At 71.3% G+C, this 115343-nt stretch carries 81 protein-coding genes and 4 pseudogenes (2 of these 85 cut by a window edge); 38 read left to right on the top strand and 47 right to left on the bottom strand.

The window, feature by feature from the left end:
• Together ACFV9T_RS12810 and ACFV9T_RS12805 are read right to left on the bottom strand one after the other, a co-directional pair.
• Nucleotides 1–2187 carry the 5' portion of an AAA family ATPase gene (locus ACFV9T_RS12810; RefSeq protein ID WP_385439272.1) on the bottom strand. It extends 681 nt beyond the left edge of the window, so only the first 2187 of its 2868 coding nucleotides appear in the window; the start codon lies at nt 2185–2187; its stop codon lies off the left edge, out of view.
• A gap of 316 nt (nt 2188–2503) precedes the next feature.
• Entirely contained in the window at nt 2504–2698 is a 195-nt protein-coding gene (locus ACFV9T_RS12805) for a DUF5999 family protein (RefSeq protein ID WP_385439270.1), read from the bottom strand.
• A gap of 282 nt (nt 2699–2980) precedes the next feature.
• Here ACFV9T_RS12805 and ACFV9T_RS12800 point away from each other — a divergent pair, with 282 nt between their 5' ends.
• A complete protein-coding gene (locus ACFV9T_RS12800) occupies nt 2981–5356 on the top strand; it encodes an ATP-binding protein (protein WP_385439267.1) in 2376 nt (791 codons plus the stop codon).
• Nucleotides 5357–5605: 249 nt separating this feature from the next.
• A complete protein-coding gene (locus ACFV9T_RS12795; RefSeq protein WP_385439304.1) occupies nt 5606–7783 on the top strand; it encodes an aminotransferase class I/II-fold pyridoxal phosphate-dependent enzyme in 2178 nt (725 codons plus the stop codon).
• Here the strand turns inward: ACFV9T_RS12795 and ACFV9T_RS12790 are convergent.
• Nucleotides 7778–8167: a hypothetical protein gene (locus tag ACFV9T_RS12790; RefSeq protein WP_385439265.1), complete on the bottom strand. Its 390-nt coding sequence runs from the start codon at nt 8165–8167 to the stop codon at nt 7778–7780. The genes ACFV9T_RS12795 and ACFV9T_RS12790 overlap by 6 nt on opposite strands.
• Before the next feature lie 138 nt (nt 8168–8305).
• On the opposite strand from ACFV9T_RS12790, the gene ACFV9T_RS12785 reads away from it, so the two are divergent.
• The gene (locus ACFV9T_RS12785) at nt 8306–9166 is read left to right on the top strand and encodes a helix-turn-helix domain-containing protein (RefSeq protein ID WP_385439263.1); all 861 of its coding nucleotides are present in this window, start codon (nt 8306–8308) and stop codon (nt 9164–9166) included.
• Nucleotides 9167–9171: 5 nt separating this feature from the next.
• Entirely contained in the window at nt 9172–9408 is a 237-nt protein-coding gene (locus ACFV9T_RS12780; protein ID WP_385439260.1) for a DUF397 domain-containing protein, read from the top strand.
• Between the two features lie 71 nt (nt 9409–9479).
• Here ACFV9T_RS12780 and ACFV9T_RS12775 read toward each other — a convergent pair whose 3' ends face one another.
• On the bottom strand, nt 9480–10634 hold the full coding sequence (locus tag ACFV9T_RS12775) for a M20 family metallopeptidase (RefSeq protein WP_385439258.1): 1155 nt from the start codon (nt 10632–10634) through the stop codon (nt 9480–9482).
• Between the two features lie 43 nt (nt 10635–10677).
• A complete protein-coding gene (locus ACFV9T_RS12770) occupies nt 10678–12282 on the bottom strand; it encodes an AbgT family transporter (protein WP_385439256.1) in 1605 nt (534 codons plus the stop codon).
• 137 nt (nt 12283–12419) lie between these two features.
• On the opposite strand from ACFV9T_RS12770, the gene ACFV9T_RS12765 reads away from it, so the two are divergent.
• Nucleotides 12420–13436: an Lrp/AsnC ligand binding domain-containing protein gene (locus ACFV9T_RS12765; protein ID WP_385439253.1), complete on the top strand. Its 1017-nt coding sequence runs from the start codon at nt 12420–12422 to the stop codon at nt 13434–13436.
• Nucleotides 13437–14738: 1302 nt separating this feature from the next.
• Nucleotides 14739–15905: a transglycosylase family protein gene (locus tag ACFV9T_RS12760; protein WP_385439250.1), complete on the top strand. Its 1167-nt coding sequence runs from the start codon at nt 14739–14741 to the stop codon at nt 15903–15905.
• Nucleotides 15906–16007: 102 nt separating this feature from the next.
• On the opposite strand, the gene ACFV9T_RS12755 is transcribed toward ACFV9T_RS12760, so the two are convergent.
• Nucleotides 16008–16718: a DUF429 domain-containing protein gene (locus ACFV9T_RS12755; RefSeq protein ID WP_385439248.1), complete on the bottom strand. Its 711-nt coding sequence runs from the start codon at nt 16716–16718 to the stop codon at nt 16008–16010.
• Between the two features lie 58 nt (nt 16719–16776).
• A pseudogene (locus tag ACFV9T_RS12750) lies at nt 16777–17504 on the bottom strand (alpha/beta fold hydrolase).
• Nucleotides 17505–17603: 99 nt separating this feature from the next.
• Here ACFV9T_RS12750 and ACFV9T_RS12745 point away from each other — a divergent pair.
• Nucleotides 17604–18200, top strand: a complete 597-nt coding sequence (locus ACFV9T_RS12745) for a DUF4291 domain-containing protein (protein WP_385439245.1) — start codon at nt 17604–17606, stop codon at nt 18198–18200.
• Nucleotides 18201–18298: 98 nt separating this feature from the next.
• A complete protein-coding gene (locus ACFV9T_RS12740) occupies nt 18299–20875 on the top strand; it encodes an alpha-L-arabinofuranosidase C-terminal domain-containing protein (RefSeq protein WP_385439243.1) in 2577 nt (858 codons plus the stop codon).
• Nucleotides 20876–20938: 63 nt separating this feature from the next.
• On the opposite strand, the gene ACFV9T_RS12735 is transcribed toward ACFV9T_RS12740, so the two are convergent.
• A complete protein-coding gene (locus ACFV9T_RS12735; RefSeq protein ID WP_385439241.1) occupies nt 20939–21694 on the bottom strand; it encodes a GntR family transcriptional regulator in 756 nt (251 codons plus the stop codon).
• Between the two features lie 106 nt (nt 21695–21800).
• Here ACFV9T_RS12735 and manD point away from each other — a divergent pair, with 106 nt between their 5' ends.
• The 5 genes from manD to ACFV9T_RS12710 all read left to right on the top strand — a co-directional run bounded on the left by manD (nt 21801) and on the right by ACFV9T_RS12710 (nt 29996).
• Nucleotides 21801–23018 (top strand): D-mannonate dehydratase ManD, encoded by a 1218-nt coding sequence (gene manD, locus ACFV9T_RS12730; protein ID WP_385439239.1) that lies wholly within the window; start codon nt 21801–21803, stop codon nt 23016–23018.
• Complete coding sequence (locus ACFV9T_RS12725; protein ID WP_385439237.1) at nt 23015–24442, top strand: mannitol dehydrogenase family protein; 1428 nt, start codon at nt 23015–23017, stop codon at nt 24440–24442. Before manD ends, ACFV9T_RS12725 begins: the two co-directional genes overlap by 4 nt.
• Nucleotides 24443–24475: 33 nt before the next feature.
• The gene (locus ACFV9T_RS12720) at nt 24476–25867 is read left to right on the top strand and encodes an MFS transporter (RefSeq protein WP_385439234.1); all 1392 of its coding nucleotides are present in this window, start codon (nt 24476–24478) and stop codon (nt 25865–25867) included.
• Between the two features lie 56 nt (nt 25868–25923).
• Nucleotides 25924–26340, top strand: coding sequence for a YchJ family protein (locus ACFV9T_RS12715; protein WP_385439231.1), 417 nt, complete (start codon nt 25924–25926; stop codon nt 26338–26340).
• A gap of 149 nt (nt 26341–26489) precedes the next feature.
• Complete coding sequence (locus tag ACFV9T_RS12710) at nt 26490–29996, top strand: phosphodiester glycosidase family protein (RefSeq protein WP_385439229.1); 3507 nt, start codon at nt 26490–26492, stop codon at nt 29994–29996.
• A 46-nt stretch (nt 29997–30042) separates the two neighbouring features.
• Here the strand turns inward: ACFV9T_RS12710 and ACFV9T_RS12705 are convergent, their stop codons facing one another.
• Together ACFV9T_RS12705 and ACFV9T_RS12700 are read right to left on the bottom strand one after the other, a co-directional pair.
• Nucleotides 30043–30594 (bottom strand): tyrosine-type recombinase/integrase, encoded by a 552-nt coding sequence (locus ACFV9T_RS12705; protein ID WP_385439228.1) that lies wholly within the window; start codon nt 30592–30594, stop codon nt 30043–30045.
• Nucleotides 30595–30652: 58 nt separating this feature from the next.
• A complete protein-coding gene (locus ACFV9T_RS12700) occupies nt 30653–31120 on the bottom strand; it encodes a DUF1348 family protein (protein ID WP_385439226.1) in 468 nt (155 codons plus the stop codon).
• A 55-nt stretch (nt 31121–31175) separates the two neighbouring features.
• Between ACFV9T_RS12700 and ACFV9T_RS12695 the strand changes: the two genes are divergently transcribed.
• The 3 genes from ACFV9T_RS12695 to ACFV9T_RS12685 all read left to right on the top strand — a co-directional run bounded on the left by ACFV9T_RS12695 (nt 31176) and on the right by ACFV9T_RS12685 (nt 33106).
• Nucleotides 31176–31682 carry a metallophosphoesterase family protein gene (locus ACFV9T_RS12695; RefSeq protein ID WP_385439224.1) on the top strand — a complete coding sequence of 169 codons (507 nt, stop codon included), beginning with the start codon at nt 31176–31178 and terminating at the stop codon, nt 31680–31682.
• A gap of 200 nt (nt 31683–31882) precedes the next feature.
• Nucleotides 31883–32440 (top strand): DoxX family protein, encoded by a 558-nt coding sequence (locus ACFV9T_RS12690; protein ID WP_385439222.1) that lies wholly within the window; start codon nt 31883–31885, stop codon nt 32438–32440.
• Between the two features lie 117 nt (nt 32441–32557).
• Complete coding sequence (locus ACFV9T_RS12685; protein ID WP_385439221.1) at nt 32558–33106, top strand: hypothetical protein; 549 nt, start codon at nt 32558–32560, stop codon at nt 33104–33106.
• A gap of 102 nt (nt 33107–33208) precedes the next feature.
• Here ACFV9T_RS12685 and ACFV9T_RS12680 read toward each other — a convergent pair whose 3' ends face one another.
• The 7 genes from ACFV9T_RS12680 to pqqA all read right to left on the bottom strand — a co-directional run bounded on the left by ACFV9T_RS12680 (nt 33209) and on the right by pqqA (nt 39032).
• On the bottom strand, nt 33209–34342 hold the full coding sequence (locus tag ACFV9T_RS12680; protein ID WP_385439219.1) for a GDSL-type esterase/lipase family protein: 1134 nt from the start codon (nt 34340–34342) through the stop codon (nt 33209–33211).
• Between the two features lie 159 nt (nt 34343–34501).
• A complete protein-coding gene (locus ACFV9T_RS12675) occupies nt 34502–35440 on the bottom strand; it encodes a ParB and winged helix-turn-helix domain-containing protein (protein ID WP_385439217.1) in 939 nt (312 codons plus the stop codon).
• Nucleotides 35441–35898: 458 nt separating this feature from the next.
• Nucleotides 35899–36786: a pyrroloquinoline quinone biosynthesis protein PqqB gene (gene pqqB, locus ACFV9T_RS12670; RefSeq protein ID WP_385439214.1), complete on the bottom strand. Its 888-nt coding sequence runs from the start codon at nt 36784–36786 to the stop codon at nt 35899–35901.
• The gene (gene pqqE, locus ACFV9T_RS12665; protein WP_385439213.1) at nt 36783–37907 is read right to left on the bottom strand and encodes a pyrroloquinoline quinone biosynthesis protein PqqE; all 1125 of its coding nucleotides are present in this window, start codon (nt 37905–37907) and stop codon (nt 36783–36785) included. Before pqqE ends, pqqB begins: the two co-directional genes overlap by 4 nt.
• Entirely contained in the window at nt 37900–38172 is a 273-nt protein-coding gene (gene pqqD / locus ACFV9T_RS12660; RefSeq protein WP_385439210.1) for a pyrroloquinoline quinone biosynthesis peptide chaperone PqqD, read from the bottom strand. The genes pqqE and pqqD overlap by 8 nt, the downstream gene beginning before the upstream one ends.
• Complete coding sequence (gene pqqC / locus ACFV9T_RS12655; RefSeq protein WP_385439207.1) at nt 38169–38885, bottom strand: pyrroloquinoline-quinone synthase PqqC; 717 nt, start codon at nt 38883–38885, stop codon at nt 38169–38171. Before pqqC ends, pqqD begins: the two co-directional genes overlap by 4 nt.
• A 39-nt stretch (nt 38886–38924) precedes the next feature.
• Entirely contained in the window at nt 38925–39032 is a 108-nt protein-coding gene (gene pqqA / locus ACFV9T_RS12650) for a pyrroloquinoline quinone precursor peptide PqqA (RefSeq protein ID WP_385439205.1), read from the bottom strand.
• Nucleotides 39033–39351: 319 nt separating this feature from the next.
• Between pqqA and ACFV9T_RS12645 the strand changes: the two genes are divergently transcribed.
• The gene (locus ACFV9T_RS12645; protein WP_385439203.1) at nt 39352–40989 is read left to right on the top strand and encodes an ABC-F family ATP-binding cassette domain-containing protein; all 1638 of its coding nucleotides are present in this window, start codon (nt 39352–39354) and stop codon (nt 40987–40989) included.
• On the top strand, nt 40982–42691 hold the full coding sequence (locus ACFV9T_RS12640; RefSeq protein ID WP_385439201.1) for an ABC-F family ATP-binding cassette domain-containing protein: 1710 nt from the start codon (nt 40982–40984) through the stop codon (nt 42689–42691). Before ACFV9T_RS12645 ends, ACFV9T_RS12640 begins: the two co-directional genes overlap by 8 nt.
• Nucleotides 42692–42701: 10 nt before the next feature.
• Here the strand turns inward: ACFV9T_RS12640 and ACFV9T_RS12635 are convergent, their stop codons facing one another.
• The 8 genes from ACFV9T_RS12635 to ACFV9T_RS12600 all read right to left on the bottom strand — a co-directional run bounded on the left by ACFV9T_RS12635 (nt 42702) and on the right by ACFV9T_RS12600 (nt 66833).
• Entirely contained in the window at nt 42702–43256 is a 555-nt protein-coding gene (locus ACFV9T_RS12635; protein ID WP_385439198.1) for a hydrolase, read from the bottom strand.
• 6 nt (nt 43257–43262) lie between these two features.
• Nucleotides 43263–45989: an alpha/beta fold hydrolase gene (locus tag ACFV9T_RS12630; RefSeq protein ID WP_385439197.1), complete on the bottom strand. Its 2727-nt coding sequence runs from the start codon at nt 45987–45989 to the stop codon at nt 43263–43265.
• Nucleotides 45990–46046: 57 nt separating this feature from the next.
• Nucleotides 46047–53669, bottom strand: a complete 7623-nt coding sequence (locus tag ACFV9T_RS12625; RefSeq protein ID WP_385439195.1) for an SDR family NAD(P)-dependent oxidoreductase — start codon at nt 53667–53669, stop codon at nt 46047–46049.
• A 72-nt stretch (nt 53670–53741) separates the two neighbouring features.
• Nucleotides 53742–55052, bottom strand: coding sequence for an FAD-dependent oxidoreductase (locus ACFV9T_RS12620; protein WP_385439193.1), 1311 nt, complete (start codon nt 55050–55052; stop codon nt 53742–53744).
• Nucleotides 55053–55057: 5 nt separating this feature from the next.
• A complete protein-coding gene (locus ACFV9T_RS12615; RefSeq protein ID WP_385439191.1) occupies nt 55058–55939 on the bottom strand; it encodes an ACP S-malonyltransferase in 882 nt (293 codons plus the stop codon).
• Nucleotides 55940–55950: 11 nt separating this feature from the next.
• Nucleotides 55951–61167, bottom strand: a complete 5217-nt coding sequence (locus ACFV9T_RS12610; RefSeq protein WP_385439189.1) for a beta-ketoacyl synthase N-terminal-like domain-containing protein — start codon at nt 61165–61167, stop codon at nt 55951–55953.
• Nucleotides 61168–61215: 48 nt separating this feature from the next.
• Entirely contained in the window at nt 61216–62013 is a 798-nt protein-coding gene (locus ACFV9T_RS12605; protein WP_385439187.1) for a polyketide synthase dehydratase domain-containing protein, read from the bottom strand.
• Between the two features lie 5 nt (nt 62014–62018).
• Nucleotides 62019–66833 (bottom strand): beta-ketoacyl synthase N-terminal-like domain-containing protein, encoded by a 4815-nt coding sequence (locus ACFV9T_RS12600; protein WP_385439184.1) that lies wholly within the window; start codon nt 66831–66833, stop codon nt 62019–62021.
• 199 nt (nt 66834–67032) lie between these two features.
• On the opposite strand from ACFV9T_RS12600, the gene ACFV9T_RS12595 reads away from it, so the two are divergent.
• Complete coding sequence (locus ACFV9T_RS12595) at nt 67033–68514, top strand: SDR family NAD(P)-dependent oxidoreductase (RefSeq protein WP_385439182.1); 1482 nt, start codon at nt 67033–67035, stop codon at nt 68512–68514.
• Nucleotides 68515–68533: 19 nt separating this feature from the next.
• Here ACFV9T_RS12595 and ACFV9T_RS12590 read toward each other — a convergent pair whose 3' ends face one another.
• On the bottom strand, nt 68534–69799 hold the full coding sequence (locus ACFV9T_RS12590) for an MFS transporter (RefSeq protein WP_385439181.1): 1266 nt from the start codon (nt 69797–69799) through the stop codon (nt 68534–68536).
• A gap of 212 nt (nt 69800–70011) precedes the next feature.
• On the opposite strand from ACFV9T_RS12590, the gene ACFV9T_RS12585 reads away from it, so the two are divergent.
• The 8 genes and pseudogenes from ACFV9T_RS12585 to ACFV9T_RS12550 all read left to right on the top strand — a co-directional run bounded on the left by ACFV9T_RS12585 (nt 70012) and on the right by ACFV9T_RS12550 (nt 78833).
• The gene (locus tag ACFV9T_RS12585; RefSeq protein WP_385439179.1) at nt 70012–70257 is read left to right on the top strand and encodes an acyl carrier protein; all 246 of its coding nucleotides are present in this window, start codon (nt 70012–70014) and stop codon (nt 70255–70257) included.
• A complete protein-coding gene (locus tag ACFV9T_RS12580) occupies nt 70254–71879 on the top strand; it encodes an HAD-IIIC family phosphatase (RefSeq protein ID WP_385439176.1) in 1626 nt (541 codons plus the stop codon). The genes ACFV9T_RS12585 and ACFV9T_RS12580 overlap by 4 nt, the downstream gene beginning before the upstream one ends.
• A gap of 83 nt (nt 71880–71962) precedes the next feature.
• Nucleotides 71963–73621: a PQQ-binding-like beta-propeller repeat protein gene (locus tag ACFV9T_RS12575; RefSeq protein WP_385439175.1), complete on the top strand. Its 1659-nt coding sequence runs from the start codon at nt 71963–71965 to the stop codon at nt 73619–73621.
• 157 nt (nt 73622–73778) lie between these two features.
• Nucleotides 73779–74558, top strand: coding sequence for an alpha/beta fold hydrolase (locus ACFV9T_RS12570; protein ID WP_385439174.1), 780 nt, complete (start codon nt 73779–73781; stop codon nt 74556–74558).
• 38 nt (nt 74559–74596) lie between these two features.
• The gene (locus ACFV9T_RS12565; RefSeq protein WP_385439172.1) at nt 74597–75088 is read left to right on the top strand and encodes an FAD-dependent monooxygenase; all 492 of its coding nucleotides are present in this window, start codon (nt 74597–74599) and stop codon (nt 75086–75088) included.
• Between the two features lie 19 nt (nt 75089–75107).
• Nucleotides 75108–75683, top strand: coding sequence for a HAMP domain-containing protein (locus ACFV9T_RS12560; RefSeq protein ID WP_385439169.1), 576 nt, complete (start codon nt 75108–75110; stop codon nt 75681–75683).
• A 596-nt stretch (nt 75684–76279) separates the two neighbouring features.
• Nucleotides 76280–77959: a hypothetical protein gene (locus ACFV9T_RS12555; RefSeq protein WP_385439167.1), complete on the top strand. Its 1680-nt coding sequence runs from the start codon at nt 76280–76282 to the stop codon at nt 77957–77959.
• Between the two features lie 120 nt (nt 77960–78079).
• Nucleotides 78080–78833: pseudogene (locus ACFV9T_RS12550) on the top strand (integrase core domain-containing protein).
• On the opposite strand, the gene ACFV9T_RS12545 reads toward ACFV9T_RS12550, so the two are convergent.
• Complete coding sequence (locus tag ACFV9T_RS12545; protein ID WP_385439312.1) at nt 78785–79252, bottom strand: hypothetical protein; 468 nt, start codon at nt 79250–79252, stop codon at nt 78785–78787. The pseudogene ACFV9T_RS12550 and the gene ACFV9T_RS12545 sit on opposite strands and share 49 nt — an antisense overlap.
• A gap of 12 nt (nt 79253–79264) precedes the next feature.
• Between ACFV9T_RS12545 and ACFV9T_RS12540 the strand changes: the two genes are divergently transcribed.
• On the top strand, nt 79265–79516 hold the full coding sequence (locus tag ACFV9T_RS12540; protein WP_385439310.1) for a hypothetical protein: 252 nt from the start codon (nt 79265–79267) through the stop codon (nt 79514–79516).
• A gap of 177 nt (nt 79517–79693) precedes the next feature.
• On the opposite strand, the gene ACFV9T_RS12535 is transcribed toward ACFV9T_RS12540, so the two are convergent.
• Nucleotides 79694–81256, bottom strand: coding sequence for a protein kinase (locus tag ACFV9T_RS12535; protein ID WP_385439165.1), 1563 nt, complete (start codon nt 81254–81256; stop codon nt 79694–79696).
• A 207-nt stretch (nt 81257–81463) separates the two neighbouring features.
• Between ACFV9T_RS12535 and ACFV9T_RS12530 the strand changes: the two are divergent.
• Nucleotides 81464–81985 (top strand): annotated as a pseudogene (locus tag ACFV9T_RS12530) (hypothetical protein); the annotation flags it as partial.
• A 592-nt stretch (nt 81986–82577) separates the two neighbouring features.
• On the opposite strand, the gene ACFV9T_RS12525 reads toward ACFV9T_RS12530, so the two are convergent.
• From ACFV9T_RS12525 to ACFV9T_RS12515, 3 genes are all read right to left on the bottom strand, one after another.
• Entirely contained in the window at nt 82578–84038 is a 1461-nt protein-coding gene (locus ACFV9T_RS12525; protein WP_385439162.1) for an MFS transporter, read from the bottom strand.
• The gene (locus tag ACFV9T_RS12520; protein ID WP_385439160.1) at nt 84035–84979 is read right to left on the bottom strand and encodes a nucleoside hydrolase; all 945 of its coding nucleotides are present in this window, start codon (nt 84977–84979) and stop codon (nt 84035–84037) included. The genes ACFV9T_RS12525 and ACFV9T_RS12520 overlap by 4 nt, the downstream gene beginning before the upstream one ends.
• 146 nt (nt 84980–85125) lie before the next feature.
• A complete protein-coding gene (locus ACFV9T_RS12515) occupies nt 85126–85884 on the bottom strand; it encodes an SDR family NAD(P)-dependent oxidoreductase (protein WP_385439157.1) in 759 nt (252 codons plus the stop codon).
• Nucleotides 85885–86021: 137 nt separating this feature from the next.
• Here ACFV9T_RS12515 and ACFV9T_RS12510 point away from each other — a divergent pair.
• Nucleotides 86022–86234: pseudogene (locus tag ACFV9T_RS12510) on the top strand (hypothetical protein); the annotation flags it as partial.
• Between the two features lie 13 nt (nt 86235–86247).
• Here the strand turns inward: ACFV9T_RS12510 and ACFV9T_RS12505 are convergent.
• From ACFV9T_RS12505 to ACFV9T_RS12440, 14 genes are all read right to left on the bottom strand, one after another.
• Nucleotides 86248–87057: a BTAD domain-containing putative transcriptional regulator gene (locus tag ACFV9T_RS12505; protein WP_385439155.1), complete on the bottom strand. Its 810-nt coding sequence runs from the start codon at nt 87055–87057 to the stop codon at nt 86248–86250.
• Between the two features lie 286 nt (nt 87058–87343).
• Nucleotides 87344–88456 (bottom strand): HAD-IIIC family phosphatase, encoded by a 1113-nt coding sequence (locus tag ACFV9T_RS12500; RefSeq protein ID WP_385439153.1) that lies wholly within the window; start codon nt 88454–88456, stop codon nt 87344–87346.
• Entirely contained in the window at nt 88453–89562 is a 1110-nt protein-coding gene (locus ACFV9T_RS12495; protein WP_385439150.1) for an acyl-CoA dehydrogenase family protein, read from the bottom strand. The genes ACFV9T_RS12500 and ACFV9T_RS12495 overlap by 4 nt, the downstream gene beginning before the upstream one ends.
• Nucleotides 89555–89842, bottom strand: coding sequence for an acyl carrier protein (locus ACFV9T_RS12490; protein WP_385439147.1), 288 nt, complete (start codon nt 89840–89842; stop codon nt 89555–89557). Before ACFV9T_RS12490 ends, ACFV9T_RS12495 begins: the two co-directional genes overlap by 8 nt.
• Nucleotides 89839–90735, bottom strand: a complete 897-nt coding sequence (locus ACFV9T_RS12485; protein ID WP_385439144.1) for a 3-hydroxyacyl-CoA dehydrogenase family protein — start codon at nt 90733–90735, stop codon at nt 89839–89841. The genes ACFV9T_RS12490 and ACFV9T_RS12485 overlap by 4 nt, the downstream gene beginning before the upstream one ends.
• Nucleotides 90736–90781: 46 nt before the next feature.
• Entirely contained in the window at nt 90782–91891 is a 1110-nt protein-coding gene (locus ACFV9T_RS12480; protein WP_385439141.1) for a Rieske 2Fe-2S domain-containing protein, read from the bottom strand.
• Nucleotides 91892–91895: 4 nt separating this feature from the next.
• Nucleotides 91896–93368, bottom strand: coding sequence for a cytochrome P450 (locus ACFV9T_RS12475; protein WP_385439138.1), 1473 nt, complete (start codon nt 93366–93368; stop codon nt 91896–91898).
• Nucleotides 93365–94393, bottom strand: coding sequence for a 3-oxoacyl-[acyl-carrier-protein] synthase III C-terminal domain-containing protein (locus ACFV9T_RS12470; protein ID WP_385439136.1), 1029 nt, complete (start codon nt 94391–94393; stop codon nt 93365–93367). The genes ACFV9T_RS12475 and ACFV9T_RS12470 overlap by 4 nt, the downstream gene beginning before the upstream one ends.
• Before the next feature lie 17 nt (nt 94394–94410).
• Complete coding sequence (locus tag ACFV9T_RS12465) at nt 94411–100371, bottom strand: SDR family oxidoreductase (protein ID WP_385439134.1); 5961 nt, start codon at nt 100369–100371, stop codon at nt 94411–94413.
• Nucleotides 100371–101840 (bottom strand): acyltransferase domain-containing protein, encoded by a 1470-nt coding sequence (locus tag ACFV9T_RS12460; protein ID WP_385439132.1) that lies wholly within the window; start codon nt 101838–101840, stop codon nt 100371–100373. Before ACFV9T_RS12460 ends, ACFV9T_RS12465 begins: the two co-directional genes overlap by 1 nt.
• A 129-nt stretch (nt 101841–101969) precedes the next feature.
• On the bottom strand, nt 101970–103280 hold the full coding sequence (locus ACFV9T_RS12455) for a dihydrolipoamide acetyltransferase family protein (RefSeq protein ID WP_385439129.1): 1311 nt from the start codon (nt 103278–103280) through the stop codon (nt 101970–101972).
• Nucleotides 103281–103311: 31 nt separating this feature from the next.
• Nucleotides 103312–104352, bottom strand: a complete 1041-nt coding sequence (locus tag ACFV9T_RS12450) for an alpha-ketoacid dehydrogenase subunit beta (protein ID WP_385439127.1) — start codon at nt 104350–104352, stop codon at nt 103312–103314.
• Nucleotides 104349–105446: a thiamine pyrophosphate-dependent enzyme gene (locus tag ACFV9T_RS12445; RefSeq protein ID WP_385439125.1), complete on the bottom strand. Its 1098-nt coding sequence runs from the start codon at nt 105444–105446 to the stop codon at nt 104349–104351. Before ACFV9T_RS12445 ends, ACFV9T_RS12450 begins: the two co-directional genes overlap by 4 nt.
• Entirely contained in the window at nt 105443–105613 is a 171-nt protein-coding gene (locus tag ACFV9T_RS12440; RefSeq protein ID WP_385439123.1) for a hypothetical protein, read from the bottom strand. The genes ACFV9T_RS12445 and ACFV9T_RS12440 overlap by 4 nt, the downstream gene beginning before the upstream one ends.
• Before the next feature lie 264 nt (nt 105614–105877).
• Between ACFV9T_RS12440 and ACFV9T_RS12435 the strand changes: the two genes are divergently transcribed.
• Complete coding sequence (locus tag ACFV9T_RS12435) at nt 105878–106339, top strand: Lrp/AsnC family transcriptional regulator (protein ID WP_385439120.1); 462 nt, start codon at nt 105878–105880, stop codon at nt 106337–106339.
• A 45-nt stretch (nt 106340–106384) separates the two neighbouring features.
• On the opposite strand, the gene ACFV9T_RS12430 is transcribed toward ACFV9T_RS12435, so the two are convergent.
• Both ACFV9T_RS12430 and ACFV9T_RS12425 read right to left on the bottom strand, forming a co-directional pair.
• A complete protein-coding gene (locus ACFV9T_RS12430; protein WP_385439118.1) occupies nt 106385–107155 on the bottom strand; it encodes a FadR/GntR family transcriptional regulator in 771 nt (256 codons plus the stop codon).
• A complete protein-coding gene (locus ACFV9T_RS12425) occupies nt 107152–108615 on the bottom strand; it encodes an amidase (protein WP_385439115.1) in 1464 nt (487 codons plus the stop codon). The genes ACFV9T_RS12430 and ACFV9T_RS12425 overlap by 4 nt, the downstream gene beginning before the upstream one ends.
• Before the next feature lie 147 nt (nt 108616–108762).
• On the opposite strand from ACFV9T_RS12425, the gene ACFV9T_RS12420 reads away from it, so the two are divergent.
• The 7 genes in view from ACFV9T_RS12420 to ACFV9T_RS12390 are tightly spaced (at most 16 nt apart) and all read left to right on the top strand, a layout consistent with a single transcriptional unit that may run on beyond the window.
• A complete protein-coding gene (locus ACFV9T_RS12420) occupies nt 108763–109836 on the top strand; it encodes an isocitrate/isopropylmalate dehydrogenase family protein (RefSeq protein WP_385439112.1) in 1074 nt (357 codons plus the stop codon).
• Between the two features lie 5 nt (nt 109837–109841).
• On the top strand, nt 109842–111356 hold the full coding sequence (locus ACFV9T_RS12415) for an ABC transporter substrate-binding protein (RefSeq protein ID WP_385439109.1): 1515 nt from the start codon (nt 109842–109844) through the stop codon (nt 111354–111356).
• 16 nt (nt 111357–111372) lie between these two features.
• Entirely contained in the window at nt 111373–112323 is a 951-nt protein-coding gene (locus ACFV9T_RS12410) for an ABC transporter permease (protein WP_385439106.1), read from the top strand.
• The gene (locus tag ACFV9T_RS12405) at nt 112320–113198 is read left to right on the top strand and encodes an ABC transporter permease (protein WP_385439104.1); all 879 of its coding nucleotides are present in this window, start codon (nt 112320–112322) and stop codon (nt 113196–113198) included. The genes ACFV9T_RS12410 and ACFV9T_RS12405 overlap by 4 nt, the downstream gene beginning before the upstream one ends.
• Nucleotides 113195–114262 carry an ABC transporter ATP-binding protein gene (locus ACFV9T_RS12400; RefSeq protein WP_385439102.1) on the top strand — a complete coding sequence of 356 codons (1068 nt, stop codon included), beginning with the start codon at nt 113195–113197 and terminating at the stop codon, nt 114260–114262. The genes ACFV9T_RS12405 and ACFV9T_RS12400 overlap by 4 nt, the downstream gene beginning before the upstream one ends.
• Nucleotides 114255–115139 carry an ATP-binding cassette domain-containing protein gene (locus ACFV9T_RS12395; protein WP_385439099.1) on the top strand — a complete coding sequence of 295 codons (885 nt, stop codon included), beginning with the start codon at nt 114255–114257 and terminating at the stop codon, nt 115137–115139. The genes ACFV9T_RS12400 and ACFV9T_RS12395 overlap by 8 nt, the downstream gene beginning before the upstream one ends.
• Nucleotides 115136–115343, top strand: partial view of an aldehyde dehydrogenase family protein gene (locus ACFV9T_RS12390; RefSeq protein WP_385439096.1) — the 5' portion only. It continues 1295 nt past the right edge of the window; the window shows 208 of its 1503 coding nt (coding positions 1–208); the start codon lies at nt 115136–115138; its stop codon lies beyond the right edge, outside the window. The genes ACFV9T_RS12395 and ACFV9T_RS12390 overlap by 4 nt, the downstream gene beginning before the upstream one ends.

The following is a 115343-nucleotide window of genomic DNA, read 5'->3' as shown; positions in this document are numbered from 1 at the left end:
CAGGGACGAGCCGCAGTCGAGCAGCAGCCGCAGCGCGGTCCGGCCGTCGCCCAGCGCCCAGCGGGCCCGGGCGCGGGCCATCATGTACCAGTGGTACTCCATGACGAACCCATCCAGGTTCGGCCGGGTGACCTGGCCCAGCAGCTCTTCGGCCCGCTCGGGCTCGCCACGGTCGACCAGGACGGTCGCCAGGGCGATATGGGGCATCGTCATATGGCTGCCCCACCGCTCGTGGCCGACGATCTCGACGGCGGTCTGGGCGTCGGCCAGCGCGTCCGGCATCGCGCCGAGGCCGTGCAGGATCAGGGCCCGGGTGGAGAGGGTGAGGACGTACGACCACACCGCGGCGTTCTCCTGGCCGTACCGCAGCGAGCGGTCCATCGCCTCCAGCGCGTCCTCGACCTCGTCGGCCAGGCCCAGGGTGAACGCGGAGAAGAGCAGCGACCAGTTGCCGAACGCCACCCCCGGGGGACGCAGGGCGCGGCGGGCCTGGCGCACCGTGCGCTCCGGGGAGGTGCCCTCCATGGCGCTGAGCACGGTCATCATGGCCAGCAGCTGCCGCTGCGCGGGCGTGTCCCCGGCCGGTTCGGCCAGCTCCGCGAACCGCTCCCGGACGGTGGTGATGGTCGCCTTCTCGTCGGATCCGCTGATCAGCAGCGCGGACCGGACGAGGGTGAGCAGTTCGTGGTCGCGGGGTTCGGGGTCGGGCCCCAGCTCGGCTTCCAGCGCGTCCAGTACACCGACGAGCGTCCTTACGGCGGCCGGTGACTGCTGCACCGTCAGGCAGGTCATGCCCAGCTGCACGGCGATGGGCGCTTTGGCCCGTACGTCGGGGGTGAGTTCGAGGGCTTCGTTCAGGAGCCGGATCGCCTCCACCGGGTGGGTCTCGGCGAGCGCCCCGGCCAGCTGGACCCGGGTGGACACACTGTCGGGCTCGGCCTCCAGGACCCGGCGCAGATAGCGGGCGGCGGCCTCGGGCGCGCCACGGGTCACGGCCTGGCCGGCGGCTTCCCGCAGCACCCAGCGCATCCACGGCTGGGGGTCTCCGGGCACCAGCAGCACCTGGCCCGCGACCTCTTCGGCGGGGCGGCCGATGTCGCTGAGCAGTTGGGCGGCCCGCGCGCGGAGTTCGGCCAGGGCGTCGGCCCCGGCGGCGTCGAGCACGGCGGAGCGCACCACGTCATGGGTGAGGCCGGGACGGTCCGGCGCCACCACCTCGGCGCCGCGCAGCAGCGTCACGGCCTCCTCGACATGGGCGGCGGACACCCCGGCGAGGGCGCCGATGTGCTCCGGACCCTCCTCGCCGAGCACGGCGATCGCGGTGGCCACGTCGCGGACCCAGCCGGGCTGGCGGGCGAACAGGGCGTGCACCGACTGGGCGACCACGTACTGGCCGACCTCGGCGATCTCGCGGATCCCGGTGTCGTCCGGCCGCGCCCCCTTGGCCCGCAGCTCGTGCAGCAGCCGGGTGACGGTGAGGGGGTTGCCGCCGCAGACGGCGGCGGCGCGCTCGACGAAGGACGGCGCGACGGGGAGCGGGAAGATCTCCTCCGCCATCTCGGCCACGTCGGCGTCGGTCAGCGGGCCGAGCCGGAGCGCCGAGGAGCGGGGCTGGGCGGCGATGTCGGCCAGCGCGGCGGGCGCGACGGGCTCCGCCTCGGTGCGCTGGGCGAGCACCACGAGCAGCGGCAGGTGGTCGGCGCGCCGCAGCAGGAAGTCGATCCAGTGCAGCGAGCGTTCGTCGCACCAGTGCACGTCGTCGAGGACGAGCGCGAGCGGGCCCTGCGACATGAGGTTCACGGCGAGCCAGTAGAGCCCGTGGAGCACCGGGAAGGCGCTGGCGGAGGAGGACGGGTCCTCGTCGCCGGGGCAGGGGGTGAGCGCGGGCAGGGCGCGGCGGGCGCTGCCCCGCAGCAGCGGGGAGTCGGCCGCGTCGTCGGCGGTCAGCCCGAGGGGGCCGAAGAGGGCACGTACGCCGCCGTAACCGGAACCGGCCACGACCTCGCCGCAGGTGCCGTGCAGGACGGTCATCTTCCCGCAGGTGTCGCTGTCGAGGAAGGCGCGCAGCAGGCTGGTCTTCCCGATTCCGGCGGGCCCGGAGAGCACCACCAGACCGGACCGCCCGGCGCAGGCGGCCTCCGCGTGACTGGTCAGCACCGTCAGCTCACCGGTGCGGCCGACCAGCATGCTGGGTAAACCCGAGTCGTTGGCCCGGTCCAGCACAGTGGTCCCCCTCGCACCCCCGTGGTGTGGAATTCGCACAAATACGCTACTCGACGCGATCATTAGGCTACACGAACAGCCTCACGGCGATCAACGTCGATCGCGGGCGCGCAGATGCGCACGGACGCGCTCGGACACGCACGGACGCCCCTGAGCACGCGGAGGCCCGGGAGGCGGAAGGCGTGGTGAGGGCGTTCACCGTTCCGTCCCCGGGCCGTTTTCGTATCACCGTGTGGGTACAAGGCGTGGAGTCGTCAATCGCATCTCCCTTCGTCGGGCTTCATCCCGCCTGGTCGGGGCAGGCACGGGGCGCCGGGATGACGCGTCCGTCGGGAAGCAGTTCACCCGTGTCCGCGAAGACCACCACTCCATTGCAGAGCAGACTCCACCCCTGCTCGGGGTGGGAGGCCACCAGACGCGCCGAATCGTGATCGGGTGCGTCGGCGGAAGGACAAGGGGGCTGATGGAGGCACATGGCGGACCTTCGATCTTCCGCCGTCTCTCGGCGGAACTCTTCACGAGGTCACCAGCATGGGACGGCGGGCCGGGCGGCGAGGAGGGGAGATCTCCCCGGATGGCTACCTGACCCGCCCCCGACCCGGTTGCCCTGGGCGACTACCGCTCACCCTCGGTGGAACCGGCCTGTGCACAAAGCCGCGAGCGACCTGCGGGAGCCGTCCCCCGGGCATAGCCTGGACAGTGACCGTTCGGGCCGAGCGGGGGACTCCCGCCCGCCCGAGGCTGGTGCGAGGCATCGATGGGTGCGGTGGCGACGAGCACCCCGACCGGGCGGCAGACAGGCTGGCTGCCGGCCGAGGTGACGACTTTCGTGGGGCGTCGGCACGAGGCGGCCGAGGCCCGGCGCATGCTGTCCGCCTCCCGGCTGGTGACCCTCACCGGAGTGGGCGGGGTCGGCAAGACCCGGCTGGCGCTGCGGGTCGCCGAGGAGGCCCGCCGGGCGTTCGCCGACGGGGTCTGGCTGGTCGAGCTGGCCGCCCTGGAGACCCCGGATCTGCTCGCCCGGAGCGTGGCCGAGGCCCTGGAGGTCCGGGACCAGTCCGCCCGGCCGCCGCTGGACGTCCTGGTCGACCATCTGCGCGAGCGGCAGACGCTGATCGTCCTGGACAACTGCGAGCATCTGATCCAGGGCTGCGCGCTGCTCGCCGACCGGCTGCTGCGGGCGGCTCCCCGGCTGCGCATCCTGGCCACCAGCCGCCAGGCGCTGGGCACCGCCGGTGAACAGACCCTGGCCGTTCCGGCGCTGGCGCTGCCCGACACCACCGGACCTCGGCTGTCCACCGCGGCACTGGCCCAGTGCGACGGGGTGCGGCTGTTCGTGGAGCGGGCCGGGGCGATCCTGCCGGGCTTCGCCGTCACCGACACCAACCGGGACGCCGTGGAGCGGGTGTGCCGCAGGCTGGACGGCATCCCGCTCGGGATCGAGCTGGCGGCCGTACGGCTGCGCGCCCTCTCCGTCCAGCAGCTGCTGGACCGCCTAGAGGACCGCTTCCGGCTGCTGACCACCGGCTCCCGTTCGGTGCTCCCCCGCCACCAGACCCTGCGGGCGCTGATCGACTGGAGCCATGACCTGTGCACCGAGCAGGAGCGGCTGCTGTGGGCCCGGGTCTCGGTGTTCGCCGGAAGCCTGGACCTGGAGGCCGCCGAGGCGGTCTGCGCGGGCGACGGCATCCCCCGCGAGGACGTGCTGGACCTGGTGACCGAGCTGGTGGACAAGTCGGTGCTGATGCGCGAGGAGCACGGCGCCACGGTGCGCTACCGGATGCTGGACACGCTGCGCCAGTACGGCCGCGAACGGCTCGCCGCCTCCGGCGAGGAGCCCGACCGGGTGCGGCGGCACCGCGACTACTACCGGCGGCTGGCGGCCGACGCGCACGCCGCGCTGTTCGGCCCGGCCCAGGTGCAGTGGTTCACCCGGCTCCAGCTGGAGCACGCCAATCTGCGCACCGCCCTGGAGTCCAGCTTCGCCGAACCGGAGGAGACCACCTGCGGCCTGGGGATCGCGGCCGACCTCCTCTACCACTGGATCACCAGCTACTACCTCGGCGAGGGGCGCCGCTGGCTGGACGAGGGCCTCGCCGCCTGCCCCGAGCCGACCGAGGTACGGGCCCGGGCGCTGTGGACCAACAGCTGGCTGGCCATCATCCAGTCCGACACCAAGGCGGCCGCGGCCATGCTGGCGGAGAGCCGGGCCATCGGCGAACGACTCGGCCTGGCCCCGGTCCTGGCGTACGCGGCGCTCTACTCCGGCATGGTCGCCATGTACCGGGGTGACGCGCCGTCCGCGATCGCGCTCTACGAGGAGGCGGTGGCCCGCCACCGGGCCACCGGCGATCCGGTCGGGCTCGCGCTCGCCCTCATCCGGCTCTCCCTGGCCCACTCGTTCATCGGCGACTCGCCGCGCGCCATCGCGCTGGGCGAGGAGTCCCTGGAGGTGTGCGACGCCTACGGAGAGGGCTGGCACCGGGCGTACACGATGATGGCGCTCGGCGTCGAGGTGTGGCGCCAGGGCGACACCGCCCGCGCGGCCGCCCTGGAGAAGGACAGCCTGACCTTCAACCGCTCGCTCGACGACCCGCTGGGCGTGGGGGTCAACCTGGAGGTGCTGGCCTGGATCGCCGCCACCGACCGGGACCACCGGCGGTCGGCCCGGCTGCTGGGCATCGTACGGACTCTCTGGCAGTCGGTCGGCTCCTCGCTCTCCGGCTACGGGCACCTGGCCCACTACCACGACGAGTGCGAGGCGGACGTGGCCCGGGCGCTGGGCAGACCGGCGTACAACGCGGCCGTCAAGCAGGGCGCCCGGCTCGCTTACGACCAGGCGCTGGTCTACGCGCTGGAGGACGAGCTGCCCACCGGGGAGGCGGCGGCGCCCGAGCGGCCGTCGCCGCTGACGCCCCGGGAGACCGAGATCGCCCAGCTGGTGGCGCAGGGGCTCAGCAACAAGGAGATCGCCGCGGCGCTGGTGATAGCACAGCGAACCGCCGAGGGCCATATTGAGCACATTTTGAGCAAACTTGGTTTCACCTCGCGTGCTCAGGTAGCTGTTTGGGTAGCGCACCAGGACCGGGCCGCCCTCACCGACGGCGAGCGTCCACCGGACGCGCCCGCCTGACGCTCCGCCCGCCACCACCCCTCCGGACGAGCGGGCGACAGGCCGAGCGAGGGGCGGAATTTTATTCGATCAGGGAACATCTGTCCCTCGGTTTCGCGCACACCCCACGAAAATCCTCAGGTCCCCCACGTTTTTGGGATCATGCGTCAGGCTCGAGGGACGAGCCGCAACGGTCGTGATTGCACGACCCCTTGCGACCGAGGAGGTCCCGCCGTGACTGTTGCCGCAGTCGGCAATTCCGGTGATGCCATGGAACTCTTCCGTGGCACCGCCCACAGCCCGTCTTTCTTCGCGCTCAACCGCGCCGGGATCACGGGTGGCGGACAGGAGCTTGTGGACTTCTGCATCCCCTGCAATCCGTACTTCCCCACCCCTGCCATGTTCGCCGTGATGGCGGTCAGGCTGCGCGAGATCCTCACGTACTACCCGAGTTCCGCGGACACCATCACCGCCGAACTGGCCGATGTGCTGGGCCTGCAGCCGCAGACCATGGCCATGGGCAACGGTTCGACCGAGCTGATCACCTGGATCGACCATCTGCTGGTGAAGGAAAGCCTCGCGGTGCCGATTCCCACCTTCGGCCGGTGGACGGACCAGCCGATGGAGACCGGCAAGCGGGTCGACATGTTCCAGCTCCCGGAGATGAGCGGATTCCAGCTCGACCCGCAGGCCTTCGTCCAGTTCGTCCGGTCCCGGGGATCCCGGGTCGCCGTCATCTGCAATCCCAACAACCCCGACGGCGGGCTGCTGTCCCGCCAGGCCGTCATCGGCCTCATGGACGCGCTGTCCGATCTCGACCTGGTGGTGATCGACGAGTCCTTCCTGGAGTTCGCCGACGCCGAGGCCTATCCGAGCGTCGTGGACGAGGCGATCCTGCGTCCCAACGTCATCGTGCTGCGCAGCCTCGGCAAGAGCTTCGGACTGCACGGTGTCCGCTTCGGCTACCTCGTCGCCAATCCGGCGCTCGCCGTGCAGATCCGCTCCCGGCTGCCGAAGTGGAACCTGAACTCCTTCGCCGAGGTCATCGTCTTCATGCTCAAGCGGTACCGGCAGGAGTACGTGCAGAGCCTGCGCATGCTCAGCCGCGACCGGCAGGAGATGACGTCCCAGCTGGCCGGGCTGCCCGGGATGACGGTCTTCCCCTCCCAGGGCAACTTCGTCTTCGTCAAACTCCCGGGCGGTACGGACGGCGCCTGGGTCCGGGACCAACTGCTCGCCCAGCACGGGGTCCTGGTCCGCGAATGCGGCAACAAGCTGGGCAGCAGCAGCCAGTTCATGCGGCTGGTGGTGCGCTCCCAGCCGGATGTGCAGCGGCTGCTGACCGGGCTGAGCACCGTGCTCTACGGGACCTCCTTCTACGCCCCCCAGGTCGCCTACGACCAGCAGAGCGGCTGGGACCTCCAGGCGCCGCTCTACTCCGCCCCGGCCCAGCAGCTGGACTACCAGTACCAGCAGATGCCGCAGCTGCCCGCGGCCCCCGCCGCTCCCGAACCCCAGCCGCCGATCCAGCAGACCCCGCAGCAGATGCAGCAGATCCTGCAAATGCAGCAGATGCAGCAGGCGGCTCCGCAGCAGCAGCTGTACTCGGCGAACGCCCTGCCCGCGCCGCAGGGCGTGGGCTCGGACGCGTACGGGCAGTCCGACCCGTACGGGCAGTCGGTGTCGACCGCGCAGTCGCAGTCGACCTCGCAGCCGCCCGCCGAGCTGGCACCCGCGTACGTCGCCACTCCCCCGGTCCAGACGCCGCTGTACCAGGTACCGGCGCAGCAGCAGCTGCAACAGCAGCCGATGCAGCAGATGCAGTCGATGCCTCAGATGCAGCAAATGCCACAGATGCAGTCCATGCCGCAGATGCAGTCCATGCCGCAGATGGCTCAGATGCCGCAGATGCAGCAGGCCTCCCAGATGGCCGAGCAGATGGCTCAGCAGCAGCTGCAACAGCAGATGCAGCAGGCGGCGATGCAGCAGCCCCAGATGCAGCAGATGCAGCAGGCACCCGCGCCGCAGCCCCAGGCGGCGCAGGGCCAGGCTCCGTACCTGCAGATGGCTCAGACCCCGCAGACCCAGTTCCCGCAGGCTCAGCAGCAGACCCCGCAGATGCAGATGGCGCAGGCCGAGACCGGCCAGAACCCGGTCGTCCAGCCGCAGGGCGCGATGGCCGGGTACGCCCAGGGGCCCTCGCCCGCCGAGCAGACCGCGCTCGACCAGATCCCGCTCTACCGGCCCGAGCCCGCCGCCGTGCCGGAGCCGTCCCCGGCGGAGCAGACCCAGGTCATCGACTACGACCCGGCCGAGCTGCGGGCCTCCGCCCCGGACCGGCCCAGCCGCCCGGCCGACGCCGACAAGGACCCGGACGGCTCCGGGCCCGCGCTGATGCGCTACCCGCGCCCGGCCGCGTACCTGCAGACGGACGACGGCACCTCATGATCCGGAACGCCGGTCCTCGCGCGGCCAGGCCGGAGAGACCCCGGCCACCGCGCAGACCGCGATGTGCAGCAGCAGCGGGTGGGTGTAGGGCACTCCGTCGTCCGGCGAGTGCACCACCCGCGGTTCCCCGGCCACCCGCTCGGTCCGCCGCCCGGGCGGCGGACCGTCCGGCACCGCGCCCACCGCGTAGACGGCCGCCGAGGGCCAGTTGACGCCGACGTCGGACTGAGCCGGCACGATCCACCACCAACGCCCTCCGGCGGCCAGGACGCAGCCCACCCGGGGCAGCCGTGCCATGACCTCGGGCCCGTACCGCTCGGCCACTCCCACCGCGTCGTGCCGCCGAAACGGCCGCGATGACGGCGGCCTCCGTAACGGGATCATGACGCAACTATCGCGATGGCCGCGCACACATGGCAAGTAACACTCTGAATTGTGCAGAGTTGCTTGTGCAGTGTGTCCGGGCCGTACTGGACATGGCAGACTGCGGGCATCAGCCACGGGGTCAGGGGAGGTAGCAAGGTGAGCGAACCGCGGTCGGCTCCGACCGTGGGCCAGGTCGTCCTCGGGAAACGCCTGCAGGAGCTGCGCGAGAAGGCGGGGTTCAAGCGCGAACAGGCCGCGCAGGTGTTACGAGTCGCCCCGGCCACCGTCCGCCGGATGGAGACCGCCGAGGTCGCCCTCAAGGTGCCCTACGTGCGGATGCTGCTGGACGCCTACGGGGTCATCGGCACGGAGCTGGAAGGGTTCATCGCCCTCACCGAGGAGGCCAACCGCCCCGGCTGGTGGCAGCGGTTCCACGACATCCTGCCGGACTGGTTCAGCGTGCACGTCAGCCTGGAGGGCGCGGCCGAGATGATCCGGGCGTACGAGCCGCACTTCGTCCCCGGCCTGCTGCAGACCGAGGAGTACGCCCGCGCCGTCATGCAGACCGGCGCCATCGGCAAGGCCGGGTCCAGGGAGGCCGAGCGGCATGTGGCGCTGCGCATGGAGCGCCAGTCGCTGCTGAACCGCCCGGACGCGCCCCGGCTGTGGGTCGTGATGGACGAGACCGTGCTGCGCAGACCCGTCGGCGAGCCCGCGGTGCTGCGCAGACAGGTGGACCGGCTGCTGGAGAGCACCGAGATGCCGCATGTGACGCTGCAGATCTCGGAGTTCGCCTCCGGTCACCATCCGGGCACCTACGGGCCCTTCGTCCTCTTCCGCTTCGCTGTTCCCGAACTGCCGGACATGGTCTACGTCGAGTACCTCACCGGCGCCGTCTACCTCGATGAACGCATCGAGGTGGCCTCGCATCTGGAGGCCATGGACCGCATGGCGGCCCAGGCGGCAACCGCACGACGCACAAAGGAAATCCTCTGTGATTTCCGCAAGGAGCTCTGATCTGCATGGATCGCATCTACAACGGCATGCGCGCCACCGACCTCGGCACCGAAGGCTGGCGCAAGCCGTGGAGCGGTGGCAACGGCGGCAACTGCGTCGAGGTCATGAAGCTGGACGACGGCCGGGTCGCGATCCGTCAGTCCAAGGATCCGGACGGTCCGGCGCTCATCTACACCCGCAACGAGATAACCGCCTTCATCCAGGGCGCCAAGGAGGGCAAGGCCGACTTCCTGGTCTCCTGACGCCCCGTCCGCCCGCCGCCGTGAGTGACCGTCACGGCGGCGGGCGGCGGCGTTCTGTGCTTTACGAGGCTTTACGGGGCGTCCGACGCCAGCGCCCGCAGGAGCCCGATCGCGAGGGCGGTGCGTGCCGGGACGGCGTCGAGCAGGGTGTGTTCATGGCGGGCGTGGGCGCCCGAGCCGAGGGCGCCGAGACCGTCGAGGACCGGACGGCCGAGCGCGGAGACGAAGTTGCCGTCGCTCGCCCCGCCGACCGCGGTCTCCTCCAGTTCCCAGCCCAGTTCGGCCGCGAGGGTGTGGGCCTGCTTGAACAGCTGCCGGGACGGCTCGTTCGGGACCATCGGCGGGCGGTTCCATCCGCCGCTGACGGTCAGCCGCACCCGCGCGTCGGAGGGGGCGAGGGCGTCGAACGCGGCGTCGACGCGCGCCATCTCGGCCGGTTCGGTGACCCGGATGTCGATGCCGCAGCGCGCCTGGGCGGCGACCACGTTGCGGCCGGTGCCGCCGCTGATGAGCCCGACGTTCACGGTGGTGCCCCGCTCCGGTGCGCCGAGCGCGGTGATGTGCGGGACGGCCTCGGCGAGGGCGTGGATCGCGCTGGCTCCGGCCAGCGGGTCGAGCCCGGCGTGCGACTCGACACCGTGCGCGGTCACGTCGAACAGCCCGACTCCCTTGCGCGAGGTCTTGAGCGCCCCGTTCTGCGCCGCCTCGAACACCAGGGTGGCGAGGACGCCTTCGCTCAGCCGCTCGATGTGCGGCCGGGAGGCCGGGCTGCCGATCTCCTCGTCCCCGTTGAGCAGCAGCCGGACGGTCGGATGCGGCAGCTTCAGCTCGCGCAGCAGCCGCAGCGCCCATACGGCCTGCACCAGTCCGGTCTTCATGTCGAAGACGCCGGGTCCGCTCGCCTTGCCACCGGCCACCTCGAAGGGCCACTCGGCGAGGATTCCGGCGGGCCAGACCGTGTCGTAGTGGCACAGCAGCAGCGCGGTGCCGGGCGCGGTGCCGCGGTAGGTGAGCGCCAGCACATCGCCGTGCGGACCGCAGTCCTGGCGCTCCGTCCCGTCCGGCTCACCGAGGCGTGCCACCAGCCAGCCGTGGATGGCGGCGAGCCCGGTGTTCAGCAGGTGCTTGTCGTCGCTCGGCGTCTCAAGCTCCACCAGCGTCCGCAGGTCGTCGGTCATCTCGGGCAGTGCCCGCTCCGTCGCGGCGGCGATGTCGGAGAGCGTCATCAAGGGTCCTTCCGGGAGGGGGTTTCGGTGACTCGGCGAACGGTCAGCGGACGGGTGCCCCGGGGCCGAGCGGGATGCCCAGCGCCCACCAGGCGTAGAACAGCAGGGTCCAGGTCACCAGCATGGCCAGGGACAGCGGCAGGGTGAGCGAGGCGAGGGTGCCGATGCCCGCGGAGCGCCGGTAGCGCTGGAGGAAGCCGAGCGCCATCACGAAGTAGGCGCTCATCGGGGTGATGGCGTTGGTGCAGGAGTCGGCGATGCGGTAGATCGCCTGGGTGGCCTCGGGCGGGACGTCCAGCAGCATCAGCATGGGGACGAACACCGGGGAGACCAGCGCCCACATGGCCGATCCGCTGGTCATCGCCAGGTTGATGACCGTGCACACCACCACGATGCCCAGGAACGCGACCGGCCCGGTCACCCCGAGGTCCTTGAGGAGGTCGGCGCCCCGGATGGCGAGCACCTGGCCCACGCCCGTCCACTTGAAGTAGGCGAGGAACTGGGAGATGGCGAAGAACAGCACCAGGATCGGCGCCATCTCCCGCATGCCCTGCGCCATGAAGTCGGGGATGTCCCGGCCGCCGCGCACGGTGCCCGCGGCCCGCCCGTACACCGTGCCGAGGAGCGCGAAGAGCAGGCCGAGCACCACGGCGATACCGGAGAGCACGGGCGACTCGACGATGCTGCCGCCCTCGCCGCGCAGGGGCGAGCCGGTCGGGATCATGGCCACCACGATCGCCGCGAGGAAGAGCAGGAAGACCAGCCCGCTGCGGCGAAGGCCGCGGCGCTCCTCGGGGCGCAGGTCGAGCGCGACCGGGTCGGTGCCCGCGTCGGCTTCGCCCTCTTCCGCCTCGGGCGGCAGCGCCGCCACCTGCCGGGCCGACACCTTCTCGGTGACCAGCGTGATGACGGCGGCCAGGACCACGGAGGAGGCGAGCGAGAAGAAGTAGTTGGCCAGCGGGGTGACGGTGTATCCGGGGTCGACCGTGTGCGCGGCGGCCGTGGTCAGCCCGGAGAGCACCGCGTCCATCGGTGTGATCAGCGGGCTCGCGTCGTATCCGGCGGACACTCCCACGAAGGCCACCACGATGCCGAGCACCGGGCTGCGTCCGACCGCGCGGAAGGCCAGGCCGCCGAGGGGGACGAGCACCACATAGGCGGCGTCGGAGGCGATGTGGGCGACCATCGAGGTGAAGGCCAGCGCGAACGTCATCCAGCGCGCCGGGACGCGGGAGACCCCGGCCCGCAGCATCGCCGTGAGCATCCCCGACTTGTCGGCGACGGCGACCCCGAGCATCACCACGAGGATGGTGCCGAGCGGCGGGAAGGTGGCGTAGTTGGTGATCGCGTCGGTGATCATCGACCGTACGCCCTCGACCGAGATCAGGCTGCGGACGGCCACGGTCTTGCCGTCGGCCGGATTGTCCGCGGACACGTCCGCGGCGGCCAGCCCCCAGCTCACCACCGCGAGCAGCGCGCTCAGGATGGCGAACAGCCAGAAGGGATGGGGCAGTTTGTTGCCCGCGCGTTCGATGGCGCCGAGCACCCGCAGCAGACCGGACAGCGCCGCGGAAGTCTCCGCGGGGTCCTTGGGCGGCGTCCCGGGTGGGGTGTTGTCGGGCGTGGTGGTGGTGTCGTTCGAGCTCACCGGCCGCACTTCCTTCGTCCGGATGACGGGGCGTGGTCGTCCATTAGAGAAGGCGGTGATGGAATGAGGCAAGTAAAAGCCTTGTAACGCCAGAATGATTCACCGATAGCACACCAATCGCACGATAGGTTCGACCCATGCCGGAGACCTCGCTGCTGGACGCGCTGGACGACGCCGACCTCGATCTGGTGGCCGCCCTCCAGGTGGCCCCGCGCGCCCCGCTCAGCGCGCTCGCCGATGTGCTCGGCAGCTCGGCCAGCACGGTCGGCCGCAGGCTGGCCCGGCTCGCGGACGAGCGGCTGCTGCGGGTGATCGGGCAGGTGGAATGGCCGATGCTGGCCGAGGGCAACCCCATGCACCTCTGGGTGGCCACCGTCCCGGGGCAGGCGCGGCAGGTGGCCGGGCGGCTCGCCGAGCTGCCCGAGATCCCGTTCGTGGCGACGACCACGGGCCGCACCGACGTGTACTGCTCCCTGCACGCCACGCGCCGCGCCGGGGCGCGGGAGCTGCTGATGAACCGGATCCCGTCCGTCCCCGGCGTGCGGTCGGCCCACACCGAACTGGTGCTGCGGGCCTCGGCCAAGTCCGACTCCTGGCGGCTGCGCAGGCTCGGCGACGACCAGCTGCGGGCGCTGCGGGAAGTGGCCGATCCGCTGGACGAAGCCGCCGAGCCCGCCACCGTCGCCGGGTTCAGCGACGAGGAGCTGGGTGCGGTCGAACTGCTGCGCCACGACGGGCGGGCCAGCGCCGCCGAAGTGGCCCGCGCGCTCGGCATCAGCCGCTCGACCGCCTACCGGCTCACCCAGTCGCTCCTGCGGCGCGGGCTGGTGCGGCCCCGGGTGGAGATCGAGCCCGCGCTGCTGGGGTACGCGCTGGAGGTGGTGGTCGAACTGCACGTGGCGCCCGGAGCCATCCAGCAGGTGGCCGACGCCCTCGCCCGGCACCCGTCCGCGCGCTACGTGTCGATCGTCGCGGGCACCTCGTCGGTGATCCACCACGGGGTGTTCCGGGACGAGGAGGGACTGGCCGTCTTCCTCACCCACGACCTGGCCGCTCTCCCCGGCATCACCGCCTGCGAGGTGTCCGTGATGCTCGATGTGCTGCGCCGCTACTGGATCGGCCGCGCGGACGGACGGCTCGTCATCGCGGGCTGACGCTCCAGGAACGCTGGAGGGGGCGGGAGCGGCCGGGGACCGAGGGGGCCGACCGGCGGCCGAGGGCACGGCCCGGAGCGGCGTGCGCCCCCGGTCCGGCGTCCAGCGGCGCGACGGAGCGCCGGGTACGCCAGAAGGCCCACGGCGCACGGCCGGTGACGACCGGCACGCACCGTAGGCGCGCTGCACATCCTGGCGTACGGACCACCGTGCGAGGATTCCCTCGATGCGGCGGGGGGACGCCGTACGGAATTGACGGCACCGGCGTCGCGGAGGGTCCCGGCGATCCGGGATCAGGAGGTGATTATCCGGAACCGCTCCTGCGAGCGATCTACCGGGATGAAGTCGATGTGAGGCAATGATATGCGCGTCGGCACGCTCCCCGCTATACGGGGACCGCGTGATTCTCCGCCAGTTCCCGGCCGCCGCGGAGGCGGCCTCTTTTCGGAGAACTGGCGCGGTACGCGGGCGGTCCGGGAGGCGGTGGAAGGCGGGAGATGAGAGCAAACGGCACGTCAAGTTCGCTTGTGAACCTCCGAGTTGCCGGGGGTTGGCCCATGCCCGTGAGCCGGGGGCCAAAGCCGGGTGAGGAGCGCGGGAGTTGTGGCCGGGGCTCTTCGGCGCCGCGTACCGAATCCCGCGCCGATGGGCGGCGACGACGCCAGGCCGCTCCCCGGCAGCCCGTGGCGGCGGCTGGGCCCTGGCCCGCCCCGCGACCGCCGTTCTCCGCCCGTATTACCGCGTCCTCTCCACCGGTCCTTCCTCTATTCAACTTCTCCCGCTCCGCTCTTCGACTTCGCGCTCGCACCGCGCCACGGCTTTCGACCGGCGCGGTGGGCCGGGCCGGTACATCCTGTTCCCCGCCCGGCCCCGGCACTGCCAAGCGGCCGATCTTGACCGGACGGCGGCCGCAATAGCGCTCCACATGATCGGCCGATGGCCCTCGGCAAACCAATCCGCCGGAAAAGCGACATCCCAGCGGGGAACCGCGCGTGGCCGGTCCAAGAATCATTTTCCGCCGCCGGGGGCCGCGTACGGCAGGCGACGGAAAGCGATCTCGGGCCCGGCGCCCCGGCCGTCCCGTCAGCCCCGGGTCTGTCCGTGCGCCCCCCGGTCCTCCACGCGCCTTCCCTCGCACAGCTGATGGAGCGTCACCCGATCAGGGGGCGGGTTCCGGGAGCGCGCGGCGCCCCGTGACCACCCCTGCGCCTTGTGACCGGCGGCCCCCGGCTGCGGTACTCGTACGGCCGCCGGGACCTCCGGAGGCAACGTCGAGAGCCGTTGTGGAGAGGAACCAGCCTCATGGCCGTTCGAGGAAGTCACCGCCGCCCCGCATCGCCCAGCCGGGTCTCCCCGCTGTGCGCGGTCCTGACCGCGGGCAGCGTCGGCATCGTCCTGCCGTTCCTCAACACCGGCGCCGCCCAGGCGGCCCCGGTCGACACCTGGGACAAGGTCGCCGCGTGCGAGAGCGGCGGCAACTGGCGCATCAACACGGGCAACGGCTACTACGGCGGACTGCAGTTCTCGCAGCACACCTGGGCCGCGTACGGCGGCACCCGGTACGCCGCGCGGGCCGACCTCGCCACCAAGGGCCAGCAGATCGCGGTGGCCGAAGCCGTGCTCCGTGGCCAGGGCCCGGGCGCCTGGCCGGTCTGCTCGGTGCGCGGCCGGCTGTCCCGGTCCGGCCCGCCCGCCGCCGAGGCGGCGAACCGCGGCGCCGCGCGCGGTGCCAAGCCGCCCGCCAAGCAACACCACCCGAAGCGCACCGCCAAGCCATCCGGTAAACACAGTCCCGGGCGGGCCGCCGGGACCGGTTCCGGGTCGTACGCGGTGCGCGGCGGCGACACGTTATCCCGCATCGCGACCCGCGCCTCCGTCAGCGGTGGCTGGAAGGCGCTGTACCACGCCAACCGCCGCACCATCGGCGTCGATCCGCATCTGATCCGCCCGGGGCAGCGGCTCACCCTGCCCTCGGGCAAGGCCCGCGCGGTCAAGCGCCAGTCCCACCAGGCGGCCCCCAAGCGCACGGCCGCCCGGCAGTCCGCGGCGCGGCAGTCCACCAAGCATCGGCTGGCGGCCCCGGTCAACGGCCCGATCTCCGCGGCGTACGGTGTGCGCGGCCCGCGCTGGGCGAGCGGCCACCACACCGGCGTGGACTACGCGGTGCCCATCGGCACCTCGGTGCACGCGGTCGCACCGGGCACCGTGGTGGCCGCGGGCTGGGCCGGTGCGTTCGGCTACCAGGTGGTCATCCGCCACGCCGAAGGGCTCTACACCCACTACGCGCATCTGTCGGCGCTGACGGTGCGCACCGGGCAGACCGTCGACGCGGGGCGCCGGATCGCCCGGTCCGGCAACACCGGCAACACCACAGGACCGCATCTGAACTTCGAGGTACGGACCACCTCGAGCTACGGGTCGGACGTCGACCCGCTGACCTATCTGCGCCCGTACGGCATCGGCGCCTGACGGCTCCGGCCGGGCGCCGCTGAAGACCATTTCCGGGGGTGGGGGAAAGGGAGGTCGCCCGAGGCACGGCTCGGGCGGCCTCCCGCCGTCGTCCGCCACCCTTCAGTACCAGATGGCGATGTCCAGCCCCGCGTCCGTCTTCTCCGGTGGGGTGGGCAGGCTCACGGCCGTACCGAGCGCGATGCGGTGGGCGCTCCAGGCCGCCGCCGCGGCGTCCAGGACATCGTCGGACGGCACCCGCCCGGCCGGGCCGAGGTCGTCGGGCAGGACGATGCCCTGCTCTTGGAGCAGACGGCGGCGCACCGCCTGGCCGCTCCAGCCCTTCTTGCTCCAGGCGACCGGCTCGCCGCCCCGCATCTGCGCGAAGGAGACCTCGGGATGGACCTCGTGAAGCCGGTGGCCGCCACCGTCGCGGAGGGCGTTGGCCTCGCGCAGCTTCGCTGCCAGCCCCCAGGTCTGGCGGGGCAGCCCCAAGCCGGTCAGTTGACGGCGGCACGCGTTGGCCGCGGCGTAGTCCGGCTGCTCCCAGACCTGCCGGGGCGGCACCGGGAAGACCCGCGACCGGTGCGCCCCCAGCGCTTCGGCGGCCAGCTGGTCCGCACGGCGGTTCCCCCTCTCCAGCAGCCCCAGCGGCATGTCGACCGCGACCACGGCCGCGTCCTCCATCCCGGCCAGCAGATCGCTCAGCCCACCGGCCGTCGCGGCACCGGCGAACACGCCGCCGCGCAGGATCACCGCGACCCAGCCGGAGCGGCAGGCGTCCACCCCCACGACGGCCGGGGAACTGGGGAGAGCGTCGCTACGGGAAGCCATGCGCCGTATCCGACCACACGTCCCCGTTCCCGTACAGCTAGGGCCAACGCCCTTGGGCTCAGCCCGCCGCCCGGTAGGGGCGGAAGAACGCGCGCAGCTCCTCCGCGTACAGTTCGGGCTCCTCGAACGGCGCGAAGTGGCCGCCGCGCGCGGGCTCGGTCACCCGCGCCACGTTCGCCGTACGGTCGGGCCACGCCCTCGGCGGGCGGACGATGTCCCCGGGGAAGAGCGAGAAGCCGGACGGGACGTCGACCCGGCGGGCGTGCTGTGCGGGCGGGATCGCGGCGTTCGCGCCGTACATGCGCAGGGACGAGCCGATCGTCCCGGTGAGCCAGTAGAGCGTGACGTTCGGCTGCCGATGTCCCCGCCCGCCGCGCCGAACCGCTCATAGCCGAGGACATCCATCAGCTCGGCCCACAGACGGGCGACGACTATGGAGTCGAGCGGCGGGCCGGTGGGGCGGTCGGAGTACCCGTAGCCCGGCATGTCGGGCACGACCACGTCGAACGCGTCGGCGGGGTCGGCGCCGTGGGCGCCGGGATCGGTGAGGTGCGGGATGACTTTCGCGTACCGCCAGAACGAGTCCGGCCAGCCGTGGCCGAGGATCAGCGGCAGGGCGGTCCCGGCCGGTGTGGCGGCCGCCCGCGCGTGCACGAAGGGGGCACATCCCAGCTCGGGCGCGTCCGGCCAGCGCGTCGCGCGCAGCCGCACACGGAGGTCGTTGAGCGCGGCGGGGTCGGTCCGCTGGAGGAACGGCTCGGGGCGGGGACGCACATCAGGCTTGATGATCACCGTACACGCCGCCTCGCTGGCTTGCCCGGTCCTTTCCCGTCCGCTGAAAATTCGGTGGCCGGGCACCGCCCTCCCCCGCCACGCTTGGCGACCATGGAACACCAGTCCCACCAGATCCGCGCACGGCACACCCCGGCCACGGTCACCGTCTACCAGGCGTATCCCCCGCACATCGGCCGTCCCGCGGCCCGCGACGGCCGGTTCCCAGCCGCCTGGAAGCGGGACCGGATGACCTGGATCAAACCGTCGTTCCTCTGGATGATGTACCGCTGCGGCTGGGGTCTGAAGGAGGGCCAGGAAACGATCCTGGCCGTGGAGATCACCCACGAGGGCTTCGCCTGGGCGCTGCGCAACGCCTGCCTCTCCCACTACGTACGCGGCCTCCACTCCGACCAGGCGGCCTGGAAGCGCCAGCTGCACCGCTCCCCCACCCGCGTCCAGTGGGACCCGGAACGCGACCTCCAGCTACAGGCCCTGCCGTACCGCTCCCTCCAGCTCGGCCTGGCGGGCGAGGCGGCGCGCCGGTACGCGGACGAGTGGACGGTGTCCATCACCGATGTCACGCCCCTGGCCCACGAGGTCCACGCCCTCGTCCGGGCGGGCAACCTGGACGCGGCGGCCGAGCGCCTTCCCGAGGAGCGCCCCTACCCGGCGGGCGACGACCTCGTCTCGCACCTTCGGGTCGCGTAGCCGAATCCGTTGACGCGCCCTGCCCTCCCCCATATCTTTCGTTCGAAGTTCTGAGCGACGTACGGGATTTCGAACGACACGATTCGAACGGGAGACGCATGCCCCGCACACGCTGGAGACTCGGCCTCACCCTCACCATCGGCGCCCTGCTCGCCGGTACCGTCACCGCCGTCCCCACAACCGCCACGGGCGCTCCCGCGCACACGGCGGCGGACGCCACCGACTACACGCTCTCCGTCGACCCGGCCGCCAAGGGCCCGGCCATCGACGACTCGATGTACGGGGTGTTCTACGAGGACATCAACCGCGCGGCCGACGGCGGTCTGTACGCCGAGCTGGTCCAGAACCGGTCCTTCGAGTACGACCCCGCCGACCACGCCTCGTACACCCCCATGACCGCGTGGGGTGAGGCCGCGACCGGCGGCGGCACCGGCGAGGCGAAGGTCGTGGACGACGAAGGCCGCCTGAACGAGCGCAACCGGCGCTATCTGCGGCTGACGCTCGGCGGCACCGGCGGATCGGCCGCCCGGTACGGGGTGGCCAACTCCGGTTACACCACCGGAATGGCCGTCAAGGCGGGCGAGCGCTATGACTTCTCGGTGTGGGCGCGCACCGACCAGGCCTCCGGAACCCCGCTGACCGTCGCCCTCGGCGACGGCTCAGGCAACGACACGCTCGCGCGCCCGCTGCGCGCCACCGTGCGCGGCGACCGCTGGACCAAGTACACCGGCACCCTCACCGCCGCCACCTCCAGCACCTCCGGACGGCTCACCGTCGCCGCGGGCGGCAGTGGCACACTCCGGCTCGACATGGTCTCGCTCTTCCCCCGCGACACCTACAAGCACCGCCCCAACGGCCTGCGCAAGGACCTCGCGCAGAAGATCGCCGCGCTGAAGCCGGGCTTCCTGCGCTTCCCGGGCGGCTGCCTGGTGAACACCGGCAGCCACGAGGCGTACGAGGCGCCGAACTGGCCGCGCAAGCGCTCCTACCAGTGGAAGGACACCATCGGCCCGGTCGAGCAGCGGGCCGTCAACGCCAACTTCTGGGGCTACAACCAATCCTATGGCATCGGCTACTACGAGTACTTCCAGTTCGCCGAGGACATCGGCGTGATGGCGCTGCCGGTGGTGCCAGCGCTGGTCACCGGCTGCGGTCAGAACAAGGCCACCGACGACCCCGCGCTGCTGAAGCGCCACATCCAGGACACCCTGGACCTCATCGAGTTCGCCAACGGCCCGGTGACCTCGACCTGGGGCAAGCTGCGGGCGAAGATGGGCCATCCGAAGCCGTTCGGCCTGACCCATCTGGAGGTCGGGAACGAGGAGAACCTGCCGGACGAGTTCTTCGTACGGTTCACCGAGTTCCGCAAGGCCATCGAGGCCGAGTACCCCGACATCACGGTGATCAGCAACTCCGGTCCCGACGACAGCGGGCAGACCTTCGACCGCGCCTGGGCGCTGAACCGGGCGGCGGACGTCGACATGGTCGACGAGCACTACTACAACAGCCCGCAGTGGTTCCTGGAGAACAACCAGCGCTACGACACCTACGACCGCTCGGGCCCGAAGGTGTTCCTCGGTGAATACGCCTCACAGGACAACAAGTGGTACAACGCGCTGACCGAGGCGGCGTTCATGACGGGCCTGGAGCGCAACGCCGATGTCGTCAAGCTCGCCTCGTACGCGCCACTGCTCGCCCACGAGGACGCGACGCAGTGGCGGCCCGACATGATCTGGTTCAACAACTCCGCCTCCTGGGGCTCGACCAGCTACGAGACGCAGAAGCTGTTCATGAACAACGTCGGGGACGAGGTGGTGCCGAGCAAGTCGTCCGCCACGCCCGCCCCCAGCGAGCCGATCAGCGGTGCCGTCGGCCTGTCCACCTGGGCCACCAGCGCGGCGTACGACGATGTCAGCGTGACCGGCGCGGACGGTTCGGCGCTGCTCAGCGACGACTTCTCGGGCGATGACGCGCAGTGGACCAAGGCCGCGGGCAAGGGGTCGTGGTCGGTGCGGGACGGTGCGTACGTCCAGTCCGACGCCGCCGCCGAGAACACCTTGGTCACGGCGGGCGACAAGGCCTGGCGCGACTACGACCTGAAGGTGAAGGCCACGAAGAAGTCCGGCAAGGAGGGCTTCCTCATCGCGTTCGGGGTCAAGGACACCGGCAACTACTACTGGTGGAACCTCGGCGGCTGGGGCAACACCCGCTCCGCCGTGGAGAAGTCGGTGGGCGGTGCCAAGCAGACGATGGCCGAGGATGCCACGAAGATCGAGACCGGGCGGACCTATGACGCCCGGGTCGAGGTGCGCGGCCGTCAGGTGACGCTGTACCTGGACGGCAAGAAGTGGGGCGGCTTCACCGACGACAAGGTGGCCGAGCCGTTCCGCCAGGTGGTGACGCGGGACAAGGCCACCGGTGAGCTGATCGTCAAGGTCGTCAACGCGCGGAGCACGGCCGCCCGCACCCGTATCGACCTGGGAGACCTGGGCCACGGCAAGGTGGCGCGGACGGCGCGGGCCACCACGCTCCAGGGCGCGCCGGAGGCGGTCAACACCGCTGCCGAGCAGCCCATCAAGCCGGTGAAGTCCACGTTCGACGGGGTGGCGAACACCTTCACGTACACCTTCCCGGCGGACTCGGTCACGTTCCTGCGGATCAAGACCAAGCGCTGAGCCGGATACCGGATACGCAGCGGGGCGGGGCGGGGTCACACCGGGCCCGCCCCGCTGTCGCGTTCAGTCCTCGCGGGCGGCGGTGCGCCGGGCGCTCTCCCGGCGCGGCCGCAGCGGGGCGTCCTGGTCGCTGAACAGCTCCGGGTGCTTGGCCCGGATCTTCTCCACATCGCTGAAGACCAGCCGGAGGTGCGAGCGCAGCGCCCCGTCGGCCCGGTCCAGATCGCCTTCCTCCAGCAGGTCGACCACCTCGCGGTGCTGGCCGATCAGCAGCGACATCTGCTGCGTCATCGGCAGCGAGAGCCGCCGGGCCCGGTCCAGCTGGGCCTTGGCCTGGCTGACCACGGGCCACGCCGAGCCATGTCCGCTCACCGCCATCAGCCGCTGGTGGAACTGCTCGTCCAGCTGGAAGAAGCCCGCCATGTCGGACCGCTCGTCGGCCTCCTCCTGCGCGGTGAGCAGCACCCGCAGCTCCGCCACATCGCGCGCGGTGGCCTTGCCGACGGCGTCGCGCAGCGCCGCGCACTCCAGCGCCTCCCGGATGAACTGCGCTGAGGCCACATCGCGCTCCCGGATGCGCGAGATGAACGTCCCCATCTGCGGATAGATGTCCACAAGACCCTCGTCGGCGAGGAGGATCAGGCTCTCGCGGACGGGGGTGCGGCTGACGCCCAGCTCGGCCGCCAGGTCGTTCTCCGATACGGCCGAGCCGGGGGCCAGCTCCAGGCCGACGATGCGCGCGCGCAGCACCTCATGGACGAGCTGCCGGGTGTTGCGCCCCCGGGAGCGTGCCGCGTGCAGTCCCTCCGCCGATGCCATCCGACCCCTTCCGAACCCTTGACCCGTCTTGCTGACGTACTTGTATGGTAGCCGACCAATAGCCCGGGCTCCACCCCGGAGCCGGTGCAGTGAGGAGCGCACACGCATGGCCACGATCACGGAGGCGACGGTCATCGTCACCTCTCCCGGCCGCAATTTCGTGACCCTGAAGGTGACCACGTCCGACGGGGTGACCGGGCTCGGCGACGCCACGCTGAACGGGCGCGAGCTGGCGGTCGCCTCCTATCTGCGGGACCACCTCGTCCCGCTGCTGATCGGCCGCGACCCCGCCCGTATCGAGGACACCTGGCAGTACCTCTACAAGGGGGCGTACTGGCGCCGGGGCCCGGTGACCATGACCGCGATCGCGGCGGTCGACACCGCGCTGTGGGACATCAAGGGCAAGGTCGCCGGGATGCCGGTGTACGACCTGCTGGGCGGCAAGGCCCGCGAAGGGGCCATGGTCTACGGCCATGCCAGCGGCGGCGACATCCCCGAACTCCTCGACGACGTCGCCCAGTTCCAGGAGATGGGCTACCGCGCGATCCGCGCCCAGGCCGCCGTCCCCGGCTCCCCCGGGACGTACGGCATCCGCCACGGCACGGTCGCCACCGTCTACGAGCCCGCCACCGGCGCCCTCCCCGAGGAACAGCCGTGGTCGACGGAGGCGTATCTGGACTTCGCGCCGCGCTATCTGGAGGCGGTCCGCGAGCGGTTCGGCTTCGGCTTCCACCTGCTGCACGACGTGCACCACCGGCTCAGCCCCACCGAGGCCGGGCGACTCGGCCGCAGCGTGGAGGATCTGCGGCTGTTCTGGATGGAGGACCCCACCCCCGCCGAACTCCAGGACTCCTTCCGCCAGATCCGCCAGACCACCACCACCCCGATCGCGGTCGGCGAGGTCTTCAACTCCATCTGGGACTGCCAGCAGCTCATCACCGAGCGGCTCATCGACTACATCCGCGCCTCGGTCGTGCACGCGGGCGGCATCACCCATCTGCGGCGGATCTTCCACCTCGCCGAGCTGTACCAGGTGCGCACCGGCTCCCACGGCGCCACCGATCTGTCGCCGGTGAGCATGGCCGCCGCCGTCCACCTGGACGTCACCGTGCCCAACTTCGGCATCCAGGAGTACATGGCGCACGACCCGCTCACCCACGAGGTGTTCCGGCCGACGTACGAGCTGCGCGACGGCGCCCTCCACCCCTCCGACGCGCCGGGCCTGGGCATCGAGCTGGACGAGGAGGCGGCCGCCCGCTTCCCGTACGACCCGAAGTACCTGCCGGTGAGCCGCCGTACCGACGGGTCGGTGCACGACTGGTGAGCACGCCACAGCGGCTGTCCCTGGCCACCCTGTCCGCCGTACCGGCCGCGTCCCGCCCGCCGGTCGATCCACGGGCGCTGCGCCCGCGGATCGTGCACCTGGGGATCGGCGCCTTCCACCGCGCCCATCAGGCGCTCGCCACGCAGACCGCCGAGGCGGCGCGCGGCGGCGGCTGGGGCATCGCCGGGGTCACCCAGCGCAGCCGGGCGGTGGTGGACGCGCTGCGCCCGCAGGACGGGCTGTACTCGTTCACCGAGCGACGGCCCGAGGGCCCGGCCACCCAGGTGGTCGGCGCGGTGACCGAGGTGCTGCACGCGACCGACGACGGCGCCCGGCTGATCGAACTGATCTCCTCGGCGGACGTCACCGTGGTCACCCTCACCGTGACCGAGAAGGGCTACCGGCGCGACCCGGCGGGCGGCGGTCTGGCGCTGGAGGACCCGTCCGTGCGCGCCGACCTCGCGGGCGCCGCCGCCCCCGCGACCGTCGTCGGGCAGCTCGCCACCGGGCTGCGCGCCCGGCTGCGGGCGAGCGGCGCGCCGCTGTCGGTCGTCTCCTGCGACAACATGGCGGCCAACGGCGCGGTCCTGCGGCGGCTGGTACGGGACTTCGTGGCGGCGAGCGCGTGGGACGAGCGCGACCGCCTCCTCGACTGGATGACCGGCTCGGTGGCCTTCCCCGCCACCGTCGTCGACCGCATCGTGCCCGCCACCACCGACGCCGACCGCGCGGCCGCCGCCCGTGCGCTCGGGGTGGCGGACGAGGGCGCGGTGACCGGCGAACCGTTCACCCAGTGGGTGCTCCAGGACATCTTCGCCGCCGAGCGCCCACGCTGGGAGGAGGCGGGCGCCCGGTTCGTCGCCGATGTGGCCCCGTACCAGTCCGCCAAGCTCCGGCTGCTCAACGGCGCGCACTCGCTGCTCGCCTACCGTGGCCTCGCCGAGGGCTGCGAGACCGTGGCCGATGTCCTCGCCACGCCGTGGGGCGAGGCGGCCGTGCGCGCGTACTGCGCGGAGGCGGCGCGGAGCCTGCCACCGGCCGAGGGACTGGACCTGGCCGCGTACATCGACAGCCTCGTCGTCCGGTTCGCCAACCCCGCGATGCACCACCGGATCCGGCAGATCGCCATGGACGGATCGCTGAAGATCCCCGAACGGTGGCTGGCCCCGCTGCGCGAGCTGCGCGCCGCCGGACGGGACGCCCCGGAACTGACGTCGGCCCTCGCCGCCTGGGCCCGCGTCACCCGCGACCACCCCCTGGACGACCCCGAGGCCGAAGCGCTGCGCCGGGCCTGGGACGCCCGGCCCGCGCGCGACGCCCTGCGCCGCCTGCTGAGCCTGCTGGGCGCCGACGACCTCGCGGACGACACCTCCCTGGTCACCTCCGTGGAGGCGGAGCTGCACTCCGGCGCCCGGACGCGCTGACCTCACGTACCACCGCTCATAAGGAGAGCCGCCGTGAAGACCCCCAGAGTCGTCACCGCCACCGACACACCACCCCAGGGCGAGGCCACCTCCGCCACCTCCGCCTCCGCGCCACCGCGCCCGCGCGGGCTGCGGCACAACACCCGCTGGCTGATGGTCTTCCTCTGCTTCCTCGGCATGACCGTCAACTACATCGACCGCGCCACCATCTCCATCTCACTGCCCTATATGACCGATGACCTGAACATCGGCCCCGAGTGGCAGGGCGTGATCCTCAGCATGTTCTTCGTGACGTACGCGCTGGGTCAGCTGCCCGCCGGGGCGCTGATCGACCGGTACGGCGAGAAGAAGATGTTCGCGCTCGGCGGCCTGCTCTGGTCGGTGGTCACCATCGCCACCGGATTCGTCCGGGGCATCGGCAGCCTGCTGGTCGCGCGGCTGGCCCTGGGCGCGGGCGAGGCACCGGCGTACCCCTCGTGCGCCAAGTCCGTCTCCCGCTGGTTCCCGGTCCGCGAACGGGCGCTGGCCAACAGTGTCTGGGACAACGGCGCCCGCGCCGGTACCGCCGTCGCGGCCCCCGTGGTGACCGCACTGATCGCCTGGCAGGGCTGGCGGATGGCGTTCTGGGTGACCGGCGCGGTCGCCCTGCTGTGGGTCGCGCTGTGGCTCAAGGCGTACCGCGAGCCCTCGGCGGGCGGCGGGATCAGCGCCGAGGAGCGCGCCTACGTCACGGCGGGCGGCGCCCGGCTGGAGGACGCTCCCGAGGAATCGGGGAGCACGGCGCCGGAGGAGCCCGCGGTGCGCTGGCGCGATCTGTTCCGGTACCGCACGGTCTGGGGCATGATGATCGGCTTCTTCTGCCTCAACTACGTCATCTACTTCTTCATCACCTGGTTCCCCAGCTATCTCGTCGACGCCCGCGGCTTCGACCTGCTGAAGCTCGGCTTCTACGGCGCCCTGCCCGGCCTCGTCGCCATCGGCGGCAGTCTGCTCGGCGGCTGGACCAGCGACACCCTGCTGCGCCGCGGCTGGTCGGTGACCCGCGCCCGTAAGACCTGCCTGGTGTGCGGGATGCTGTTCTCCTCGGTCATCGCCTTCGCCGTGCTCGTCCCGAGCGCCATGTGGGCCCTGACACTGCTGTCCGTCAGCTACGCCAGCCTCGCCTTCTCCGCCGCCTCGGTGGCCAGCCTGCCCGCCGATGTCGCGCCCACCCCGGGCCATGTGGCCTCGCTCGGCGGCATCCAGAACTTCGCGTCCAACCTGGCCGGGGTGCTCGGCTCGACCACCACCGGGCTGCTGCTGGGCTTCTTCAACCACTCGTTCGTCGCACCGCTGATGCTGTCCGGCGCGCTGTGCGTGGTCGGCGCCCTCACCTACGGCCTGGTCATCAAGCGCGTCGAACCCCTGCGGATCTCCACCGTCTGAGCCCCTGGCCGGGGCCTCGGGCGGGGGACGGCACAAGGGACGGCACAATGGGGCGCATGTCCCGACGTGCGCGCCGTACCACCCCTGTGACCTGCCCCTGCGGACTGCCCGCGTCCTACACCGACTGCTGCGGCCGCCTCCACCGGGGCGAGGCCCGGGCGGCCACGGCCGAGCAGCTGATGCGCTCCCGGTACAGCGCCTTCGCGGTGCGGGACGAGGCGTATCTGCTGCGCAGCTGGCACTCCACGACCCGGCCGCCCCGGCTCGAACTCGACCCGGGGCTCCGGTGGACGCGGCTGGAGATCCTCGGCACGACGGACGGCAGCGCGTTCCACTCGACGGGCACGGTCGAGTTCCGCGCGCACTACGTGAACGGCGGGGACGGCGGGGGCTCGGGCCAGCAGCACGAGAACAGCCGCTTCGCGCGCGAAGGGGGCGCGTGGGTGTACGTGGACGGCGTGAGCCTGCCCTGACGCGCCCCCGTCGGGCTTACCGGCGGCAGCCGTGCGGGGATTGTTCTCCATGATGTCGCCCACGCCTTCTGGCGCTCCGTCATCTCCATGGCGATGCTGGGGCGCTGTGCGTGGAAGCCACGCGCGTCCCATGGCCCCATGGAGCTGCCATGTCCCCTGTCGCGTTCACCAGACCCGTGGCGGCGCTGGCCGCCGCCTGTGCCCTTGTGCTGGGCGCCGTAGACCAGGCCGCCGCCGACAGTCCCCCCGCGCCCGAACCCCTCCCCCGGTCCTCGGCGGAGATGCTGCGGCCGGTCGCCCCTCCGGCGGCCGTGGGCCCGCCGTCCGGGGCACGGTCCCTCGCCGACGGCGACGGCATCCAGACCGCCCGCACGTCGCGGCCGATCGCCCCCGGGGTGAAGCTGACCTCGTACGACCGGCTGGAGTCGGACAAGTGGCTGCGGGCCGACGCGCTTTCGGTGGACCTCGCCAGCAGCGCGAAGGTCGACTATCTGCGCCCGGGCACGGTCGCCCGGCGCGAGACCGTCTCGCGGCTCGCCCAGGAGCACGACGCGGGGCCGGGGCGCCGCACGGTCGCCGCGATCAACGGCGACTTCTTCGACATCAACCAGACCGGCGCCCCCGAGGGCACCGGCATCGGCGACGGCCGGATCGTCAACTCCGCCGCGTCCGGCTCCGGCAGGGCGGTCGGCATCGGCCCGGCCGCCGCGGGACGCGTCCTCCAGCTGTACTTCGACGGCACGCTGACCCTCCCGGACGGCCCGCGTCCGCTCGCGGCGCTCAACGCCGCCAACGTCCCGGCCAGCGGCATCGGCGCCTACAACGCCCAGTGGGGCGAGGCGGACCGGGCGCAGACCGTGGACGGGGCGCGGCGCACCGCCGAGGTCACGGTCGTGGACGGCAAGGTCACCACGGCGCCCGGAGCGCCCGGCAAGGGGACGGTCCCGGCGGGCGCCACCGTGCTGCTGGGGCGTGACGCGGGGGCGGACGCCCTGGGCAGGCTGACGGTCGGTGACGCGGTGTCGTGGGAGTACCGGCCGCGTACCGACAGCGGCGACACCCCGCGCACGGCGGTCAGCGGCCGCGAACTCCTCGTCGTGGACGGCGAACCGGTCGGCCACGAGGGCGAGGGCAACAACGTCGCGGCGCCCCGCACGGCCGTCGGCTTCTCCCGCGACGGCCGGACGATGCAGGTCCTCACCGTGGACGGGCGGCAGGCGGACAGCGGCGGGGTCACCCTCACCGAACTGGGCCGGATGATGAAGGACGCGGGCTCCTACAGCGCGCTCAACCTCGACGGCGGCGGCTCGTCCACCCTCCTCGCCCGCGAACCCGGCAGCGACACGGGCCAGGTGGAGAACAGCCCGTCCGACGGCAGCGAGCGCCCCGTGCCCAACGGTCTCGCCTTCACCGCCCCCGACGGCAGCGGCCGCCTCCGGGGCTTCTGGGTGGAGACGGCGACCGGCGCGAGCGAGGCGCCCACCGTCGATCCGGTCCGGGGCGGCCACCCGGAGCGGGTGTTCCCGGGGCTGACCCGCCGTCTCACCGCCGCGGGCTACGACGAGACGTACGGCCCGGCCGAGGGCGCACCGCACTGGCAGGCGGCCGATCCCCGGGTCGGACGGGTCGGCGCGGACGGCACGTTCACCGCGCGCCACGGCGGCGACACGGCGGTCGTCGCGCGGCGCGGCGCGGCCCGGGGCTCGCTCCGGTTGAGCGTGCTGGACGAGCTGGACCGGATCCGGCCCACCACCCGGCTGCTCGGGCTCGCCGACGCCGGGGCCACCGGCCGCTTCGGGATCGTCGGCCTGGACGCGCACGGCACCAGCGCGCCCATCGAGCCGTCCGACGTCCGGCTGAGCTACGACCACGCGCTGTTCGACATCGCCCCGGATCCGGCGACGGGCGACTTCACCGTCAAGGCGCGCGGCGACCGGGCCGCGGGCCAGGTCAGGGTCGCGGTCGGCGGCGCCGTCACCGTACTGGCCGTCACGGTCGGCCTCACCGATCAGCCGGAGGCGTCCTTCGACGACGCCGGGCGGTGGGTGTTCAGCCAGGCCCGCGCCTCCGGTTCGGCGAAGGCCACGCCCGATGGCCACAGCGGCACCGGGCTGGAGCTGACGTACGACTTCAGCCAGTCCACCGCCACCCGCGCCGCCTATGTCACCCCGCCGGAACCGATCGCGGTGGACGGCCAGCCGCAGTCGTTCGGGCTGTGGGTCAAGGGCGACGGCAAGGGGGCGTGGCCGACCCTCCAGCTCAAGGACGGCGCGGGCTCGGACCAGTTGCTGCGCGGCCCGTACGTCACCTGGACCGGCTGGCGACATGTCGACTTCACGGTTCCGGCGGGGGTCGCGTATCCGCTGAAGGTGAGCCGCTTCTACCTCGCGGAGACGGGCGCCGCCCGCCAGTACACGGGGCAGGTCGTCCTCGACGACCTCACCGCCCGGGTCCCGCCGGACGTCGAGCTGCCGAAGGAGGACGTACGCCCCGATCCGCTCATCACCACGGCCGCCCGCACCGAGGGCCGGGACTGGCGGTTCGCGGTGATGTCGGACGCCCAGTTCGTGGCCCGCGCCCCGGACAGCCCGATCGTGGCCCAGGCCCGCCGCACCCTGCGGGAGATCAGGGCGGCGAAGCCCGACTTCCTGGTCATCAACGGCGACTTGGTCGACGAGGGCTCCCCCGCCGATCTCGCCTTCGCCCGCCGCGTGCTCACCGAGGAGCTGGGCGATGCCCTGCCCTGGTATTACGTGCCGGGCAACCATGAGGTGATGGGCGGCTCGATCGGGAACTTCACCGCCGAATTCGGCCCCGCGCACCGCACGTTCGACCACCGGGGCACCCGGTTCCTCACGCTCGACACCTCCAGCCTGCGGCTCAGGGGCGGCGGCTTCGACCAGATCAAGCGGCTGCGCGAGCAGCTGGACGCGGCCGCCGCCGATCCGGGCATCGGCTCGGTCATGGTGATCGAACACGTCCCGCCGCGCGACCCCACCCCGCAGCAGGGCAGCCAGCTGAGCGACCGCAAGGAGGCCGCGCTGCTGGAGAACTGGCTGGCCGACTTCCGCCGTACGACGGGCAAGGGCGCGGCGTTCATCGGCAGCCATGTGGGCACCTTCCACGCCTCGCGGGTGGACGGCGTCCCGTATCTGATCAACGGCAACGCGGGCAAGAACCCGGCCACCCCGTCCGGTCAGGGCGGCTTCACCGGCTGGTCGATGGTGGGCGTCGACCAGGTCCCGCCGGGGCAGCGGGCCGAGGCGCGCCACGCGCCGTGGACCGGCGGGCCCGACTGGGTGTCGGTGCAGACCCGGGCCCATGTGGACGGGCTGACGGTCACCGCACCGGCCGAGCTGCGCGCCGGGCAGGACGCGGATGTGACGGCGGCGGTGATCCAGGGCGAGGGGGCCGGTGCCCGCACGGTGCCGGTCGGCGGGCCGCTCAGCGCGGACTGGACCGGTTCGCGAGACGTCTACGTCGGCGATGTGTCCCGCGCCCGGGCGCACCCGGGCCGCTATGTCGCCGCGTTCGACCCGGCGACCGGGAGACTCATCGCGCTGCGCCCGGGTACGGCGACCCTCACGGTGGCCGTGAACGGCGCGACGGCGCAGGCGCGCTTCTCCGTGACGGCGGCCGGGGCGCCCGCGGCGTGAAGCGCGGCCGGTGGGGGCGGGGTTCCGCCCCCACCGGTCACCGGCATCAGGTGTCCCAGACCCGGCGGACCTGTTCGAAGCGGGTCGGCAGCGGAGGGCGGCGCGCGGCGTACCGGGCGTTCGTACGGTGGACGAAGCGGCGCCACGAGAGCACCAGCCCCTGCCGGGTGATGGGCAGCCCGGCGGCGACGGTCACCCCGTGGTCATGGGTGTGGTGCACGGTGAGCAGCAACGCGTCCGGGATGGACCCCTCCAGCTCGGTGCACAGCTGCTCGCGCACCAGCAGCCAGCGGCGCAGGACCAGGATCGTCCCGGCGTCCAGACCGTGGCGGCGCGGGATCCGGTGCTTGCCGTGTTCGATGGTCACCCATCCCGCGTCCAGGTCGAGCGAGGCCATGGTGCAGCGCAGCAGTCCGCCGTAGCGGGCGCCGCTGGCCCGGGCCAGCCCCACGATCACCGCGAGCCGTACCGTCTCCGGCTTCGCACCGTTCTCCAGAGCCTGCACCGACAGCAGCCGCCAGATCCACTCCGCCTCCGCGGCCGACACCACCGGCCGCGGATACCGGTCCCGCTCCGTCTCCCCCGCCTTCGCCGTCACGCCGCCACCTTCCTCCTCCGATTATCCGCTTGGCACATTATTTCTGCCGAGCGGCGGGTCACAACCCCAGATCGCTCAGGCCCGGGTGGTCGTCCGGGCGGCGGCCGAGCGGCCAGTGGTACTTGCGGTCCGCCTCCGCGATGGGCAGATCGTTGATGGACGCGTGGCGCCGCGTCATCAGACCATCGGCTCCGAACTGCCAGTTCTCATTGCCGAAGGACCGGAACCAGTTGCCGGAGGCGTCATGGCATTCGTAGGCGAAACGCACCGCGATGCGGTCGCCCTCGAAGGCCCACAGCTCCTTGATGAGCCGGTAGTCCAGCTCTTTCGCCCACTTCCGGGTCAGAAAGTCGACGATCGCCGGGCGGCCGTGCGGGAATTCGACGCGGTTGCGCCAGCGGGAGTCGACGGAGTAGGCGAGGGCCACCTTTTCGGGGTCGCGGGAATTCCAGGCGTCCTCCGCCTGACGGACCTTCTGGAGGGCGGTGTCCCGGGTGAACGGCGGAAGCGGCGGGCGCTCGGTCACAATCTCTCCCTGTGCGGTGATCCATGGCTGACGGTTCACACGGTACGGTCACCGCGTGCGTCTTCTGCTGATGTCGGACACTCATCTGCCGCGACGGGCCAAGGAGCTGCCGCGCGAGCTGCTGGGCCAGGTGGCGCGCGCCGATGTGGTCATCCACGCGGGCGACTGGGTCGACACCGCCACCCTCGATCTGCTGGAGGCGCGCTCGTCCCGGCTGATCGGCGTGTACGGCAACAACGACGGGCCCGAGCTGCGGGCGCGGCTGCCAGAGGTGGCCTGTGCGGAGCTGGGCGGGCTGCGCTTCGGGGTAGTGCACGAGACGGGCGCGGCGCAGGGGCGTGAGCGGCGCTGCGCGCAGCGGTTCCCGGAGCTGGATGTGCTGGTGTTCGGCCACAGCCACATCCCGTGGGACACCACATCGGCCGACGGACGGCTGCGGCTGCTCAACCCGGGCTCCCCCACCGACCGGCGCCGCCAGCCGTACTGTACGTATCTGACGGCCACGGTCGAGGACGGACGGCTGACCGCCGTGGAGCTGCACCGGCTGCCGCCCCGCCGCTGAGGGCGCCGCTCCCGCTGGCCGCCGTGTCGCTGACGCTGGGCGCCGGGCGGCGCTCGCCGCCGGGGCGCGGCGCTGCCTCCGCCCCCGCGATGGGCGCACGGATTGAACCTGCGGCCCGATTGCGACAAAGTGAATATAAGGCACATACCCCTTTTCCGGCTCGGTGGCCGCACACCGAACCCCGACCCGACGAGGGCGCCATGGCGTACTACGGCGAAGACAGCACTCCTCCGATGGGCACGCCCGCCCATGCCTCGCCCAGGAGCGCACCGGGCGTGCTGCGCGCCCATGACGTCGGCCTGCTGGTGGTGCGGCTCGGGGTCGGGCTGATCGTCGCCGCGCACGGGGCGCAGCATCTGTTCGGCTGGTGGGGCGGGCCCGGGCTTTCCCGGACCGCCGTGGATTTCGCCCACCTCGGCTACCCGGCGCCCCGGGCGATGGCCGTCATCGCGGGGCTCACCGAGGCCCTGGGCGGGCTGGGGCTCGCCGTGGGCCTGCTGACGCCGCTGGCCGGGGCCGCCGTGGCGGGGACCATGGCCAACGCGGTCGCCGTCGCCTGGAAGCTCGGCCTCCTCGGCGGTTTTGAGTTTCCGCTGCTCATCGGCGTGTGCGCGGCCGGTCTCGCGCTGAGCGGGTCGGGCCGTATCGCCATCGACGGACTCATTCCGGGGTTGCGGTCGCAGCGGCTCGGCTATGGTGTGGCAGCGCTCGTCCTCGCGGCGATCCTGGCGACGATCCTCATCCTGCTGCGCGCGTGACGTGGCGCGCCCCGATCCGTCCGGCTCACGGTGAACGGGGCGCGGCGGTTCTCCGTATGGCTCTGTACGCGCCCTGGCATGCGGGGCGCGGATCGAACCCTACGGAGGAACCAGCTCATGACTGAACGGTTCACGCCTCCCATCCAAGCCCTCCCGGACGGGGACGCGGAAGTCCGTCTGGTGCTCCACCTGCCGTGGGACGTGGTCTCCGCGCTGGGTCAGGAGGCCGGGCGGCTGGCCGCCCAGATGCACCGGCCGGTGAGCCTGGACGAGGCGGTCAGCCACCGGCTGCGCACCCAGGCCATGAGCACCGCCACCCACGCCAAGCCCCAGCTGGAGCGGAACCAGCCCGCGCCCCCGCCGTCGCCCTCGGCGCAGCCCACGACCCGGTCCCCGGGCGAGCAGGCCCGCCAGGCGATCGACAAGATCAACGGTTCCGCCTCTTCCACCAACGGCAGCCACGCCGGGGCGGCCCCCGGCGGCGCCGGTCAGGGCGGCTCCCACAGCACCACCGAGACCTCCGGCCCGCCGCCCGGCGCCACCGCCGCGGACGCCCCCGCCGACCGCGGCATCCTGGAGCGCCCCGCCCGGGCCACCGGCCCGGTGAACGGGACCGCGCACGGCCCGGGGGCGCTGAACGGGACGGCCACCGAGATGCCGAGATGAGCGCTGGCCCCTGTCCGGCGGATCTTCGCGGGGGATGACCACGCGCTGGCGACGATGACCAGCGCGATGGCGTCCCGCCGCCGGGCGGCCGGGTCGCGGGGGTCAGGAGCCGAGCGCGCCGAGATCGACCGTCGCGGCCATGGCCCGCGCCCCGTCGTCGTTGAGGTGCATGCCGTCGCCGCTGTCGAAGGCGGCGTGGAGATGGTCCGGGCGAGCGGGGTCCGCCACGGCCCTTGCGACATCGAAGACCGTGTCGAAGGTGCCGCTGTCCCGGATCCAGTCGTTCACCTCGCGCCGTACGGCGATGCCCTCGGGCGTGATGTTGTTCGGGGGGACGGCCCCGGCGAAGGGGCCCAGGGTCGCGGCGTGGATCGCGAGACCGGCGCCGTGCGCCCGTGCGGCCAACTCGGTGAATCCGGCCACCAGTTCATCGGCCGCGACCGGGGGCAGGCCGAGTATGCCGGGCAGTCCGAGGTCGTTCATGCCGAAGTGCACCAGGACGTGCCGGGCGTTCCCGCACGACAGCACGTCGCGCTCGAAGCGCGCCAGGGCGTGTTCACCTATCTCGTCGGCTAACAGCCGGTTCCCCCCTATGCCCTGGTTGACCGCCCAGCCGCGCCGCAGCCTGCGGTTGAGCGCGTCGACGGAGCGCCGGTTGGCGCCGAGGGTGGTGCCGACGCCCTCGAACCAGGAGTCCCCGAACGCGACGGTGACCGGTGTGTCCCGCTCCGCGAGCACATCGACCCCGGTCACATAGAACCCGGCCTGGACCTGCTCGGCGCCGGGCAGGCCCACCGCACCGGCGCGATCCCCGGCCGCGACATAGGCCGTCTCCACGCTGGTGTGGGAGTAGGTGGCCGGTCCGGTGTCCTCCGGGAGATAGAGGCTGAGCACCAGGTCGGTGCCCGCCCTCACCGGCAGTGCGACCGGATCGCTGACGATCTCGCCGCCCGCGGGCACCGTCACCCGCCGCGAACCGCCGAAACGCAGCGCGGTATCGGTGGCCGTCTCGATCCGGTCTCCGCCGCCGCGCACGGCGACCCGGGCGTCGGCCACGGTGAGGGGGGTGTGGCCGTACCGATTGGAGAGCCACACCCGCACCTGCTCACCGCCACCGGCCAGACGCAGTATCTGACGCACCGTCTGATCGTGGAACACCCGGGGCTCGTCGAACCGGAGCTTCTCGTAGGGGCTGATCACCGCGCTCCTGAACCCCGCCAGCCACTGAACACCCATGATTGGGCCCTCTCCTTCCCCCGTCGGCGGTCTCACCATGTGTTCAACTGCGCTGTCGCGTCAGTTGAACACCCGCCGGGCATGGCTGGAGGACCGCTGAGAATGTGAATACGCATCCTGCGGCCTGCCGCCGGGGCGCGTCCAGCGATCTGTGACTCTTCAGCCGGTTTCGCCGACTTCCTGCGCGAACTCCGCCCACATGCCCGCGTATTCCCTCGCCAGGTCGGCCACCAGATCCGTACAGTGCGAGGGCACCGCCTCGGCCAGCTTCAGCAGCTCCTGCCGCTGCATGGCGCTGCGCTGCAGCAGTCGAAGCAACCGGCGGCCGCTCTCCTTGTGCCGCAGCGACGGATCGCGTAACAGCTTGACCATGGGCGACAGGTCGGTCGGCCGCATCGGCCTGATGGCGCTCACGGTGGCTCCGGCGGTCCTGCCCAGCGAGGTGGCGCAGCTCTTCGTGCCGGTGGCCGACTGCTTCGGGTGCCCGTTCCGGTCCGGCACGGGGAGCCGGCCGGAGGCGAGTCGCTTCCGGACGTCGCTGACCGTCGCCGGTGAGATGCCGACGGTCCGCGCCACCTCGCGCAGGGAGGCGTGCGGGCGCTCCGTCAGCAGTTCGGCGGCCCTCCTGCGGCCCTCCGCGCTGTCCGACGGCCGGACCTTGCCGTCCCTGCCGATGCGGGCCTTCGGATGCGGCGCCACATCGGTCAGGGTGGACCGCAGCCCGGCCACGGTCTTGGCACCGAGACCGGCGGTGCGCGCGACCGTCCGGTCCGAGAGATGCGGAGAGGAGACGAGGATGCGCGCCGCCGCCGCCCGGCGGTCCTCCCGGGACAGCGGAAGGCCGTGCGCCATGTTGGACCGGACCGCGAGGAGGAACGCCTCCTCGGCCGTGCCGTCGAAGAAGCGCACCTCGATGGTCTCCTGGCCCTTCGTCCAGGCGGCCATGAGGCGGTGCATGCCGTCGATCACCCGCATCGTGGAGCGCTCCACGACGATCGGCGGAAGCGGACCGTCAACTTCCGCCAGCCGGGCGACATGCGCGGCGTCTTCTCCTCGCAGCCGCGGAGAGAGACCGGGCACGAGCGACGAGATCGGCACGGGCTCGGCCTCTTGGGGGAACGCCCGGGTCAAAGTCCGCGCCCTGGACGGGACGTCGGAATCCTCTTGCTCGGATTCCAGGGGATGTGCGCTGCGATCGGCCATGTGACTGAACCTCTTTCATCCTGAGTCGCCTGGGTGAAATGGCCTGGTCGGGGAGGCGTCCCTGGGGCGGCGCCCTGGCGGGGCACCGATGGGACACCGCGAACTCCCCTAGCACTACCCGCGCTGTTCGGGATGAAAGAGGTTCACCGACTCATCTCCCCCACATTTCGAACACCCTTGGCGCACCGCTGCACTGTACACAGAGCCAAGCGTTCAAACGGCGTAGGAGAATTGCACGGAACTGCGTTCCGGAAACGTGCGGTCGATGCCACGGCGGACAATTACCGATAACCGGCGAAGTAGTACCCCATTGTGGCGCGCCGGGCGAATGTCCGCACGATGGGGTACATGGTTCACAGGATGAGTTCGCTGCCGTCCGCCAGGACCTCCGCGCCCGCTCGCCGCACCGCCGCACTGGCGGAAGAGGAGGGGTCGAGAAGGGGGTTGGTGTTGTTGAGGTGGGTGTAGATCCGGCGCAGTCCCGGGTGGCGGGCGAGCGCCGCGAGGCTGCCGCCGGGTCCGGCCACCGGCACATGGCCCATCAGGGACTGCCCGGCGTCGCCGGAGCGGACGGCCGTGCCCAGTTCGTCGGCGCTGAAGAAGGTCCCGTCCAGCAGGGCGCAGGACGCCGAGGCCAGCAGGTCGTCGAACCCGTCCGGCCAGGTGGCCAGGCAGGGGGCGTAGACTAGGGCGCCGCCGGTCGCCGGGTCCTCGACGCGGTAGGCGCTCACCCAGGGGGCGCCGGGGTGCGGACCGTCGGCGTACTTGGGGGCCTTGGCGCTGACGGGGTGCGCGGTGACGGTGAGCCCGCCCGCCAGCTCGAAGCCGGTGCCGTCCCGCCACTCCCATGGCGCATAGCGGTCCAGCAGGCCGCGCAGCGGCAGGTCGGCGGTGAGCGCGCCGATGACCGGGGGCGCGGCGTGCACGGTCAGGTCCGCGCCGCCGCGCATGATGGTCAGCCCCAGGGCGTGATCGACCTCGGCGTCGGTGAGCAGCACGCCGCGCACGGGAGTGTCCCGTGGCCCGGGGCCGGGTGTCAGGGCGGGCGTGGCCAGGAGCTGGGTGCGGATGTCCGGGGAGGCGTTGAGCAGCCACCAGTCGCGTCCGTTGCCGCTGACGGCCGCGCACTCCTGGGAGCGGGCGGGCAGTTCGCCCCGGTGGCAGCGGGCGCACAGCGCGCAGGCGCAGTTCCACTGCGGGAACCCGCCGCCCGCGGCGGTGCCGAGCAGGATCACCCTCATGGGGCCACCGGCTTCCGGGGGACGAACGCCAGGTCGGCCGCCGCCAGGCCTTCTTCCAGCGCCGCGTCGACCAGCGGCCGGTGCGGGGAGAGGCCGCAGACCGGATCCGTGGCCGCCGCGTCGCCCGTGAGCTGGAACGCCTGGCAGCGGCAGCCGCCGTGGTCGGTGTGGCGCTCGGGGCAGGTACGGCACGGTTCGCGCATCCAGCCGGTGCCGCGAAAGGCGTTGAACGCCTGCGACTCGTACCAGATCTCGGACAGCGGGCGGCGCAGCGCGTTCTCCCTGGGCAGCGTGGTGATGGCGTACGCCGCCGGGCACGGCAGCACGTCCCCAGTGGGGGTGACGGTCAGCTGGGTGCTGCCCCAGCCGTCCATGCACGGCTTGGGCCGGTCGGCGTAGTAGTCGGCGGTCACGTAGACGATTTCGGGGCCGCCCGCGTGCTTGTCCCGGGCGCGCCGTACGGCCTGGCGCGCGGCGGCGAGCTGGTCCGGGGTGGGCAGCAGCGCGGCGCGGTTGCGCAGCCCCCAGCCGTAGTACTGGGTGTTGGCCAGCTCGATCCGGTCGGCGCCCATGCTGACGGCGAGGTCCACGATCTGTTCGGCCCGGTCGATGTTGGCGCGGTGGAGGACGACGTTGACGGTGAGCGGCAGCCCGGTGACGGCGACCGCCTCCGCGGCCTTCAGCTTGGCGGCGTGCACCCGGGCCCCGGCGATCAGGTCTCCGGCGCCGGGGTCGGCGTCCTGGAGGGAGAGCTGCACATGGTCGACTCCGCGCTCCGCCAGTTCCCGCGCGCGCTCGGCGGTCAGGCCGACGCCGCTGGTGACGAGGTTGACGTAGGCGCCGAGCTGGCGTGCCCGGCCGACCAGCTCCGGCAGATCCGGTCGGGCCAGCGGCTCACCGCCGGAGAAGTGCGTCTGTACGACGCCGAGCGCGCGGGCCTGGGTCAGGATGTCCGACCACTGCTCGCGGGTCAGCTCCTCGGAGCGGCGGACCAGCTCCAGGGGGTTGGAGCAGTAGGGGCAGTGCAGTGGGCAGCGGTGGGTCAGCTCGATCAGCATGCCCAGCGGGGGCCGGGCGGTGGCGTCACGGGTAGTGGCGTCGTTGGCGGTCGCGTCAGCCATCGAGATCCACCACCCGGCGTTCCGCCAGCCGCCGCAGCAGCTCAAAGACGTCGTCGGCGCTCACACCCTCGTACTCCTCGCCGAGGCGCTCGACGATGCGGCCGACGTCGGACGTGCCGTCGCAGAGGGCGAGCACCGCCGCCGCGGTGTCGTTGAGCACCACGACGCGTTCGGGCAGCAGGACCAGCTCGCCGCGTACCGGATCGCTGGTCAGCCGGACTCCGGTCCGCAGCCGCGGCACGGTGGGTTCTGGCAGGCCGGTCATGTGCGCGTGCCTCCGTTTCCCGAGTGGTAGTCGAGCGCGTCGAGGACGGCGCTCAGCACATCGCATTTGAACGCCAGCGCCTTCACACAGGCCTCCTGCTGCGCACGGGTGACGGCGTGCCGCGCCACCAGGTCGAGCAGCGAGCGGCCCTCGGGGCCCACCACCTCGATGCGCGCGGTGAAGTACTGGAATCCCTCCTCCGCGATCCACGGGTAGTGCTCCCGCAACCGGCCCAGCCGGTGGGCGAGCAGGCCCGGTGAGAACAGCTCGGTCAGCCCTGACGCGACAGCCTCCAGCCAGGGGCGGCGCCGGGCGAAGTCCCCGTAGGCGTCCACCGCGAAGCGCACACCCGGCAGGACGAGGCGCTCGGAGAGCACCTCGTCCTGACCGAGCCCGACCGCTTCGGCCAGCCTGAGCCATTTCTCCGCACCGCCCGAGGAGGAGTCCGTCCCGTCGTGGTAGACGATCCGGGACAGCCACTGGCGCCGTACCTCGGGCAACGGGCAGTTGGCGACGATCGCTGCGTCCTTCTGCGGCAGGCAGCGCTGGTAATACCAGCGGTTGGCCGCCCACAGCCGCAGCTCGCCCTTGTCCAGCAGCCCGTCGTGCATCCGCTGATGGAACGGGTGCCGGTCCCAGTACGACGACTCCAGCGCGTAGAGCGCCTTCCGGAATTCGGCCTCGCTCCACGGGGCGCCGGCCTCATGTGTCACGGACATCAAAATGGCTGCGTCCTTATCAGCGACCGTGCGTCAGTCGCGGGCGAAGTAGGCGGTGACTTCCAGCGCGGTGTCGAAGGAAACAAAATCGGGACGGTGCCAGGTCTTCTTGACTCGGAGTTCCTTGTCGGCTGTCCGCATACGACTACTCCCTTTCATAGAACGGTGTTTGCCGAATGTGCGAGAGTGAGGCTAACGACACCCTCGAGACGGCGGCAATATCCGGCCCGGTGTTCAACGCGGGGCGGCAACGACCGCCTCTGGTAGGGTGAAGTACGAGTGATGTGCGACAAAGGAGAGGCAACCGTGGTTGTGGCGGGTGACGACGACATCTCCGGATGATCCGGATGTCAGCGGACACAGATGTGCGTCAGCCGTCTGTGGTCGTATCCCCATGCCTTGACCACCGCACCCTCCGGGCCACGTTTGTGCGCCCGCATCGTCTGCGAGGCCTTCCTTCATGTCCGAAGCCGCTATCGTCTGCTCGAATCTCTCCTTCTCCTGGCCCGACGGCACTCCGGTGTTCCAGGATCTGTCCTGGTCCGTGGGTGACGGCCGCACCGGCCTGGTCGCGCCGAACGGCGCCGGGAAGTCCACCCTGCTCCGGCTGATCGCGGGCGAACTCGACCCGAACCGCGGCGGCGTGACCGTCAAGGGCCTGCTCGGCTATCTCCCCCAGAGCCTCCCCCTCACCCTCGACCTCACGGTGGCCGAGGTGCTGGGCATCGCCCCCATCATCCAGGCGCTGGACGCCATCGCCTCCGGGGATGTGGGCGAGGAGCACTTCACGACGGTCGGCAACGACTGGGACATCGAAGAGCGCAGCCGTATCCAGCTCGACCGCTTAGGCCTCGGCGACATCCCGCTGACCCAGCGGCTGCACGCCCTCAGCGGCGGCCAGGTCATCTCCCTCGGTCTCGCGACCCAGCTGATCAAGCAGCCCGATGTGCTGCTCCTGGACGAGCCGACCAACAACCTCGACCTGGACGCCCGCCGCAAGCTCTACGGCGTGCTGGAGAACTGGCCCGGCGCTCTGCTGGTGGTCAGCCACGACCGGGAACTGCTCGACCGCATGGACCGGATCGCCGAACTCGACACGGGCGAGATGCGGTTGTACGGCGGCAACTTCACCGACTACGAGGAGGCCGTGCGCGCCGAGCAGGAGACCGCCGAGAAGAACATCCGCACCGCCGAACAGCAGGTCAAGCGGGAGAAGCGGGAGATGCAGCAGGCCCGGGAGCGGGCCGCGCGCCGGGCCGGAGTCGGCGCCAAGGCCGCCAAGAAGGGCAGCATCCCCAAGATGGCCGCCGGTACGCTCAAGCGCCGCGCCCAGGAGTCGGCGGGCAAGGCGAACGACATGCACGGCCAGCGCCTCGCCGACGCCAAGGCCAAGCTGGACGAGGCGAGCCGGGCGCTGCGGGATGACCGTCGGATCACCCTGGAACTGCCCGACACCAACGTTCCCTCGGGGCGCACCGTCTTCCTCGGCGAGGGAATCCACGTCCGCTACGGCGAACGGGAGCTGTTCTCGGGCGAGGGCGTCGACCTCTCGATCCGGGGGCCCGAGCGCATCGCGCTGACCGGCCCCAACGGCGTCGGCAAGTCCACGCTGCTGCGCGTGATCAACGGTGAACTCGACGCGGGAGCCAGGGAGTTCAAGCGGGCGGACGGCCGGGTCGCCTACCTCTCCCAGCGCCTCGACACGCTGCCGCTGGACCGCAGCGTCGCCGAGTGCCTGGCCTCCTACGCGCCGCAGAAACCCGAGGCGGATCGGATGAACCTGCTGGCCCGTTTCCTCTTCCGGGGACCCGCGGCGCATCTGCCGGTCGGGGCGCTGTCGGGCGGTGAGCGGCTGCGCGCCACCCTGGCCTGCGTCCTGGGCGCCGAGCCCGCGCCACAGCTCCTGCTGCTCGACGAGCCGACCAACAACCTCGACCTCGACAGCGTCGAGCAGCTGGAGGGGGCGCTCAACTCGTACGAGGGCGCGTTCATCGTGGTCAGCCACGACGAGCGGTTCCTCAAGGAGATCGGGGTGAACCGCTGGCTGCGGATGTCGGACGGCCGTCTGCGCGAGACCGGGGCGCCCGCCGGTGACTGACGCATCCACACCACGGACCGGAGGGCAGGATGTCCTCTCCGCCGACCACCGCTCCGCGCACCTCCTCGGCGAGAACCTCCACTGCGCGCTGGGGGACCGCATGGTGCTGCGCGATGTCTCCCTCAAGGTGTCCCACGGCGAGCGGGTGGGCCTGATCGGGGAGAACGGCCGGGGCAAGTCCACCCTGCTGCGCGCGCTCTCCGGAGAGCTGACACCGCAGCGCGGCCAGGTCGTGCGCGCCGTGACCGGCCAGGTGGGGTTTCTGCCACAGCGGCCGGACTTCCCCGCCGACGCCACCATCGAGGACGTACTCAGCCGGGCGACCGCGGAATTCGGAGAGCTGTCCGCGCGGATGACGGCCGCCGAGGAGCGGATGGCCTCCGCCGAGGGCGACCTCGACGCCGTACTGGAGGAGTACGGCCGTCTGCAGGAGGAGTTCAGCCGCCGGGGCGGCTGGGAGCTCGGCGCCCGCGTCGGTGAGGTGCTGGACGTCTTCGGCCTGGCCGGGCTGGACCGCGGGCGCCACACCCGGACCCTCTCGGGCGGCGAGCGGGCCCGGCTGGCGCTGGCCTCGCTGGTGCTCACCGAACCGGCCGGTCTCCTGCTCGACGAGCCGACCAACCACCTTGACGACCGGGCGGTGGACTGGCTCGTCCAGTGGCTCGGGCGGTACCAGGGCCCGTGCCTGATCGCCTCGCACGACCGGGTGCTGCTGGACACGGCCGTCACCGCCATCGTCGACCTGGACGGCCCCAGCGGCTCCACCGCGCGCTACGGCGGCGGCTACCGGGACTACCTGGACGAACGCGCCGCGGCACAGGAGCGCTGGCGGCAGCGGTACCGCGACTGGAGCCAGGAGCTGGCCGAGGCGCGGCGGCGGCTGCACCGGGCCCATACGAGCGGCCGTGTCTTCGGGGGCCGGGGCGACAACGACAAGCTGTCCTACAACGCCGCCGGGAGCGCCGCCCAGGCGGCCGTAGCCCGTACGGCCCGCTCCGCCCAGCAGCACCTGCGGCGGCTGCTGGACGAGAAGGTGCCACGGCCTCCGGAGCCGTTGACTTTCACTCCCCCGCCGGAGGCGGACCCGGCGGACGGGGTCCTGGAACCGGCCGACGGGGTGCTGTTGCGGGCCGAGGGCCTGACCGCCGGTGAGGTGCTGCGGGACGCCGACCTGGAGTTGGCGCCCGGCGCCCGGTATGTGATCACCGGCCCGAACGGCGCGGGCAAGTCGACGCTGCTGTCGGTGCTGGCGGGCGAGCGGGCCCCCGACGCCGGGGTGCTGGAGCGCGCGCCGGGGCTGCACATCGGATATCTGCCGCAGGACAGCGATTTCAGCGCGGAGCGCGGCAATCTGCTGGACACCTTCGCCGCTCGCCGCGCGGCCCATGTCGAGGACGCGGCGGCCGAGTTGACCAGGTTCGGGCTGTTCGGACCCGCCGACTTCGACACCCCGGCGAACCGGCTGTCCGTGGGCCAGTGGCGGCGCCTCGAACTGGCGCTGCTCTTCGCCCGGCAACCGCATCTGCTGCTGCTCGACGAGCCCACCAACCACCTCAGCCTGGTGCTGGTCGAGCAGCTGCTGGAGGCGGTGGAGGGCTTCACCGGGCCGGTGGTGATGGTCACCCATGACCGCGCGTTGCGCGAGCGCCACCGGGACAGGCTGCTGGAGCTGTCCGGCGGGCGGCTGGTCCGGCCTGGCTGAGGCCGCCGCGCTAGCGGATGTAGCGCCCGTCGAGGTACTTCTTGGCCAGTTCCAGGTAGCGGGGGTTTTCCGAGTTCCTGATCAGTTCGAAGAAGAACATCTCCCGTGTGATCAGGTGCGCCCCGTTCTGCCGCAGCCGGGCGAGCCCCAGCTCGTGGTCCGCCTGATTGCGGGCGGAGCAGGTGTCGGCCAGGACGAACACCGTCTTCCCCCGCTCGATCAGGCTCATCGCCGACTGGAACAGGACCACGTGGGTCTCGGCACCGGCCAGCACGTACTGGTCCCGGTCCGATGACACCATGTGGTTCTCGATGGGGTCTTCGCGGAGGAAGTCGAAGTGCTCCTTCTCCAGCCGGGGCGCGCCCTCGGCCGCCTCGTGCAGGGAGAGGGAGAGCCCGCCCAGCTTCTTGTGCTCGGTCAGCAGCACCGGAAGGTCGAATTCCCGTGCCACCTCCGCCACCCAGCAGGTGTTGTGCAGCAGTTGTGTGCCGTCCAGCAGCAGCGGGATGAGTTCCAGCTGCATGTCGAAGAGGACGACCGCCGCCCTGTCCACGTCTACCAGCATGTCGTGTCACCGTTCCCTTCCCATGAGGTGATCCCGCTCGGACCAGAACTCCGTCAGCGTCCGGTTGAAGGCCCGGCCCGCGGTGAGCGGCATGTAGTGTCCGTGGCCGTCGAACTCCCGCACCCGCGCCCCGGGGATCCTGGAATAGAGCGCGGTGGCTTCCGCTTCGATGACGCAGTCGTCGCGGCCGCGCACCACCAGGCAGGGGGCAGTGACGTCGGGGAGCCGGTCGACGATGTCGAAGCCGGTCAGGGCCGCGTAGTAGCAGCGCAGCGTGTCCATGGGGGCGGCCGCGGTGAACCGCTCGGCCGGGTTGCCTCCCCCTCCGAAGACGACGTCCAGCAGGCTGCCGTGCACGCGCAGCTCTTCCCGCAGCTCCAGGGTGCGGTCGAAGGCGTCGTCGCCGTAGCGGGGCGCGCAGCTGATGAGCGTCAGCGAGCCGACCCGCTCCGGGTGCCGCAGGGCGGTCAGGGTCGAGACACAGCCTCCCAGGGACCAGCCGACCAGGTCGGCCGGGCCGTCGGCGGCCTCCCGCAGAAAGGCCGCCACCTCGTCCGCGAGCGTCTCGAAGGAGAAGCGCCGCTGGTCGAAGGGGGCGTTCCCGTGTCCCGGGTACTCCGGGACGTATACGGTGCGCCCCTGCCGGAGGAGGGCCGGGATCTGCTGGGTCCACGCCCGCTGGTCGCAGTTGAGCGGGGGCAGCAGCAGGGTGGGCCGCCCGCCACGGCCGTACTCCAGCCACCGGGTCAGCGGTGCGGCGTCGTGCGTACCGGGTGCCCGGGGCTTGTGGCGCTCCTCCGGCTCGGGGGGCCGTCCGGCGATGGCGGCCGCGAGGTCGGCCACCGTCTCGTGGCGGAACAGGTCGTGCGACTTGATGGGGCTTCCGGCCTGCTGGTGGGGGCTGAGCAGCTGGACGGCCGAGAGGGAGTCCAGGCCGAGCGAGGCGATACGGGTGCCGGGGGTGATGGGGTCCGTTGCCCTGTCGAAGCCCAGCAGCGCCGCCAGTTCCGCGCACAGTCGCCGGGCGAGCCCGTCGTCCACGGGAGGCTGCGGGGCCTGCTCGGCGTCCTCGGTCAGCCAGTGCCGCCGCTTCTCGAAGGGGTAGCCGGGCAGTGTGATCCGTGCCAGGTCGGCCGGTGCGTCGAGCCGCCCGAGCAGTGCGGGGGTGTCGTGGGCCCGCCAGTGTGCGACGAGGTCGTGCAGGTCGCCGTCGAGGCGGTGGGTGTCCGCGCTCTCCCCCACCTTGTCGAGGCCGGTGAGGAGTTCGTCGCGGGTGCGTGCCACGACCACCCGCTCATGGGCGTAGCACGGGCGCCGCAGTAGCAGTTGGGAAAGGTCCCAGAGCCGGTCCTCGGGCAGATCGGCCACCAGCGCCCGGCAGCGCTCCGCCAGCGCCGTCAGGCTCTCCCGCGACTCCGCCGACAGGCAGAACGGCAGCGCCCGCCCGGGGCGGCGGTCCACCGCGTCCACGCCCGCGCCACCGCCCGCCACCTTGCGCAGGACCACATGGCCGTTGGAGCCGGTGAAGCCGAAGGCGCTGACGGCGCACAGCGGTTTGTCCTCCGGCCACGGCAGCGGTTCCCGGTTGACCCGGAACGGCGCGACGTCGAGGTAGGACACCGCCTCGTCGGTGGCGGCCACCGGCGGGATGGTCTCGTGGTGGAAGCTGAGCAGCGCCTTGATGACACCGGCCAGGCCCGAGCACACCAGGGTGTGCCCGATGAGCGGCTTCACCGCGCCGAGGTGGCAGCCGTCGCCACCGGCCCGGCGGAAGGCGGACTTCAGCCCCTCCAGCTCGATGGGATCGCCCAGTGGCGTCCCGGTGCCGTGGGTCTCCAGGTAGGCGATCCGCGCGGGGTCGATCCTCTCGCGCTCGTACAGGTCCGCGATCAGCCGTGACTGCGCCTGGGAACTCGGCGCCATCAGACCGTTGGTGGTGCCGTTGTGGTTGGTGCCGGTGGCCTGGATCGCCCCATGGATCCGCAGCCCCCGGGCCCTGGCCTCGTCGTGGCGCATGAGCACGAGGCAGGCGGCGCCTTCGGCCGGTACGAACCCGTCGGCGGCATCGGTGAAGGGCAGCGACCCGCCGTTCGGCGAACTCATCCGGGAACTGCGCGCGAACCGCAGCACCTCCGGGGTACTGAAGACCGAGACACCGCCGACGACCGCACAACGGCCCTGTCCGGCACGGACGTTGAGGACCACCTGATGCAGTGCGGCCAGCGAGGACGAGCAGGCGCTGTCCAGGGTGAGGGAGGGGCCGTTGATGTCGTAGAAGTAGGAGATACGGCCCGACAGGGTCGAGGGCGCGTTGCCCAGGAAGCTGTGGGTGCCGTAGACGACGTCGCCGCGCCGCGCCACCAGGTTGCGGTAGTCGCCGGGCAGCCCGGCGACGAACACACCGCAGTCCAGGGCGCGCAGGTCGGCGGGGGTCAGATAGGCGTCGTCCACCGCGTGCTGCACCGTCTGCAACAGGATCCGCTGCTGCGGGTCCATGCACTGCGCCTCGTTCGGCGAGATGCGGAAGAACCGGTCGTCGAAGTCCTGGTGTCCGTCCAGGAAGCCACCGGTGAAGGTGGCGGCGTCCGCCTCCCCCGGCCAGCGGTCGGTGGTGCCCAGGGCGCTGCGGCCCTGCCGCAGCCGCTCCCAGTACGCCTCCAGACCGTCGCTGCCCGCGAACCGGCAGGCCATGCCGACCACGACCGGGGTGTCGTCCTCAAGCGACTCGTCCATGCCCACCCTCCTTGCCCTGCCGTGGTGCGGTGGTGCCGGTCCCGGCTCCGGCCCCGGTCACTCGAACCAGAACCGGTTCCGGGCGAACGCGTAGCCCGGCAGCCGCAGCCTGCGGTACTGACCGTCCTCGAACATCGTTGGCCATACGAACTCCTCCCCCTCCAGATAGCGGGCCCGTACGGCCTCCAGTGCGGCGCGGTGACCTGGATCGGCCGCGTCCGGCAGGGCCACCGGGTGCGCGGTCGGCCGATTCCGCCCGCACTTCGCCACCTCCTCCGGCCGCGCCTCCTCCAGCTGCCGGAGCAGATCGGCGGTGCTGGAGGCGATCCAGGCCATCCGGTACTCGAAGTGGTCGCGACCGGCCGTCAGGGTGTGGGCGATGTCCGCGAGGTCCTCCCTCTCCGTCTCGGGGTCGCGCAGCCACTCCAGGAGGGTGTCCCGCATCGCCGCGAGCGATCCGGTGGAGCGGGCGCTGAGCGTGATGAGCCAGTACGGACGGGATGCCCTGCGGGGCGGTGGCGTGGTGGGCGCCTCGGAGAGGACCACGTGTGCGTTCGAGCCGCCGAAGCCGAAGGAACTGACGCCGGTCACCAGCGGGGTGCCCCGCTCCCACCGCTCGTTCTCCAGCAGCAGCCGGAAGGGCGAACCGTCCAGCTCGACCAGCGGATTCAGCTCCTTGAAGTTGATGTTCGCCGGAAGGTGGCGGTGGCGCAGGCACAGCAGCAGCTTCAGCAGCCCGGCCATCCCCGCCGCCGGTTCCAGATGGCCCACGTTCGTCTTCACCGCGCCCAGCGTGATGCTGCCCGGCTCGCGGTGCGGGGCCAGTGTGCCGAACGCGGCCCGCAGCGCGCTGATCTCGATGGGGTCACCCAGGTTCGTCCCGGTGCCGTGGGTCTCGATGTGGGTGATCCGGGCGGCCAGTTCCGGTGTGTAGGCCTTTCGCAGCAGCGCGGTCTGGGCCTCGGGGTTGGGGGCGGTCAGCGAATTGGAGCGGCCGTCGTGGTTCTCGGCCACCGCCTCGACCACCGCGAGGACCGCGTCACCGTCCCGCTGGGCGTCGTCGAGCCGTTTGACGACCACACAACCCACGCCCTCGGCCCGCACATAGCCGTTCGCCTCCTGGTCGAAGGTGGCGCAGCGGAAGTCGGGGGAGAGCACCCCCAGCCCGCTCGCCGCGTCGGTGGCGGCCGGGTCCACGAGCACGCTGACGGCGCCCACGAGGGCCACGTCGCACTCCCCCGCCGCGAGCGAGAGCACACCCCGGTTCAGCGCCACCAGCCCGCTTGAACAGGCGGTGTCGACCGTCTGGCTCGGCCCGGTGAAGTCGAGCAGATGGGAGACGCGATTGGCGAGCATGGTGTGCGCGTTGCCCGTGACGGTGTACGGGTGCGCCCAGTCCGCGCCGTTGTACAGCGCCGCCTGGTACTCGCTGAACTGCACCCCGGCGAAGACGCCCACGTCCCGCAGGGTCGCGGGCGCGTGGCCGGAGTCGAGGAGCGCGTTGTAGGCGCACTGGAGGAAGAGCCGGTGCTGTGGGTCCATGAGCATCGCTTCCCGGGCGGAGAGCCCGAAGAAGCCGTGGTCGAAGGTGTCGTAGCCGTCGATGGTGCCCGCGAAGTACTCGTTCGCCTGGTCCTTTGATGGGTCCTTTGTGAGGTCCTTCGCTTGGTCCTTCCAGCGGTCGACCGTGCGGATGGCGCTGCGGTTCTCGACCAGCAGCCGCCAGAAGTCCGTCAGGTCGGCGCCTCCGGGCATGATGCCGCTCATACCGACGATGGCGTACTTGCCACGATCATGCCTTGCCTCGGGGATCGCGGCTGCGGTCGACGTGACCTTCTCCGGTACGCCCTGGTCCCTCAGATAGGCGCTCAGCGAGGTGATGCTGCTGTACTTGAAAAGGGCGTTGGGCGGTGTCTCCACGCCGAATTCCGGGCCCAGTTCCCGGGCCAGGCCCTGGAGCATGACCGAGCTGTAGCCGAGGTCGCCCCAGGTGCTGTCGAAGGTGATGTCGGCGGGCCGCAGGCCGGTCTGTGTGCGTACCAGCTCCATGAGCCGGTCGCCGATGTCCTCCAGCGCCGCAGTGGCAGGGGCCGGGCGTGCCGGGCCCGTGCCGTCTGCTTTCGGCGCCGTGCCGGGGAGTAGCCGTTCCCGCATGCGCTCCACGTCGCCGACGCAGGGGATGACCTGGTGGCATGCCTCCGGTAGGCCGTTCAGCAGGTCGACGAAGAGATCCGCGCCGCGCCGTGAGGACAGCGGCTCCATCCCGAACTGGCCGCGCAGGTACTGGGCGAGCGGCTCGTACCGCTCGCGTCGTTCGTCCTCGGCGTCCAGCCACAGCGGCCAGTTGACCGAGAGGGTGAGGCCGCTGCGTTCGCCGTCCGTCACGCGCCGGGCGCGCTCGGCGGCGAACTCGTCGAGGAAGCGGTTGGCGGCGATGTAGTCGCTCTGCCCGGTGTTACCCATCACGCTGGAGATGGAGGAGAAGGCGCAGAAGAAGTCCAGGCGCAGGTCGGCGGTGTACCGGTCCAGGTTCTGGGTGCCCCGCACCTTCGGGGCGAGCACCGCTGCCGCGTCCTCGGCGGACTTGTTCCGCACCAGGGCGTCGCGGATGACACCGGCGGAGTGGATGACTCCGTCGAGCCCGCCGAAGCGCTCGCGGACGCCCGCGATCAGGTCCCTGGTTTGGTCGGGCGCGGTGATGTCCGCCTGCTCGTAGTGCAGCTCCGGCGACGCGGCGATCCACCGTTGCCGCCCGGCGTCCGGCGCGGAGCGGCCGACGGCGATCACGGTGGCGCCGTACCGTTCGATCAGGCGCTCGGCGATGGCGCGGCCCACCGCGCCCAGACCGCCCGTGAGGAGATACGTCCCCCCGGTGCGCATCCGGATGCCGTCGCCCCGCTGGATCTCCGTCAGCTCCCGTGTTTCGCGTGTGCCGTTCGACCACCTGACCTCGGTGAACGGCTGCCGTGCGGCGCTCAGTTCGTCCAGCAGGGGCCGCCAGCCATCGGCGAGCGCGGCGTCGCTGCCGGTCCGGCGCGCCAGGACGGTGCGGATGTGGGGGTTCTCCTCCGCGAGTCCGTGGAGGAATCCGACCAGGGAGCGTACCTCGGCCGTGTCGGCCTCACGGGTCACGCCGAGGATCGTGGACGGGGTGCGGCAGGCCTGGAGGGCCCTGGCGAAGGAGAGTGCCGAGGCCACCGTCGTCTTGCGCCGGAGGTCGACCCAGTACAGGTGGTCAAGGCCCAGCTCATCCGTCAGATGCCGCAGGACGCGTGCGGCGGCCGCGTCGTCGTCCTCGGGCAGCTCGATACGGTCCGCCTCGATGGCCAGCGCGTGGCCGGGCACCACCCGGATCAGCCGGGTCGGCTCGGGCGGGCGGGGAAGCGGGTGTTCCTGGCCGTGGTCGGTGAGGACGAGGACGCGGCGCACCGGGGAGTCCGCCGCCGGTCCGTCCACCGTGTGCTGCCGCCACACGGGGGTGAGTAGCAGTTCGCCGGGGGCGTCGTCGGCCGTGGCCGGTGCGGTCGGCCGGTTCGCGTGGTCGAGCGCGGCGGCCACGTACCGGTCGGTGGCGAAGGGGTAGAGCGGGGCGTCCACCAGCATGCGGACCGGGAACAGCTCCGTGAAGCCGGGGTTCTCGCCGTCGAGGTACGCCGATGCCGTACGGGCCCAGGGGTCGTCGTCCGGTGGCGCGGCCGGGGAGGTTCCGGCGGTGGACTGGAGCAGAGTGGTCAGCTGCTCGACGCTCTCGGCCCAGTAACCGCGCCGGACCCGGAAGTGCTGCCTGGCGCAGCACAGGGTGTAGCTCAGTCCGTACAGGGACGTGTCGGGCGCGTTCCGCAGCGCGGTGAGCAGGTCGTCCGCGCGCCGTCGCACGGCGGCCTCGTCCCGTCCCGAGAGCGGGATGAAGTAGCGCGGGAACGCGGGGGCGGGGCGGCTCTCGCGCGGTGCCACGAACTCCTGGATGATCGCGTGGCCGTTGGCGCCGCCCGCGCCGAACGAGCTGAGTCCGGCGAAGCGCGTGGGAGCACTGCCCCTGGGCCAGGGCCGGGCCTCCTTGACCAGGGCGAAACGCGAGTCGTCGAGGTGCAGGTCGGGGTTCTCGAGTTCGCAGTGGAGCGTGGGCGCCAGGGTGCGGTGGGTGAGCTGCTTGACGACCTTGACGAGCCCGGCCATGGCGGCGGCGGACTCCAGGTGCCCGATGTTGCTCTTCACCGAGCCCAGGTAGGCGCGGCCCTGCTCGGGCCCGCCGTACGCCCGCCCCAGCGCGCGCACTTCGATCGGATCGCCGAGCCGGGTGCCCGTGCCGTGTGCCTCGACGTAGGTCACGGCTGACGGCTCGATGTCGGCGGCGGCCAGCGCCGAGGCGATCACGCGGTGCTGGGCGCGTTCGGACGGCACGGTGAACCCGGCCGTCCTGCCGCCCGCGTTCACCGCCGTCGCCCGGATGACGGCGTGCACCCGGTCCCCGTCCCGCAGCGCCTCGGACAGGGGCTTGAGGACCACGGCCACGGTTCCCTCGCCGGGCACGTAGCCGTCCGCCTCCACGCCGAAGGCCTGGCAGTGGCCGGTGGGGCTGAGGAACGTGCCCTCCGACAGCAGGCGGTACTTCCCCGGGTGCGTCATGAGGTTCACGCCGCCCGCCACGGCCAGCGCGCAGTCCCCGGCGCGGATGCTGCGCACGGCAAGGTGCAGGGCCGTGAGCCCGCCGGAGCACATGGTGTCCAGGGCGACGCTGGGGCCGTGCAGATCGAAGGCGTAGGAGACCCGGTTGGCGATGGCGGCGAACGAACTGCCGATCACCCGGTCGGGGGCGGTGAGGTCCTGGTAGTGGCCGAACATGGCGGCCACGAACACGCCCACGTCGTCGGTGGGCCGGGCGAAGTACCCCGAGTCCTCCAGGGCGTGGTGGACACACTGCAGAAAGCGGCGCTCCTGCGGGTCCATGTACTGCGCCTCGATGGGCGTGATGTTGAAGAAGACGGGGTCGAAGTCCAGGGCGTGATCGAGGAACCCGCCGTGGCGGCCGTACGAGGTGCCCGCTTCGTCGGGCGAGAAGGAGTGCTGGCCACGCCAGTCCCAACGATCACCGGGAATGACCCGCACCGCGTCGTCGCCGTCCAGCAACGCCCGCCAGAACGCCCCCGTGTCGGCACCCCCGGGAAACTCCCCGGCCATGCCGACGATGGCGATGTCCCCGGGCCGATAGGCGCCGTCGGGGACGGTGCCTTCGTCGGCCAGAGCCGCCACGGGGTTCGCGGGCGCGGCGGATTCGACGGGGCCCGTTGTCGCGGGGGCCTCGGGGGCCGTGGGCCCAGCGAGTGTCGCGGGTGCGGAGGCCGCAGGGGCCTCGGGCGTATGCGTCCCGGGCGTCCCGGGAGCCGGAAGCGCGGGAGCCACGGATGCGGGGGGCGCGGACCCGGGTGGCGCAGACACCGCAGGCGCGGGTGCTACGGACTCGGGCGCCGCTGTTCCCGCAGGCGCGGGTGCCACGGGAGCAGTGGGCCCCGCAGGGGCCCCAGACGCAGGCACCGCAGACCCCGGAGTCGCGGGCACGGGGGTCTCGGACGCGGGTGCGACAGGCGCAGGTGTCGCGGGTGCGTGCGTCCCGAGTGTCCCGGGTGCCGGGTGCGCGGGAGGCGCGGGAGCCGCAGGCGTCGCGGGAGCCTCGGACGCGGGCGCCACGGGACCGGGCGCTGCTGGTGCCGCAGGCGCGGGGGCCTCGGGGGCAGTGGGTACCGCGCGAGCTGCAGACGCACGTGCCGCAGGGGTCGTGGGCCCCGCAGAGGTTGTTGCGGGCGCGGAGGCCGCTGGGATCTCGGGCGCGTGCGTCCCGGGGACCGCAGACGCAGGCGCCACGGATCCAGGGGGAACGGACGCCGCAGGTGCCGCAGGCTCCGAAGTCGGGGGCGCGAAGGCCGCGGGGGCCTCGGATGCGTGCGTCCCGGGCGTCCCCGGTGCAGCATGGGCCGGAGGCGCGGGAGCCGCAGACGTGGGGGGCACGGGCGCCGCAGGCGTCGTGGGAGCCTCGGACGCGGGCGTCGGTGCCGCAGGCGCAGGGGCCACGGGCCCGGGCGCGGGGGTCGGGGGTGCCGCTGTCTTCGGTGTGGGCTCTCGCGCCTCCGGGGGCTCTCGGGTGAGGAAGGATTCCAGTTCGGCCGGGAAGTTCTCGGCCAGGTGCTCGCCGAGCGCCGCCACCGTCGGGTACTCGAAGAGGACCGCGCGGCTGAGTCGGGATGTCCCGGCTATGCCCAGCCGGGCTTCGATGTCCCTGCTGATGCGGATGCTGCCGACGCTGTCCACGCCCTGGTCCAGCAAGTTGTCGTCGTCGCGCAGGTGTCGCAGGCCGCTGTGGCGGGCGATGAGTTCCCTCAGCCAGCGCGTGGTGTCGGTGAGGAGATCTGGGATGGGAGAACGGGGCGCGGGGGCCAGGCGCAGCTGTCCGTCGTAGATGGCCAGGCGCCGCGTCCCGGCGCCGAGGGCCGACATCAGCGCGTCGCACGCCTGCTCCGGCGGCATCGCCCGCAGCCCGGACCCGTCGTCCGGCGTCGGCATCCGCATGCCATCGGTTTCCCAGAGGCCCCAGTTGATGCTGTACCAGTCGGGCCGGTGCGCCGTCAGCCGGTCGAGGAACGCGTTGGCCGCTCCGTACGCCACCTGGCCGACGTTGCCCATGACGCTCGTCAACGAGCTGAAGTGCACCACCATGCCGGGCCGGTGCGGGCCGGAGAGGGCCGCCAGGTTGAGGCCGATGGCCGCCTTCGGCCGCAGGACGTTCTCCAAGCGGTCCGGGGTCAGGTGGTACAGCAGACAGTCGTCCAGCACACCGGCGAGGTTGAACACTGCCGCGAGCGGGCCGAATTGCTCGTGGAGGTAGCGCAGTGCCCCGTCGAGCGCGTCGGGGTCGTGCGCCGCGACACTTACGTAGCTTCTGGCGCCCGCCTCCTTCAGCGCCTCCAGGGCTTCTCGGCCGGGAGTGCCGCGCCCGAGGATGAACACCTGGGCGCCGCAGCGCTCGCTCAGGTACCGGCACAGATGCCGTCCGATGCCCCCGGCCCCGCCGATGAGTACCACGCGGTCGCCAGGGCCGAACACCTCACGCGGGCGCTGGTCCTCCTGTGGCAACGGTGCGTGGTCCAGGCGCGCTATGCGGTCATCGGCGGCCCGAAGCCGCGCCCCCGGATACCGCGCACCGGCCGCGATCCACGCGCGCAGCCGGTCCGCCGTCGCGGGGTCGGCGTACTCGACGGCCGTGTGGGTGAGCGGACATTCGAGCGCGGCCGACAGGGCCATGCCGTCGAGCAGCGACGGAAGCACATCCGCCGCACGGGACAGCGTGACGAGATGGATCCGGCGCCCCGACTCCCGCAGGGCCTGCAGCAGAGCCAGACACGTTCGCGCGAACCGCGTCGCCCGCCCGTACTCCGGCGTTGCGCCGGACGGCCCGTCGCCCCACGCCACCACCACGGTGGTGTGGCGGCCGACGCGCCGCCGCAGCTCCTGCCCGAGCCCGGCCTCGTCCTCCGTGGCGGGACCCGCGTACCAGCACTCGGCGCCGAGGGAAGCGGCCGCCACCGCGATGTCCTCCAGGTCGGTGATGACGAGCGAGTCGCCGACCGGGCCACCGGGCGCGTCCAGTGCGGCGAGGTCCTGGTACCGAGGTGCTAGTGATGTCGTCACAGATCGTCCCCGTCCGAGAAACCGAGAAGCCGAGAAGCCGAGAAGCCGAGAAGCCGAGAAGGTGAAGCTCGCTCATACGCCCATGAATTCCTTGACGCCCCGGAACTGCGCCACGGCAGGCGCGTCGTCCGGGAAGGGGTGCGGAACGCCCAGCCGGTTCGCGATCACCATGCCGGAGACGATGGCCCCCTCGTGCCCGGTGATGCTGGTGTCGGTGCCGCAGAACCAGAGGTTGTTCCGGCCCTGGATCTCGCTCAGCCGCTTCTTGCGGCGTACGTCCACCGACCGGAGCTGGGGAAGTTTCCACTGGCGGCGGACGATGACACGGTCGGGGGCGATCTCCTCCTGAGGGTCGAAGGTGATCAGGATGGGCGACTTGACCTTCCGGTAGGGGTGGAGCGCGTTGCAGTTCCGGGTGAGGCTCCCCATCAGTTCCTCGGCGCGGTCCAGCTCGAACCCCGGTGGCATCCGGAACTGGCAGTAGGCGTCGCCGCCCACCGGGCTGAGCCAGCTCTCGTCCTGGTGGAGCACGCTCTCGACCGGTACGTAGGCGAAGTCGCCGAGGAGTTCCCCGTACCGGGCGTCGGAGGTCCGCAGCAGCCCCAGCGTCACGTCCGCGTGCGTGGCGAACACGACCTGGTCGAAGCGGTGCTCCTGTCCCCCCGCCACCACCGTCACCCCGGTGTCCGTGGGCACGACGGCCTCGACGGGGGTGTTGAGCCGGACGCGGTCGCCCAGCTCGTCCCCGATCCGGCGCAGATAGCCGTGGATGCCACCGTCCGCCTTGCGCCAGTACCCGGCGGAGAAGAAGGAGAGCAGATGCATGCTGAACGACAGCGCCACGTACATGAGGTTGTAGTCCAGGGAGGGCGCGTGGCAGCCCGAGTAGATGCTCAGGATGGGGTTCATCGCCTGGTACTTGAAGCTCTTGGAGTACCCGTTCTCGTCCAGGTACTCGCCGATGCTCATGCTCTTGTACCGGTCGTCGCCCGAGGTGGGGACCTGGTTCATCTCCCGGTGGAACCGGTCGAACTCGTCGTGCAGCTCCTCGCGCAGCCCGCCGAGGAAGTTGAGGTTGCTCCACATCCGCCGCTCGCCGGGGAAGTCCACGTGGACGGAGGACGGGGCGACGTACGTGGCGATGCCGAAGTCGGTCAGCAGCCGGAACAGGTTGGGTGAGAGCTTCTCGTTGAAGTGTTCCACGCCCATGTCGACGTGGAACGTGCCCTGTTCCGTCTCGACCGGATGGCTGTACGCGTGCCCGCCCAGGTACTCCCCCGCCTCGAACAGCGTGACGTCGTGCTTCCGGGCCAGCTGCCAGGCCGCGACGGCGCCGGAGCCGCCGCCACCGATGACGGCGATGCTGCTGATTGCTGTGTCCACGGTCCTCACTTCCAGGGCTCGGGCTGCGGCGAGGGTTCGTCGCCGAGGATTTCCGTGCTCAATTTGGTCAGCACCGTGCCGGGGCCGACTTCCTCGAACGTCTTGTGTCCGGTACGGGCCAGATGTGCCACGGTCTGCCACCACCGCACCGGCTTCACCAGCTGGAAGACCAGCTCCTCCAGCAGGTGGTCGGCCCCCAGGGCCCGGCCGCTCGTCGTGGAGATCACGGTCTTGGCGGGCGGTGCGAACTCCCGGTCCCGCAGGAAGCGGGCGAACGCGCGTTGGGACGGCTCCATGTGGCGGGAGTGGAAGGCGCCGCCGACCGGCAGCGGCACACACCGGTGGCCCGCCTCGCGCAGCCGCGGCACCAGCTCGTCCAGCCGTGGCCTCGCCGCGCTGAGCACGACCTGCTCCGGGCTGTTGTAGTTGGCCACGTCCACGTCGAAGAACTCCAGCTGGACGAGGTGTTCGTCGATCTCGTTCGCCCGGGGTCCGATGACCGCCACCATGGCCCCGTCGCGCGCCTCCTGCATGAGCGCGCCACGCGCAGAGACGATCTCCAGCCCCTCGAAGAGGTCGAAGACCTTCGCCGCGAAGAGCGCCGGATACAGCCCCAGGCTGTGGCCCATCACGCACCGCACCTGGTCGTCCCCGTGGCGTTCGGTGTACGCCAGATACATCAGACAGCTGACGAAGTAGACCGCCTGCTGGGTGCGGGCGGTCTGGTTGAGCCGCCCGTGCGGATCCTCCAGGCACAGTTCGCGCAGGGAGTATCCGACGATCTCGTCGGCCCTCTCGCACAGCCGGGGATACGCGTCGAACACCTCTCTGCCCATGCCCAGGTGCTGGGAGCCCTGCCCGGGGAACATGACGACATCGCTGGCCACGGCCGCCCCCGTCAGTTCAGCTCGAAGACGGTGAAGGGGGCGGAGGCGGGCGCCGGACCAGGCTCCGGACCGGGCTCCGGCCGCCCGACGGCCACGGACACCGCCTCCTCCAAGGCCACCAGAACCTCGCCGTGCCGGTCGGTGAAGAAGATGTCATGGACGCGGGACCGCTGGGAGTGGCCGCCCGGCCGGGCCACGCAGACGCAGTACACCGCCTCGTCCCGTGGGGCCCGTACGACGGTCAGCCGACCCAGGTGGTACGGGACGAACACGGACCCGCCCGGTGCCTCCTCGGCCGCGAGCAGGAGGGACAGCTGCATGCCGCTGTCCAGCAGCGCGGGCGACAGGCCGTATCCCCAGTCGCGGTCCGCGTGGAGGAAGGCCCGTACCGCGCCCGCCCCGACCTCGGCCCAGCGCACGCAGCGCAGCGGTTCGCCGTAGTCGTAGCCGAGTCGCCGGAAGGTGGCGTAAACCTCCTGACCGTCCTGCCTGCGGGCGCCGGAGGGCAGGTCGGGCGGGCCGCCCACCGCCGCCGGAGCCATCACCTCGGCCGTGCAGTGCACCGCGCCGGTGGCGCGGTCGACGAGCGACAGCTCGCGGCCGTGCTCCCGGACCTCGACGGCCTCGGGGTCGGTGATCCGCTTCTGCCACAGCACGTTTCCGAGGGCGCTGCCCGCCGCCCGCCCGGCGAGGACCGCGAGCGTCCAGGCCGCCGGTGCCATGGTCACGCCGTCGATCCGGTGGGCGGACACCAGCGAGGAGAGACCATGGAAGCCGGACTCCACGGAGTCGATCCAGTGGCGGTGGCGCAGGAACGGATACGCGGGCAGCTCGACGGGGGTGCGCCGGGGGTAGTAGGTGTCCCAGGCCGGGGTGCCGCCCGACTCGTACAGGGCCGCGACGTCCGGGGCGGTACGGGCCGACAGCTCCTCCACCGCCCGTACCGCCGTGGCCACGGGCTTCGGCCGCTGCCGCAGGTCCTGCGCCAGGCCACGGACGAGTTCGTCCTGGGTGCGGCAGACGATGGCCACGCGGTGCGGGAAGGTGTCGCGGCAGCAGGCGAGGGTGTAGGCGAGGGCGTCCATGTCGACCCGGCGCCCGTCCAGCCACTGCCGCAGCTCGTCCATGGCCAACTGCAGTCCGGCGCTGGTGTGATGGGACAGCGGGATGACGTAGCAGTCGCGCCCAGGGCCCGTGGCGGCGGCTGTGGGGGCAATCTGCTCGGGCACCCCGCGCAGCAGTACATGCGCGTTGGCGCCGCCCGCGCCGAACGAGCTGACGGCGGACACCAGCGGAAGGGCCTCGGGCCAGCTCTCGCGCTCCGTGCTGAGCGTGAACGGGGTGTCCGCGAAGTCCAGGTGCGGGTTGGTGCGCTCCGCGTGCAACGAGGCCACCAGGGTGCCGTGGCGCATCTGGAGCACCGCCTTGAGCACTCCGCTCAGACCGGCCGCCGATTCGAGGTGGCCGACGTTGGACTTCACCGATCCCAGCCGGATGCGCCGCGTCCCCGCCGCCGCGTAGGCCTTGGTGAGGGCCCGCAGCTCGATGGGGTCACCGAGTGCGGTGCCGGTGCCGTGGGCCTCGACGTAGCCGACCTCCTCGGGGGAGGTGTCCGCCGCCGCGAGGGCCTTGGTGACGAGCGCGTGCTGCGCCTCGGGGTTCGGCGCGGTGTAGCCGTTGGCCCGGCCGCCCGCGTTGACCGCGGAGCCGCTGATGAGCGCGTAGACGCGGTCCCCGTCGCGTACGGCGTCCTCGGCGGGCCTGAGCACCAGGCTGATGACGCCCTCGCCGTCCACGAAACCATCGGCCCCGGCGCCGAAGGGCCTGCATTCCCCGGTGCGCGAGAGCATTTCCAGCCCGCACAGCAACCGGTACTGGCGTGGGTGGGTGATGAGGTTGACGCCGCTGACGACGGCGCGGTCGCACTCCCCCGTGCGCAGGGACTGGCAGGCGAGGTGCAGCGCGGTCAGCGATGCCGAGCATGCGGTGTCGACGGCCATGCTGGGCCCGTGCCAGTCGAAGTGGTACGAGGCCCGGTTGGCCATCGACCAGAACGTCGAGGTGGGCGGTTCTGCGCCGCGTTCGGTGGCCGTGTGCCAGGCGTACCCGCCGTTCATGACCCCGACGAACACTCCCGTGTCGCTGCCCGCGAGCCTGCTTTGGCTGTATCCGGCGTCCAGGATCGCCAGGTAGGTCTGCTCCAGTACGAGGCGTTCCTGCGGGTCCATCCGCGCGGCGTCGCGGGGTGTGATGGAGAAGAAGGTGTGGTCGAACGCGTCGATGTCGTCGATGAAGGCGCCGCGTTCGGTGTAGGAGACGGGCTCGGGGCCGTCCACCAGGCGCTCGCGGAAACGCTCCGGAGGGATGGGTGAGGTGCAGTCCACGCCTTCGCAGAGGTTGTCCCAGAACTCCGTGGCGTCGCGTGCCTTCGGCAGCCGGGCGGCGATGCCGACGATGGCGATGTCCCCGGGCCGTGGCTCGACGTGGCGGACATCGGCGGTGGGTGCGGCCGGGGCCGGAGCCTCGTCGTGCTGCTGCGCCTGGGGTCGCGGCTGCGTGGCGGGGAACGCGGTGTGTACCGCGTCCGCGTTCTCGGTGACCAGATACTCCACCAGCCGCGCCACCGTCGGAAACTCGAACCACACCGTGGCGGGCACATACCCCACCCGCTCACGCAACGGCTTCAACAACTCCATGGAGATCAGCGAGTCGATCCCCATGTCCCGGAACGGGCGCTCACGCTCCACCTCGTCCCACTCGAAGCGCATCGTCTCCGCGATCACTCCACGGACGAACTTCTCCACCTCCTCCCGCACATCACCGACCACCACCGCCGATTCCGGCTCCGGATCCGGCTCGTCTGCCGCGCCCGCCAGGGCCACCATGACCTGCTGTCCGTCCCCGCCGTGGGGCCGCACGGCGCCGAAGCCCGCCTCGTGCATCAGCGTGCGCCACTGGTCGCCGTCGAGCAGGGGGCTGTGCTCGATCCGGTACGGGTCGTCGCTGAGCCACCAGCCGTCGGTGAGCCCGAAGGTCAGCGTGGCGTAGTCCTGCCGGGCCGTGATCTCGTTGAGGACGAGGATGCCGCCCTCCCGCAGCACCCTGCGCACGTTCCGGAGTGTGCCGGGCACGTTCGACGTCGCGTGGAGGACATTGGTGGCCACGACCACGTCGAAGGAGCCGGTGTACTGCGCGGGCGGGTTCTCGATGTCGCAGATCTCGTAGGTGAGGAACAGGTAGTCGCCGAAGGCGTCCCGGGCCTTGTTCAGGAACGCGTACGACAGGTCGGTGAAGTGGTAGCTCACCCCGCGCGGGTCCAGCTCCGGCAGGACGAACCGGGTGGTGCTGCCGGTCCCGGCGCCCACTTCCAGGACGCGCAGCGGGCGCCCCGGAGAGCGGCGCTGGTACGCGGCGACCACCTGCGCGCAGATCCGGTTGAAGTAGTCGGCGATGGGGTTGCTCTGGTACACGGGCGCGACGAGGTCGAAGCCACCGTCGGGGAAGAGCACGTCCAGCGGGTCGGTGGCACCGCTCAGCACGTCGGGCAGCTGCTCCACACACCGGTCGAGCAGCGCGAGATGTCCTTCCAACTCCGGGTACGCACGCAGGATTTCGGACCGGGGCAGGGAGGACGCCGGGGGCATCGCGCCGATGGCTTCCCGCAGCTTCGCGTACTTGGCGATCGTCGTCGTCGGCAATGGCACTTGGTGCAGCCGCCACCGCGCGTACGCCTCCAGCCGCTCGGAGAGGTCCCGGTTGCGCGCCACATCCGCGTCGTCGCCGGTGAATGCCGGGACCACGTCGTCGAGGACTTCCGTCACATCTGCACAGTCATGCGGTGTGATGCCCATGCGCTCCAACGCCTCGTCCGTCCCTTTCACACAGGTGATCTGTCGGTGCTCGGCGGCGAGGAGCCGCTCGATGACCGCCAGCCCCTCGGCCGGTTCGATCGAGCCGATCCCCAGCCGCTCCATCCGTTCCCGGTACTCCGGCTTCGCGACGACGCCGATCCCGCCCCAGTAGCCCCAGTTGACGACCTTGGCGTCGATCAGCAGCGCCTGGTGGAGAAGGTCCGCGCAGGCGTCCTTGGCCACGCAGGCGGCGGCGTAGTTGGCCTGCCCCGCGCTGGCGATATACGCCTGGACGGAGGAGAAGAAGAGGCAGAAGTCGAGGTCCCTGCCGCGCAGCGCGTCCACCAGGTGGCGGGTGCCGTGCAGCTTCGGACGCAGTACGTCGCACAGCACCTCCTCGCTCATCGTGGCGAGGGTGGAGTCCTGGAGGACGAGCGCGGAGTGCACGACGCCGTGAATGACCTCGTGGGCGTCGAGGGCGCGCCGGAGAGCCGGGCCGTCGGACAGGTCGGCCCGGTGGTAGTGGACATCGCGGGCGCCCAGCTCGCGCAGGCGCTCCCGGGTCGCGGCGAAGTGTTCGGCCGGGCGGCGGCCGACGACGACCACCTCGGCCTGGTAGGCGGCGGCCAGGTACTCGGCGAGCAGGCCACCGAGCCCGCCGGTGCCGCCCAGGATGACGTAGGTGCCGTGTGTCCGGAGCGCCGTGCGGGGCGGTGTTCCGCCGAGGGACGCCGGTCCCATCGACGCTACGGCGTAGTCGTCGCCGCGTACGCAGACGGGCTTGCCCGGCACCGTCGGCAGCGGCCGGTCCAGGGCCCGGGACAGCGATGACGCGGTGAGGTCGGCGAGGCAGAAGGTCCGCACCGCCCACTCGGGCCGCTCCTTGGCGAGGGTCTGGGACAGGCCGACGTACACCCCGTCCACGGGGTGGGTGGCGGCGGTGAACAGCGGGCTGGGCACGGCCTTGTCGGTGAACACGTCGAGCCGGACCCGGGACCGCCGGTCGAGGACGTGGACGAGCCGGAGAAAGGCCGTGACCTCGTCGTCCGCCACCCCTTCGGCCCATGAGGTGCGGCTGACGAACACCAGGTGTTCAGCAGCGTGTTCATCGGCGGAGGCCGGGGCGGCGGCCAGCTCGGCCAGCCCCGCGCCGTCGAGCCGCAGGACCCTGCCGCGCGGGAACTCCTCCGTCAGTTCCCGGTGGAGACCGTGCTGTCCGGGCGGCGTCAGAAAGGTCTTCGGGCCATCGTCGGCGGCTCGGCTTGCGGCGGGCCGTGGCGGGTCCAGTCGGCCGTGTGTCCACTGCGGGGCGAACACCATCCGGTCCACGGAAGCACCCTGGACCAGTGAGACATCGGGGAGCGCGCTGCCGGACACGGCATTTCCACTGTGTCGTTCATCGTTACTCAACGAAGTCCCCTATGCCTAGGATTTCACACCGAGGTCGAAGACCGAGAGAAGCAGTTCGTAATCCTCATCGAATACCGTGCAGTGCGTTCTGAACGGAGAGAGCTTTTCCGTCAGGACGAAAGCAGAAGCTACGGGAAAGCGCAGCGAGGCGTGAAAGACCATATGCCCCATGGAGAAGGGCATCAAGCTGTCGCGATGCTCTCCGATGGAGATCGCCATGCCCGACTGGAAGGAGCAGTCGAGGAGGTTGACCAGGCCCATCCGGGTGCCGTCGTTGTGGGACAGCCAGGACAGTGACGACTGCCCGTGCCGCTGCACATAGGTGATGCGGCGGAAGTAGGGGCCGTAGTCGATGCCCATGTGCGAGAACTCCGCGTAGATTTCCCGCCGGGTGAGATGGGACCGGGTGTTCGCGCAGATCGTGTCCCGTACGTCCAGGCCCACCGCAGGCGCTCGGTCCTGTCTTTCCAGCAGGAGCGTGCCCATACCGCAATGCGCGCCGCGATTGCTGACGGTGTAGTCCACCGACATCCCGTCGGGTGCGGAGCGAAAGGCCAGGGAGAGGTCGTCCAGCGGCTCATCGCCGGGAATCGGCCGCAACCAGGCGGCATCCCTGATGGCGAACGTCTGCCTGTCGGGGTGGAGCCGGGCGGCGCCGTGCAGCGCCATCTCCAGGCTGACGACACCGGGCAGGACGCGCCGCCCTCGTACGAGGTGCTCCCGGAGGTACGTGTGATCGAGGCCGATCCGCGCCCGGAAGCCGCCCGGTTCACCGGCCGCTAGCAGGGGCACCGGCTCCACCGTGTCGTCCACGGTCGTCATGGTGTGCGTCCCCCATCCGTGAACCAGAGGTCCGTTTCGTCGAACGGATAGGCGGGGAGCCGCAGCCTGCGCGGCTCGACGTTCGCGAAGAGTGCCTGCCAGTCGACGGGCTGGCCGGACAGATAGCGCTCGCGGGCCAGCTCGGGACTCGGGCGCTGCGGGGCGGGTTCCCGCTCCGCCGGTGGTGCGTGGACCGGCTCGCCCGCCGTGCGCAGCACGCGCACCAGCTCCTCGCCGGAGGAGACACACCAGGCCTGGCGGTACGCCAGGGGCTCACGGCGGCACAGGGTGTACGCCACGTCGAGCAGGTCCTCGTCCGACAGCCGCCCGGCCCGCTCGATGTGGTCCAGCAACGTGGCCGTGAGCCTGCGCAGCGCCTGTGGGGTACGCGCCGACAGCGGCACCAGCAGGCTCTGCGCGCGGGTGCCGCGCCGGGCAGGACGGGCAGGACGGCTCGGTGGCGAGGAGAGGACGACATGGGCGTTGGTGCCGCCGAAGCCGAAGCTGCTGATCCCGGCCGTGAGCCGGTCACCGTCGTCCCAGGGGACCGTCTTCCGCAGCACCTCGAAGGGGGTGTCCTCCAAGGCGATGCCCGGGTTGAGTTCCTGGACGTGGAGGTTGCCCGGCAGGGTCCGGTGTTCGAAGGCCTTGATCACCTTGGTCACGGAGGCGATTCCGGCGGCGGGCTCCAGATGGCCGATGTGGGATTTGACCGCGCCGAGCCGTACGCGGCGCCCGGCGGGCTCCGGCACCAGGTGCGCCCACGCCCGCTTGAGGGCGTCGATCTCGATGGCGTCGCCCAGCACCGTCCCGGTCCCGTGCGTCTCGATGTAGCCGGTGCGGGCGGCGAGTTCGGGGGTGTAGGCGTCGAGCAGCAGGTGGTATTGGGCGTTGGGGTTGGGGGCGGTGAGCGAGTTGGCGCGGCCGCCGTGGTTCTCCGCCACGCTCTCGACCACGGCGCGGATGGCGTCGCCGTCGGCGAGGGCGTCGTCCAGCCTCTTGACCAGGAGGGTTCCGTACCCCTCACCACGTACGTAGCCATTGGCCGAGGCGTCGAAGGCCGCGCACCGGTGGTCGGGCGACAGGAACCGCGCCGCCTGCAGCCCCTCGTTGATCTGGGTGTCGAGGATGAGGTTCACCCCGCCCACCACCGCCGCGTCGCACACCCCGGCGCGCACATCGCGGCACGCCTTGACCAGCGCCACCAGGGAGCCGGAGCAGGCGGTGTCGAGGGTCGTCGAGGGGCCGTGCCAGTCGAACCAGGAGGAGACGCGGCCCGCGATGAGGCTCATGGAGTGCCCCACCAGCGAGTACGGCATCTGCCGGGCGTCCGCCCTGGCCTGGAGCAGCGCGTAGTCGTTGCCGGTGGCCGCCATGTAGCAGCCGGTGCGCGATCCGCTCAGCTCGGACGGGGCGTACCCGGCGTCTTCGAGCGTGTGCCAGACGGACTGCAGCAGCAGCCGCTGCCGTGGGTCCATCCAGCTGGCTTCCAGGGGTGAGATGGAGAAGAACCGGGCGTCGAACCCCTTGACCCCGGGCAGGAATCCGGCGACCTCGCCGGGCAGGCCGCGTTCGCCACCGGCCGGTGTGACGCAGTCCCTGCCGTCGACCAGGGTCCGCCAGAACGCGTCGGGGTCCGGCCCGCCGGGCAGGACCGCCGAGAGTCCGACGATGGCCAGGCGGTCGTCGGCGCCGGGTGCGGCCGGGTCCGTCCCCGGGCGTGGCGCGGCCGTCGGCCGGATGTCCTGCCCCTGGCCGGGCCGCCGGTCTCCGGCCTGCCGGACGACGGTGTCGGCGACGTTGCGCAGGGTGTTGAGGCGGTAGAAGTCGTGCGCGTGGACGACGACTCCGTAGCGTTCGCTGATCCTCGTGGCGAGGATGTTGTAGCCGAGCGAGGTGACGCCCTGATACCCCAGGGGCCGGTCGGCGTCCGGTGGCGCGAGGCCCAGTTCGGCGGCGACGAGCTGTCGCAGCTCGGAGAGAAGGTCTCCGGGTCCCGTCCCGCCGGTCTCGCGCGGGGCCCGATCCGGCGGCGACGTCTCGTCCTCCGGGTACAGTCCCAGCGAGGACAGGGGCGCCTCCGCCAGCTTCTTCACGTCGGTCTTGCCGTTGGCCGTCAGCGGGATCTCGCGGAGCCGGTGCACGGCCTGCGGCACCATGTAGTACGGCAGCGTGTCCCGGCACCGCTCCCGCACCGCCCCGGCGTCGAAGTCCTCGGTGGCGGGCAGCCACACGAAGCAGCGCAGGTGCGGTTCGGGCTCCGGCCGGACGACGGCGACGACGGTGGCGGACGGCGCCTGGGCGGTCACCGCGGCCGCCACTTCGCCGAGTTCGATCCGGTGGCCGTTGACCTTGCGCTGGCCGTCGTCGCGGGAGACGTAGGTGAGGTGCGACGGCCCTTCGTAGTGGACCAGGTCGCCGGTCCGGTAGGAGGGCGTGCCGTCGGGCAGCACGCCGAAGGCCGCCGACGGGGCGTTCAGATACCCCTGGGCCACGCAGTCGCCCGCGATCAGCAGCTCGCCTCGCATGCCCGGGGCGACGGACCGCCCGTCGGCGTCCACCACGTAGTACCGGGTGTGCTGCGCGGGCTCTCCCAGGTGGACGCGCCGGGCGTCCGTGACGCGCTGCCAGCTCGCCCAGATGGTCGCCTCGGTCGGCCCGTACATGTGGTAGACGTCCGCGCCCTGGCTCAGCAGATACTCCGCGAGGTCGCGGTCCAGGGCCTCCCCGCCGCACAGCAGGGTCATGGGCCGGGCGGCCCGCCATCCGGTGGCCTTCAGGATGCGCCAGGTGGACGGCGTGGCCTGGACGACGGTGGCCCCGCTGCCGTCGACGCTCTCGGCGAGCAGGGCCCCGCTGGTCCTGGCCTCCTCGGACAGCACCTGGACGCTCGCGCCGCACAGCAGCGGCAGCAGGATCTCCAGCAGCGAGATGTCGAAGCCGATCGGCGTCAGGGCCACGATGCGGTCGTCCGGGCCCATGCCGGGGTCCTCCCGCACGGAGTGCAGGAAGTTGGCGAGGCCGCGCTCGCTCACCGCCACGCCCTTGGGGGTGCCGGTCGACCCGGAGGTGAACATCACGTAGGCGGTGCGGTCCTCGTCCGTGGGGACCGGTGGCCGAAACGGATCGTAGGCACCGGGCGCCGGGGCTCCGTCCACTTCCCGCGTCCGTATGTGGGGGAACAGCCGCGCCGCCCGGTCCCGGGTCGCCGCGTCCACCAGGATCACGCCCAGGTCGGCGGTCTTCGCCATGTACGCGAGCCGGGCGTCCGGCAAGCCGGGGTCCAGCGGTACGAACGTACGCCGCAGCGCGAGCGCGGTCAGGTAGGCGACCGGGATCGCCGCCGACCGCTCCAGGAAGACGCCGATCGGCCCGTCCCCGGACCCCGCCAGGTCGCCGCTCAGCCGGTGCGTGGCGCCGAGCAGTTCGCCGTAGGTGAGTGACCGGTGGTCGTCCACCACGGCCACCCGGTCCGGCTCCCGCCCGGCGGTGGCGATCAGAGCCTCGCCCAGGCCCTGGGTGTCCGGGGCGGTCCGTAGGGCTCCCTCGGCCACCGGTTCCGGCGGGCGCGACAGGTCGCACCGTGACGGCGGGCGGTGCGGTTCGGTGGCCATGAACCGGGCCAGGCGGCAGAAGTTGGTCGCCAGCGCCGACAGGGCCGGTGGCGACATCACGCGCGTGGAGGAGTCGAAGGAGAGGTGGATGCCCTGCTCGTCGGAGCTGAAGTTGACGCTCAGTTCGCTCGAACTGCCGGTCTCGGGCTTGCGGACCCAGGACACCTCCAGCCCCCGCAGCTGCGGCACGGCGGTCGGCAGCATGGCGGAGGACGCGTTCACCACGAGGTTGAGGACGCTGTGCCCCAGATCCGCCGTGGCTCCCTGCCCGGTGGTGGCCAGGGCGAGCAGGTCGAGCGTGGGGAAGCCCTGGTGGCCCCTCAGCTCCTCGCGCCGGGTGCGGACCTGTTCGAACACCGACAGCGCGGGCCGCTCCGCCGAGACGTCCAGCCAGAGCGGCAGCAGATTGGTGTGGCAGCCGTAGGGGGCTCCGTACGCCCGGGTGTCCACGGTGTGCGCGACCACGACGCTCCGGTCATCGTCGCCGCCGTACGTGTGCGTCAGGGCACCCGTGACGCCCACCACGAACTGGAGCATGGTCAGCTCGTGGTGGCGCAGGAACCGGTGGATGACGTCGGCCCGCTCGCCGGTGAGCGTTTCCCTGACCGCGATGGCGCGGCCGGTCGGCTGGGGCTCAGCGGAGGAGAAGGGCAGCGGCTGGTGCAGCCGTCGGCCCGCCAGCATCGACCGCCAGTAGGCCTCGTCCTCGGCGGCGGCGGTCTCCCCCACCGCGCCGAAGGACCGCTCCCGCACCGGCGCGTCCCCCTGCCAGCAGGCGCTGAGCGCGGCGATGAACGGGGCGTAGCAGCCACCGTCGAACACCACATGGCTGAAGTCCAGGCGCAGCCACAGCTCTTCCGGACCCGCCTGCCAGCACCGGAAGCGGAACAGCTCCCGGCCGGTGGGATCGATGCCGCCGGGGTCGAGGAGTTCGTCCTCCCGCTCGCAGCGCCGCACTATCCGGCGGGGCGCCGGACGGCCGCGCGCCATGAGCGTTCCGCCGACGTCGGTGAAATAGGAGAGAAGGCGCGGAAAGGCGGTCGAAACCACCTCTCGTAATGCGCCGTCGAGACGGCTGATGTCGACATCGCCGGTCAACGCGTAAACGTAGCTGATGGTGAGTCCCGGGTCATCGGGATTCTGGTGGTACCGGTGCCACTGAAAGCTTTCGTAGGCGCTCGCCTGACGTTGCGTCATGCGTACAGACCTTTCGCCCGCCCAGGCCTCTGGAAAATCCCATGATGCCGTGCGGCGATCATTTGTCACCACCGTGCACGGTCGCCTTCGTTCCTGTCAGGTGTTCAACTGCTTCCGTGCCGCGGTTGAACACCCCGGCGTCCGCGATACTCACCCCGTCCACGGCGTCCGTTCGACGACGCTCATCGGAGGTATCCACGTGCTGCTTTCGGATCACGACGTGGCGCTGTTCGCCCGGATCAGCGGCGACCGGAACCCGCTGCACCGCTCCCCCGGCTACGCCCGCCGTACACCGTTCGGCCGAACCGTCGCGCACGGCGTCCTCGCGGCCCTGGCGACGCTGGACGAACAGGCGCCGGACGCGGCGGGGGTGACGGCCGTCGAGGCCGACTTCGGCAACCCCGTCTTCCCCGGGGTGCGCTACCGCTCCGACACACTCGACGGTGGCCGATACTGGCTGCTCGACGGCGACCGGACCTGTCTGACCGTGCGGATCCGCCCCGGCGCCCCGCCGGGCCTGGATCCGCTTCCCGTACCACCGGAGCAGTCGGCGGCCCCGCACACGATCGCGGATCTGCCGCCCGGCACCACGGTGTCCGGCGCGTACGGCCCGGACGGGATCGACGCGCTGTGCGAGCGGTTCCCGGCCGCCTCCCGGCTGCTCGGGCGGACGCCGCTGGCCTGCCTGCTGTGGGCGGGCTATCTGGGCGGGATGCGGCTGCCGGGTGAGAACTGCCTCCTCGGGCGGGTGGCGCTGCGGTTCCTTCCGGTCACGGCCTCCGGCCCCGCGCGGCTGTCGTACACCGCCCGCGTGCTCCATACCGACCACCGTTTCGGGCTGGTGTCGATCGGCGGGGAGATCACGGCGGACGGCGAGGTCGTCGCCGAGGCCGAGATCGAGGCGGTGGTACGTACGCCCGCTCCCCTGGCCACGTCGGCCGCGCTGGGCACGCATCTGAATCCGTCCACCCGGTTGCGGGGCACCTCGGCCGTGGTCGTCGGCGGCAGCCGTGGGCTGGGCGCGGCCCTGTCCCTGGCGCTGGCGTCGCAGGGGTGCGAGGTCTACGTCGGGCACCGGGGCGCCCTTCCGGACTCTCTGCGGGCCGACGGCGACGGGCTGCCGGGCCGCCTGCACTCCGTACCCGGCGACGCCGCGGACCCGGGCTGGAGCGGCGAGGTGCGCGCCCGTGTCGAGCGCGCGGGCGGCCGGCTCGACTTCCTGGTCTGCAGCGCGGCCCCGCCCCTGCACACCCTTGGCCTGGTACCGACCGACCTGGACCGGATGGACGCGTTCCTGACCGGTTCGACGCGGCTGGTCAGCGCGCCCATGGCGGGGCTGCTGGACCTCCTGGAGCCCGGGCGGGGCAGGTGCCTGGTGATCTCCTCGGCCGCCCTGCGCGAACCGCCCCGGGACTGGCCGCACTACGTCGCGGCCAAGTCCGCCGTCGAGGGCCTGGTCCACTGGGCCGCCCGGCACCACCCCGGGGTGGCGTTCCTCCTCGCCCGGCCGGGGATGCTGCGGACCGAGCAGACGAACTCGCCCAGCGCCCGGGAGACGGCCGGGCCGGTGGAGCCGGTGGCTGCGAGACTCGTACGCCGCTTGATGGCCGCCGGACCCGCCGATGGGGTCCCGCGGATCATCGGCGAGGACGCCCTCGACGCGGTCCCGGCCGGGCGGTGACGGACAGGCGGGAACGCGGTCAGACCATGGAGGTCGTATCCGCGCCCTCCTCGGCCCCCTGGGCGCCGCTGCCGCCCATCCCCCGCACGGCGATGAGCGCGAAGGCGAGGACGACGAAGGCCGCCGCGGAGAAGATGGGAACCGCGCTCGACCCGTCGATGATGCCGAAGACGACGCCGGACAGCCCCGCGGAGATGGCCGCGGTGGCACCGGCCGTGCCCATGACGGAGCCCTGGTGGCTGTCGGCCACGGCCGCCGACATCATGCCCACCAGACCGCTGTACGAGATGCCGTAGGTGACCGCGCCCACCAGGCACAGGGCGTAGAGCGCGATCGACGAGCCGGTCAGCGCGGTACCGGCGATGCACACGGCCATCCCGGCCAGTGCGCCGGTCACCGCGACATGTGGCTTGAGGTACTTCATCGACAGCGGCACCAGGGAGAGGAAGGCGGCCGCGAGGCCGACGCCGACCACCGAGATCAGGTTGGTGACCCCGCGCTGGTCGAAGCCCTCGTTCGCCGTCAGATACAGGCCGATGAACTGGAAGAAGGCCGTCCAGCCCAGCGACATGAAGAGCAGGACGGCGGAGAGCAGCCTGACCCCGGGGAAGGAGAAGGACTCCATCAGGTGCTTCACGGGGTTCGGGAAGGCCATGCGGCCCGCGGGCTTCGGCGCCGGGGCCTCGCGGTAAGCGACGAGCAGGATGAGCAGGTTCAGCAGTGTGGCACCGGCGACGAAGATGAACGGGGTCTTGAGGGTGAACCAGGAGACCAGGGTGGGGTCGCTGAGGTAGCCGCCGATGAGCGGGCCCACCACGTATCCGGTCGAGACGCAGAACATGATCAGCCCGATGGAGTTCACCCGGCGTTCCTTCGGCGTGACATCGAGGATGGCCGCCTGGGCGACCGGCAGGCTGCCGGAGAAGAGACCGCCGATCACCCGTCCGGCGACGAACATGTAGACGTCCCGGCGCAGCATGGCCCAGATGGTCAGCGCGTAGCCCAGTGCCAGCCCCAGCAGGCACAGGGACAGGGTTTTCTTGCGGCGGAAGTGGTCGGACAGGGAGCCGAGCAGCGGTGCGCCGAGGAACATGGCTAACGAATAGCTGCCGATAGCGACTCCGTAGAACAGGTCGCGGGTGCTGGTTCCTCCGCTGCTCATGATGCCGGTATGGGCGTCATAAGAGATGGGAATCAGCACCGGAATGATGAGACTGACACTCAGGTTGTCGATCAGGATGATGAAGTAAAAGGGAACGAGGCTGGCCAACCCGTTTTTACGCATGGTTCCTTCTTCTGTTTCGGCTGCTGGCAGGCGGTGGATTGTAGCCGAGGTGCTGACCACGTTACGTGAACGTCCGCCGCCGTGAACGCAGTTGCGGCGTCCGGTGAGCGATCCTTACGCTCCAGATCCGGCCGTGTGGTGACGGCCGATGGGGATGCTTCACCTTTCTGCCATATGCGTTGGCCGATCGTGGCCGGAACGAGGGTGTTCTCGTGAGGGAAACGAACGAAGTGGACTCGGTGCTGGAGGCGTTCCGGGGGGTGCTGGGCCTGGACGCGGTCGCCCCGGACATCCCCTTCGCCGCGCTCGGCGGGGACTCGATGCGGGCGGTGCGCGTGCTGTCGCGCCTGTGGCGGGAACTGGACGTGGAGCTGCCCGTGCACGCGCTCGGAAAGGACACGACCGCGGCGGAACTCGCCGAGGCCGTCCGCGCCCATCTGGACGGCCGGGCGGGATGAGCGGCGCGAAGCGTCCGGGGATCGTCCTCGCCGCGACCTTCACCGCGGACGGGCTCAGGGCCGCGATGGACCACGCGCTGAAGGGGACGGACCGTACGGTCGTGGCGGCACCGTACGGCCAGATCGTGGAGCCGCTGCTCGACCCGGGCAGTGTGCTGCTGACCCACACCGGGGTGAACGTCGTGCTGCTGCGGGTCGAGGACCTGGTCCGGGGCGCCGAGGACCCCTGGGGCGACGTCCGGCTCCTGGACGAGCTGCTGTCGGCGCTGTCCGCCTCGCCCACCCGCTCCGCGGCGACCTGGCTGGTGGCCCTGGCCCCGCCGTCGCCGGGTGCCCTGGCCGACCCCGCCGGGGCACGGTGGATCGGCTCCGCCACCCGGCGGATCACCGACACCGTCGGCCCGCTGCCCGGTGTGCACCTCATCCCGCTGGACGGCCTCGCCGACCGCTACGGCGTGCCGGAGACCCACGACGAGTACGCCGACCGCATCGCCCATCTGCCGTACACCGACGCGTACTTGGACGCGCTGGCCGATTGGCTGACGCGGATGGCCGCGACGACGTGGCGCAGGCCCCGCAAGGTCGTGGTGCTCGACTGCGACAACACGCTGTGGTCCGGGGTGTGCGGCGAGGACGGGCCGCGCGGGGTGGAGATCGGCCCGGGGCGCCGCGCGGTCCAGGAGTTCATGCGGGACCAGCGCGCGCGGGGCAAGCTGCTGTGCCTGTGCAGCCGTAACGAAGAGGCCGATGTCCAGGCCGTGTTCGCCGACCATCCGGACATGGTCCTCACCCTGCCGGACATCACCTCCCACCGGATCGGCTGGGAGCCCAAGGCCCGGTATCTGGCGGAGCTTTCCGAGGAGCTGGGGCTGGCACTGAACTCCTTCGTCTTCGTGGACGACGACGCGGTGGAATGCGCGTCGGTGCGCGCCCAGCTACCCGAGGTCGCCGTGGTGGAGCTGACCAGGGACGCGGCCGCGGCACCGGGCCAGCTGGCCCGTGAGGCGGCCTTCGACCAGCTCACGGTGACGGACGAGGACCGGTTGCGGGCCGACTGGTACGGGGCCGAGCCGGAGCGCCGGGCCCTGGAGCGGTCCGCCCGCGACTACGAGGAGTTCCTGGCCCGCTGCGCCATCGAGGTCACGATGGAGCGACTGCCGGACTCCCTGCTGGAGCGGGCGGCCCAACTGACCACCCGCACCACGCAGTTCACCCTGGCGGGCACCGCCTTCACGGTGCCGGAGCTGCGGCAGCTGCTGGACGGCGGCGGCCATGGCTGGATGGTGCGGGTCCGCGATGTGTTCGGCGACTACGGCACGGTCGGGCTCGTGGTGGCGGAGGCCGACGGTGACACCCTGCACGTTCCCGTCTTCCTGCTCAGCTGCCGGGTCCTCAACCGCCGGGTGGAGACGCGGATGCTGCGGCTGCTCAGCGCCGAGGCGGGTGCGCTCGGCTGCCACGCCCTGCGTCTGCCCTTCTCGCCCACCCGGCGCAACGCGCCCGCGCGCCACTTCCTCCAGCAGCTCTCCGGCAGGGCCATCGGCGCCGACGACACGCCCGGTGTCATCGACGTACGGGCCGCCGACTGGGCCGACGCCTCCGCGGACGTGTCCGCGCGGTAGCCGAGCCGCCCCCACCACACGTGGCCGGCGACTCCGCCGGACACTCCACCCAAGGCGTCCAGAGGGAACGAGGGAAGCACTCCATGAAACCCGGTACGAGCCGATGGCCCGGTCAGGGCCGGAAGCTGTGGCGGCGGCTGGCCGTCGCGGCGGCCACCTGCGCCGCACTCACCCTGTCGACCGGCGCACCCGCCGCGAGCGGCGTCGAGCCCGCTCAGTCCACGGGCGAACCCGCCCAGTCCACAGGCAAGCCCGCCCAGGACAGAGGTGTCCCCGCGAAGTCCGACTGGCGCAGCGCGGGACAGAACAACCACAACACCCACCACGCCGCCACCGAGCGCACCGTCGGCCCGAAGAACGTGGGCAGACTGGCGCCGAAGTGGACCTTCACCACCGCGGGCGATGTCTCCGCCACCCCCACCGTCGTGAACGGCACCGTGTACGTGCCCGACTGGGGCGGCAAGCTCTGGGCCGTCGACGCCGACAGCGGCAAGGAGGTCTGGTCGAACACCATCACCAGTTACGACGGCATCGCCGGGGACATCTCCCGGACCAGTCCCGCGTACTGGAAGGGCGACCTGTTCATCGGCACCGGCACGCTGATGACGCCCGAGGCCAAGAGCGCCTACCTCATCTCCATCGACGCGAAGACCGGCGAAAAGCGCTGGAAGACCAAGGTCGACGACGATCCGACGACCGTCATCACCTCCTCCCCCACCGTGGACAACGGCGTCATCTACGTGGGGACGTCCTCCAAGGCGTCGACCCTCCACGACGAGCCGAAGTTCCGCGGCTCGGTGCTGGCCATCGACGCGAAGACCGGCAAGATCCTGTGGAAGACGTACACCCTCCCCAAGGGGTACACCGGCGCCGCCGTGTGGGGCAGCCAGCCCGTGGTCGACCACAAGACCGGCCTGCTCTTCGTGGGCACGGGCAACAACTACACCTCTCCGCCGGGTGTCTGCCTCAATCCCAAGCAGACCGACTGCACCCCGCCGGACAAGGACAACCACTTCGACAGTGTCCTCGCCCTCGATCTCAAAACCGGCAAGCTCAAGTGGGCTCACCACACCCTGACCGCCGACACCTGGATGATGTACCAGCCCAACCAGGCCCCGGACTTCGACTTCGGCTCCGCTCCGAACCTCTACACCACCACGATCGACGGCAAGCGGACCGACCTGCTCGGAGTGGGGCAGAAGAGCGGTGTCTACTACGCCCTCGAACCGGCCACCGGCAAGGTCGTGTGGGAGACGCAGGCGGGCCCCGGCGGGCCGCTGGGCGGCATCCTGTGGGGCACGGCCACCGACGGGAAGCACATCTTCGCCGGTATCGGCAACGGTGATCACCTGCCCTACACCATCACCGCGGCCGACGGCACCAAGACCACCATCAACAGCGGCTTCTTCGTGTCGCTCGACGCCGCCACCGGCGAGATCGAGTGGCAGACCGCCGACCCGCAGGGCAAAGACGGCCAGTGGCTGGACGACTCCTTCGTGACCAGCGCCAATGGCGTGATGTACGCGGGCTCGTCGGCGCCGGGCGGCACCAACATGTACGCGCTGGACGCCGAGACCGGCAAGATCCGGTGGGACTTCGCCAGCGGCGGCTCCGTCTTCGGCGGACCCGCCGTGGTCGACGGCAGTCTGTACTGGGGCTCCGGCTACTACATCTCCAACGTGGGCGAGGGCCTGAGCGGCCACAACAACAAGCTCTACCGCTTCACCCTCGACGGCCGCTGACGCGCGTCCCCGCCCCGGTCAGGTGAACGGCCCGGACCGCCTGGTCCGGGCCGTTCACACCCGGTGGACCCTGACGACGTCGAGCGAAAGCCCGAGCCTACGGCGTCCGGCGATTACTCTCATCTCTCGACCGATGTGATGACAGGGGAGCCGGACTGTGCGTAACGCCGTTGTGACGACCGAGGGTGACCAGATCCGCTGGGTCGAGCTGCCGGGGCGGGAACCCTCCCGCGTCTACGTTCACGGTCTGGGCGCCACGTCACCCGCCTACTTCGCCGAGATCGCCCTCCACCCGCTGCTGGCCGGTCACCGTTCGCTGCTGATCGACCTGCTCGGTCATGGCATCAGCGACCGCCCGACCGGTTTCGGCTACACCCTGGAGGCGCACGCCGACGCCCTCGCCGAGGCGCTGGGCGCCGCGCGGGTCACCGGTGCGGAGGTGATCGCCCACAGCATGGGCGGCTCGGTGGCCATCGTCCTGGCCGCCCGCCACCCGCACCTGGTCTCGCGCCTGGTGCTGGTGGACGCCAACCTCGACCCGATTCCGCGCGTGTCCGGCTCCGGTGGCAGCAGCGGCATCGCCGCGTACTCCGAGGCGGAGTTCCTGGCCGGTGGCTGGGAGGGGGTCCGCGACCGGGTCGGGCCCCACTGGTGGTCCACGATGCGCCTCGCGGGCCGTGAGGGCCTGCACCGCAGCGCGGTCAACCTCACCCGAGGCACCGTCCCGACCATGCGCGAACTCCTGCTGGACCTGAAGGTTCCGCGCGCCTATCTGCTGCCCGAGGCCGACGGCCCGCTCCCCGGCGCGGACGCGCTCGCCGCGGCGGGGGTGGCCGTCGTCCCAATCCCGGACTGCGGCCACAACATCATGCTGGACAATCCGGACGCCTTCGCCCGCGCCACCTCGGCCGCCCTGACCGGCCGGGGGCGGGACTGACCCGATCCTCGCCGCAGCTGGCTTTGCTGTGAGTTTCTGTGAGCTTCGGCCTGACCCTGGCCCGCGATCCCGGCCGCCGCGGGGTCGCCCACCGCATCGTCGAGCGTGGCCCGGTCCCGAACCGCGCCACGAGGGCCAAGGCCATCCAACCCCGCTCCCTCGAAGTGCTCGACGACCTCGGCGCCGTCGGCCACGTCCTGCGGAACGGAATCGCCAAGCTCCGTATGCATTTTCACGAACCGTCCGGCGCGATCGTGGACAAGCCGTCGATCTCGGTTCGAGCGCCGGACTCCTTTCACACGCCATATCCCGACGCACTCTGGATCGGCCAGTTCGACGTCGAGTTCGCGTTGCGGCAACGCCTCGAAGAGCTCGGCGGGCGCGTGGAGTTCGGTACCGAGATGGTCCGTATCGACCAGGCTGACGACGCCGTCAGCGTCAGCGCTGGTACCTCGGCGACGTCACCGGGCCGGACATCGACCGTGGCTCCATGCACATCTGACCGTCCGAACGCGGCATACTCGGCCTGACTCCGCTCGGCAACGACCTTTGGAGTTCTACCAGCGGCTGGTCGACGAGCGCGCCGGCAAGGATATCGTCGTCCTGAGGAGTGCGACCTGGCTGTCGGTGTACCGGGGGAACGCGACCGACCTGCCCGCGGTGGCGGGCGATCAGGCACCGCGGGTACGCGACACCGTGGAGCAGCAATTGACCGGCGATGTCTTTCTCGCCTGCCTCAGCCCGAACGGCCGTGTGTTGCGGGTCATCCACCCGGCCGCGCGGAGCGCTCCCGCGCTGCCCCTGCTCGACGCGCCGGGGCAGCACGGCCGCAGCGTGGTCGTCGGTGGCTCGCTCGCCCAGGTCAACGCGACGATCAGACAGCTCGGTATCCGGGTGTTGGTGATCGACTCCGTGGTGCTGGCGCTGCTCGACGTAGCCGGATGGTTCGCCGTGCGCGCCGGGCTGCGCCCGCTGCGCCGGATCGAGACCACCGCGGCAACCATCGCGGACGGCGACCTGTCCAGCCGCGTCCTCGAGCGGGAAGCGGCACGGCTGGTCGCCCCGTGCCCCTCTCCGGTCGCGGCGGCGGCCCCCTTCCGCATCCTGCTCCCCCAGCACCACTGAGCGCGCCCAGCGACCTCGCCCGCCACGGGCACACCGGCGCCGTCCACAACCGCTCGTTCGTCCGCTCCTCTTCCGGCCGGAACCGCCACATCAGGTGGGTCAGCAGGCGGCCGCGTGTCGGTGTCAGTGGCCACAGCTAGGCTCACGACCACCGCTATACGGGAGGTTTGTGTGACATACGGTCTGCTGACGTCAGATGTGCCGCTCGGTCCGTTCGAGGGCTCCTGGGTCACCGTGTGGTCGGCGCAGGGCAAGCAAGCGAAGCTGCATGCCAAGCCTTCGTGCTCCTATCTGCGTTCGGCTCGCGTCACCGAGCGGGAGGTACGGCTGGAGGCTTCGACGGTCGGCCGGTTGTGTCCCCAGTGCGCGGCGTACGGCTCCTGGGCGCGTCCCGGGACGGGGCTCGCCGTTTTCCTGGATGCGGTGACGGGTCTGGGGCTGCTGTATGAGCTGGACCGCTATCACGAGGCGGACGAGGACACCTTCAGCGACGGAGATGTGGGCCACGCGGCGTCCGTACTCATCCGGACCCCATCGGGCAGCGAGGCGAGTGACCCCGCCGACGGTGAGGACGAGGCGGATGACGAACGGCGGGAGTGCGGCGCAAAGCCGACCGTCTGGAAGCGTTGCGTGCCCAGGCCGGACAGCTGGTCGCCCCGGACTCGCTCGTGCTGGCGGCAGCGGTTTCGGCCATGGAGGAGCCGGACGTCCCCGCCGATGACCCGGCTTTCGCGCCGCTGGGTACCCCCACCGAGGCAGCGGCGAAGTTGACGTCGTTGTGGCAGCGGTGGCGCAGCACGGTGGAGAACAACTGGGATCATCCGGGCGAGCATGAGTACCTCGTCCACCACCTGGCGAGCGGGATGAGCCGTCGGCGCAAGGGATACGACGAGATGCTGCAGCGCGCCCGGGTGCTGCTGAGCGCGTGGGAGGAGGAGGCCCGGGCGGTCATGGCCGGCGGGGGCGATGAACATGTTCTTGTGGCGCGGGTGCCCGCCGGAGCTCTGGCCGAGCGTGACGGCCGTGAGTCGTTCTTTGATCGGCTGAGTGAGTGGGAGCGGGGTGTGCTCGCGTCGTACATGGTCGCCGTGGACTGGGGGCAGCTGGCGCAGCTGGCCATCACGGTGCGGGTACCTGGGGCGGTGGCCGCCTGTCTCTTGTCCCCACAGTGCGAGCTCTCCTACAGTGCACCGGCTCACGAGGCGTCGCAGGCCGTAGCCGGGACGGAACCGTTTCCTGTGGCGAGCGAGGGGTTGCGGCCTGGGGTGTTCGACGACACCCCGGTCCATGGCCGCCGCCTGCTGACCGTGGAACATCTGCGCGCGCTGCGCAGCACGATGCGGGGTGCGGAGCAATTGTATGCGGTGCTCGGCGTCGACACCGGCATGGAGGTGGTGAGCTTGAGTGTTCTGGAGCAGCGATGCGCCACCGGCTGGCAGGGCGTCATCCTCGCCGGCGCGAGTGACCTGCCCGATGAACTGTTCAGGAGCCGCCTGAAGGCCACGTCCGAAAGCTCCCCTGAGAGCGCGAGCGTGTGGCCCTCTCCCGTGTACGACCCGCATGATGAGGCGTTCGGCCACGGCCTGAGCATGGCCGAGGGTGAGCGGGTGCTCATGCGGCTGTGCGAGGCGCGTGACGACGCCAGTCATGCGCTGAGGTCCCTGGCTCTCGCCCGTTCCGTGGCGGACCTGCGTGATCTTGATTCCGTGGGATACGACGAGTGGAACCGTCCGCGCCTCCCCTTCGTACCTGCTGTGTGGGACGGTCTGCTGGCGATGGAACAGCTGGACCTGGAACCTTTCGAGTCCGTCTCGGACAGCGACTGGTCCCATGGCTCGGGTCTTCCGCTCGGTGTCCTCGCTTCGGTGCAGGCGTACACCACGGACGCGGCCGGCCGCTTCCAGGGCCGGGCCCACTCCCCCGGCTGCGCCCACCAGCGGCCGCGGCGCGGGGTCGGCCGCCACGACGAGATGGTGACCATTGAGGAGCTGCTGGGCAACGAGCGGTTCGACCCGTGCAGCAAGTGCGGCGGATACGCGGTGCGCCGCCTCACTGGGCCCCAGGTCGCCTACTACCGTGCCGCGCACCGGCTGCACGATGTCGTGCAGAGCAGCCGTACAGCATCTCGGCACGGGACCGCCGATGCGGACAGGCGTGCGCAGACTCTCGATGAGCTCGGCGACCTGGACGCTCAGATCGCGGAAGCGTGGTTCCCCTCACAGGGGCAAGCCCGGCAGTGGCGGCGGATCATAAACCGTCTGCGCGATGAGCTCTAGGTGTGCTGTCCGGGCACGTTGGTGACGGGCGACGCGCCGCGAGTGGTGCTTGAACGAGGCGAGGGCCTCTGGTTTCGGTGTGGATTGCGACATCTACCACCGAGACACAGGAGGCCCTCGTTGATCCACCGTAACGCCCCGCTGACCCCGACCGGCAGGCTGCGTCTGGCCCGGTGCGTCGTCGACGACGGCTGGCCGCCGCCGCCACGGAGCAGCGGGCCTGCACGACCGCTCCAGCCGCCCGCACCGCTCATCGCGCCGAACGCCCACCGCCATGGAGGAACAGGTCCTGCACAGGCGCCGTGAACACCGCATCGGCCCACTGCGGCTGGCGGCCCGCACCGGTATCGCCGCCTCCAAAGACTCGGCCGCATCCCCGACTGCGGCGGCCACAAGACGCTCGGCAGGGCGGCCAGCCGCAAGAACCGCACCGGCACCGGCTACGCCTACCTGCACACCGCCCTGGACGACCACTCCCGCCTGGTTCGCCGAACGCGACGTGACCGTCCAGCGCGTGCTGACCGGCAACGCCTGGTCCCACAGCAAGACACCTGGCGACAGACCTGCCATGACCTGGGCATCAGCCCACGCTTCACCCGTCCCTGGCGACCGCAGACCAACGGCATGGTCGAACGCTTCCACCGCACCCCTGCTGGACGAGTGGGCCTACCACCGGCCTTACACCTCAGAGACCGAACGTCAGGCCGCGTTCCCCGACTGGCTGGACTGGTACAACTCCCAACGACCCCACACCGGAATCAGCGGCCACACCCCAGCCAGTCGCATCACCAACCTCTCCGGACAGCACAACTGCCACCCGCCACATCAGCTCCAGGGGAATGGAAGAGGGCCCGCGCCGTCGTCAAGGATCTGAGGGGCCCTATGAGTGAGGCAGGGTTGCCGAGTCGATGTAGGCGGTCGTGGCGGCCTTGGACGCATCGTGAGCGGGCCCATCCAGCGGGTCCCAGTCTTGGTGCCGTCGTCATAGGTCCAGAAGGTCACCGAATCCGGCTGCCAGTCGAACATGTACGTGTGGAACTGGGCCGCCGAATTGAAGCCCGCGATCGGCTTGACGGCGGCCGGGCTGTTCTCGCCTGCTCGCGGCTTCGCGCACTTTCCGCCGAGCGTGGTGGTGTAGCAGTTGTCGAGGATCTTCCCGGTGCGCATATCGACCACCCGCGAGATCTTACGCACCTCCCCGGTCGCGTCGTCGTAATCGGTCCACAGCGTCAGCCACAACATATGGGGCTGGGCACAGAGGACCTCCACATCGATCTCATCGTTATCCGGCACACCGTTGCCGTTGTGCTGAGCCGCATCCGCAACGCCTTCCCGTCATCGGCCCCGGAAAGAGAAACCACGGACGGGCTGCCACCCGGCCCACCCGTACTGGAGAAGTGGGGAGAATCACCGGTCCAGTTCTCGACAAGCAGCGCGGCACTCTCGGGCACAACGCTGATGACGAAAGCCACCGCGGCAGCGGCGGCCGCCGCTGCCACAGCCAACCTGCGTCCGGTACGTGATGTCCGGATGTTCATCGGACTCCTCCGTGGCTGATGCCCTGCGCGCGCGGGCAGGGCGGTGAAAAGCCGGAGGCCGGACCCGGGAGCGCTGAGCTACGCCCACGGCGCGTTGGGCCGCGGCGCTTCAGATTGCCGTCACCGCACGACGGCCCGCCGCGGGCTCAGACCGGGGGCAGTGCCTGGACACCATCGTCGGGCCCGAAAGGAACGGTCAGCGGTCCGTTCCGGTCTCCCAGAGCACGGTGGAGGCGCTGGATTTGATCACAACATTTCCGTCGGCCTGGAACACGAGGATCGCTCCTCGGTGGCCATTGGTCCGTGAGGACCACAGGGACTTCCCGGCGCTGTTGTAGACGACCAGATTGCCGTCCGTCTGGAAGCGGGCGGAGTTGCCCTTGCCACCCGTCATCGCGGCCCAGCGCGACTTGCGGTGTTGGTCGTGGACCACCAGGTTGCCGTCCTGCTGCATGGTCAGGCTCCTGATGCCGGCCACCACGGACGCTCCGGTATGCAGCTCGAACGGGGCCTGTATGACCTTGAGTGCCGCGCCCTTCTCCTGGGGCTGGACCGGGACGGACGGTGGCTTCCCCGCGGTCGTCGAGGCAGCCGGACCGGACGGCCGTCCCTTCCCGGACGGGGAGGACTCGGCCGAGGAACGCTCCGTACCAAAATGAACGGCGGCGGCGACGGCCACCACCACGCCGACCGTCGCAGTGGCCGTGATCAGCAGCCGGGCGGGCCGACGGCGCCGGGCGGGCTCGGACGACGCCGGAGTGGAAAGGACGGTGTCAGACCTCATCACCATCGAGGCCGTTTCCTGACCGGCGAGGGCCGCGATGGAGGGGTCCGCGAGGGGCTGGGGTGCGAGGTCGGCCAGGGTGCGCGCCGAATGCTCTGCCTCGGTCAGCTTTCCGGCGAGAACCGTCGGACATTCCTCAGCCCAACGCCCGATCCCGCCATCCCGCTCCTCCAGCCATCCGCTCAGCTGAGCCGCCGTCGGGCGCCCGGCCGGGTCCTTGTCCAGACACGCGGTGAGCAGCGGCACCAGCTCCGGGGGAACGCCCTCGAGGTCCGGTTCCTCGTGGACCACCCGGTACAGCAAGGTGGCCGCCGGGATCCGCTCCCCCGCGCGTGAGAAGGGGCCACGTCCGGTCGCGGCGTAGACCAGCACGGCAGCCAGCGAGAACACGTCGGCGGGTTCAGCGGCGACACCGCCGGTGGCCTGGTCCGGTGCGAGGAATCCGGGGGAGCCCACGGAGACACCGAGGCGGGTGTGCCGACTGTCGTCGGCGGCCCGTGCAACACCGAAGTCGATCAGCCGTGGACGGTCGCGTGCCAGCAGGATGTTCCCGGGCTTGACATCCCGGTGCGCGAGGTCGGCCTGGTGCACGGCCTGCAGGGCACCGCCCAGCTCGGCGGCGAGGGAGAGCAGCGCGGCCTTCTCCAGCGGACCATGAGCCGCGACCCATTCGGCGAGCGACGGCGCCGGCACATACTCGGTGGCCAGCCACTGCGGGCGCTGGCCCGGGGCACTGTAGTCCACGACGGTCACAGTCCACGGCGAACGGACGCGGTCGCTGTTGCGTATCTCGCGGGCGAACCGCTCCTCGAACCCCGGCTCGGAGCTGAGATCGTCTCGGATCGTCTTCAGTGCGAGCAGCCGACCCGAACCCGTCCGGGACAAGTACACCTGCCCCATGCCGCCCGCACCGAGACGGCCGAGTAACGGATAGCCGCCGATGGACGTCGGGTCCGAAGGCTGGAGGTTATTCATGACTACTTGTTCCCCGGAAGTGTGCATCAGCGCTCGAACGCGCTGGGCCTTGGCTTGCATGCTGGTGAGCAGGATGGTCCGCGTTCGCAAGTATGCCCGACGGGTTCGCCCTTCGCCTCCGTTCCAACTCAGCGGCAGTGCCCGGAGGTTGTACCCGTCCCGAGCACCTCCCAGAACCTCACCCCCGTGACTCAATGAAGGCTGACCAGCGGACTCGGTCGCGCGCTCGGCAAGGCCGGGTGCCGGGTCATGCCGTGGGAGCAGCTGGGGCGCACCGCCCCTGACCTGATCCTTTCCGCCAACGAGAACATCGACGTACCGGAAGGCGACTGCCCGGTACTGGTGCTGCCGCACGGCGTCGGATTCCAGAAGCTCGTGCCGGACTCACGGAGTCCGCACGACAGGCTCTGGGGGGTCGTGAACGACTCCCTGTTGGAGGCAGGGCGTGCCTGGCTGGCGGTGTCCCATCCGGCGCAGGAGGAGCAGTTGCTCGCCGCCCGCCCGAAGGCAGCCGGGCGCACGCTGCTGGTCGGCGACCCATGCTTCGACGAGGTGGTCAGCAGCCGACCCCGCAGGGAGGCATACCGGGAGGCGCTGGACGTCGCCTTGGAGGCGGGACTGCTACTGATGCCGACCGTCCACGCCTGGCGGCCCGCACTCGTCGCAGCGGACGTCCTCATCGGCGACCATGGCTCGGTGACGCTGTACGGGGCGTCAGCCCGAACGCCGCCTTCTTAAGCTTCCGGAGCCGCCTTCACTGCCACCATCCCCCTCGCACCGCCCGTCCCGGATCCGCCCGCCTCGCCGGTCACGTCCGCTCCGCGAGTGAACCCGGAATGCTGTCGCCGCAACCCGGCAGCGACCGCAGGCACATGGCGAGAGCTTCGGAGACATTTCGCGCCAGCAGAGGTCACCGGCGCGGACCAATCGCGCAGGTCGGCGAAATCCACGTACAGCTGTCCATCGGGAAACCGCCCCCGGGCACGACGGGTACCTGATCGGGCCTGTCCAGCTCGGCCTACGGCACCGACTGGACATTGAAGGTGATGCCACCGTGAATGCGCGACCTTCCCGGAAGACATCTTCCAGTCGCCGCCGCCACCGGGCCTGGATGTCGGCTTGGGCCCCGCGTCGCCCGCCGCCCGGGGGGGGAGCCCAACTTCACGCTGTGCGCTTGCAGTTCGCCCTCGGCGGCTCGCCCTGAAGCGCGTCGTCCCAAGAAGCGGGCCAGCCCGCTCTTCGTCCGCTCCCACGATTCCGAGCCCGACCAGCGTTGTCGCCCCTGACGCGGCGAGCGCCGCCAACTCGGCTTCCACGCACGTCAGTCCGTCGCTTCCGCCGCCACCGGCTTGGGGATGAGGAAGGACGTCACGAAGGCCGCGGCGATGAGGACGGCTCCCGTGATGATGCCCGCGCCGTAGCCGGTGGTGGACGTCTTGTCGGCGGGCTGGGCCGCCGTCTGCGCGGCATAGACGAGGGCGAAGCTGAGGCCCGCGCCGAGGTTGAAGGCGCCCGCGTTCAGGCCCGGCAGAAAGCCGGGGTTCTCCTTCGGGGACAGGACGATGCCGAGCCCGTTGAGGACGATGTTGCCCACGCCCGCGTAGGTGATGCCGATGAGGACCGACGCCGCCAGGAGGAGCGGGCGGGAATCGGCCCGCAGGGTGAGGAGCATCAGCACGAGGGTGGCGGCCGAGCCGATGAGGCCGAGGCGCAGGATGCGGCCGTAGCCATGGGTGGCGGCGAGACGGCCGGCGAGCGGGCCCATGGCCAGGCCCGCGAGCGCGTACGGGATCAGGGTCCACCAGGCGGACTGTTCGGCGGTCATGCCGAAGCCGGTCCGGGCGTCCTGGGCGAAGGCGGGAACCATACCGTTCATGACGGCGAACACGCCCGTCATGGTGAGCACCGTGGTCAGCAGCAGGGCCCAGGTGGAGCGCTGCCTGAGGTGGTGGGTGGCGACCAGGGGGTGGCCGCTGCGGCCCTCGGTGCGCCAGAACAGGGCGAAGGCGATGGCGGTGACGGCGAACAGGACGGCCACGAGCGGCCAGTTGGCGCCGCCGAGCTTCCCGGCCTCGTTCAGGGCGATCAGGGCCGCCCCGACCGAGGCGACCAGGAGGGCGACTCCGGGCCAGTCCATGCGGCTTTCGGCATCGGCGGTCCCGGTGGCGACCGACTCGGGGGTGAGGGTGGCGACCAGGACGGTGGCGAGTGCGGCGACGGCGGCCATGGTCCAGAAGATGGACGGGAAGCCGTGGTGGTCGGCGAGGTATCCGCCCGCGAGGGAGTCGACTCCGGCGATGCCTCCGTTGACGGCGGTGATGACGCCGAGGAGGGTGCCGTACTTCTTCGGTTCGTGGACTTCGTTGCGCAGCATGATCAGGCAGAGCGGCACGGTGGGTCCGGACACGCCTTGGATGACACGGCCGGCGAAGAGTACGGGGACGCTCTCGGCGAGCGCGGCCATCACACAGCCGACGACCATGAGCGCCAGCATTCCGGCCAGGACCCGGCGTCGGCCGATGAGGTCGCCCAGGCGGGGCAGGAAGAGCGAGAAGAGGGCCGCCGAGGTGAAGAACGCGGTCTGGGTCAGGCCGACTTCGGCCGAGGTCGCCCCGAGGGAGTCCTCGATGTTCTTCAGGGCGGGGCTGAGCATGCTCGCGTTGAGCTGGAAGGCGAAGCAGGCCGTCAGGAGCGCGGTGACCAGGACCCAGATCCGGACGGGTCCTGTGCCGCCTGTCGAGGGCGCCGGGGCGAGGGCCGGTTCGGTGGAGGGGGTGTTCATGCGCGTACGTCACCGATCCGCTCGAGGGCGTCCACGATCAGGTCCCAGAAGCGCTGGTGGTCGAGGGTGACCGCGACCTGGGTGTGGCAGTCGTCGGGCGCGGGCGCGCGGAGGTCGGTGACGGTCATGCCGAGCGTGAGGGTGCCGGTGAGTTCGACGTCCACGGGGGCCTTGCGGACCGTCATGACGGTGGGGTCGATGACGTACGCGACGGCGCACGGGTCGTGCACCGGGGGGTGGTCGAAGCCCTGTTCCTTGAGGTACATGGCGCCGAAGAAGTCCAGCAGCTCGTTGACGAAGGTGGCGGGGGCGGTGCCGACCCGGGCGATGCGGTCGGTGACCTCCGGCGTGGCGAGGGCCTGGTGGGTGAGGTCGAGCCCGACCATGGTGACCGGCCAGCTCTCGTTGAAGACGATGTGGGCGGCCTCGGGGTCGATCTTGATGTTGAACTCGGCGACGGGGCTCCAGTTGCCCGTGTGGTACCCGCCGCCCATCAGGACGACCTCGCGCACCCGCTGGGCGATACGGGGCTCCTTGCGCACGGCCAGCGCGATGTTCGTCAGGCCCGCGGTGGGAACGATGGTGATCTCGCCGGGCTCATGAGCCATCACGGTGTCGATGATGAGGTCGACGGCGTGGCGGGGGTCCAGGGACAGGGTGGGCTCGGGCATCGCAGGGCCGTCGATCCCGCTCTCGCCGTGGATATCGGCGGCTGTTTCGACGGTGCGCACCAGCGGGCGGGGGCAGCCCGCGGCGAAGGGGACGCCGGTGATGTCCGCGATACGGGCGACCGAGAGGGCGTTGCGGGTGACCTTCTCCAGCGTCTGGTTCCCGACGACGGTGGTGACGGCGACCAGCTCGACGTCGGGGTTGCCGTGCGCCAGGAGCATGGCGATCGCGTCGTCGTGCCCCGGGTCGCAGTCAAGGATGATCTTTCGCACTGGTTCCCTCTTGAATCGTGTTGAACGCCGAAGCCCGAAGACGAACACTCGGCCGCTTGCCGCATGACACGAGGCCCTCACCCCTGACTGTCAGCTCCACACCGTAACGCGATCGCCTCCGCCACCTTTCACCCGCCACCCAGGGGTCAGTGGGCGGTGAGGCCGCCGTCGACCACCAGCTCGGAGCCGGTGACGAACGAGGACTCGTCGCTCGCGAGGAAGAGCATGGCCGAGGCGACCTCCTCGGCGCGGCCCGCGCGGCGCATGGGGGTGCGCACGATGTCCGGTTGCTGGTCGCCCTGCTCCTCCAACAGCTCCTGGATCATGGGGGTGGCGATGACACCGGGATGGATGGAGTTGACCCGTACGCCCTGACGGGCGTATTCGACGGCGGCGGTCTTGCTCAGCAGGCGCACAGCGCCCTTGGACGCCTGGTAGGCGGCGGCTGCTCCACTGCCCACGATCCCCAGGACGGACGAGGTGTTGATCACCGAGGCGTCGCCGGTGGCGCGGAGCAGGGGCATGGCAGCCCTCATCCCGAGCCAGGTCCCCTTCTGGTTGACGTCGATGACCCGGTCCCACAGGTCTTCCCGCGTGTCCTCGACGCCCGGCCAGTCCACGATGCCCGCGAGGTTGACGAGAACGTCCAGCGTGCCGAACCGCTCGCGTACGGTGCTGATCACCTCGTCCCATTCCTGGGCGGAGGAGACGTCCAGCACCGCGGTGACCACCTCCCCGCCGGTCTCCTCGATCCGTAGCGCCAGGGCGCCGAGGGGTTCTTGGGCCACATCGGTGATGATCAGGCGCGCGCCTTCGCGGGCGAACAGCTCGGCGGTCGCCGCGCCGATTCCGCCCGTCGCACCGGTGATCAGCGCGACCTTGCCAGCGAGTCGTCGTGCGGTCATGGTGGTGTGCTCTTCTCTTTCGTCCCGGTCGTGTCTCAGAAGCGCTCCGCTCGCTCGAGTCTGGGCGCCCCACCGACCGCCAACCAGGCCGTATGCCGCCTAGGTGCCACGCACCCAGGCACACGCCGGTGCGTGACATGGCCACTCAGGTGACGGCGACGGCGGTGTCCGCCGGACTGCTGCTGACCGCGTCCTACGGGGAGACGCTGCACAGCGTCGGAGCCCGGGTGATGTACGTGGCGTCGATGCTGTACGTACTCGCGGCGGTGCTGGCGTGGAAGCCGGGTGGCGGCTCGCCCCGGCCCATGTGGCACGCGTCAGGGTTCCTCGTACTCGCCTCGGTCCAGGTGTGGCCCGGCGCCCCTAGAACGCGGCGGCCTGGGAACCGCTCTGCCCCTGTGCGGCCGCTTGGCCCGGCGGGCGGCAGGACACCTGGCAGCAGCGGTCCGAGCGCTGGTCGGCGTGGCGGGCCCAGTCGGCTTCCGCGCGCCCCCGCGCCGGGGTGGCGGTGTCCTGCCTCAGCAACGCGGCGTGCGCCTGGCGGAGTTCGGGGCCCGGGTAGAGCCCCAGTTCATCGGCCAGGCGCCGCCGTACGGTGTCGTACACGTCCAGGGCTTCGACCTGCCGCCCGGCCCCATGCAGGCATGCCATCAGCTGCGCTGCCAGCGTCTCGCGCAGCGGATGCTGGACCAAGGCGCTCCGCAGGCCCGCCACCGCCTCGGCGGGCCGTCCGGTGTGCCGTAGCCGCTCGGCCAGGGCTTCCAGCGCGTTCAGGCGGGCGTCTTCCCAGGGAATGGCGAGATCGTGCCAGGAGCCGCATCCGGCCACATCGGTCAGAATCTGTCCGCGCCATAACGCCAGGGCCTCACGCAGCAGAACGACGGCGTCGATGTCCTGGGTTCGCTCGGACGCGGCGTCCACCAGCTGCGTGAACCGGTGCGCGTCCACGCGGTCCGCTTCAATGGTGAGCGCATAACCGGGAGAACACGTCTCAATGGACACGCGGGGGCCGAGTGCCTGTCTGAGCGCGGATATGTGGCCGTGCACGACGGTGCGGGCGTGTTTGGGAGGGGCGCCCTCCCAGAGCACGTTGACCAGCCGTTCCATGGATACGACCCGGTTCGCGTCCAGCGCCAGGAGGGAAAGAAGTGCCCGCCGCTTGCGCGTCTCCACCCGCATGAGAGTTCCGCTGCCGGACATCAACTGCACGGGCCCTAATACCTTCACGTGCAATGGACATGCCTTTCTCGAAGCCATTTCCGCCATTGCCCCAGGCCACAATGCTCTTCCCGGTCGGGCAATGTAATGACTCCAATACCGTAACTTCGCCTCCCCTCCGCCCACAACGGTGCCATGAGAGCCCGAAATTCCCTAGATTATGTTTACGGACGGCCGAAGCCTTATCACTAGGGGGCGAACTCCGATGCCCCGCACGCCAAGTCGGCAAACGAGACCAACGTCACCTAGTTTCTGATGGAAAGTAATTTCTGGTGAGGTCGCACGCGATCAGCCGGGCCGTGGCGGGTGCGTCTCGGCGCTCGGCCGCGAGGTGCAGCAGCTGGACGTCCTCGCCGGAACTCTCCGGGACCGGGCCCCGGCAGTCGCAGGGCCGCTCGTCGAAACCGGCGAACCGGTAGGCGATCTCCATCATCCGGTTGCGGTCGGTGGCGCGGAAGTCGGCCAGGAGGTGGACACCGGCCCGGGCGGCCTGGTCGACCAGCCAGTTCAGGATGATCGTTCCGGCGCCGAACGCCACCACCCGGCACGAGGTGGCGAGCAGTTTGAGGTGCCAGGCCCCCGGGTGCTTCTCGAGCAGCAGCACGCCCACCGCACCGTGCGGCCCGAAGCGGTCGGCCAGCGTCGTGACCAGGACCTCGTGGCGGGGGTCGGCGAGGAGCGCGCGCAGCGCCTCGTCCGGGTAGTGCACCCCGGTCGCGTTCATCTGGCTGGTGCGCAGGGTCAGTTCCTCGACCCGCGACAGCTCGTCCTCGGTGGCCCGCCCGATGCGCATCACCATGTCCAGCGAACGGAGGAAGTCCTCGTCCGAGCCGGTGAACCGGGCCTGCTCGTCCGTACGCCGGAACCCGGCCTGGTACATCGTCCGGCGCCGTCGCGAGTCGACGGTCACCGACTTCGGGCTGAATTCGGGCAGGCCGAGCAGCGTCGCGGCGTCCTCCGCCGGATAGCAGCGCACGTCCGGGAGGTGGTAGGCGACCTCGGCCCGCTCGGCCGGCTGGTCGTCGATGAAGGCGATGGTGCCGGGAGCGAAGTTCAACCGCTCGGTGATCCGGCGTACCGCGTCCGACTTGCGCCCCCAGCCGATCTCCGGCACGACGAAGTAGTCGGCGACGCCGAGCGCCTCCAGCCGCGCCCACGCGAGGTCCTGGTCGTTGCGGCTGCACACCGACTGGAGGATGCCCCGCGCGTCCAGGCCGGTGATCACCTCGCGGATCGCGTCGGACAGGACGACGTTCTCGTCCTCCAGCAACGTGCCCTGCCAGAGCGTGTTGTCGAGGTCCCAGACCAGGCACTTCACGGTCGCGGGCGGGACCGCCGGGGCGGTGTCGCTCATCTGCGGCTCCTTGTGGCGGCGTCGGCCAGGATCAGCTGGCACACCTCGTTGCTGCCCTCGATGATTTCCATGAGCTTGGCGTCGCGGTACGCGCGCGCGACGACATGCCCGTCCTGCGCCCCGGCCGACGCGAGCACCTGGACCGCGTCCGCCGCGCCCCGGGCCGCGTGCCGGGCGCTGACGTACTTCGCCAGCACGACGGCGGTGGCCAGGTCGGCGGCGTTGTCGTCCCAGCAGCGGCTGGCGTACTCGCAGGCCCGGGTGGCGACCTGCTCGGCGGCCCACAGGTCGGCCAAGTGGCGGGCGACGAGCTGGTGCTCCCCCAGCGGACGGCCGAACTGGTGCCGGGACGCGGCGTGTTCGGCGGCCGCCGCCACACAGGCCCGCAGGATGCCGACACAGCCCCAGGCGACGGAGATCCGGCCGTAGGCCAGGGCCGTTGTCACGAGCAGCGGCAGCGGCTGCCGCCCGCCGCCCAGCACGCTGTCGAGCGGCAGCCGCACCTCGTCGAGCAGGACGTCCGCGTGCCCGGCCGCCCGGCAGCCCAGCGGATCGGCCACCGGCCGCACCCGGACCCCGGGGGCGGTCCGCGGTACCACCACCACGGCGCCGCCCTCCCCCATCCGGGCGATGACCAGGAGGAGATCGGCGTAGTCGGCGGCGGTCACCCACTTCTTGCGCCCGCTGAGCACCAGGGTGTCCCCGTCGACGGTGGCGGTGGCCGCGATAGCCGACAGGTCGCTGCCCGCCTGCGGTTCACTGAAGGCCACGGCCGCCGTGTCGCCCGAGGTCAGCCGTGGTAGCAGGGCCGCCGCCTGCGCCGGGTCGCCGAGCCGCTCGACCATCCACGCGGCCATGCCCTGCGAGGTCATGACGCTGCGCAACGAGCCGCACAGACTGCCGACATGCGCGGTGAACTCCCCGCTGTCCGCGCTGCTCCACCCCAGTCCGCCGTGCGCCGCCGGGAGCTGGGCCGTGAGCTGCCCGGCCGCGCCGAGCTTGCGCACCACGTCCTCGGGTAGCCGTCCCGCCCGGTCCCAGCCGGAGGCCCGGTCGCCGACCAGCTCGGTGACCGCCGAGGCCGCCGAGGCGACGGCGTCATGCACCGGAGCCGCCGGGGGCGGGCTGCCGCAGCCGTTCGACCAGCGCGACCATCCCCCGTACGGTGCGGAAGTTCTCCATCCGCAGGTCGGCGCCGCGGATGGCGATGTCGTACGTCCGCTCCAGGTGCACCACCAGCTCCATGGCGAAGAGCGAGGACAACCCACCGGAACCGAAGACGTCCGCGTCGGTCGCCCAGGTCTTCCCCGTGCGCTTCGCCAGGAATCCCAGCAGGTCCGTCTGGACCGTGCCGGGGGCGCCGATGGGGTCGGATGACGTCGTCATGTCTGCTCTCCCTCATAGTCGTAGAAGCCACGCCCGCTCTTGCGGCCGAGATGGCCGTCCCGCACCATCTCCAGCAGCAGGTCGCAGGGGCGGCACCCTTCGTCGCCGGTCCGGCTGTGCAGCACCCACAGCGAGTCGACCAGGTTGTCCAGCCCGATGAGGTCGGCGGTGCGCAGCGGGCCCGTCGGGTGGCCCAGACATCCCCGCATGAGCCGGTCGACGGACTCGGCGCTCGCGGTCCCCGCCGCCACCACCCGGACCGCGTCGTTGATCATGGGGTGGAGGATCCGGCTGGTGACGAAACCGGGCGCGTCGTCGACCACGATCGGCTCCCGCCCCAGCACGGCGAGCAGTCCGCGCACCGCCTCCAGGGTGGCCTCGCCGGTGTGGGTGCCCCGGATGACCTCGACCGTCCGGATCAGACAGGGCGGATTCATGAAGTGGGTGCCGATCAGATCCACCGGCCGTGCCGTCATCCCGGCCAGTTCGTCGATGGGTATCGACGAGGTGTTGGAGATGACCGGGGTGCCCGGCGCGACCAGTTCGGACACCTCCGCGAGGACCTTCGCCTTGGTGTCGGCGTCCTCGGTGACCGCCTCGATCACCGCGGTGGGGGCCGCGCCACCGGCCGTCACCAGGTCAGCGAGCGACAGCCCGGTGACGAGAGCGCCGGGGACGGCCTCGTCCGGCAGCGCGCCCATCAGCCGCGCCGTCCGCACCTGGTGGCCGATGCTCGCCGGGGCCTCGTCCAGCCGCCGCCGGTCCAGGTCGATCAGCGACACCGCGACACCGTGCCCGACCGCGAGCGCGGCGATGCCCGTCCCCATCACCCCCGCGCCGAGCACTGCCAGTCGCTGCCCGGCGCCGGGCGTTCCGTACTCCTCCGCTGCCATGTCGCCTCTCTTTCGGTACCGGTCTCTTTCGGGCCCGGCCCGGCGGTCACACCTCCGGGCGGCTCACCTCGTCCCGGGAAGGCCGTGGTGCCACAAGGCCGTCCGTGGGCTGCGTGTAGAACTGCTGCGCCCAGTGCCGGTACCGGCCGATCGGGCCGTCGCCCTTGGCGAGCTTGGGCTGCTCGACGTGTTCCTGGTGGTGCCACATCAGCAGGTCCGCGCCGGTGTCGACGCTCGCCACCCGCTGGAGGACGGCGCTCAGCAGCCGGGCGACGGGCATCGCCGCCGCGCGCCCCAGCGTCTCGGGCACCCCGGGGACGCCGTTCAGCTCCAGCTTCGTACCGAACCGCAGCTGGATGCGTCCCGGGCTGGTCGGGGTGGCGTGGAGCATCACGTAGAGGTTGCCCGCGCCCAGGGGCAGGACCGTGCGCGCCGCGATGGTGGCCAGTCCGATCACGGTGAGCGTGTAGGACTGGCGGAACCCGCGCATCATGGTGCCGCGGGCGGTCGCGGTGACGGTGCTGATGGGCTCCCCCGCCACCGGCGAGCCCTCGATGTCGAGCCCCTGGAGACCGTGCAGCGCCGGGAGATGACCCCAGTCGAAGGCGTTCTCGATGACGTCCTGCGGGTGACCGGCGATATCGAACGTGTCGTGGCTGTACGGCTGCCGGTCGTCCATGGGGAAGACCGGGACCTCCCACTGCGGGGGCATGCCGAGGGCGTGCCACCACACATAGATCGAGCCGTTGGCCTCGCACACCGGATACTGCGTCAGCGACGCCTTCGGCGGTGGCTTGTCGTAGCCGGTGCGCACGCAGACACCGGCCGGGTCGAAGGCGAACCGGTGGAAGGGGCAGACGATGTCCTCGCCCTCGACCGAGCCGCCGACCCCGAGATGCGCGCCCAGATGCGGACACCGGGGCCGTACGGCACGCAGCACACCCTTGGCCGTCCGGTAGAGGACGACCTCCGCGCCCGCGAGCGGACGGGTGGTGACGGAGCCGGGCCGCACCTCGTCGGAGAAGGCCAGGCAGAACCACCCGTTCGGATACGGGCGGGAGTCAGCGTGCAGGGTGTCGGCCGGGGCGGCACCGGGCAGACTGACCCGCCGGGAGCTGAGGAGCTGCTTCACGAGGGGCTTCAGGTGAGGCTTCATGGCATCACTCCGAGTGCTTCACCGGGCAGGTGGCGGCGCCCGGCTGCGTGGATGACTGGGCGGATGGCCGGGCGGGGGTGGAGCGCGGCGCGGCCGCGTGCAGCCCGGCCCCGTCGGCGCCGCCCGTTCGCCGCTCGCTGAGCCGCAGGCGCAGCCCGCGCGAACTCAGACTGGTCTCCACCTTGGGCTGGAACGGCTGGTCGCCGACGGGGGTCAGCTCCCAGCGGGCGACGATGGCGGTCAGCGCCAGGATGGCCTCGGTGAGGGCGAACTGGTCCCCGATGCACTTGCGGGCGCCCGCGCCGAACGGGATGTAGGTGGCCCGGTCGGGCTGAGCGCCGTCCCAGCGGTCCGGGTCGAACCGGTCGGGCTCGTCGTAGAGGTCGGACCGGCGGTGCAGCAGGTACGGGCTGAGGACGAGGGTGCTGCCGCCCTTGAGCCGTACCCCGCCGAGTTCGGCGTCCTGCCGGAGGGTGCGGGTCATCATCCAGGCGGGCGGATACAGCCGCAGCGTCTCGGTCACCACGCGGGCGGCCAGGCCGAGCGAGGGCAGCTGCGCGGGATCGGGCTTCCCCCCGGCCAGGACGGCGTCGGTCTCGGCCTGGAGGCGGTGCTGGACGTCCGGGTTGGTGGCGAGCAGGTGCAGCGCCCAGGCCAGGGTGATGGCCGTGGTCTCCATCCCGCCGAGGAAGAACGTCAGGGCCTCGTCCGCCAGTTCGGTGTCGCTCAGCTGCTTCTGGCCGTCCTGGCTCTCCTCGTCGACCGCCGCGACCAGGGTGGAGAGCAGGTCGGCGTGGTCGGTCGGATCGGCCCGACGCTCGGCGATGACCTGCTCGATGGTGGCCGACAGCCGGTTGCGGGCGCGGTCGTACCGCCGCTTCTGCGGGGTCGGCAGCCGGCGCAGCAGGGCCGGTGTCATCATCCGGCGGAAGAACGCGCTCACGATGATGGCAGTGTCGTCCAGGGCGCGCCGCATGGTCTGCGCGGGCAGCGCGCCGCTGAACATCGTCTCCATGGTGGCCCGCGTCGTCAGCGTCATCATTTCCTGGGTGACGTCGAGGATGTCGCCGTCGCGCCAGGATGCCGCCTTCAGCTCGGCGGCCCGGGCGAACACCGCCCCGTACCCGGCGAGCCGGGTGGGGTGGAACGACGGCTGGCACAGCCGCCGTTGCCGCCGGTGCAGATCGTACGAGCAGGTGGACAGGCCGTCGCCGATGACCTCGCGGATCCGGTCGTAGATCGGGCCGCCCTTGTCGAAGACGCGGTCGTTGAGGAACACCTGCCGGGTCAGGGCCGGGTCGCACACCATCACGGCGGTACTCGGGCCCAGCCGCAGCCGGACCATCGTGCGGTACCCGGACAGCGACATGATGAACGCCAGCGGGTCGCGGAGCAGGGGCAGCGCGTGGCCCAGCAGCGGCAGGGCCCGCGGCGCGAGCGGAACCGACGCGGCGGTCGCCGTGCGTGTGTCCGTCATGGACAACCTCCTTCTGTTTGTGAGCGACCGGCCGGTGCCGCGGCGACGGGATCGCGGGTGATCTCGAACAGCGCGGTGGTCCAGCGGAAGCCGACCCCGAAACTCACGACGAGGACGCGTTCCCCGGCCCGCAGCGTGCCGGAGCGGAACGTCCGGTCGAGAGCGAGCAGGACGTCGGACGGGCCGGCGTGGCCGAGGTGCCGGCCGTAGGTCCAGCTGGTGTCATCGGCACGGAGGCCGAGGGGTGAGCCGGAGAGGAGCATGTCGAGCACGACCGACCCGATCGCGATGGGCAGCACGTGCGAGATCTCCGCCGGTTTCACACCGCTCTCGTCGAGGACGGTCTCGATGCAGCGGTGGGTGGCCCGCTGCAGTACATCGATGTGGGGCATGAACCCGGTCTCCTCGACGGGGAACCGCCGGGCGGCACCGGTGTAGCCCTGCCTGGCCCGGGTCTGCGCCTCCAGTTGCGACTCCGTGACATGGGCGGTCGCCACCAGGCGGGCGAAGCCCGTCCCCCGCGTGAGGACGGCGGCGGCCCCGGCGTCACCGGCCACGTAACCCAACTCCCGTGAATAGCCCCACCGTTCGTCCGGGAATCGGGCACCGGTCGTGACCAGCGTGGCTTTCGCGTCCGGCCGGGCAGCGAGGTGTTCGGCCGCGACGACGAGTGCGGCGGCCCCGCCGTCACTGGCGGCACCGACCTCGATTCCGGCGGTGTCCTTTCCCCCGAGCACCCGCATCAGGTAGGCCGAGGGCGTGTAGTGGTCGCCGTCCTGGAACCCGGCGTGCACGAGCAGGCTCAAGGAGGCACTGGCGACATCCGCGTGGCGCAGTGCCTTGAGGCCGGCCCGGGCCGCCATCTGCGTCGCCGTGTTGTCGTTCGAGACGGCGGCCGAGGTGAATCCGTTGAGTGCCATCATGGAGGGCTGTCCGGTGCCCGGTCCGCCCCGCGGCTCGTGCTCGGGCCTGATGGGTGGTATCCACGCGCCGGTTCCGGCGATCGTGATGTCCTGCCACAACACCGCTGTCTCCTCGGCTGTCACGAAACGGGGGGCTGGGGAGCGTGGGGCCGGACCAGTTCTCCGCTGTGGTCCAGGGCGTGGGCGCTGACCCCGGTGATCCGGGCCAGCACCCGGCCGTCGCCGGAAACCGCGGTCAGGGCTCCGGTGGCGAACTCGCAGTGCAGCCGGATGTCCGGGTTCTCCGCGCTGATCCGGCAGTCGTCGCCCGGCCCGCCGAGGTCGACCTCGTCGAGACCGGCCATCGGGCCGACCAGGGGCGGGTGGTCGCCGGGCGGTGGCAGCAACAGCAGGTGCACCATGGCGTCCAGCAGGATCGCCGGTACGGTCATCCCGGCCAGGGCCGGAGCCCAGGCTTCGTGGTCCAGGCCGAACCGGGCGCTGTTCCCGTCCGGTCCACGGGCGTAGTCGCTGGTCCCGGCGAACGGGCCGGTGAGCGAGATCGGTGGGTCGGGAGAGTAGACCGGCATCGCGAAGTCGGGTTCGGGTGCGTAGGACGAGCAGTCGGGGGGTCCGGCGAGCGCGGGGAAGCGGTCCGCCAGCACGACCGTCGTCTCGCACAGCAGGTCGTTGAAGCGCAGCACCTTGCCGTTCTTGCCGATCCGGTGTGCCGTCATCCTGACCGCCACCTCGGCGCGGTCGCCCGTCCGGCTCGTGACCCGGGCTTCCACCGCGACGGTGCGCGGCGGCCCGGCGAGCCTGAGCGTGATCGACGCCCGGCAGACGAGACCGCGGAACCCGGTGACCACGAGGCCGGGGCAGAGGGCCGCGGCCGCTCCGGCCGCGGCCTCCAGGGTGAAGGTGCCGGGCAGCATGTATTCGCCGTTGACCCGGTGGTGGCGCATCCACCGCCCGTCCTGCTCGGCCAGGGTGCTCGGATCCCAGGTCTTGGTGAAGACGGCCCAGCTCTCGCCACGGTGGAGGACACCGTCGAGCAGTGGCGTGGTCAGCGCCGGATCCGGCGGGGCGGGTGGTGGCGCGTCCGGGGCGGGGATCCGCAGCTCGCCGGAGGCGGAGCCGTACGTGCCGATCCCGCGCCGGGCCAGCAGGACGCGTTCCTCCTCGCGGATGAAGAACGCCACCCCGCTCGCCGGTGGCCGGGTCAGGACGGAGAGGAACTGCGCGCATCCTTGCGCGGTGCTGATGTACGCGTCCATCTGGTTGCGCTTGAGGGTTTCCCGCATGGTGACGCTGCTGGCGACGCCGACCTCCCGCCAGCCGCTCCACAGGACCGCGACCTCCTGGTGGCCGTCCGGGCCGTGCCGCTGTGCCCAGGCGCTCGCGTACGCGAGGTATTCGTTGACGGCGCAGTAGTCGATGTCACCGGGCGCGGGGGCGAGCGTCGCCAGGGTGCTGAAGTTGCACCAGATCCGGGGCGGACGCCCGGCCAGGGCCCGTTTGAGGTTGCGGTAGCCGGTGGCCTTGGTGGCCCGGACCGCCCGGAAGTCGGTCAGGGTCTTGGCGTGCAGCGCCCGCGACCGCAGGTCGAGGACGGTGTTGATGAGCACGTCGATCTGTCCGTGCCGGTCGATGACCTCGCCGAGGACGGCGGCAGTGCGCTCGGCGTCGAGGACGTCGCACACCCGGTGGTGGACCCGGTCCGGGCCGCACAGTTCCGCCAGCCGCCGCACGGTGGCGCGTACTTCCCGGCGCGCCTGGGCCTTCTCGTAGAGGGCGCGCAGCTCCCGCACCGACGCGTCGGGGCGTATCCGGCGTTCGGCGGCGATGAACTCGGCCTGCGGCGGCAGCGCGTCGTCGGCTTCCGGCAGCGGGGTGCGGCCGATGACGTACACATGGGGCCGGTCGCTGGTGCGGGCGATCGCGTGGAGGAGTTCGGGGGTGATCCCCCGGGCGCCGCCGAAGGCCACCACGACCGCGCCGGGTGGCAGCGAGGCCTCTCCCGCCGGGGGCGGTGGCGCGTGGTCGTCGGCGACGGCCAGGGCGAACCAGCCGTCCCCTCGGCAGGCCAGCGTGTGCGTCGGCACCCGGGCGGTGCCCGCCCGTGCCAGTTGGTCCAGGGCGGTCGCGGCGTCGGTTGCGTCGCTGAGCAGGGTCACCCCGCCGCACTGCGGGACCTCGGCCCGGACGGAGCGGACGAGGCCGGTGAACAGCCCGCTCATCGGGGGTGGCAGGTCATCCGGCACCGCGCCGAGCAGGAGCGCTGTGAGCGAGCCGCCGGTGCGCAGCGCGGGCAGCGCCGCCTGGAGTGTGGTGAACGTGAGGTCCTGGAGGTCTTCCAGCCGGGTGGCCTCGGCCTCGTCGCTGTCATCACCGGGGGCGGGCAACCGGGAGAGGACCCGGATGTGGCGCGGGATGAACGGCAGACCGGTCAGGGCGCCGGGCGCCGCTTCGGGCGGCATATGGATGGCGCCTTCGAGGCCCGGCCGCGGCGACCAGATGGCGATGTCCGGGCCGGTGACCGCGGCGGCGAGATCCGGGGCGTCGGTGATGACGATGGTGCCCGCCGGGATCGGCGGTGTGGCCGAATCCCCCTGTGGCGGGTCCGTCGGGACGAGGTGGAAGGTCTGGCGGCGACCGGTGAAGTCCTCGGTGTGTTCCAGTGCGGCGGGCGCCGGTTCGGTGCGTACGGCTCCCTCCGCCGGGCCGGGGTGACGCGGGCCGCCCGGCCGGGTGAACTGGATGAGCGGCGATCCGGCGGCGGCGGGCGCCACGACGGTGTCCGTGCCCGTGACAACGCCCTTGACGACCGTCAGCAGCGCGTCCAGCGACAGATAGGTGTGTCCGGCACCGGCCAGCACGGGAAGGGAGTGCGCGGGCGTGGCCGAGTGCCGCAGACCGGTGCCGTCGACCTCGGTGGAGAGCGTGCCCAGGACGGGCAGGTGGTGCTCCAGCGCGGTGGAGCGCCGGGTGACCGCCAGGACCGCGGCGCCTTCCGCGATGGACCGGCCCTCCGGCACCAGACCGGCGAGGTGGCGGTCCCAGCCGCTGATCGGCCGCAGACACACCGCGCCGACGAGGGCGAGGTCGCAGGCCCGGTGGCGGAGCTGGCGCAGCGCCAGGTCGACCGCGGAGTGCGCGGAGTCCCGGTGGGCGTAGACGCTGGTCCCCAGCCCCCGGAAGTCGTAGTAGTTGGCGGCCCGGCCCGACAGGATGCAGGAGACGGCCCCGGTGAAGTCGTCCTCGTTCAGATCACCGGGGATCACCCCCGCCGCTTCCGCCATTCCCTTCGTGAGGTATTCCCTCAGCGTCCGCGCCTGCGCCGGGTCGGGCAGGATGTCGAACGCGGTGGCGCACTCGCGGGCGTGCACCCGCAGCGCGGCCCGGGTGTTGTGCGTGGTCGGCAGAGTCGAGCCGACCACCACCGCCGTGGTGGGCCGCAGGCTGGTGCCCGGCTCGCCGAGCTGGTCCAGCAGCGGGCCGAGGGCCTGGAGCATCATCAGGTGTGCGGCGTCCATGTGCCGCATCGTCAGCGGCGGGATGCGCACCTCGCGCGGGGACGGCAGCGGGTACGGCGTGCCGAAGTCGGCCTCCGGGAGCGGGCCGTCTCCGCCCAGCCAGGCGGGCACCTGGGCGGCGTCCAGGCCGGGCAGGTGGGTGTTCCAGCCCACGACGACCAGGTCCTCCGTATCGGCGGGCGCGCCACCGCCCTGCCGCTGCGCGGGGGCGGCCTGGGGCACGCGGTCGGACAGGACCACGTGCGCGTCCGCTCCCCCGAGGCCGAACGACGACACCCCGACCACGCGCGGTCGTGCGTCATCCGTCGGCCAGGGCGCGTCCTTGACCGGTACGGTCAGCCGCGTGCCGTCACCCAGCAGCGGGTGCGGGTCGGTGACCACGGGCTGTCCGGGAACCGCTCCACGGTCGAGGGCGACCAGCGCGTGGGCGACCGAGACCAGGCCCGCCAGCACCCCGGTGTGCCCGAAGACCTGCTTGTTCGACGTCAGCAGGCACGCCCGCTCACGCGGCCCCAACTTGGAAAGCAGCGAGCGCAGTTCGATCTCGTCGCCCACCGGTGTGCCGGTGCCGTGGGCCACGACCCAGTCCACGTCATCCGCCTCGACACCCGCGTCGGCCCAGGCGCGGGCGATCGCCAGCTCCTGCCCGCGCGTGGCCGGAGCGTGGATGCCCTTGCCCCGGCCATCGGCGGCGAGACCGGTGCCCCGGATGACACCGAGCACCCGGTCGCCGTCGGCCACGGCCCGCTCGTACGACTTCAAGGCGATCATGACGGCGCCCTCACCGATGAGGGTTCCATCAGCCGCCTGGTCGAAGGGGCGTATCTTTCCGCTCAACGAGATTCCCTGGGCCCGGCAGAAGAGCGTGAACCCGATCGGCTCGATCACCGAGGTGCCACCGGCCAGCGCCACGTCGACGGAGCCCTCGCGCAGCGCCTTGACCGCCGCGTCCAGGGCGAACAGCCCGCTGGCGCAGGCCGCGTCGAGGGTCAGGTGCTGCGCGTCGGCGGGGACCAGTCCGCGCAGCGCGTTGCGGGAGACGGACGCGGGCAGGTAGGCCTGCGGGTCCCCGCCGTCGCCACCGTACTGCGCGCTGATCGCGTGGTCGGCCAGCTCGGCCAGCCAGTCGCCGTCCTGGTCGGCGGGGAGCGCCTCGCGCACCATGCGCCGGTACTCGTCGCCCAGTACGACACCCTGGGGGCCGAGCCCCGTCTGGTCGTGAATGCCCGTGGTCGCGGCGAGCCACCGGTCGGTGGGGCGCTGGTGTACCCCGGCCAGGGCCTGGACGGTGCAGTGCCGTAACCAGTTATTGGTGCGTGGCCACCCGGGGCGGTCGACGTTTCCGTCCGGTTCGGCGATCGAGGCGGGGTCGGGGACGAAGTTCTGGACGTACCCGGCCTCGCGGACGTAGAAGGCGTCGGTGTCCTCCCGGGTGGGCGCCCAGAAGTGCTTCAGGTCGAAGGCGGACGGCTCGCTGGAGATCAGGACGCCTTCCCGCAGCCGGTCCCAGAACTCCGCCGTGTTGTTGGCGCCGGGCAGCGCCACGCCGAGGCCGACCACCGCGACGGCTCCGGGGTCCGTCTCGGGCGCCGGATCGGGCGCCGTCTCGGTCACTGCGGTCGCCACCGGTTCTGGTGCTGGTGCTGGCGCTGGAGCCGGGGTGGCCGCCGGTTGTTCCGGGGCGGGCCGGGCCGCCTCGGGTGGCGGCGTCGTCTCTGCCGCCGACGGGACCGGTTGCCGCCGGGCGGGCGTACTCACCTGGTCGGCCAGTCTGCTGTGCAGCCGCAGACCCTGCATTCCGCCGATGCTGATGCCGCCGTCCGCGACGATGGTCTGCCCGGTGATGAAACCGGTGTCCTCGTGCAGGAGGTGGACGATCAGCTTGCCCGCCTCCGGCGTCGAGAGGGTACGGCGCATCAGCTCGCTGGTCTCGGCCGGGTCACCGAGCGCCGCCGCGGGGTCATCAAGGTTGACGACGATCTCGCTGGCGACGGAGCCCAGCAGCACGGTGTTGACCCGGATGCCCTGGTCGACCAGTTCGAGCGCCAGATAGCGGACCAGCGACTCCAGGGCCGCCTTGGTGACACCACCGGGGCCGTACCCCGGGACCGGCTGGTGGGCCCCGACGCTGGACAGGCAGAGGATGCTCGCGCCCTCTCGTCCCGCCATCAGCTCGGCCGCCCGGCGCGAACAGTGGTAGGCCGCCATCACATTGGTGGACCACGCCCGCTGCCAGTAGGTGTCGTCGATGTCGAACAGGGGCAGGAACGCCCCGCCCGCGGCGTTGTTGATCAGGATGTCCAGGCCGCCGTGCCGCTCCTGGACCAGATCGAACATCCGGTCGATCTCGCTGGTCTTGGCCACCGAGGCGCGGATGAACTCGCAGCTGTGACCGGCCTCTTCCAGCTCCGCCCGCAGCAGCTTCGCCTGCTCGTCGGAGTGGAAGTAGTTGACGATCACGTGGGCGCCGCGCTGCGCCAGGCGGCGGACGATGTCCGCGCCGAGGCTCTTCGCGGCCCCCGTCACGAGTGCGACCCGGCCCCGCAGGTCGTCCGTCGAGGTCATCAGCTGGCAGCCTCCGCCCGGGCCTGTACGACGGTCTCCGCGATCCGGCGCAGTGTGCCGACGGTCAGCAGGGAGGAATTCGCCCGCAGATTGGGCAGACCGAACCGGTCGGATACCCGCCCGAGCAGGGCGACTTGCTTGAGTGATTCCACGCCCAGCTCGGACTCCAGGCCGTCGTCCTCGCCGAGCAGGTCCGGCGGGTAGCCCAGGAAGTCGCCGTAGAGCGTGCGCAAGTCGGCCAGTACGGTGTCGTAGTCCAGCCCGTCGGACACCGGCGAGCTGACCGGCGGCGCGACGGCGACCGGCGCGACGGCAGCCGGGGCGACGGCGACCGGTGCGGCCGGAGCAGCCGGAGCCGGGGCGACCGGAGCCGCTGGGACAGCCGGAGCCACCGGAGCCGGGGCGGCGACGGGTGCCACGTAGGACACGGGCGCCGTGGGCGCGCTCACCCGCACCGCTGCGGGAGCGTGTCCGTTGCCGTTGCTCGACGGCGCGGGCAGGCGCGAGCGGAACGGCCCGGGGCCACCGTCGGCGGAATCGGCGACCAGCGCCCGGACGGCTTCGGCCGGGTCACTCTCGCTCAGCGGGACGACACACTGCACGCCCGGGAGCGACGCCTCCACGAACTTGGTGACGACGGGCCACTCACCGCACTCCACGAAGGCGTCGGCGCCCGCCGCGTGCAGCTCACGAAGCGTGTGCAGCATCCGGACCCGGGCGGTGAGCGCACCGGCGACCAGCTCGACCGGGTCGTCGTCGCCGACGTCCCGTCCCAGCCACGGCGAGCACACCCGCCAGCGCCCGGCGCCGTACGGAATCCGCGGCGCGGTCGCCCGCAGGTCCCGCGCGGCCTGCGCCATCGCCGGGGTGTGGGTCGGATGCGGGACGTCCAGGCGGAGGCTCGGCCAGCCGAGCGCGTCGGCCACCCGCTCCACGTGCTCGATCAACGGCTCGGGGCCGCTGATGACGCTCTGCCGGGGGGCGTTCTCGCAGGCCACCACCAGATGGGGATGGTTGATCAGCCCGGCGAGCGACTCCGCCCGGCCGCCGTCCACGCCGACCGCGAGCATCTTTCCGTCCCAGCTCTGCCGGGTCAGCACCTGGGACCGGGCCACGGCCAGGCGCGCGGCGTCCTCCACGGACAGCTGTCCCGCGGCGGCCAGGGCCCACAGCTCCCCGATGCTCTGCCCGACGATCGCGACGGGCCGGACGCCTTCGGCGATCAGCATGTGGTGTGTAGCGATGCTGACGGCGAATATCTCCAGGTATTGCACCTCGGGGCCGCGCCGGTCGCTGATGTCGTTGTGCTCGATCAGCCGGGTGCTGATGTCGGGGAGTCCCATTTCCCGAGCTGCCTTGTCGATGCGGGACAGCGCTTCACGTACGGTCTCGTAACGGTTGTGGAAGTCGTACAGAACGCCCCCGCGGGGAGCAGCCACCGTACCGGGCATGACAATGACAGAATCCACGTGCCTCACCCTCAATCTCCGTCCCGCCTCCTGGCGATGATGAACTCTCACCGAAGCGGCTAACAGCGGGCTAACGGAAAACTGCCGGTCCGCGGTCCCGGTGAACGGGAGGGTGCCGCCCGGGCAAGGTCAGCGGTGGAGAACTATCAGGTCCGGCCGTTCGAGGAACCGGGCGATGTCGCGCAGGACGAGCGAACCCAGCTCGCCGTCGACGAGACGGTGGTCGAACGACATGGTGAGGGTCGTGATGTCGCGCAGCCGTATCCGTCCCTCGTGTTCCCACGGCATTCGCCGCACCTGGCCGAAGCAGAGGATCGCCGCTTCGCCGGGGTTGAGGATCGGCGTCCCGCCGTCGATGCCGAACACACCGATGTTGGTGATCGTGAAGGTCCCGTTCCTCATCCGCTCGGGTGGCGTCTTGCCCGCACGGGCCTGCTCGACGAGGTCGGTGAGCGCCAGGGCGATCTCCCGCAGGGAGAGCCGCTGGGCCGCGGCGATGTTGGGGACGATGAGCCCTCTCGGTGTCGCCGCGGCGATGCCGAGATTGACGTCGGAGTACTGGACGATCTCACCGGCCGCGGCGTCCCACTTCGCGTTGATACCGGGATGCCGTGCGATGGCGGTCAGCACTGCCTTGATGACCAGGCACAGTGGTGTCAGGCGCACATCCCCGAACGCCTTGTCGGTGCGCGCCCTCTCCAGCAGTTCGAGGGACCGCGTCACGTCGACGGTGACCCACTCCGTGACGTGCGGGGCGGTGAAGGCGCTCTCGACCATGGCCTGCGCGGTGTGCTTGCGCACTCCGCGAATCGGGGTGCGCACCACTTTGTCACCGGCGGGGCCGGGGGCGTTCGGCGTGGTGGCCCGCCGCTCGGCGAGGCGGTGCACGTCTTCGCGGGTGATGCGTCCCGTGGGGCCCGTGGCGGGCACCAGGCTCAGGTCGACTCCGAGGTCGCGGGCGAGCTTGCGCACCGGCGGGGCGGCGAGGGCCTTGCGGTCGGACGGTGTGACGGCCGGTGGCTCGGGCTTCCGCTTTCGCGGGCGCCGCGCCGTCCGCGCGTGCGCCGGACCATAGCCGACCAGGACGGGCTCGCGGGCGGGGGCGGACCGCTGCTCGCTCGGGGTGCCGTCCTGGGCGGGAGGATCCACGAGGTCTGTGGCGTCGCGTTCGGGCCCCGCCTGCGGGGCGCTGTCGTCCTCGACCTCGAACGAGATGACCGGCGTACCGACGGCCACTGCCTCTCCCGCGGCGCAGAGGATCTCGGTGACGGTCCCGGCATACGGGCTGGGCAGCTCCACCACCGCCTTCGCCGTTTCGATCTCGGCGATGACGTCGTTCACGCCGACCCGGTCGCCGGGGCCCACCCGCCATTCGAGAATCTCGGCCTCGGTGAGCCCCTCGCCGACATCGGGGAGCGGGAAATGCCTGGTCACGAGCATCGTGTCCTCCAGAACAGGTGTGCCGAACGGTTCACCCGGCACACACCCGGTCGACGGCGTCGAGGACGCGGTCGAGATCCGGCAGGTAGTCGCCCTCCGCCCGCGCCGGCGGATAGGGGACGTTGTAGCCACCGACCCGTTCCACGGGGGCCTCGAGGTCGTAGAAGCAGTGCTGCATGACCGTCGCGGCGACTTCGGCGCCCAGGCCGACGTTGACGGGCGCCTCGTGGACGACCACGACGCGTCCCGTCTTCGACGCCGAGCGGCACAGTGCGCCGGTATCGAGCGGAGACAGCGAGCGGAGGTCGAGGACTTCCAGCGAACGGCCTTCGGAGGCGGCGACCTCGGCCGCGTTGAGCGCCACCGCGACCATGGGCCCGTACGCGACCACGGTGGCGTCGGAGCCCTCGCGCAGCACCCGGGCGCGCCCCAGCGTGTCGCCGTCCACGGGGCGGCCGAGGCCGACCTCGGCCCGGTCCCAGTAACGGCGCTTGGGCTCGTAGAAGATGACGGGGTCGTCGCACGCGATCGCGGCGCGGAGCAGGTCGTACGCGTCCTGGGGGTGGCCGCACGCCACGACGCGCAGTCCGGCCGTGTGGCAGAAGTACGCCTCGTTCGACTCGCTGTGGTGCTCGACCGCGCCGATCCCGCCCCCGACCGGGATCCGGATGGTGACGGGGAGCCGCAGCAGCCCGCGGGAGCGCGCCCGCATCTTCGCCAGCTGGCTGACGATCTGGTCGAAGGCGGGGTAGACGAAACCGTCGAACTGGATCTCGCAGACCGGTCGGTACCCGCGCAGGGCCAGGCCGATGGCCGTCCCGACGATCCCCGATTCGGCCAGCGGGGTGTCCACGACGCGGTCGCCGAACTCGGCGGCCAGGCCATCGGTCACCCGGAACACCCCGCCCAGGGAGGCGATGTCCTCGCCGAGCAGAATCACCCGCTCGTCGTCGCGCATCGCCTGCCGCAGGCCCTCGTTCAGCGAGCGCCCGAGCGTGAGCGCGGTCGTGGTCGTGGCGGCCTCGTCGTGGGTGTCTTTCCCGGCCGGGGCGGCCGCGGTGGTGGTGGTCACAGAAAGGACTCCTGATACGTCTCGAAGGCATCGCGTTCGCGCCGCAGGGACTCGGGCTCCTCGCAGAAGGTGGCGCGGAAGGTGTCGCTCAGCGACGGCTCCGGAAGGGCACGGCACTCCCGGCGCGTCCGCGTGGCCAGCTCCTCGGCGTCGGAGGCGAGCGTGGCGAAGTATTCTTCGTCGGCCCAGCCGCGCGCCGTGAGCAGCAGGCGCACGCGCTCCACGGGGTCGTGGGCCTGCCACCGGGCCGCCTCGGCCTCGTCGCGGTAGCGCTTGGGGTCGTCCGATGTGCTGTGTCCGGACATGCGGTAGGTGTGCGCCTCGATGAACCCCGGTGCGCCACCGGCCCGGACCCGCTCGACCATGCGCCGTGTGGCGGCGTGGACGGCCAGTACGTCATTGCCGTCCACGGACACCGCGTCGAGTCCGAATCCCTTCGCACGCTCCCTCAGCGGGCTCGCGTACTGCTTGCTCGCGGGTGTCGAGATCGCCCATCCGTTGTTCTGGCAGAAGAACACGACGGGCGCCGATGTCACCGCCGCCCAGTTGAGCGCCTCGCTGGCGTCCCCCTGGCTGGAGGCGCCGTCACCGAGGTAGGTGAACACCACGCTGTCGGCGGCGTCGTACCGGACGCCCATCGCATAGCCGACGGCGTGCAGTGTCTGCGTGGCCAGCACCAGGCTGTAGATGTGGAAGTGGTACCGCTCGGGGTCCCATGAGCCGTGGCTCGTGCCACGCCACTGAGACAGCAGTTCCGTCGGCGAGATGCCACGGCACAGGGCCGCCACGTGTTCGCGGTAGGACGGGAAGACCCGGTCATCCGCCCGGAGGGCGCGGATCGATCCGGCCTGTGCCGCTTCCTGCCCGAGGGACATCAGCCAGAGTCCCAGCTCACCCTGGCGTTGCAGGGAGTACGCCTCCTGGTCGAGGCGGCGCCCGAGCACCATGTCGCGGTACAGCCCACGGACCAGGTCGCCGGTCACCTCGAGCATGTCCGCGGCCGCCTGTTCGTCCAGCGTCCCGGCCGGATCGACCAGCCGCAGGACGTCATCGGCGGAGGCCGCGGCGGATGACGCACCGGAGTGTGTGTTCATCCGTTCCTCCAGACGACCTTGACGACTTCGAGTGACCGGTTCAGGAACTTGACGAGCTGCCGCACCCTGATCTCGTCCGTCGTGTCCACCTCGATGGTGATGCGCCGCAGCCCGTCGATGGGCTCGGCGACGTCCATGGTGAGCACGTCGAACTGGCGATGCGCCAAGATCAAGGAGACCCGGGCGACCGCCAGGGGCGTGGCGACGACATCGATCCGCAGTACGGCACCACGAGGGCGTGTGCGGGGCTTCAGGGCTTCTGAGGGGGCAGCGCGTGTCGCTGACTGTGTCGCGGCTGACATGCGGACACGTTTTCAGGGGCCCGATCCGTGCACAACACACGTGTGCGCAGCGGTGCGCAGTACGCTCTTCTCGGGAAGTCCATCGCGTCGCGAGTGAGCATTACAGGAAGCCCTGCTTACACTTGCGGCATGTCGGCACCCGTACACCTCGACTCGGTCGATCTGCAGATCCTGGAGTTGCTGCGAGCCGACGGGCGGCGCACCGTTCGTGACATCGCGCGTCTGGTGCAGCTCTCCCCCGCACCGGTCCGTCGGCGCATCGCACGCCTGGAGGAGTCGGGGGTCATCACCGGCTACACGATCACGACGGATCAGGCCAAGCTCGGCCAGGGCCTTGAGGCGGTCACCGAGCTGCGTTTCACGGGCGACACCGATATCCACGACATCGTGGAGTTCGCGTCGACGCTGCCGGAGGTCGACGAGGTGCTGACGCTCACCGGCGATGTGGACGCACTCGTCCGGCTGCATGTCGACAGCGTCGACGACCTCCAGAAGGTGGTCAATCGGCTGCGCCGTAAGGGCGTTGGTGTGCTGCAGACGAAGACGCTGATCGTCATCGACTCCTGGCAGCGCGGAACGCCCGTGCCCTGAGGTGGTCAGGACACGGGCGTTCAGTGCGCGGAAAAGGGGCTTCGGTCAGGCCTCTTCGTCATCGTCCATGAGCGCCAGCAGCGGCTCCCGCTCGTCCTCGGGGACGTAGCCCGCGTAGTACTCGTAGAGCTTGCGCCGCGAGATGCTCGCCGCCGCCGGGCCGTCCCCGGCCCGGATCGCCTCCAGCACCTCCTCGTGGTGGCGGAGCGACTCCCGCATCAGCGCCGTGCTGTTGTGCGCGTGGGCGACCTTGTCCGAGATCAGCGAGAGGACCGCGCCCCGGACCACCTGGTTGCAGACCTCGATGAGGGAGTTGCGGCTGGCCACCGCCACCGCCTCGTGGAACGCGACGTCCGCCTTGCTGAACTCCTCGTACCCGGTCTCGATCGCGTCCGACATCACGGCGAGCGTCCGCTCCATGACGGACAGTTCCTCATCGGACCGCAGCCGGGCCGCCAGCAGGCTCGCCGACCCGTCGAGGATCATGCGGAACGAGATCAGCTCGGCGATCGACACATTGTCGAACTGGACGAGCCGGGCCATCTCCTTGGTCAGGCGGGCCGACGAGAACGGCAGGATCTCCGGGCCGTTCGGGTCCCCCGGGCGCGAGCGGACGAGGCCGTTGCTCTCCAGCACGCGCAAGGCCTCCCGCACGGTGGGCCGGCTCGCCCCGAACTGTGTCACCAACTCCCGCTCGCTGGGCAGCCGTTGCCCCGGCTTCAGGTCACCTCGCGCTATCGCCTGCTCGATCTGTTCGACGATGCGCTGGTAGAGCCGTACCGGCGCGACCTGCCGGAACTGTGCCCCGTCGCTCAAGGCTTCTCCCCTTCGGGCGTAGTCGATGTCGTCTTCTTCTCCCCCATGGGCGCGCCGTGGGCGTGGTCCGGCCAGGCCGGGACCGCCTCGGCAGGCCGGTTCCGTTCGTACCATGCCGCCGCCCTCAGGACGCCGAGATCGTCGAAACGGCGGCCCGCGATCTGCACCCCGATGGGACGACGGTCCGCAGTAAAGCCGCAGTTGACGGTCGCGGCGGGCTGGCCCGACATGTTGTACGGCGCGGTATAGCCGATATGGGCCATGGTCTTGGCGTCCCCCGAGAACGGCATCGGCTGCTCGGCGGAGAACGCGGCGACCGGCGCCACCGGTGAGAGCACCAGGTCATAGGGGAGCGTCGACGCCACGGTCCGGGCCTGGATGCTCATGATCTGCTGGTAGCACTGGAGAACCCTGACGCCCGGCACGTCCGCGCCGCCCTGGCACCACCGGATGACGTGGGGGTGGACGCGCAGCCGCGCCTCGGGCGCCAGCTCGCGGAAGTCGTTCCAGGACCGCACCCGCAGGAACAGATCCAGGTCGTCCAGCAGCTCCTGGGTCATGAACGGCTCGACGGGCTCCACGATGGCTCCCGCCGCCTCGAAGACCTCGGCGGCACGGTTCACCGCGGCGAGGATCTCGGCGTCGCACGACTCCCCGCAGCCCGCGTTCAGGTGCACTCCCACGCGCAGTCCCCGCACCTGGCCGTCCAGCGCGGACCAGTCGATGTCCTGCGGCGGCAGGCTCGTCCAGTCCCGGGGGTCGGGCTGGCTCAGGACACTCATGAGCAGGGCCGCGTCCGCCACGGTGCGGGTCATGGGCCCGGCGGCGCGCCCCAGGTACGGGGTGTCCAGCGGGATCCTCCCGTAGCTGGGCTTGAGCGTGGCCAGGCCCAGCCAGGTGCCCGGCAGCCGGATCGATCCCCCGATGTCGGTGCCGACGTGGAGCGGGCCGTATCCCCCGGCGGCCGCGGCCCCGGCGCCGGAGCTGGAGCCGCCCGTGGTCCAGCCGGGGTTCCAGGGGCTGCGCGTAATGCCGTGCCTGCTGGAGACGCCCGAGGAGAGCATGCCCCAGTCCGGCATCACGGTCGACCCGAGTATCACCCCACCGGATTCCAGGACCCGCGCGGTGATGGGCGCGTCCGCGTCGGGGACGACCGGCTCGGTGCCCGCGTTGCCCGAGGGCATGGGGACGCCCCGGCGGGCCACGTTCTCCTTCAGGGTCACCGGTACGCCGTCGATGGGCCCGAGTGGCTCCCCCGCCGCCCATCGGGCCTCGCTGGCCTGGGCCGCCTTGCGGGACTCGTCCGGATCTCGCGCCCAGAACGCGTTGAGCACACCCTCCCGCGCCTCGATCACTGACTGGACGGCGTCGTGGACCTCGACCGGCGACAGTGTGCGGTCGGCGAATCCGGTGGCCATCTCCAGAGCCGGCAGGGCGGCCAGGGCCTGTTCGGTGAGCACCCGCACTCTCCTTCTCCCCCAGCTACCGCTGGGCGGTGCCCCGGCGATCCCGGGGCGTTCGAACCCTTGACAGGAACAACTTCAGTCGACACGGTACCTGGCAAGCGAGCTTACTGGTCAGGCCAGTGATAACGGAAGGTGGCGTCCATGACGCGGGACACCAAGGTCGTACGGCTTGCGGTCATTCCGGGCGACGGAATCGGCCCGGAGGTCGTCGCGGCGACCGTGCCCGCACTCCGGGCCGCGCTGGAGGCCGACGGCCACCGGCTCGACGTGACCTCATTCGACTGGGGAGGCGAGCGGTTCCTGACGCAGGGCGCGGCGATGCCGCCCGATGCGGCCGACCTCGTCAAGCAGACGGACGCCGTGTTGTTCGGAGCCGTCGGACGTCCCGACGTGCCGGAGCACGAGCTGGTCTGGGGCCTGATCATCGGCCTGCGGCAGCAACTCGACCTCGCGGTGAACCTCCGCCCGGTGCGCGCCTTCCCCGGCGTTCCCACCAAGGTGCGCGACACCGACGGCGTGGACCTGGTGATCGTGCGCGAGAACACCGAGGGCGAGTACGTCGGCGCGGGCGGGGTGGCGCACTCCGGGAGCGGACACGATCTCGGCATCGAGGTCGCCGTGCACTCCCGCCGTGCCATCGAGCGCGCGGCGCACCAGGCCTTCGCCCTGGCGGGCCGCCGGTCGGGGCGGCTGTGCCTGGTGACCAAGTCCAACGCGATGCGTTACGGCTATCCGCTGTGGGACCGGGTGGTGCGCGAGGTCGGCGAGCAGTACCCACAGGTCCAGCTGGAAACGATGCTGGTCGACGCGATGGCCGCCCATATGATCCAGGCTCCGCGCTCCCTCGATGTGCTGCTCGCCAGCAACCTGTTCGGCGACATCCTGTCCGATCTCGCCGCGGTGCTCGCCGGCGGCATGGGCATGGCGCCCAGCGCCAACGTCCTGCCCGGTGCGGAGGTGCCGGGGATCTACGAGCCCGTCCACGGCTCGGCGCCGGACATCGCCGGAAAGGGCGTGGCGAATCCGGTGGCCTGCCTGCTCTCCGGCGCGATGCTGCTCGAGGACCTCGGACACACCAGCGCGGCCCGCCGCGTCCGCGACGCGGTGGCGGACACCTTGCGAGATACCAGACACCACACGGCCGACCTCGGCGGCAACGCCACCACGGCGGACGTCGCATCAGCGGTTCTGCACGCGATAGAAAACCAGGGGTAGGACGCATGAAACATCTCAAGCGGCCGGCGCGGCACCGCGGGGCGGTCGCAGCCACGCTCGCATGCCTGCTGCTGGCTTCCTGCTCGGCCGGGTCCACGGCGACCGGCAGCGTGGGGAAGAACTCCCTGAACATCGGCCTCACCGCCGAGCCGGCCAACTTCGACTTCACTAAAACCGCGGGTAACGCTATTCCGCAGGCACTGCTCTACAACGTCTACCAGAACCTGGTGAAGCTGGACCAGTCCGGGAAGATACAGCCCCAGCTGGCCACCTCATGGAGCCTGTCCAAGGACCGCAAGACATACACGTTCCACCTGGTGAAGAACGCCAAGTTCAGCAATGGGCGACCGTTCACGGCCGAGGACGCCAAGTTCTCCATCGAACGCGTCACATCCGACTGGACGGTGGTGCAGAAGTCCCAGATGGACGTCGTCGACACAGCGCGGGCGGTGTCGCCTACCGAACTGAAGGTCACCCTGAAAAGGCCGAGCAACGACTGGCTGTACCGGATGACCACCCGCGTCGGCGCGATGTTCAGCCGGACCGGCGTGAGCAAGCTGGCCACTGAGCCCGTGGGCACCGGCCCGTACGAGGTGAAGAAGTGGAACCGCGGCGACTCGATCACGCTGGCCCGCCGTGATGGCTACTGGGGGCGCGAACCGTACTTCAAGTCGGTCACCCTCAAGTACTTCAAGGATCCGACGGCCATGAACAACGCGCTGCTCACAGGCACCATCAACGTGATGGGCGATATGCAGTCCCCGGATACTCTGTACCGGTTCCAGAACAATCCGAAGTACAAGGTCATCGAGGGCTCGACCAACTCCGAGGTGGTCCTCTCCCTCAACAACCGCTCGGGCCCGATGCGAAACCTGAAGGCCCGTCAGGCAGTCCGCCACGCCATCGACCACAAAGCCCTGATGGACACCTGCTGGGCAGGCCGCGGCAAGCTCATCGGCAGCATGGTCCCGCCGACCGACCCGTGGTACCAGAACCTCACGAACCAGTATCCGTACGACCGGGACAAGGCCAAGAAGCTCCTCAAGGAGTCCGGCCAAGCCGGCCATACGCTGCGGCTGCGCATTCCGACGCTGCCTTATGCCATCGCGTGCGGCACCGTGGTCAAGAGCCAGCTCGAACAGGCCGGTTTCAAGGTCAAGCTCGACCAACTGGAGTTCCCCGCCGCCTGGCTGAGCACCGTGTTCAAGAACGCCGACTACGACATGTCCATCATCGGCCACATGGAGCCCCGAGACATGCAGACGGTGTTCGGCGGCAAGGGCTACTACACCGGCTACGACGACCCTGAGTTCCGCGCGTTGGTGAAGAAGGCGGACCAGGGCACCAGGAAGGACCAGATCACCTACATGCGGGCGGCTGCCCGGCTCCTGTCCAAGGACGCCGCGGCCGACTGGCTGTTCCTGCTGCCGATGCTGACGGTGGCGGACAAGGACATCACCGGCCTGCCGGTGAACTACGTCTCCGAGTCAATGGATCTCACCGGCCTGGGCCGGTCATGAAAGGCGGCCTCAACCGATGATCGTCCGTCTATTCCAGCGGATCGCGGTCCTCCTGGTCAGCCTTGCCGTGAGCTCCGTGCTGGTGTTCGCGTTCATGGCGGTGCTGCCAGGGGATCCGGCCCGCGTCGCCCTTGGCACCAGCGCCTCGGAAACGGCGGTGGCGCAACTTCGCGAGCAGTTCGGGCTCGACCGGCCGCTCGTGGCCCAGTACTTCAGCTGGATCCACGGGCTGGTGACCTTCGACCCGGGCACCTCCTACATCTCCCACACGGAGATCGGCCCGCAGATCGCCGACCGCCTCCAGGTCACCCTGTGGCTCGTCGGCACCGGGATGGCGATCGCCTGCATCCTGGCAGTCCCCATGGGCATCCTTATGGCCATCCGGCACCGCAGGCCCTCCGGGCTCATTCTCTCGGCCCTGTCCCAAGCCGGCGTGGCCGTCCCGGCCTTCCTCGCGGGCATCCTCCTGATCAGCGTGTTCGCGGTGGGGCTCGGATGGCTTCCGGCGAACGGCTGGACACCCCCGGTGCAGGATCCGGTCCTGTTCCTCAAACAACTGGTGCTGCCCGCGCTCTCCCTCGGAATGGTGCAGGGGGCGGTGCTCACCCGCTATATCCGCAGCGCTGTGCTCGATGTCCTCCGGGAGGACTACCTGCGCACTGCTCGCGCCAAGGGACTCCGCCCGACGCAGGCGCTGGTACGGCACGGCCTGCGGAACGCGTCGGTGCCCGTGGTGACCGTGCTGGCGTTGCAGCTCGCCACGCTGCTGGTGGGCGCCGTCGTCATCGAACGGGTCTTCGTCATCCCGGGGCTCGGGAGCCTGCTGCTGGACAGCGTCTCCAACCGGGACCTCATCCTGGTACAGGACGTGGTCATGATCATTGCAACGGCGGTGCTGCTTGTGAACTTCTTGGTGGACATGGTCTATCAGCTGATCGACCCGCGTCTCAGGGGAGGCGCGTCATGACTGTTCTGGACACGGAAGCGGTCGGCGCGTCCGCGGCGGCCGACGACCGCCGACGCCGCCGCCCGATGACGGGCAGCCTCTTGGTGGGCGGTTTCATCGTCATGGTCGTGTTCGGCCTGGCGCTGCTGTCCTTCGTGTGGACCCCGCACGACCCGACTCTGGTGAACACCTCGGCGCGGCTGGAGAAGCCGTCGCTGGAGTACTGGTTCGGCACGGACAAGTTCGGCCGCGACGTGTTCAGCCAGATCCTGATGGGCTCGCGCACCACGCTGTTCGTCGGCTTCGTGGCGGTGGGCGTCGCCGCCGTGGTCGGAGTGCCGCTCGGTATCGTCGCCGGAATGGCACCCGGCTGGCTCGGTGAACTGCTGATGCGCGGCAACGACCTGCTTCTCGCCTTCCCGGCGCTGCTGTTGGCCATCATGTTCGCCGCCGTGTACGGCGCCAGCACACTGGTCGCGATGGTCGCCATCGGCATCGCGTCCATACCCCATTACGCCCGGTTGATCCGCGGCGGCACGTTGCAGGTCATGAAGGCCGAATACGTCATCGCCGCGCGCGCGGCGGGCCGCGGGCCGTTCTCGATCGGCCTGCGGCACGTCCTGCCCAACGTCAGCAGTCTCGTCATCGTGCAGGCGTCCGTCGGTTTCGCCATCGCCGTACTCGCCGAAGCCGCGCTGTCCTTCCTGGGCTTCGGAACCCCGCCCCCCACACCGTCCTGGGGCCGGATGCTCCAGGAGAGCCAGGAGATGCTGTCGGTCGCCCCCCGGCTCGCCGTGTTTCCGGGCATCGCGATCGCGGTGGTGGTGCTGGGATTCAACCTGCTCGGTGACGGCCTGCGGGACCGTTTCGACCCCAAGCTGGAGGACCACCGATGATCCCGGCACCTGACACGGCACCGGCCTCCGGACCGGGCCCCACCGAGGGCCGCGACGATGTGCTGACCGTGCGGAACCTCAACGTCGCGGTGGGCGGCCAAAAGCTCGTCGAAGACGTCGACTTCACCATCCGGGCCGGCGAGCGGGTCGGCCTGATCGGCGAATCCGGCTCGGGCAAGTCGCTGACCGCGCTGAGCGTCATGGGCCTGCTCCCCGAGGGGCTGCGGACCACGGGGTCGGTGCGGCTCGCCGGAGTCGGCCACGACCTGGTGGGGGCCGACGAGGCGCGGATGTCCCGGGTGCGGGGCAAGGAGATCGCCATGGTCTTCCAGGAGCCCATGACCGCCCTCAACCCCACGATGAAGGTCGGGCGGCAGATCGCCGAGGTGCTGCTGGTCCACCGGACCCGGCCCGACCGCGCGTCCGCCCGCGCCGCCGCCGTGGAACTGCTCGCCCAGGTAGGGCTCCCCGACCCCGAGAACGCCGCGCAGGCCTACCCGCACCAGTTCTCCGGCGGCCAGCGGCAGCGGGTGGTGCTGGCCATCGCCCTCGCGAACGACCCCGCGCTCCTGGTCTGCGACGAGCCCACCACCGCGCTCGACGTCACGGTGCAGGCGCGGGTGCTCGACCTCATCGTGCGGGGTGTCCAGGAGCGCGAGTCGGCCATGCTCTTCATCACCCACGACCTGGCCGTGGTGGCCACCGCCTGCGAGCGGGTCATGGTCATGTACGGCGGGCGAGTGGTCGAGTCCGGCCCGGTCCGGGAGGTGTTCACGCGCCCCCGGCACCGCTACACCAAGGGGTTGATCGGCGCCTCGGACCTGACCGTGGTCGACGACCGCGGCCGGCTGGTCACGATCGGCGGGTCGGTCCCGCCGGCGGGCCGGTTCCCCGCCGGCTGCGTCTTCAGAAACAGGTGTCCCCAGGCGACCGAGGAGTGCGCCACCAGGCCGGAGTGGGTTCCGGTCGGGCCGGACTCCGGCTACGCCTGCTTCCACCCGGTACCCGAGAGCGGTGCCTCCGGCACCGGCGTACCCACGAACCAGGAGGCCGGCCGTGGCTGAGCAGCCGACCAGCGCCCCCCTCGCCCCCGGGCCAAAGACCGCTGACCCCGTTGCCGCCATCAGTGTCCGCGACGTCACGCGCGACTACCGGCGCCCCCGTATCTCGCTGCGCCGCCCCAACCCGCCGGTGCACGCCCTGCGCGGCGTCAGCTTCGACATCCAGCAGGGGCAGCGGTTCGGCATCGTGGGTGAGTCGGGGTGCGGCAAGTCGACCCTGCTGCGGATTCTGGCCGGGCTCGACCATCCCACCAGCGGTAGTGTCGCCATCGACGGCCGGGACATCACCGGGCTCCGGGAGAGCCGGCTGAAGTTCGTCCGCGAGCGGCTCCAACTCGTCTTCCAGGACCCGATGAGCGCACTGGACCCGCGCATGCGCGTCGGCGATATCGTGGCCGAGCCGCTCGTTGCCCAGGGGCTCGGGAACCGCAAGGAGCGGGTGGCCGAGCTGCTCGAGGCCGTCGGCCTGCGGGCCGACGCGGCGAACCGGTATCCGCACCAGTTCTCCGGCGGCCAGCGGCAGCGCATCTCGATCGCGCGCGCTCTCGCACCCCGTCCGAAGGTCATCGTGGCCGACGAGCCAGTGAGCGCCCTGGACGTGTCCGTACGGGCCCAGGTGCTCAACCTCATCGCCGACCTCGTCGACGAGCTGTCCCTCACGCTGGTCTTCGTGTCCCACGACCTGTCCGTCGTCCGTCACGTGTGCGACCGGGTCGCGGTCATGCACGCCGGGCAGATCGTGGAGACAGGGCCCACGGAGCAGGTGTACGAGGATCCGCAGCACCCCTACACACGCAGGCTCATCGCCGCCGTTCCGACCCTGGACAAGGCACTGTCCGGAGTGACGGCGGCCGACCTCAACCGGGAGTACCAACCGTGACCACCCATGTCGAACCCGCCGACGGCGACAGCCCCCTGGGGAGGGAGTTTGGCCAGTTCCCGACGGGGCTGCCCATCGGTGGCGAATGGGTGGATCCACCCGCCACCGAGGACGTCCGCTTTCCCTACGACGGGACGCTCGTCGCCCGGGCTCCCGTCGGGGACACCGACCTCGCCCGCCGCGCGGTGGACGCGGCCCTCGCGG

Source organism: Streptomyces sp. NPDC059850 (genome assembly GCF_042731515.1).
GTDB lineage: Bacteria > Actinomycetota > Actinomycetes > Streptomycetales > Streptomycetaceae > Streptomyces.
This window is presented reverse-complemented; position numbering and strand designations above follow the sequence as displayed.

What these genes read in the sequence shown, in the direction of transcription:
- ACFV9T_RS12805 (WP_385439270.1), bottom strand. Translation starts at nt 2,698, where the DNA reads ATGTGCCTCCATCAGCCCCCTTGTCCTTCCGCCGACGCACCCGATCAC.
- ACFV9T_RS12800 (WP_385439267.1), top strand. Translation starts at nt 2,981, where the DNA reads ATGGGTGCGGTGGCGACGAGCACCCCGACCGGGCGGCAGACAGGCTGG.
- ACFV9T_RS12795 (WP_385439304.1), top strand. Translation starts at nt 5,606, where the DNA reads ATGGAACTCTTCCGTGGCACCGCCCACAGCCCGTCTTTCTTCGCGCTC.
- ACFV9T_RS12790 (WP_385439265.1), bottom strand. Translation starts at nt 8,167, where the DNA reads ATGATCCCGTTACGGAGGCCGCCGTCATCGCGGCCGTTTCGGCGGCAC.
- ACFV9T_RS12780 (WP_385439260.1), top strand. Translation starts at nt 9,172, where the DNA reads ATGGATCGCATCTACAACGGCATGCGCGCCACCGACCTCGGCACCGAA.
- ACFV9T_RS12775 (WP_385439258.1), bottom strand. Translation starts at nt 10,634, where the DNA reads ATGACGCTCTCCGACATCGCCGCCGCGACGGAGCGGGCACTGCCCGAG.
- ACFV9T_RS12765 (WP_385439253.1), top strand. Translation starts at nt 12,420, where the DNA reads ATGCCGGAGACCTCGCTGCTGGACGCGCTGGACGACGCCGACCTCGAT.
- ACFV9T_RS12760 (WP_385439250.1), top strand. Translation starts at nt 14,739, where the DNA reads ATGGCCGTTCGAGGAAGTCACCGCCGCCCCGCATCGCCCAGCCGGGTC.
- ACFV9T_RS12755 (WP_385439248.1), bottom strand. Translation starts at nt 16,718, where the DNA reads ATGGCTTCCCGTAGCGACGCTCTCCCCAGTTCCCCGGCCGTCGTGGGG.
- ACFV9T_RS12745 (WP_385439245.1), top strand. Translation starts at nt 17,604, where the DNA reads ATGGAACACCAGTCCCACCAGATCCGCGCACGGCACACCCCGGCCACG.
- ACFV9T_RS12740 (WP_385439243.1), top strand. Translation starts at nt 18,299, where the DNA reads ATGCCCCGCACACGCTGGAGACTCGGCCTCACCCTCACCATCGGCGCC.
- ACFV9T_RS12735 (WP_385439241.1), bottom strand. Translation starts at nt 21,694, where the DNA reads ATGGCATCGGCGGAGGGACTGCACGCGGCACGCTCCCGGGGGCGCAAC.
- manD (WP_385439239.1), top strand. Translation starts at nt 21,801, where the DNA reads ATGGCCACGATCACGGAGGCGACGGTCATCGTCACCTCTCCCGGCCGC.
- ACFV9T_RS12715 (WP_385439231.1), top strand. Translation starts at nt 25,924, where the DNA reads ATGTCCCGACGTGCGCGCCGTACCACCCCTGTGACCTGCCCCTGCGGA.
- ACFV9T_RS12710 (WP_385439229.1), top strand. Translation starts at nt 26,490, where the DNA reads ATGTCCCCTGTCGCGTTCACCAGACCCGTGGCGGCGCTGGCCGCCGCC.
- ACFV9T_RS12690 (WP_385439222.1), top strand. Translation starts at nt 31,883, where the DNA reads ATGGCGTACTACGGCGAAGACAGCACTCCTCCGATGGGCACGCCCGCC.
- ACFV9T_RS12685 (WP_385439221.1), top strand. Translation starts at nt 32,558, where the DNA reads ATGACTGAACGGTTCACGCCTCCCATCCAAGCCCTCCCGGACGGGGAC.
- ACFV9T_RS12680 (WP_385439219.1), bottom strand. Translation starts at nt 34,342, where the DNA reads ATGGGTGTTCAGTGGCTGGCGGGGTTCAGGAGCGCGGTGATCAGCCCC.
- pqqB (WP_385439214.1), bottom strand. Translation starts at nt 36,786, where the DNA reads ATGAGGGTGATCCTGCTCGGCACCGCCGCGGGCGGCGGGTTCCCGCAG.
- pqqE (WP_385439213.1), bottom strand. Translation starts at nt 37,907, where the DNA reads ATGGCTGACGCGACCGCCAACGACGCCACTACCCGTGACGCCACCGCC.
- pqqD (WP_385439210.1), bottom strand. Translation starts at nt 38,172, where the DNA reads ATGACCGGCCTGCCAGAACCCACCGTGCCGCGGCTGCGGACCGGAGTC.
- pqqA (WP_385439205.1), bottom strand. Translation starts at nt 39,032, where the DNA reads ATGCGGACAGCCGACAAGGAACTCCGAGTCAAGAAGACCTGGCACCGT.
- ACFV9T_RS12645 (WP_385439203.1), top strand. Translation starts at nt 39,352, where the DNA reads ATGTCCGAAGCCGCTATCGTCTGCTCGAATCTCTCCTTCTCCTGGCCC.
- ACFV9T_RS12635 (WP_385439198.1), bottom strand. Translation starts at nt 43,256, where the DNA reads ATGCTGGTAGACGTGGACAGGGCGGCGGTCGTCCTCTTCGACATGCAG.
- ACFV9T_RS12630 (WP_385439197.1), bottom strand. Translation starts at nt 45,989, where the DNA reads ATGGACGAGTCGCTTGAGGACGACACCCCGGTCGTGGTCGGCATGGCC.
- ACFV9T_RS12600 (WP_385439184.1), bottom strand. Translation starts at nt 66,833, where the DNA reads ATGACGCAACGTCAGGCGAGCGCCTACGAAAGCTTTCAGTGGCACCGG.
- ACFV9T_RS12590 (WP_385439181.1), bottom strand. Translation starts at nt 69,799, where the DNA reads ATGCGTAAAAACGGGTTGGCCAGCCTCGTTCCCTTTTACTTCATCATC.
- ACFV9T_RS12580 (WP_385439176.1), top strand. Translation starts at nt 70,254, where the DNA reads ATGAGCGGCGCGAAGCGTCCGGGGATCGTCCTCGCCGCGACCTTCACC.
- ACFV9T_RS12575 (WP_385439175.1), top strand. Translation starts at nt 71,963, where the DNA reads ATGAAACCCGGTACGAGCCGATGGCCCGGTCAGGGCCGGAAGCTGTGG.
- ACFV9T_RS12535 (WP_385439165.1), bottom strand. Translation starts at nt 81,256, where the DNA reads ATGAATAACCTCCAGCCTTCGGACCCGACGTCCATCGGCGGCTATCCG.
- ACFV9T_RS12525 (WP_385439162.1), bottom strand. Translation starts at nt 84,038, where the DNA reads ATGAACACCCCCTCCACCGAACCGGCCCTCGCCCCGGCGCCCTCGACA.
- ACFV9T_RS12515 (WP_385439157.1), bottom strand. Translation starts at nt 85,884, where the DNA reads ATGACCGCACGACGACTCGCTGGCAAGGTCGCGCTGATCACCGGTGCG.
- ACFV9T_RS12500 (WP_385439153.1), bottom strand. Translation starts at nt 88,456, where the DNA reads ATGAGCGACACCGCCCCGGCGGTCCCGCCCGCGACCGTGAAGTGCCTG.
- ACFV9T_RS12490 (WP_385439147.1), bottom strand. Translation starts at nt 89,842, where the DNA reads ATGACGACGTCATCCGACCCCATCGGCGCCCCCGGCACGGTCCAGACG.
- ACFV9T_RS12485 (WP_385439144.1), bottom strand. Translation starts at nt 90,735, where the DNA reads ATGGCAGCGGAGGAGTACGGAACGCCCGGCGCCGGGCAGCGACTGGCA.
- ACFV9T_RS12480 (WP_385439141.1), bottom strand. Translation starts at nt 91,891, where the DNA reads ATGAAGCCTCACCTGAAGCCCCTCGTGAAGCAGCTCCTCAGCTCCCGG.
- ACFV9T_RS12475 (WP_385439138.1), bottom strand. Translation starts at nt 93,368, where the DNA reads ATGACGGACACACGCACGGCGACCGCCGCGTCGGTTCCGCTCGCGCCG.
- ACFV9T_RS12465 (WP_385439134.1), bottom strand. Translation starts at nt 100,371, where the DNA reads ATGACCTCGACGGACGACCTGCGGGGCCGGGTCGCACTCGTGACGGGG.
- ACFV9T_RS12455 (WP_385439129.1), bottom strand. Translation starts at nt 103,280, where the DNA reads ATGCTCGTGACCAGGCATTTCCCGCTCCCCGATGTCGGCGAGGGGCTC.
- ACFV9T_RS12445 (WP_385439125.1), bottom strand. Translation starts at nt 105,446, where the DNA reads ATGAACACACACTCCGGTGCGTCATCCGCCGCGGCCTCCGCCGATGAC.
- ACFV9T_RS12435 (WP_385439120.1), top strand. Translation starts at nt 105,878, where the DNA reads ATGTCGGCACCCGTACACCTCGACTCGGTCGATCTGCAGATCCTGGAG.
- ACFV9T_RS12420 (WP_385439112.1), top strand. Translation starts at nt 108,763, where the DNA reads ATGACGCGGGACACCAAGGTCGTACGGCTTGCGGTCATTCCGGGCGAC.
- ACFV9T_RS12415 (WP_385439109.1), top strand. Translation starts at nt 109,842, where the DNA reads ATGAAACATCTCAAGCGGCCGGCGCGGCACCGCGGGGCGGTCGCAGCC.
- ACFV9T_RS12410 (WP_385439106.1), top strand. Translation starts at nt 111,373, where the DNA reads ATGATCGTCCGTCTATTCCAGCGGATCGCGGTCCTCCTGGTCAGCCTT.
- ACFV9T_RS12405 (WP_385439104.1), top strand. Translation starts at nt 112,320, where the DNA reads ATGACTGTTCTGGACACGGAAGCGGTCGGCGCGTCCGCGGCGGCCGAC.
- ACFV9T_RS12400 (WP_385439102.1), top strand. Translation starts at nt 113,195, where the DNA reads ATGATCCCGGCACCTGACACGGCACCGGCCTCCGGACCGGGCCCCACC.